This is a genomic window from Dactylosporangium cerinum (genome assembly GCF_042653625.1).
GTDB lineage: Bacteria > Actinomycetota > Actinomycetes > Mycobacteriales > Micromonosporaceae > Dactylosporangium > Dactylosporangium cerinum.
This window is the reverse complement of sequence record NZ_JBHSIU010000010.1, coordinates 135,019-248,405: the sequence shown is the minus strand read 5'-3', so window position 1 is coordinate 248,405 and position 113,387 is coordinate 135,019. Positions and strand designations below refer to the sequence as shown.

At 71.9% G+C, this 113,387-nt stretch carries 108 protein-coding genes (1 of these 108 running past the window's edge); 52 read left to right on the top strand and 56 right to left on the bottom strand.

Annotated features, from left to right (window positions below):
- The 3 genes from ACFPIJ_RS07485 to ACFPIJ_RS07475 form a co-directional block, all read left to right on the top strand.
- Positions 1-178, top strand: the end of a protein-coding gene (locus ACFPIJ_RS07485) for a hypothetical protein (protein WP_380113893.1). It extends 251 nt beyond the left edge of the window; the window shows 178 of its 429 coding nt (coding positions 252-429); the start codon falls outside the window, past its left edge; the stop codon is at positions 176-178.
- Positions 179-970: 792 nt separating this feature from the next.
- Positions 971-1,840, top strand: coding sequence for a hypothetical protein (locus tag ACFPIJ_RS07480; RefSeq protein ID WP_380113892.1), 870 nt, complete (start codon positions 971-973; stop codon positions 1,838-1,840).
- Between the two features lie 112 nt (positions 1,841-1,952).
- Positions 1,953-3,545: a cellulase family glycosylhydrolase gene (locus ACFPIJ_RS07475; RefSeq protein ID WP_380113891.1), complete on the top strand. Its 1,593-nt coding sequence runs from the start codon at positions 1,953-1,955 to the stop codon at positions 3,543-3,545.
- A 9-nt stretch (positions 3,546-3,554) separates the two neighbouring features.
- Here ACFPIJ_RS07475 and ACFPIJ_RS07470 read toward each other — a convergent pair whose 3' ends face one another.
- From ACFPIJ_RS07470 to ACFPIJ_RS07450, 5 genes are all read right to left on the bottom strand, one after another.
- Positions 3,555-4,148, bottom strand: coding sequence for a TetR/AcrR family transcriptional regulator (locus tag ACFPIJ_RS07470; RefSeq protein WP_380113890.1), 594 nt, complete (start codon positions 4,146-4,148; stop codon positions 3,555-3,557).
- Positions 4,149-4,158: 10 nt separating this feature from the next.
- On the bottom strand, positions 4,159-6,306 hold the full coding sequence (locus tag ACFPIJ_RS07465; RefSeq protein WP_380113889.1) for a YhgE/Pip family protein: 2,148 nt from the start codon (positions 6,304-6,306) through the stop codon (positions 4,159-4,161).
- The gene (locus ACFPIJ_RS07460; RefSeq protein WP_380113888.1) at positions 6,303-6,866 is read right to left on the bottom strand and encodes an ATP-binding cassette domain-containing protein; all 564 of its coding nucleotides are present in this window, start codon (positions 6,864-6,866) and stop codon (positions 6,303-6,305) included. The genes ACFPIJ_RS07465 and ACFPIJ_RS07460 overlap by 4 nt, the downstream gene beginning before the upstream one ends.
- Before the next feature lie 78 nt (positions 6,867-6,944).
- Complete coding sequence (locus ACFPIJ_RS07455; RefSeq protein ID WP_380113887.1) at positions 6,945-8,582, bottom strand: methyl-accepting chemotaxis protein; 1,638 nt, start codon at positions 8,580-8,582, stop codon at positions 6,945-6,947.
- Between the two features lie 63 nt (positions 8,583-8,645).
- Positions 8,646-9,545: a LysR family transcriptional regulator gene (locus ACFPIJ_RS07450; RefSeq protein ID WP_380113886.1), complete on the bottom strand. Its 900-nt coding sequence runs from the start codon at positions 9,543-9,545 to the stop codon at positions 8,646-8,648.
- A gap of 70 nt (positions 9,546-9,615) precedes the next feature.
- Here ACFPIJ_RS07450 and ACFPIJ_RS07445 point away from each other — a divergent pair, with 70 nt between their 5' ends.
- On the top strand, positions 9,616-10,833 hold the full coding sequence (locus ACFPIJ_RS07445; protein ID WP_380113885.1) for an MFS transporter: 1,218 nt from the start codon (positions 9,616-9,618) through the stop codon (positions 10,831-10,833).
- On the opposite strand, the gene ACFPIJ_RS07440 is transcribed toward ACFPIJ_RS07445, so the two are convergent.
- The 4 genes from ACFPIJ_RS07440 to ACFPIJ_RS07425 all read right to left on the bottom strand — a co-directional run bounded on the left by ACFPIJ_RS07440 (position 10,808) and on the right by ACFPIJ_RS07425 (position 17,847).
- Entirely contained in the window at positions 10,808-11,395 is a 588-nt protein-coding gene (locus ACFPIJ_RS07440; protein ID WP_380113884.1) for a DUF305 domain-containing protein, read from the bottom strand. The two genes, ACFPIJ_RS07445 and ACFPIJ_RS07440, sit on opposite strands and share 26 nt — an antisense overlap.
- An 823-nt stretch (positions 11,396-12,218) precedes the next feature.
- Positions 12,219-13,079 (bottom strand): aminoglycoside phosphotransferase family protein, encoded by an 861-nt coding sequence (locus ACFPIJ_RS07435; RefSeq protein ID WP_380113883.1) that lies wholly within the window; start codon positions 13,077-13,079, stop codon positions 12,219-12,221.
- Between the two features lie 138 nt (positions 13,080-13,217).
- Positions 13,218-14,261 carry a LacI family DNA-binding transcriptional regulator gene (locus ACFPIJ_RS07430; protein WP_380113882.1) on the bottom strand — a complete coding sequence of 348 codons (1,044 nt, stop codon included), beginning with the start codon at positions 14,259-14,261 and terminating at the stop codon, positions 13,218-13,220.
- A 115-nt stretch (positions 14,262-14,376) separates the two neighbouring features.
- A complete protein-coding gene (locus ACFPIJ_RS07425; protein ID WP_380113881.1) occupies positions 14,377-17,847 on the bottom strand; it encodes a galactose-binding domain-containing protein in 3,471 nt (1,156 codons plus the stop codon).
- A 258-nt stretch (positions 17,848-18,105) separates the two neighbouring features.
- On the opposite strand from ACFPIJ_RS07425, the gene ACFPIJ_RS07420 reads away from it, so the two are divergent.
- A complete protein-coding gene (locus ACFPIJ_RS07420) occupies positions 18,106-19,509 on the top strand; it encodes a GH1 family beta-glucosidase (RefSeq protein WP_380113880.1) in 1,404 nt (467 codons plus the stop codon).
- A gap of 51 nt (positions 19,510-19,560) precedes the next feature.
- Here ACFPIJ_RS07420 and ACFPIJ_RS07415 read toward each other — a convergent pair whose 3' ends face one another.
- Positions 19,561-20,019, bottom strand: a complete 459-nt coding sequence (locus tag ACFPIJ_RS07415; RefSeq protein WP_380113879.1) for a response regulator — start codon at positions 20,017-20,019, stop codon at positions 19,561-19,563.
- A gap of 97 nt (positions 20,020-20,116) precedes the next feature.
- On the opposite strand from ACFPIJ_RS07415, the gene ACFPIJ_RS07410 reads away from it, so the two are divergent.
- Complete coding sequence (locus ACFPIJ_RS07410; protein ID WP_380113878.1) at positions 20,117-20,452, top strand: STAS domain-containing protein; 336 nt, start codon at positions 20,117-20,119, stop codon at positions 20,450-20,452.
- Between the two features lie 46 nt (positions 20,453-20,498).
- Entirely contained in the window at positions 20,499-21,290 is a 792-nt protein-coding gene (locus ACFPIJ_RS07405) for a zf-HC2 domain-containing protein (protein WP_380113877.1), read from the top strand.
- A 61-nt stretch (positions 21,291-21,351) separates the two neighbouring features.
- Here the strand turns inward: ACFPIJ_RS07405 and paaK are convergent, their stop codons facing one another.
- Entirely contained in the window at positions 21,352-22,707 is a 1,356-nt protein-coding gene (gene paaK, locus ACFPIJ_RS07400) for a phenylacetate--CoA ligase PaaK (protein ID WP_380113876.1), read from the bottom strand.
- A 46-nt stretch (positions 22,708-22,753) separates the two neighbouring features.
- Here paaK and ACFPIJ_RS07395 point away from each other — a divergent pair, with 46 nt between their 5' ends.
- The 3 genes from ACFPIJ_RS07395 (at position 22,754) to ACFPIJ_RS07385 (ending at position 24,224) form a co-directional block, all read left to right on the top strand.
- A complete protein-coding gene (locus tag ACFPIJ_RS07395) occupies positions 22,754-23,014 on the top strand; it encodes a hypothetical protein (RefSeq protein WP_380113875.1) in 261 nt (86 codons plus the stop codon).
- Positions 23,015-23,088: 74 nt separating this feature from the next.
- Positions 23,089-23,640, top strand: coding sequence for a TetR/AcrR family transcriptional regulator (locus ACFPIJ_RS07390; protein ID WP_380113873.1), 552 nt, complete (start codon positions 23,089-23,091; stop codon positions 23,638-23,640).
- Between the two features lie 8 nt (positions 23,641-23,648).
- Positions 23,649-24,224 carry a DUF4865 family protein gene (locus ACFPIJ_RS07385; RefSeq protein ID WP_380113872.1) on the top strand — a complete coding sequence of 192 codons (576 nt, stop codon included), beginning with the start codon at positions 23,649-23,651 and terminating at the stop codon, positions 24,222-24,224.
- On the opposite strand, the gene ACFPIJ_RS07380 is transcribed toward ACFPIJ_RS07385, so the two are convergent.
- From ACFPIJ_RS07380 to ACFPIJ_RS07360, 5 genes are all read right to left on the bottom strand, one after another.
- A complete protein-coding gene (locus ACFPIJ_RS07380; RefSeq protein WP_380113871.1) occupies positions 24,218-24,409 on the bottom strand; it encodes a DUF397 domain-containing protein in 192 nt (63 codons plus the stop codon). The genes ACFPIJ_RS07385 and ACFPIJ_RS07380 overlap by 7 nt on opposite strands.
- 132 nt (positions 24,410-24,541) lie before the next feature.
- Positions 24,542-24,736, bottom strand: coding sequence for a DUF397 domain-containing protein (locus ACFPIJ_RS07375; RefSeq protein ID WP_380114178.1), 195 nt, complete (start codon positions 24,734-24,736; stop codon positions 24,542-24,544).
- A 180-nt stretch (positions 24,737-24,916) separates the two neighbouring features.
- Positions 24,917-25,801: a helix-turn-helix domain-containing protein gene (locus ACFPIJ_RS07370; RefSeq protein WP_380113870.1), complete on the bottom strand. Its 885-nt coding sequence runs from the start codon at positions 25,799-25,801 to the stop codon at positions 24,917-24,919.
- A 112-nt stretch (positions 25,802-25,913) separates the two neighbouring features.
- Positions 25,914-26,306, bottom strand: a complete 393-nt coding sequence (locus ACFPIJ_RS07365; protein WP_380113869.1) for a DUF6232 family protein — start codon at positions 26,304-26,306, stop codon at positions 25,914-25,916.
- Between the two features lie 400 nt (positions 26,307-26,706).
- Positions 26,707-27,159 (bottom strand): DUF309 domain-containing protein, encoded by a 453-nt coding sequence (locus ACFPIJ_RS07360; RefSeq protein WP_380113868.1) that lies wholly within the window; start codon positions 27,157-27,159, stop codon positions 26,707-26,709.
- Between the two features lie 45 nt (positions 27,160-27,204).
- On the opposite strand from ACFPIJ_RS07360, the gene ACFPIJ_RS07355 reads away from it, so the two are divergent.
- From ACFPIJ_RS07355 to ACFPIJ_RS07325, 7 genes are all read left to right on the top strand, one after another.
- Positions 27,205-27,480 carry a hypothetical protein gene (locus ACFPIJ_RS07355; RefSeq protein WP_239135588.1) on the top strand — a complete coding sequence of 92 codons (276 nt, stop codon included), beginning with the start codon at positions 27,205-27,207 and terminating at the stop codon, positions 27,478-27,480.
- Entirely contained in the window at positions 27,480-28,325 is an 846-nt protein-coding gene (locus ACFPIJ_RS07350) for a phosphotransferase enzyme family protein (RefSeq protein WP_380113867.1), read from the top strand. Before ACFPIJ_RS07355 ends, ACFPIJ_RS07350 begins: the two co-directional genes overlap by 1 nt.
- Before the next feature lie 84 nt (positions 28,326-28,409).
- Positions 28,410-28,664: a hypothetical protein gene (locus ACFPIJ_RS07345; RefSeq protein ID WP_380113866.1), complete on the top strand. Its 255-nt coding sequence runs from the start codon at positions 28,410-28,412 to the stop codon at positions 28,662-28,664.
- 1 nt (position 28,665) lies between these two features.
- Complete coding sequence (locus tag ACFPIJ_RS07340; RefSeq protein ID WP_380113865.1) at positions 28,666-29,718, top strand: FAD:protein FMN transferase; 1,053 nt, start codon at positions 28,666-28,668, stop codon at positions 29,716-29,718.
- Positions 29,715-30,260, top strand: a complete 546-nt coding sequence (locus ACFPIJ_RS07335) for a ferric reductase-like transmembrane domain-containing protein (RefSeq protein ID WP_380113864.1) — start codon at positions 29,715-29,717, stop codon at positions 30,258-30,260. Before ACFPIJ_RS07340 ends, ACFPIJ_RS07335 begins: the two co-directional genes overlap by 4 nt.
- The gene (locus ACFPIJ_RS07330; RefSeq protein WP_380113863.1) at positions 30,257-31,471 is read left to right on the top strand and encodes an NADH-ubiquinone oxidoreductase-F iron-sulfur binding region domain-containing protein; all 1,215 of its coding nucleotides are present in this window, start codon (positions 30,257-30,259) and stop codon (positions 31,469-31,471) included. The genes ACFPIJ_RS07335 and ACFPIJ_RS07330 overlap by 4 nt, the downstream gene beginning before the upstream one ends.
- A gap of 37 nt (positions 31,472-31,508) precedes the next feature.
- Positions 31,509-31,718, top strand: coding sequence for a ferredoxin (locus ACFPIJ_RS07325; protein WP_380113862.1), 210 nt, complete (start codon positions 31,509-31,511; stop codon positions 31,716-31,718).
- Here the strand turns inward: ACFPIJ_RS07325 and ACFPIJ_RS07320 are convergent, their stop codons facing one another.
- A complete protein-coding gene (locus tag ACFPIJ_RS07320; protein ID WP_380113861.1) occupies positions 31,719-35,507 on the bottom strand; it encodes a SpoIIE family protein phosphatase in 3,789 nt (1,262 codons plus the stop codon).
- Between the two features lie 253 nt (positions 35,508-35,760).
- Between ACFPIJ_RS07320 and ACFPIJ_RS07315 the strand changes: the two genes are divergently transcribed.
- Positions 35,761-36,450, top strand: coding sequence for a GntR family transcriptional regulator (locus tag ACFPIJ_RS07315; protein ID WP_380113860.1), 690 nt, complete (start codon positions 35,761-35,763; stop codon positions 36,448-36,450).
- A 43-nt stretch (positions 36,451-36,493) separates the two neighbouring features.
- Here ACFPIJ_RS07315 and ACFPIJ_RS07310 read toward each other — a convergent pair whose 3' ends face one another.
- Positions 36,494-37,348: a DUF2127 domain-containing protein gene (locus ACFPIJ_RS07310; RefSeq protein WP_380113859.1), complete on the bottom strand. Its 855-nt coding sequence runs from the start codon at positions 37,346-37,348 to the stop codon at positions 36,494-36,496.
- Positions 37,349-37,386: 38 nt separating this feature from the next.
- Complete coding sequence (locus ACFPIJ_RS07305; protein WP_380113858.1) at positions 37,387-38,280, bottom strand: phosphatase PAP2 family protein; 894 nt, start codon at positions 38,278-38,280, stop codon at positions 37,387-37,389.
- A 128-nt stretch (positions 38,281-38,408) separates the two neighbouring features.
- Between ACFPIJ_RS07305 and ACFPIJ_RS07300 the strand changes: the two genes are divergently transcribed.
- Complete coding sequence (locus ACFPIJ_RS07300; protein WP_380113857.1) at positions 38,409-39,200, top strand: maleylpyruvate isomerase family mycothiol-dependent enzyme; 792 nt, start codon at positions 38,409-38,411, stop codon at positions 39,198-39,200.
- A gap of 143 nt (positions 39,201-39,343) precedes the next feature.
- Here ACFPIJ_RS07300 and ACFPIJ_RS07295 read toward each other — a convergent pair whose 3' ends face one another.
- The 3 genes from ACFPIJ_RS07295 to ACFPIJ_RS07285 all read right to left on the bottom strand — a co-directional run bounded on the left by ACFPIJ_RS07295 (position 39,344) and on the right by ACFPIJ_RS07285 (position 42,882).
- Complete coding sequence (locus ACFPIJ_RS07295; protein WP_380113856.1) at positions 39,344-39,664, bottom strand: LppU/SCO3897 family protein; 321 nt, start codon at positions 39,662-39,664, stop codon at positions 39,344-39,346.
- Positions 39,665-39,830: 166 nt separating this feature from the next.
- Positions 39,831-42,044 carry a M4 family metallopeptidase gene (locus tag ACFPIJ_RS07290; RefSeq protein ID WP_380113855.1) on the bottom strand — a complete coding sequence of 738 codons (2,214 nt, stop codon included), beginning with the start codon at positions 42,042-42,044 and terminating at the stop codon, positions 39,831-39,833.
- Between the two features lie 133 nt (positions 42,045-42,177).
- Positions 42,178-42,882, bottom strand: a complete 705-nt coding sequence (locus ACFPIJ_RS07285; RefSeq protein ID WP_380113854.1) for an HAD family hydrolase — start codon at positions 42,880-42,882, stop codon at positions 42,178-42,180.
- Positions 42,883-42,950: 68 nt separating this feature from the next.
- On the opposite strand from ACFPIJ_RS07285, the gene ACFPIJ_RS07280 reads away from it, so the two are divergent.
- The 3 genes from ACFPIJ_RS07280 to ACFPIJ_RS07270 all read left to right on the top strand — a co-directional run bounded on the left by ACFPIJ_RS07280 (position 42,951) and on the right by ACFPIJ_RS07270 (position 46,507).
- On the top strand, positions 42,951-43,352 hold the full coding sequence (locus ACFPIJ_RS07280) for a hypothetical protein (RefSeq protein ID WP_380113853.1): 402 nt from the start codon (positions 42,951-42,953) through the stop codon (positions 43,350-43,352).
- 119 nt (positions 43,353-43,471) lie between these two features.
- Positions 43,472-44,527, top strand: a complete 1,056-nt coding sequence (locus ACFPIJ_RS07275) for a magnesium and cobalt transport protein CorA (RefSeq protein WP_380113852.1) — start codon at positions 43,472-43,474, stop codon at positions 44,525-44,527.
- Entirely contained in the window at positions 44,528-46,507 is a 1,980-nt protein-coding gene (locus tag ACFPIJ_RS07270) for an APC family permease (protein WP_380113851.1), read from the top strand.
- 4 nt (positions 46,508-46,511) lie between these two features.
- Here the strand turns inward: ACFPIJ_RS07270 and ACFPIJ_RS07265 are convergent, their stop codons facing one another.
- Genes ACFPIJ_RS07265 through ACFPIJ_RS07255 form a run of 3 tightly spaced genes read right to left on the bottom strand, consistent with a single transcriptional unit; the run spans position 46,512 to position 49,887 of the window.
- On the bottom strand, positions 46,512-48,674 hold the full coding sequence (locus tag ACFPIJ_RS07265) for an ABC transporter permease (protein WP_380113850.1): 2,163 nt from the start codon (positions 48,672-48,674) through the stop codon (positions 46,512-46,514).
- Entirely contained in the window at positions 48,671-49,354 is a 684-nt protein-coding gene (locus ACFPIJ_RS07260) for an ABC transporter ATP-binding protein (protein ID WP_380113849.1), read from the bottom strand. The genes ACFPIJ_RS07265 and ACFPIJ_RS07260 overlap by 4 nt, the downstream gene beginning before the upstream one ends.
- A complete protein-coding gene (locus tag ACFPIJ_RS07255; protein WP_380113848.1) occupies positions 49,351-49,887 on the bottom strand; it encodes a PadR family transcriptional regulator in 537 nt (178 codons plus the stop codon). The genes ACFPIJ_RS07260 and ACFPIJ_RS07255 overlap by 4 nt, the downstream gene beginning before the upstream one ends.
- 62 nt (positions 49,888-49,949) lie before the next feature.
- Here ACFPIJ_RS07255 and ACFPIJ_RS07250 point away from each other — a divergent pair, with 62 nt between their 5' ends.
- A complete protein-coding gene (locus ACFPIJ_RS07250) occupies positions 49,950-50,558 on the top strand; it encodes a hypothetical protein (RefSeq protein ID WP_380113847.1) in 609 nt (202 codons plus the stop codon).
- A gap of 907 nt (positions 50,559-51,465) precedes the next feature.
- On the opposite strand, the gene ACFPIJ_RS07245 is transcribed toward ACFPIJ_RS07250, so the two are convergent.
- Positions 51,466-53,952, bottom strand: coding sequence for a DNA gyrase/topoisomerase IV subunit A (locus tag ACFPIJ_RS07245; protein ID WP_380113846.1), 2,487 nt, complete (start codon positions 53,950-53,952; stop codon positions 51,466-51,468).
- A 23-nt stretch (positions 53,953-53,975) separates the two neighbouring features.
- A complete protein-coding gene (locus ACFPIJ_RS07240) occupies positions 53,976-56,033 on the bottom strand; it encodes a DNA gyrase/topoisomerase IV subunit B (protein WP_380113845.1) in 2,058 nt (685 codons plus the stop codon).
- Positions 56,034-56,270: 237 nt separating this feature from the next.
- Between ACFPIJ_RS07240 and ACFPIJ_RS07235 the strand changes: the two genes are divergently transcribed.
- Positions 56,271-57,911: a methyl-accepting chemotaxis protein gene (locus tag ACFPIJ_RS07235; RefSeq protein WP_380113844.1), complete on the top strand. Its 1,641-nt coding sequence runs from the start codon at positions 56,271-56,273 to the stop codon at positions 57,909-57,911.
- On the opposite strand, the gene ACFPIJ_RS07230 is transcribed toward ACFPIJ_RS07235, so the two are convergent.
- Entirely contained in the window at positions 57,879-58,442 is a 564-nt protein-coding gene (locus tag ACFPIJ_RS07230) for a hypothetical protein (protein ID WP_380113843.1), read from the bottom strand. The two genes, ACFPIJ_RS07235 and ACFPIJ_RS07230, sit on opposite strands and share 33 nt — an antisense overlap.
- Before the next feature lie 15 nt (positions 58,443-58,457).
- Complete coding sequence (locus ACFPIJ_RS07225) at positions 58,458-59,012, bottom strand: hypothetical protein (RefSeq protein ID WP_380113842.1); 555 nt, start codon at positions 59,010-59,012, stop codon at positions 58,458-58,460.
- Positions 59,013-59,096: 84 nt separating this feature from the next.
- Here ACFPIJ_RS07225 and ACFPIJ_RS07220 point away from each other — a divergent pair, with 84 nt between their 5' ends.
- The 3 genes from ACFPIJ_RS07220 to ACFPIJ_RS07210 are packed head-to-tail and all read left to right on the top strand — an operon-like array spanning position 59,097 to position 62,304.
- Complete coding sequence (locus ACFPIJ_RS07220) at positions 59,097-60,065, top strand: sulfite exporter TauE/SafE family protein (RefSeq protein ID WP_380113841.1); 969 nt, start codon at positions 59,097-59,099, stop codon at positions 60,063-60,065.
- A 28-nt stretch (positions 60,066-60,093) separates the two neighbouring features.
- A complete protein-coding gene (gene pgi, locus ACFPIJ_RS07215; protein ID WP_380113840.1) occupies positions 60,094-61,734 on the top strand; it encodes a glucose-6-phosphate isomerase in 1,641 nt (546 codons plus the stop codon).
- A 30-nt stretch (positions 61,735-61,764) separates the two neighbouring features.
- Entirely contained in the window at positions 61,765-62,304 is a 540-nt protein-coding gene (locus ACFPIJ_RS07210; RefSeq protein ID WP_380113839.1) for a hypothetical protein, read from the top strand.
- 7 nt (positions 62,305-62,311) lie between these two features.
- Here ACFPIJ_RS07210 and ACFPIJ_RS07205 read toward each other — a convergent pair whose 3' ends face one another.
- From ACFPIJ_RS07205 to ACFPIJ_RS07170, 8 genes are all read right to left on the bottom strand, one after another.
- Positions 62,312-63,304 carry a hypothetical protein gene (locus tag ACFPIJ_RS07205; RefSeq protein ID WP_380113838.1) on the bottom strand — a complete coding sequence of 331 codons (993 nt, stop codon included), beginning with the start codon at positions 63,302-63,304 and terminating at the stop codon, positions 62,312-62,314.
- Positions 63,305-63,333: 29 nt separating this feature from the next.
- Positions 63,334-64,179, bottom strand: a complete 846-nt coding sequence (locus tag ACFPIJ_RS07200) for an NAD-dependent epimerase/dehydratase family protein (RefSeq protein WP_380113837.1) — start codon at positions 64,177-64,179, stop codon at positions 63,334-63,336.
- A gap of 118 nt (positions 64,180-64,297) precedes the next feature.
- On the bottom strand, positions 64,298-65,695 hold the full coding sequence (locus ACFPIJ_RS07195) for an RNA polymerase sigma factor (protein ID WP_380113836.1): 1,398 nt from the start codon (positions 65,693-65,695) through the stop codon (positions 64,298-64,300).
- Positions 65,668-66,087, bottom strand: a complete 420-nt coding sequence (locus ACFPIJ_RS07190; RefSeq protein ID WP_380113835.1) for a YciI family protein — start codon at positions 66,085-66,087, stop codon at positions 65,668-65,670. Before ACFPIJ_RS07190 ends, ACFPIJ_RS07195 begins: the two co-directional genes overlap by 28 nt.
- Before the next feature lie 100 nt (positions 66,088-66,187).
- On the bottom strand, positions 66,188-66,853 hold the full coding sequence (locus tag ACFPIJ_RS07185) for an SMI1/KNR4 family protein (RefSeq protein WP_380113834.1): 666 nt from the start codon (positions 66,851-66,853) through the stop codon (positions 66,188-66,190).
- Between the two features lie 820 nt (positions 66,854-67,673).
- Entirely contained in the window at positions 67,674-69,650 is a 1,977-nt protein-coding gene (locus ACFPIJ_RS07180) for an ABC transporter ATP-binding protein (protein ID WP_380113833.1), read from the bottom strand.
- Positions 69,651-69,819: 169 nt separating this feature from the next.
- The gene (locus ACFPIJ_RS07175; RefSeq protein WP_380113832.1) at positions 69,820-71,556 is read right to left on the bottom strand and encodes an ABC transporter ATP-binding protein; all 1,737 of its coding nucleotides are present in this window, start codon (positions 71,554-71,556) and stop codon (positions 69,820-69,822) included.
- A 2-nt stretch (positions 71,557-71,558) separates the two neighbouring features.
- Positions 71,559-72,188, bottom strand: coding sequence for a TetR/AcrR family transcriptional regulator (locus ACFPIJ_RS07170; protein ID WP_380113831.1), 630 nt, complete (start codon positions 72,186-72,188; stop codon positions 71,559-71,561).
- A gap of 196 nt (positions 72,189-72,384) precedes the next feature.
- Between ACFPIJ_RS07170 and ACFPIJ_RS07165 the strand changes: the two genes are divergently transcribed.
- Both ACFPIJ_RS07165 and ACFPIJ_RS07160 read left to right on the top strand, forming a co-directional pair.
- The gene (locus ACFPIJ_RS07165; RefSeq protein ID WP_380113830.1) at positions 72,385-72,930 is read left to right on the top strand and encodes a GAF domain-containing protein; all 546 of its coding nucleotides are present in this window, start codon (positions 72,385-72,387) and stop codon (positions 72,928-72,930) included.
- Positions 72,840-73,577 carry a sensor histidine kinase gene (locus ACFPIJ_RS07160; RefSeq protein WP_380113829.1) on the top strand — a complete coding sequence of 246 codons (738 nt, stop codon included), beginning with the start codon at positions 72,840-72,842 and terminating at the stop codon, positions 73,575-73,577. The genes ACFPIJ_RS07165 and ACFPIJ_RS07160 overlap by 91 nt, the downstream gene beginning before the upstream one ends.
- Here ACFPIJ_RS07160 and ACFPIJ_RS07155 read toward each other — a convergent pair.
- Positions 73,560-74,189: a TetR/AcrR family transcriptional regulator gene (locus tag ACFPIJ_RS07155; RefSeq protein ID WP_380113828.1), complete on the bottom strand. Its 630-nt coding sequence runs from the start codon at positions 74,187-74,189 to the stop codon at positions 73,560-73,562. The genes ACFPIJ_RS07160 and ACFPIJ_RS07155 overlap by 18 nt on opposite strands.
- Positions 74,190-74,246: 57 nt before the next feature.
- Here ACFPIJ_RS07155 and ACFPIJ_RS07150 point away from each other — a divergent pair, with 57 nt between their 5' ends.
- The 4 genes from ACFPIJ_RS07150 to ACFPIJ_RS07135 all read left to right on the top strand — a co-directional run bounded on the left by ACFPIJ_RS07150 (position 74,247) and on the right by ACFPIJ_RS07135 (position 77,798).
- On the top strand, positions 74,247-74,987 hold the full coding sequence (locus ACFPIJ_RS07150; RefSeq protein ID WP_380113827.1) for an MBL fold metallo-hydrolase: 741 nt from the start codon (positions 74,247-74,249) through the stop codon (positions 74,985-74,987).
- A gap of 132 nt (positions 74,988-75,119) precedes the next feature.
- The gene (locus ACFPIJ_RS07145) at positions 75,120-76,232 is read left to right on the top strand and encodes a lytic polysaccharide monooxygenase (RefSeq protein ID WP_380113826.1); all 1,113 of its coding nucleotides are present in this window, start codon (positions 75,120-75,122) and stop codon (positions 76,230-76,232) included.
- Positions 76,229-76,963, top strand: a complete 735-nt coding sequence (locus tag ACFPIJ_RS07140; RefSeq protein ID WP_380113825.1) for a hypothetical protein — start codon at positions 76,229-76,231, stop codon at positions 76,961-76,963. Before ACFPIJ_RS07145 ends, ACFPIJ_RS07140 begins: the two co-directional genes overlap by 4 nt.
- A gap of 61 nt (positions 76,964-77,024) precedes the next feature.
- Positions 77,025-77,798, top strand: a complete 774-nt coding sequence (locus tag ACFPIJ_RS07135) for a tyrosine-protein phosphatase (protein ID WP_380113824.1) — start codon at positions 77,025-77,027, stop codon at positions 77,796-77,798.
- Here ACFPIJ_RS07135 and ACFPIJ_RS07130 read toward each other — a convergent pair.
- Positions 77,785-79,647: an Hsp70 family protein gene (locus ACFPIJ_RS07130; protein WP_380113823.1), complete on the bottom strand. Its 1,863-nt coding sequence runs from the start codon at positions 79,645-79,647 to the stop codon at positions 77,785-77,787. The genes ACFPIJ_RS07135 and ACFPIJ_RS07130 overlap by 14 nt on opposite strands.
- Positions 79,648-79,876: 229 nt before the next feature.
- Between ACFPIJ_RS07130 and ACFPIJ_RS07125 the strand changes: the two genes are divergently transcribed.
- From ACFPIJ_RS07125 to crcB (ACFPIJ_RS07105), 5 genes are all read left to right on the top strand, one after another.
- Positions 79,877-80,623, top strand: coding sequence for a class I SAM-dependent DNA methyltransferase (locus ACFPIJ_RS07125; RefSeq protein WP_380113822.1), 747 nt, complete (start codon positions 79,877-79,879; stop codon positions 80,621-80,623).
- A gap of 83 nt (positions 80,624-80,706) precedes the next feature.
- Entirely contained in the window at positions 80,707-81,333 is a 627-nt protein-coding gene (locus tag ACFPIJ_RS07120) for a hypothetical protein (RefSeq protein WP_380113821.1), read from the top strand.
- Positions 81,334-81,371: 38 nt separating this feature from the next.
- On the top strand, positions 81,372-83,027 hold the full coding sequence (locus tag ACFPIJ_RS07115; protein ID WP_380113820.1) for a hypothetical protein: 1,656 nt from the start codon (positions 81,372-81,374) through the stop codon (positions 83,025-83,027).
- A gap of 16 nt (positions 83,028-83,043) precedes the next feature.
- Entirely contained in the window at positions 83,044-83,445 is a 402-nt protein-coding gene (gene crcB / locus ACFPIJ_RS07110) for a fluoride efflux transporter CrcB (RefSeq protein WP_380113819.1), read from the top strand.
- Complete coding sequence (crcB, locus tag ACFPIJ_RS07105; protein WP_380113818.1) at positions 83,445-83,789, top strand: fluoride efflux transporter CrcB; 345 nt, start codon at positions 83,445-83,447, stop codon at positions 83,787-83,789. The genes crcB (ACFPIJ_RS07110) and crcB (ACFPIJ_RS07105) overlap by 1 nt, the downstream gene beginning before the upstream one ends.
- Before the next feature lie 11 nt (positions 83,790-83,800).
- On the opposite strand, the gene erm is transcribed toward crcB (ACFPIJ_RS07105), so the two are convergent.
- From erm to ACFPIJ_RS07075, 6 genes are all read right to left on the bottom strand, one after another.
- Positions 83,801-84,595 carry an ErmE/ErmH/ErmO/ErmR family 23S rRNA (adenine(2058)-N(6))-methyltransferase gene (gene erm / locus ACFPIJ_RS07100; protein WP_380113817.1) on the bottom strand — a complete coding sequence of 265 codons (795 nt, stop codon included), beginning with the start codon at positions 84,593-84,595 and terminating at the stop codon, positions 83,801-83,803.
- A 256-nt stretch (positions 84,596-84,851) separates the two neighbouring features.
- Positions 84,852-85,595 carry an amino acid ABC transporter ATP-binding protein gene (locus tag ACFPIJ_RS07095; RefSeq protein ID WP_380113816.1) on the bottom strand — a complete coding sequence of 248 codons (744 nt, stop codon included), beginning with the start codon at positions 85,593-85,595 and terminating at the stop codon, positions 84,852-84,854.
- Positions 85,592-86,437 carry an amino acid ABC transporter permease gene (locus tag ACFPIJ_RS07090; RefSeq protein ID WP_380113815.1) on the bottom strand — a complete coding sequence of 282 codons (846 nt, stop codon included), beginning with the start codon at positions 86,435-86,437 and terminating at the stop codon, positions 85,592-85,594. Before ACFPIJ_RS07090 ends, ACFPIJ_RS07095 begins: the two co-directional genes overlap by 4 nt.
- A gap of 6 nt (positions 86,438-86,443) precedes the next feature.
- Positions 86,444-87,331, bottom strand: coding sequence for an ABC transporter substrate-binding protein (locus ACFPIJ_RS07085; protein WP_380113814.1), 888 nt, complete (start codon positions 87,329-87,331; stop codon positions 86,444-86,446).
- Positions 87,332-87,459: 128 nt separating this feature from the next.
- Positions 87,460-88,974: an MDR family MFS transporter gene (locus tag ACFPIJ_RS07080; protein ID WP_380113813.1), complete on the bottom strand. Its 1,515-nt coding sequence runs from the start codon at positions 88,972-88,974 to the stop codon at positions 87,460-87,462.
- A 54-nt stretch (positions 88,975-89,028) separates the two neighbouring features.
- On the bottom strand, positions 89,029-89,766 hold the full coding sequence (locus tag ACFPIJ_RS07075) for a hypothetical protein (protein WP_380113812.1): 738 nt from the start codon (positions 89,764-89,766) through the stop codon (positions 89,029-89,031).
- A gap of 144 nt (positions 89,767-89,910) precedes the next feature.
- Between ACFPIJ_RS07075 and ACFPIJ_RS07070 the strand changes: the two genes are divergently transcribed.
- Together ACFPIJ_RS07070 and ACFPIJ_RS07065 are read left to right on the top strand one after the other, a co-directional pair.
- Positions 89,911-91,080 carry a sensor histidine kinase gene (locus ACFPIJ_RS07070; RefSeq protein ID WP_380113811.1) on the top strand — a complete coding sequence of 390 codons (1,170 nt, stop codon included), beginning with the start codon at positions 89,911-89,913 and terminating at the stop codon, positions 91,078-91,080.
- A complete protein-coding gene (locus ACFPIJ_RS07065) occupies positions 91,077-91,739 on the top strand; it encodes a response regulator (RefSeq protein ID WP_380113810.1) in 663 nt (220 codons plus the stop codon). Before ACFPIJ_RS07070 ends, ACFPIJ_RS07065 begins: the two co-directional genes overlap by 4 nt.
- A gap of 243 nt (positions 91,740-91,982) precedes the next feature.
- On the opposite strand, the gene ACFPIJ_RS07060 is transcribed toward ACFPIJ_RS07065, so the two are convergent.
- From ACFPIJ_RS07060 to ACFPIJ_RS07040, 5 genes are all read right to left on the bottom strand, one after another.
- Positions 91,983-92,657 carry a response regulator gene (locus ACFPIJ_RS07060; RefSeq protein ID WP_380113809.1) on the bottom strand — a complete coding sequence of 225 codons (675 nt, stop codon included), beginning with the start codon at positions 92,655-92,657 and terminating at the stop codon, positions 91,983-91,985.
- Positions 92,654-94,657: a histidine kinase gene (locus ACFPIJ_RS07055; protein WP_380113808.1), complete on the bottom strand. Its 2,004-nt coding sequence runs from the start codon at positions 94,655-94,657 to the stop codon at positions 92,654-92,656. Before ACFPIJ_RS07055 ends, ACFPIJ_RS07060 begins: the two co-directional genes overlap by 4 nt.
- Positions 94,658-94,731: 74 nt before the next feature.
- Positions 94,732-95,514: an ABC transporter permease subunit gene (locus tag ACFPIJ_RS07050; RefSeq protein WP_380113807.1), complete on the bottom strand. Its 783-nt coding sequence runs from the start codon at positions 95,512-95,514 to the stop codon at positions 94,732-94,734.
- Positions 95,511-96,407, bottom strand: coding sequence for an ABC transporter ATP-binding protein (locus ACFPIJ_RS07045; protein ID WP_380113806.1), 897 nt, complete (start codon positions 96,405-96,407; stop codon positions 95,511-95,513). Before ACFPIJ_RS07045 ends, ACFPIJ_RS07050 begins: the two co-directional genes overlap by 4 nt.
- 92 nt (positions 96,408-96,499) lie before the next feature.
- Positions 96,500-97,651, bottom strand: coding sequence for a cytochrome P450 (locus tag ACFPIJ_RS07040; RefSeq protein ID WP_380113805.1), 1,152 nt, complete (start codon positions 97,649-97,651; stop codon positions 96,500-96,502).
- 52 nt (positions 97,652-97,703) lie between these two features.
- Here ACFPIJ_RS07040 and ACFPIJ_RS07035 point away from each other — a divergent pair, with 52 nt between their 5' ends.
- The 5 genes from ACFPIJ_RS07035 to ACFPIJ_RS07015 all read left to right on the top strand — a co-directional run bounded on the left by ACFPIJ_RS07035 (position 97,704) and on the right by ACFPIJ_RS07015 (position 102,013).
- On the top strand, positions 97,704-98,699 hold the full coding sequence (locus tag ACFPIJ_RS07035; protein ID WP_380113804.1) for a TetR/AcrR family transcriptional regulator: 996 nt from the start codon (positions 97,704-97,706) through the stop codon (positions 98,697-98,699).
- A 67-nt stretch (positions 98,700-98,766) separates the two neighbouring features.
- A complete protein-coding gene (locus ACFPIJ_RS07030) occupies positions 98,767-99,693 on the top strand; it encodes an NAD(P)/FAD-dependent oxidoreductase (protein ID WP_380113803.1) in 927 nt (308 codons plus the stop codon).
- A gap of 105 nt (positions 99,694-99,798) precedes the next feature.
- On the top strand, positions 99,799-100,509 hold the full coding sequence (locus tag ACFPIJ_RS07025) for an aminoglycoside adenylyltransferase domain-containing protein (protein ID WP_380113802.1): 711 nt from the start codon (positions 99,799-99,801) through the stop codon (positions 100,507-100,509).
- Entirely contained in the window at positions 100,506-101,471 is a 966-nt protein-coding gene (gene ligD / locus ACFPIJ_RS07020; RefSeq protein ID WP_380113801.1) for a non-homologous end-joining DNA ligase, read from the top strand. Before ACFPIJ_RS07025 ends, ligD begins: the two co-directional genes overlap by 4 nt.
- A complete protein-coding gene (locus ACFPIJ_RS07015) occupies positions 101,471-102,013 on the top strand; it encodes a GrpB family protein (protein ID WP_380113800.1) in 543 nt (180 codons plus the stop codon). The genes ligD and ACFPIJ_RS07015 overlap by 1 nt, the downstream gene beginning before the upstream one ends.
- 449 nt (positions 102,014-102,462) lie before the next feature.
- On the opposite strand, the gene ACFPIJ_RS07010 is transcribed toward ACFPIJ_RS07015, so the two are convergent.
- Both ACFPIJ_RS07010 and ACFPIJ_RS07005 read right to left on the bottom strand, forming a co-directional pair.
- Positions 102,463-102,870, bottom strand: a complete 408-nt coding sequence (locus ACFPIJ_RS07010; RefSeq protein WP_380113799.1) for a VOC family protein — start codon at positions 102,868-102,870, stop codon at positions 102,463-102,465.
- Positions 102,871-102,880: 10 nt separating this feature from the next.
- Positions 102,881-103,369 carry a helix-turn-helix transcriptional regulator gene (locus ACFPIJ_RS07005; protein ID WP_380113798.1) on the bottom strand — a complete coding sequence of 163 codons (489 nt, stop codon included), beginning with the start codon at positions 103,367-103,369 and terminating at the stop codon, positions 102,881-102,883.
- A 101-nt stretch (positions 103,370-103,470) separates the two neighbouring features.
- On the opposite strand from ACFPIJ_RS07005, the gene ACFPIJ_RS07000 reads away from it, so the two are divergent.
- Positions 103,471-104,349 (top strand): polysaccharide deacetylase family protein, encoded by an 879-nt coding sequence (locus tag ACFPIJ_RS07000; protein ID WP_380113797.1) that lies wholly within the window; start codon positions 103,471-103,473, stop codon positions 104,347-104,349.
- Here the strand turns inward: ACFPIJ_RS07000 and ACFPIJ_RS06995 are convergent.
- From ACFPIJ_RS06995 to ACFPIJ_RS06985, 3 genes are read right to left on the bottom strand one after another with little or no spacing between them, the layout of a single operon-like run.
- Entirely contained in the window at positions 104,346-104,723 is a 378-nt protein-coding gene (locus ACFPIJ_RS06995) for a DUF4180 domain-containing protein (protein ID WP_380113796.1), read from the bottom strand. The two genes, ACFPIJ_RS07000 and ACFPIJ_RS06995, sit on opposite strands and share 4 nt — an antisense overlap.
- A gap of 16 nt (positions 104,724-104,739) precedes the next feature.
- Positions 104,740-105,237 carry a metallophosphoesterase family protein gene (locus tag ACFPIJ_RS06990; RefSeq protein WP_380113795.1) on the bottom strand — a complete coding sequence of 166 codons (498 nt, stop codon included), beginning with the start codon at positions 105,235-105,237 and terminating at the stop codon, positions 104,740-104,742.
- Complete coding sequence (locus ACFPIJ_RS06985; protein ID WP_380113794.1) at positions 105,234-105,638, bottom strand: RDD family protein; 405 nt, start codon at positions 105,636-105,638, stop codon at positions 105,234-105,236. The genes ACFPIJ_RS06990 and ACFPIJ_RS06985 overlap by 4 nt, the downstream gene beginning before the upstream one ends.
- Before the next feature lie 91 nt (positions 105,639-105,729).
- On the opposite strand from ACFPIJ_RS06985, the gene ACFPIJ_RS06980 reads away from it, so the two are divergent.
- The 5 genes from ACFPIJ_RS06980 to ACFPIJ_RS06960 all read left to right on the top strand — a co-directional run bounded on the left by ACFPIJ_RS06980 (position 105,730) and on the right by ACFPIJ_RS06960 (position 111,063).
- Positions 105,730-106,623, top strand: a complete 894-nt coding sequence (locus tag ACFPIJ_RS06980) for an ABC transporter ATP-binding protein (RefSeq protein WP_380113793.1) — start codon at positions 105,730-105,732, stop codon at positions 106,621-106,623.
- Positions 106,620-107,342 (top strand): ABC transporter permease, encoded by a 723-nt coding sequence (locus ACFPIJ_RS06975; protein WP_380113792.1) that lies wholly within the window; start codon positions 106,620-106,622, stop codon positions 107,340-107,342. Before ACFPIJ_RS06980 ends, ACFPIJ_RS06975 begins: the two co-directional genes overlap by 4 nt.
- 21 nt (positions 107,343-107,363) lie before the next feature.
- Positions 107,364-108,455, top strand: a complete 1,092-nt coding sequence (locus tag ACFPIJ_RS06970) for a sensor histidine kinase (RefSeq protein ID WP_380113791.1) — start codon at positions 107,364-107,366, stop codon at positions 108,453-108,455.
- A gap of 15 nt (positions 108,456-108,470) precedes the next feature.
- On the top strand, positions 108,471-109,604 hold the full coding sequence (locus ACFPIJ_RS06965; protein ID WP_380113790.1) for a methyltransferase domain-containing protein: 1,134 nt from the start codon (positions 108,471-108,473) through the stop codon (positions 109,602-109,604).
- Between the two features lie 457 nt (positions 109,605-110,061).
- On the top strand, positions 110,062-111,063 hold the full coding sequence (locus ACFPIJ_RS06960; protein ID WP_380113789.1) for an aminoglycoside phosphotransferase family protein: 1,002 nt from the start codon (positions 110,062-110,064) through the stop codon (positions 111,061-111,063).
- 46 nt (positions 111,064-111,109) lie between these two features.
- Here the strand turns inward: ACFPIJ_RS06960 and ACFPIJ_RS06955 are convergent, their stop codons facing one another.
- Positions 111,110-112,231, bottom strand: a complete 1,122-nt coding sequence (locus ACFPIJ_RS06955; protein WP_380113788.1) for an FAD-dependent monooxygenase — start codon at positions 112,229-112,231, stop codon at positions 111,110-111,112.
- Between the two features lie 74 nt (positions 112,232-112,305).
- Between ACFPIJ_RS06955 and ACFPIJ_RS06950 the strand changes: the two genes are divergently transcribed.
- Positions 112,306-112,914 carry a TetR/AcrR family transcriptional regulator gene (locus tag ACFPIJ_RS06950; RefSeq protein WP_380113787.1) on the top strand — a complete coding sequence of 203 codons (609 nt, stop codon included), beginning with the start codon at positions 112,306-112,308 and terminating at the stop codon, positions 112,912-112,914.
- Positions 112,915-113,387 lie beyond the last annotated feature (473 nt).

The window sequence follows — 113,387 nt, the reverse complement described above, 5'->3', positions numbered from 1 at the left end:
GACGGCGGTGATCCCTGCGCGGACGCTGGCGACAAAGTCCGCGACAGCGACGGCCGCACGGAAGACAACAACGACGACCGCAGCAATGGTGCCGACGCAGCCACAACTGACGGCGGAGACAGAGGCGGTGGCAGAGGCTGCAGCGAAAGCGAAGGCGAAGGCGTCGGCGCAGCCGTGACAGCACGAGCAGCGCTCAGCGCGACCGTGGAAGCACAGGCAGCGCTCAGCGCGACCGTGGAAGCACAGGCAGGGCTGGGCGCGGGCGTGGAAGCAAGACCAGGGCTCGGCGCCGCCGTGACAGCACAAGCAGCGCTCGGCGCAGCCGTGGCAGCAAGGGCAGGGCTGGCTTTCGACAGTGTTCGGGCCGCCTGGAGCCGGGCCAGCTTGGTCGCGTGGCGGGCGGCCAGGCCATGCCTGCGAGCCTCTGCGAACTCGGCCCTGACTCGCAGCTTCTCTTCACGCCGGCGGTTGGCCTCGGCGTGTTGTGCGGCGAAGTGGGCGGTCCAGTCGAAGTCCTCGGCTGGGCCGGAATCTGGTGCGTCCAAAGAAAAGCACGGTCGTGGCACGGGCCGCCTCCCCCCGGTAGGCGCTGCCCCTCCAGTCTCGAGGTCGCACCGCGCGGTGTCCAGTCGGGCGGAGGCGCAAAGACGGATCGGGAAAAGTGTTATCGGCGCAGGTGGAAAACGTCGGGGGGCGCCTGCGGGAATCTTAAAGTTTGGCTAATGCTATCCGCAGGTTCGGGCGCTTACCGTCGATGCGTGACCACCGCCCGGACGGTTGCGGGACCGCCACCCGTCACCATGTTGCCGCTTGCCCATGGGGGCTGCGGCGCGGGCGTCGTGTCCACGGGTTCCCCTGGGGGTCAACCGCCCCACGGGGACCGCACCGCGGCTGTGTCCAGCGCCGCGGCGTCGTCGGCCGGGGCCGCCACCCCGACCGCGGCGGAGCCGGCCCGGAAGGGCGGGGCACAGTGACCGACGACAAGCCGATCACGGCCGACCCGATCACGGCCTACCCGATCACGGCCGACCCGGCCACGACAGACTCGGTCACAGCCGACGCGGAAGCCGCACAGGAGACGACCGAGACCGCGGAAACCACGGAAATCACGGAAACCACCGAAGCCGCCGAAACCAAAGACACAGACACGGCAGACGAGCCGACCCCCGTCGCAAAGCCGAGGCGCAACGTCAAACAGCGCACCGAACCCAGGAAAGCACCGGTCCAGCCGGAGACCACCACAGACGAGGCCGGCGGCCGGGACGTCTGGCGGCGGCTGGGGGCGGTCGCGATCGTGCTCCTCGCCTCGTTCGCCGTCGTCGTGCTCTGGGCACGGCCCGCGCACGAACCAGCGCCGCCCGCCGGCCAGCAACGCAGCGCGGCGCCGCCCGCGGTCACGGTGCTCAACCCGACCGACATCGCCTACCTGCAGCTGATGATCTCGCTGGACACCAGCGCGGCGCAGCTGTTCGAGCTCATCCTCGCCGGTGGGGATCCGGCGCTGACGCCGATCGCCAAGGCCGCCGCCGACGGGCACAAGGGCGAGCTGGTGGCGCTGCGCAAGGCGCTTGCCGACGGTGGGGCGGTCGAGGACTCCAGTATCCACGCCGGGCACGACCTGCCGGGGATGGTCGTCGACGCCGACATGGCCGCGATCCGGGCACTGCCCGCGGCGCAGCAACCGGCGAAGGCGCTCGAGGTGCTCCGCGAGCACCTGACCGGGACGACGGCGCTGTGCGGGTCGGAGGCGAAGAACGGCGCGGACCCCGCGACCAAGGCCGCCGCCGCGCAGGTCCTCGACGCGCACGGCAAGCTGCTGGCGCAGCTGCCGAAGATGTAACTTTCGCCGGAAACACCCGCTCTCACCTGCGCAAACCCGCCACGCAACGGGCAGCCGTGGCTCGGCGTACCAGCGCGCTCCTAGCGTCGAGCAAAACGACAGGAGGGTGCAGGTGAGAAGACTCTGGGCCGCCGTCGCGGCCAGCAGCATGGCCGTCGTCGGCGCGGTTGCCGTGATCGGGCTCAACAGCACGGCGGAGGCGGCCGTCGGCGGCACCGGGACCGGCTACCTGAGCACCCGCGGCAACCAGATCATCGACGCCGGTGGCAACCCGGTGCGGCTGACCGGGCTCAACTGGTTCGGCATGGAGACCGACAACAAGACGTTCCACGGATTGTGGGCCCGGCCCTGGCGCGACCACATCGACCAGATCGCCAGCCTGGGCTACAACACGCTGCGGGTGCCGTTCTCCGAGGACGCGCTGAAGCCGGGCGCGACCGCCAACAGCGTCGACGGCTACACCAACCCGGACCTGCAGGGCCTGACGCCGTTGCAGATCCTTGACAAGGTCGTCGCGTACGCCGGCACGAAAGGCATGCGCATCCTGCTGGACCGGCACCGGCCGACCAGTGCCGGGCAGAGCGCGCTCTGGTACGTGTCCGCCACGCCCGAGGCGACCTGGATCAGCAACTGGCGGTCGCTGGCCCAGCACTACGCGAACAACCCGACCGTCGTCGGCGCGGATCTGCACAACGAGCCGCACGCCGACGGCACCGATCCCAACGGCACCGGCTCGTGCTGGGGCTGCGGGGACGTGAACCGGGACTGGCGCCTGGCGGCCGAGCGGGCCGGCAACGCCATCCTCGAGGTGAATCCCAACTGGCTCATCGTGGTCGAGGGGGTCAGCTGCACCAGTGGCGGCAACGCCAACGCCTGGGACAACATCCCGGACGAGCCCTGCGGCTGGTGGGGCGGCAACCTGAGCAAGGCCGGACAGTTCCCGGTGCGTCTCAACAAGCCGAACAAGCTTGTCTACTCCGCGCACGAGTACGGCAACTCCGTGTATCACCAGGCGTGGTTCGACGACCCGGCGTTCCCGAACAACCTCCCGGCGATCTGGGACGGTTTCTGGGGGTACCTGGAGAAGCAGAACATCGCGCCGGTGCTCGTCGGCGAGTTCGGTTCCACGTTGCAGAGCCCGCAGGACGTGCTGTGGCTGAAGAAGCTCATGGAGTACATGGGCACCGGCGTCACCGGCATGGACTTCACCTACTGGTCGTGGAACCCGAACTCCGGTGACACGGGCGGCATCGTCGCCGATGACTGGAAGACGGTCAACCAGCAGAAGCAGTCGATCCTGCAGCCGTACCTGATCCCGCCCGTGGGTCAGACAGGGCCGACCGGATCGACGAGCGCGAGCACCAGCACCAGCCCGTCGGGCAACACCGGCACGGTGAGTTGCACCGCGACGGTCCGCATCGACAACGCGTGGCAGGGTGGGTACCAGGCGACCATCACGGTGAAGAACACCGGCTCGACGACCGTCAGCCCGTTCGTCATCACGTGGGGCGTGCCGTCGGGGGTGGTCCTGCAGAGCGGCTGGAACGCAACCGTGGCCCAGTCCGGCACCACGATCACGGCGACCGGCCCGAGCTGGGCGCCGTCGCTCGCGCCGGGTGCGTCGGTGTCGATCGGCTTCACCGCCAACGGCCCGTCGACCCCGCCGCCGAGCAACATCAAGCTCAACGGCGTGGCCTGTACATAAGCGAAAACGCTAGATGCCGACCCGGGCCCTGATCACCGTGATCAGGGCCCCCTGCACGTCGGCGAGGGTCCGGTCCGGCTCGAACACCAGCCAGTCGACCGCCACCACGAGGCACACCCCGAACAGCGCCGCCGCCGCCATCCGCACGTCCAGCGCCGCGTCGAAGTGCCCCTCGTCCACGCCGCGCCGCAGCACCTGGGCGATCACGTCGACCGCCTCGCCCCGCAGCAGCTGCAGGGTCTGGTGCCACTCGCGGTTGGTGCGCCACATCTCCGACAGCAGCAGCTGCGCGAATGAGCGGTGGCGCTCGATGTATGCCAGCTCCGCCCGGATGAGCGCCAGGACCGCCTCCGGCGGCGCGACGCCGGAGGCGGCGGCCCGGAAGTCGGCGGTGAGCAGCCCGACCCCGTGCCGCAGCAGCTCCTCGAACAGCGCGTTCTTCGACGGGAAGTTGTAGTAGACGGTGCCCTTGGCGACGCCGGCGCGCAGGGCGATGTCCTCGACGGTCGTGGCGGAGAACCCGTGCTCGGCGATGAGCTCCATCGCCGCGTCATACAGCCGCTGCCTGGTGTCGGTGCGGCGCCGGGTCCGGCCGTCTACCACGTGCAACTCCCTACATCACCAGATCCGGGTGCAGCTTCGCCGGCGTCAGGCGGCGCCCCCGCCACGCGGCCAGGGTCGTCAGCCCGAACGCGAGCGCGGCGAAGCCGGCCAGGACCACGGCCCCGGTGACGACCGTACCGCCCGGGCCGCCGTTGACGAGGTGCCGCACCCCTGCCACGACGTACGTCATCGGCAGGAACGGGTGGACCGCCTGCAGGACGCCCGGCGTGGTCTCGATCGGATACGTGCCGCCGGACGACGTGAGCTGCAGCATCAGCACCGCCAGGGCGGCCAGGCGGCCGGCCGCACCGAGCCGGGCGCCGAACCACTGCACGATCGCGGTGAACGCGACTGCGGTGAGGCACAGGAACCCGTACATCGCCAGGGGATGCGCCGGGTGCAGCCCGAGCGCGAACCGGACCACCAGGAACAGCGCCGTCGCCTGGACCACGCCGACGATGAGGCCGGGCAGCCAACCGGCCAGGGCCACCCGGTGGGCGGGCGCGCCGGACATCAGGTGCCGGCGGGTCAGCGGGCGCAGCACCATGTAGCTGATCATCGCGCCGACCCACAGGGCGAGGCCGAGGAAGTACGGCGCGAACCCGGCCCCGTACGTGGCGGCGGGGTGTTCGGTGGAGCGGTCCAGGGCGACGGGGTCGCCGAGGACACCGGCGCGTTCGGCCCGGGTGTCGGGGTCGTAGCCGGGGATCTTCGCCGCGCCGTCGGACAGGCCGCGGGCCAGCCGGCTGGCGCCGTCGGACAGCTCGCCGAGGCCGCCGGCGAGCCGGTGCCCGCCGTCGGAGAGCGCGCCGAGCCCGTCGTCGAGCTGCCGGGCGCCGGTGGCCAGCCGGAACAGCCCGCCGTTGAGCTCACGGGCGCCGTTGGACGCGGCGCCGGTGCCGGCGTGCAGCTGATCGGCGCCGGCGGCGAGCCGGTCCAGACCGGCGGCGAGCTGGTCGACCTGCGTGCGGGCGGCGGCGACGTCGTCGGCCAGGTGCGGCGCGGCGGCCGCGACCTGCCGGGCGATCTTCGACGCGCGGTCCAGGTCGGCGCGGACGGCGGCGAGGTCCCCGGTCTCGAGGCGGCTCTGCACCGAGACCGCGGCGGCGACAGCGGCGTCCGCCGCGGCGACGGCAGTCCGGTACTCCGTGCTGTCGACGATCTGCGGGTACCGCGAACCCAGCCGCGCCAACGCGGAACGCGTCGCGGTCGCCTGCTGGGTCGCCGTCGTGGCCAGGGCGGGCAGCGCGTCGAGGTGCTCGCGCAGCAGGTCGGCACCGTCGGCGATGCTGGTCGCGGCGGCCTCGATCAGCGCGGCGTTGTCGCGCAGGACCGGCTCGACGGTGTCGGCGGCGGCGCCGACCCTGGTCGCCAGGAGCCGCCCGCCGGCCGCGGCCTGCGCGGTGCCGTCGGCGAGCTGCGCGGCGCCCTGGTCGAGCGCGACGAGCCCGTCGTACAGCTGCTGCGAACCCTTCGTGGCCTGGTCGAGTCCGCTCACCAACGAGCCGGCACCGCCCGCGGCCTGGTCGAGCCCGCTCACCAGCGAGCCGGCACCGGCACCGGCCTGCGTGGCGCCGTCAGAGAGTTTGCCCGCGGCGTCGGCGGCCTGCGTCGTCTGCGTCTTGAGGTCGGTGAAGCCGATCAGCATCCGGTCGAAGTAGCCGCCGGCGGCGGACGCGGCGGCGCTGGCCCGCACCTCCGTGAAGACGCTGCGGGACAGCTGGCCGGTGAGGTAGTTGGTGGCGTCGTCGTTGACCACGATGAGCCGCCCGCCGATCGGATCCCGGTCCGGGTCCGGCGGGGTGACGAGCGAGGCGGAGAAGTCCGCCGGAATCTCGAAGACGACCTCGAAACGCCCCTCCGCGAGGCCCTTGCGGGCGGCCGCGTCGGTGGTCTCCTGCCAGCCGAACACGTCGCGGCGCAGCAGCTTGGCGGTGAGGTCGTCGCCGGCGCGCACGGTGCTGCCGTCGGTGGCGGTCGCGGGGCGGTCCGCGTTGACCACGGCCACCGGGATGTGGCGCATGTTGCCGTACGGATCCCAGAACGCCCACAGGTACAGCGCCCCGTACAGCAGCGGGATCAGCGCCAGGACGGCGAGCGCGGCGACGGTGATCGGCGCGCGGGTGAAGCGGCGCAGCTCGAACAGCGCGAGCCTCATCGGTGTCCCTCCAGCGCGAAGGTCGGGCCCGTCAGGCACTCGCGGGCGGCGGTGACGACGGCGACCCCGTCGTCCGTGAGCGCGCGGAGCGCCTCGTCGAGGCGGGCACGCTCCACCGTGGACAGTCCACTGTCGACGTCGTCGACGACGACCGCGGCAGGGCCCGCGATGCGGGCGAGGGTGAGGCCGAGCAGGTGCCGGCCGAGGACGTCGAGGTCGCGGCCGAGTGTGCCGGGCTCCAAGGGCAGGTCTTCGAGGCGGCGCCCGCGCCGGCCCAGCAGGAGGCGCCGCTCCTCGACGTGCTCGGCGACGGTCAGCGCGGGCTCCGGCTCGTGCACGCCGGGCACGTGGCCGAGCGCCACGACGCCCGTGCGCCGGACCGTGCCGGCGCTGGTCTTGAAGCAACCGGCGAGCGCGAGCAGCAGCGACGTGCGCCCGCTGCCGGCCGGGCCGGTGACGGTGAGCCGCTCCCCCGTCGCGACGTCGAGGTCGACGTCGCGGAACACCCAGCCGCGCCGGGTGCGGGCACCGAGCCCGCGCGCTTCCACAACCGTGGTCACAACAGCCCCCTGACTTGTACTGACCAGTCAGTCTAAAAACATGGGACTGCGATGACGCAAATGGATGTGCCCGACGTCTCAGACGCGGAAGCCGGCCACCAGGGTCTGCACCTCGTGCGACATGCGGGCCAGCTCGGCCGACGTGCGCTGCGACTCCGCCACGCCCTCGGTCGTGACCTGGGCCGCGGTGGCGACGGCGCCGATGCTGCCGGCGATCTCGCCGATGCCCCCGGCCGCCTCGGCGACCCCGCGGTTCATCTCGGCGGTGGTGGCGGTCTGCTCCTCCACCGCGGAGGTGATGGTCAGCTGGTAGTCGTTGATCTTCGCGATGATCTCGCCGATGTTCCGGATCGCGGTGACGGCCGTGTCCGTGTCGGCCTGGATGCTGGCGACCCGGCGGGAGATGTCCTCGGTCGCCCGCGCGGTCTCCTGCGCCAGGTCCTTGACCTCGGTGGCCACGACCGCGAACCCCTTGCCGGCGTCCCCCGCGCGGGCCGCCTCGATCGTCGCGTTGAGCGCCAGGAGGTTGGTCTGCTCGGCGATCGACGTGATCGTCTTGACCACGTTGCCGATCTCCTGCGACGACTCGCCCAGTTTGGACACCGTGGCGTCGGTGGCCCGCGCCGCGGACACCGCCTCGCCGACGACGAGGGCGGCCTCGTTGGCGTTCTGCGAGATCTCCCGGATCGACAGGCTCAACTCCTGCGAGCCCGCCGAGACGGTGTGCACGTTGCGGGTCACCTCGTCGGCGGCGGTCACCACCACGGCGACCTGGCCGCTGGTCTGCGCCGCGCTCGCGGCGATCTGGGTGCTGGCCCCCGACAGCTGCTCGGCCGCCGCGGCGAGGGAGGACGAGGTCAGCCCGAGCGTCTGCACGGCCGTGCGCATGCTCTGCGTCGCGCGGTTCAGCGCGCCGGCCATGGTGCCGACCTCGTCCCGGGTGTCGACGTCGAGCCGCCCGGTGAGGTCGCCGTCGGCCATCCTCGTCAGCACCCCGCCGACCAGGCGGATCGGCCCCACGATGCGGCGGACCGTGGCCCAGCCGAGCAACGCGGCGACCAGGCAGCCGGAGACCAGGCAGGCGATGATGGCCACCCGGCTGTTCGAGTACTGGTCGGCGTTGTGTTTCGCGGCGGCCCCGGCCTGCGCCGACTCGAATGTGGCGAGCGCGTCGAGGGCCTGGTTGGCCGCGGCGATCGGCGCGGCGGCGCCGGCGTCGTACGCCGTGCTGAACGCGAGGTTGTCACTGTTGACCGCGGCCGGGATCAGCTGCGCGTCGCGGACCTCGTGCAGGTCGGTGACCGCCTGCCGCAGCGCGGCGACCAGGGGCTGCTGCGAGGCGTCCAGCCCGAGGGCCGCGTAGGCGTCGATGCCCGACTGCAACCGCTGCGCCCCGTCGAGCGCCAGCTTGCGCTGCTCCTCGGTCGCCGCCGGGGTGCTGGCGATGGTCATCAGGATGAGCCCGTTGATCTCGTCGTCGAGCGCGCCCTGGGTGGCGTTGAGCATGGTGGTCGGCACCAGGTGATCGGCGTAGATCGAAGTGGCGTTGGCGTTGGCGGTGTCGAGCGCGCTGAGCCCGGCCCAGGCCACGACGCCGCCCGCAAGCAGCGCGACCGCCAGCGCTCCGGTGATCTTCACCCCGATCCGCATGTCGCCGAACCATCGGGTGGGTCCGCCGGTGCGGCGGGGCGTCGTGACTTCGCTGTCAGGCCGCATGGGAACCTCATCTGTCGCAGGACTGCCTGTCCGTTCGGCGCCCGCCACACCCACCTGAGCAAATCAATGTTCGAAACGCCGCACCCGGTGCGCGTCGACCAGGTCGAGCAGCGCCCGGACCGCCGCGCTCGGCCGGCGGGCGGACCCGGTCGCGACCCCGAACGTCCAGCGCAGCCGCGCCCCGCTGACCGCCGGCGTCCGCAGGCCGTCCGCCGCCCCGACGGAGAAGCGCGGGAGCAGCGCGACGCCGAGGCCGTTGCGCACATACTGGGCGACGGTGGCGATGTCGGCGACCTCCAGGGCCACCCTGCGCCGCAGCCCGGCGGCGGCGAACCCCCGGTCGACCTCGGTGCGGTTGCCGTAGCCGGGCGGCGAGTCGACGAAGGGCTCCTCGGCGAGGTCGGCCAGGCTCACCGTGGCCCGGTCGGCCAGGGGATGCCCGGCCGGCAGCACCGCGACGATCGGCTCGGCGACGAGGACGCGCACCGACAGCCCCGCCGGCGGCCGGCCGGCGAGCGACACGAACGCCACGTCGAGCTCCCCGTCCAGCAGCGACCTGGCCAGGCCCGCCGATCCTGTCGGTGCCGCCCGCAGCCGCAGGTCGACGCCGGGGTGCTCGGCGCGGAACTGGCCGAGCAGGCCCGGCAGGTCGATGAACCCGACCGAGATCAGCGTGCCGATGCGCAGCGTGCCCCGCAGCCCGCCGCGGACCTCGTCGACGGCGTCCCGCGCGGCCTGCGCCGCGTCGATGGTGGCCCGGGCCTCGGGCAGCAGCGCCGCGCCCGCGTCGGTCAGCGCGACCCGCTGCGAGCTGCGGTCGAACAGCTGCACGCCGAGCTCGCGCTCCAGGGACCGGATCGCGGCCGACACCCCGGACTGCACGACCCGCAGCCGCTCGGCGGCGCGCGAGAAGTTGCGCTCCTCGGCGACCGCCACGAAATACACGAGATGCCGCAGCTCCATCACGTTTCATGATAGTGCCCAGCACGAACATTCGTCGCTGGTGCTGACTGCCCGCGGGCACAGTGTCTGCATGACCACCCTGCTCGCCCGGCCCGCCGTGACAGAAACCCACGCCACCCACCACGAGCGGGGGTTCTGGACGATCGCGGTCGCGTTCGCGGTGTCCCTGGCGTTCACCGTCGTGCCGACCCCGCTGTGGGCGATCTACCAGCGCCACGACGGCTACTCGACGATCGCGGTAACGATTGCGTTCGCCGCGTACGCCGTCGGGGTCATCGTCAGCCTCTTCCTCGCCGGGCACCTGTCGGACCGCCTGGGCCGGCGCCGGGTGCTGCTTCCCGCGATCCTGCTCGAGGCGGCCGCCGCGGCGCTGTTCCTGACCTCGACGTCGCTCGGCGTGGTGATCGTCGCCCGGGTGCTGTCCGGCCTCGGCGTCGGCATGCTCACCGCGACGGCGACCGCGCACCTGTCGGAGCTGCACGCCGCCGCCCGACCGGCCGCCGGCCGGGCCCGGGCCGATCTGGTGGCGACGGTGGCCAACCTCGGCGGGTTCGCGTTCGGCCCGCTCGCCGCCGGCCTCCTCGCGCAATACGTCACGGCGCCGCTGCGCACGTCGTATGCCGTGTTCCTGGTGCTGCTGCTCGCGGCGGCCGTCGCCGTCGCACGGGTCCCCGAAACCGTTTCCGTTCCGACGCTGCGGCAGCGGTACCGCCCGCAGCGCGTCACCGTGCCGGCGGCCGCCCGGCCCCGCTACTTCGCGGCCGGCGGTGGCGCGTTCGCCGCCCTGTCGGTGCTGGGGCTGTTCACGTCGCTCGCGCCGGCCTTCGTCGCCGGCACGCTGCACCACCCGTCCCGCGCCCTCGCCGGGCTGGTCGCGTCGATGGTCTTCGCCAGCGGCGCCGCCGCGCAGGTCCTGCTGCGCCGCCAGCCGGTCCGCCGCCAGGTCGCCGGCGGCCTGGCGCTCATGACCGCCGGGCTGCTCACCGTGACCGCGGGGGTGTGGGCGGTGAGCCTGCCGGTGTTCCTGCTCGGCGGCGCAGTCGCCGGTGCGGGCGCGGGCGCGCTGCTCAAGGGCGCCGTGTCCACGGTCGTCGACCTCGCGCCGGCGTCGACCCGCGGCGAGGCCCTGGCCGGGGTGTTCCTGGGCGGCTACCTGGGGCTCGCGGTCCCCGTCCTCGGTCTGGGCGTGGCGACGCAGTTCCTGCCGGCGCGGATGGCGCTGCTCGGCTTCGCCACCGTCATCGTCGTCGTGATCGCCGCCGTCAGCCGCCGCCTGCTGCGCCACTGACGCCCGGCGCGGCACCGCTCGCGGGGAGCTGGGCCAGCCCGGCGGTCCTCGACTCGGCGACCTGCTTCGCGAGGTCCTTCACCGACGCGCTGGTGCCGTTGGAGAGCTCCGACCGGGCCAGGTTCGCCAGCTGCTCCAGGTGCCCCCGCAGGCACTCGGCGACCTTCCGGTCGAACTCGGCGGTGCCGCCGCTGCCGCTGATCGCGGCGAGGGTGTCCGCGTCGACCAGGCCGGGCATCCGGTGCCCGGCGTGCGGGTTGGTGGCATCGAGGCCCGCCTTGACCCGCAGCGCCTTCAACTGCTGGATCTCGGTGGTGTACCGGGAGCGCAGCTCCGCCGCCAGCCGGGTCATCGCGGGGTCCGACGAGCGCTGCGGCACGAGATCGAGCACGGGCAGCAGCTGCTCGTCCATCGGGATCATCAGCTGCACCCAGGCGATGTCGGTGCCGCCGAAATCGGTGCCGGCGGCGCTGGTCGCGGCGGCCGGCGGGCTCGTGGCTTCCGGGTCGGCCGCGCAGGCGGTGACCGTGGCGCAGGCCATGACGGTCAAGGTCACGGCCACCGCCCGCATGGCGAGCCGGGTGGTAGCTGTCGTGGCGGGCCGCCTGGCGGGGCGGCGGGGTCTGGGTAGCACGGCTGCGGGCTCCTTCCGAGGGCCGGCCGCGGTCCCGCAGTTGCGGCGGTCAGGGCGCCCAGAGCCCGGAGCGACCGCCACAACTGCGGAATCGATACTCGGAACGGTCGCTCTCGCGGTCGTCCCGCCGGCGGCGACCCCAACCCGGTCACCGTCGGTGATGTACAGGTGGAGCGGCCCGGAAATGCCCGGACTGCCGCACCCGGCCGGCGCCGTGAGCGCGGTTCGCGGGCCGTGCAGACGGCCTCAGCGTCCCGGCACCCGACGGACGAGCGTTTCGAGCAGCCCCCGCCTGGACGACCGGCCCGAACCGCCGGTCCTACGGCGTCGGTCAGGTGACCCGACCAACCCCCGTCGATCCGTTCGAATCGTGCGGCCGGCCACCTTCGGCGCTGCTCCCCGCCGGCACCCGACCCGGCTGGAGAGCGCTCTCCGTAAGGGAAGTTTCCCGCTTGCTCCCCGCAGGTGTCAACACCTGCGGGAACAGTCCTGACGGAATCCTGATCTTTCCCGGACCGCCGCATCGGATCGGTAACGCGCCACCACCCGTGGTTGACGAACCACCCGGCGCCCGGCAGACTTTCCTCATCTCGGAGAGCGCTCTCCGAGCGGCAGCGCACTCAGCCAGCGCGGCCCACAAAACTGCCGGCGCGCGTCACTGACTCCAGGTCGCGGCGCGCGCCGGTTCGTGCCTCTCGCCGGTTCGCACCACGCGCTGGTTCGCACCACGCGCCGGTGAACGCCCGGAAGGTCAGGCCGGGAGCAGGACCTGGGCCAGGGCGTGCGCGGCGATCGCGGCCATCTCCGGGTTGTCGGCCGAGCCCACCGCGACGGCCGAGCCGATGCTCAACGCCCACCCCCGCGCCCGCTGCCACGTCGCCTCGTCGAGCGGCACCAGCTCCGACAGCGCCGCGCGGAACGCCGCCCGGCCGGGGGCGTCGAACACCATCCAGGCCGCGGCGAGGTCGGTGGCCGGGTCACCGGACGTCAGGTCGCCGAAGTCGATGAGCCCGGCCAGCCGGCCGTCGGCGCCGACGAGGAGGTTGGCCGGATGCGGATCGGCGTGCAGCCACACCGGCGCGCCCGTCCACGGCGGCGCCTCGAGGGCGCTCTCCCAGACCTCGCGCAGCGGCGCCGGGAACCCGTCACCGGCCAGGCGCTCCCGCACGGCCACGGCCCGGTCGGCCAGCGGCACCCCGCGGAACACGTTCGCGGGTGCCGACGGCGGCGCGGAAACGTGCAGCCCGGCGAAACAGCGGGCCAGGTCGGCGGCGAAGGCGATCCGCGCCGCGACCGGCACCGCAGTGGCGGGACGGCCGGGCAGCCAGCGGTTGATGCTCCACGGCCACGGGTACTCCCCCGCCGGCACGCCCACCGCGACCGGGACCGGCACCGGGACCGGCAGCAGGGGCGCGAGGTGCGGCAGCCAGCGCTGCTCGTTGACCAGGAGCGGCACCGCGACCTCGCGGTGGGGCAGGCGCACGGACCACGAGGAACCGAGCCGGTAGACGGTGTTGTCCCAGCCGCTGGCGACCAGTCGCAGCGGAGCGGCGAACGAGGGGTGCTGCGTGCGTATCAGCGACGCCACCACCGACGCGGCAACGGGGGTCATGCCGCCCCAACCCTGCCACATGATGACCGGCCCGAGACGCTGCGCTGGCCGGTCATGCCGCCCCCTCCGCTGCGCTCCGGCGACGACCTGCCCCAACCCTGCCACATGATGACCGGCCCAAGACGCTGCGCTGGCCGGTCATGCGGACTGGCGCACGACGAGCTTGGGGTCGAAGATCACCGACTCGACCCGCAGCGATGGATCGTCGATGCGGGCCAGGACCAGCCGGGCGCTCTCCGCCGCCATGTCCTCGAGCGGATGCCGGACGGTGGTGAGCTGCGGGCGGGCGTCCAGGGCGGCGCTGCTGTCGTCGAAGCCGACGACCGCCACGTCGTCCGGGACCCGCAGCTCGCGGCCGCGCAGCGCCATCACGGCCGCCTGCGCCATGACGTCGTTGGCGACGAAGAGCCCGTCCAGCTCCGGCTGCCGCTCCAGCAGTTCGAGCAGCGCGGTCTCCCCCGACTCGTAGGTGAAGCCGCCCTCCACGGTCGGGAACCAGGCGTGGCCGTGCCGGGCGAGGGCCTGCCGGAAGCCGGTAAGCCGGTCCTGGCTGGCGGGGACGTGCGCCGGCCCGGTGATCATGCCGAGGCGGGTGCAGCCGCGGCCGATGAGGTGCTCGGCGGCCAGGACGCCGCCGGCGTCGTTGGCGAGGTCCACGTAGCTGATCGGCACCGGCTGGGCCGGGCGGCCGACGAGGGCCGCGGCGATGCCGGCCTCGTACAGCTGGCGGGGCAGCGTGTCGTCGGGGTGCAGGGACAGCACCACCGCGCCGTCGGCCTGGCCCTGGCCGAGGTCACCGACGAGCCGGCCGCGGGCCTCGTCGGTGCCGACGATCTGCAGGGCGAGCTGGATGCCCTTGGGGCGCAGGACCGACATGACGCCGCCGACGATCCGGCCGAAGAACGGGTCGGCGAAGAAGCGCCGCATGAACGGGTCGTCGTCGTGGCTGACGGCGTCGGAGACGACGAGGGCGACCGTGCCGCTGCGGCGGGTCACGAGCGAGCGGGCGGCGCGGTTGGGCACATAGCCGGTGGCGTCCACGGCCTGCCACACGATGGCGTGCAGCTTGGGGTCGACGTTGCGAACACCGTTGATGACGCGCGACACCGTGGCCCGGGAGACGCCGGCGGCTTCCGCGACGTCTTCAAGGGTGGGTTTGCGGGCCGAACGTGGATCGCTCATGGCCGGTTTTATAGCACGGAGCATGGAGAGCGCTCTCCACTACATAGCACGAAATTCGCTGAAAAATACAGACGAAAGGGCGGGTGGCCGAAGCCACCCGCCCGAGTCGCCCTACCTACCGGTACACCCCGAACTCCCAGAGTGAGTAACCGTAGGCCGTTGCCTTCGCCGTGCCGTTCACTCGCACGTATCGGGCGTTGCCGTTGACGTTGATGTCGTCGAAGCCGCCGTTGCCGGTGGTCGTCGACCAGATCGTCGCCCAGTTCGAACCGTCGTCGGACGTCTGGATCTGGTAGCCGGTCGCGTACGCCGCCTCCCAGGCCAGGAAGACCTTGTTGAAGGTCTGCTTGCTGCCCAGGTCCACCGTGATCCAGGCGGTGGCGACCCACTCCGACGCCCAGCGGGTGCCGTAGTTGTTGTCCACCGCGTAGGACGGCAGCTGCGGGCCGTTGGTGCCGGTCGGCTGGTAGGTCGACGCGGTCACGGTCTTGCCCTGGGCGATGTTGGTGCCGGCGATGACCGGCGGCACCACCTTGAACGACTTCGTCTCGATGCCGACGTTGCCCTGGCCGTCGAAGGCGTAGACGTAGACCTTCCACACGCCGAGCGTCTCCGGGGCGGTCACCGTGAAGGTGGAGCCGTTCTGGGTGAACTTGACGTTGCGGAAGCCGGTGTTCCCGGTGATGTGCTTGTCGCTGATCATCACGTTGTACCGGATGGTGTCGTTGTTCGGGTCGGTCGCGGCGACGTTCACCGTGAACGTGCCACCGGCCGGCACGGCGGTCTGGTTGCCGACCGTCATGCTGGTGATCTCCGGCGCCGTGTTGGCGAGGGGCGTGCCGGTGTAGGCCTGCTTCAGCGCGCCGTACCCGAGGCGACGCCATCCGCCGCCGTAGGTGTTGAGCCAGACGCCGCCGAAGTCGTTCTCCAGGCCGTAGTGGAACTCGGTCGCGCCGAGCGCCACGCCGGGGTGTCCCTTGATGGCGTTCCAGCTGGCCGTGTAGCCCGCCCGCTTCTGCAGGTCGGTCGGCTCGGTCGGCACACCGTTGACGTCGTTCGGGACCTCCCACTCACCGGACGGGCCGGCCTCGGTGACCACGTACGGCTTGGTGTAGCCGCCGGCGATCCAGTCCGGCTTGATGTTGTTGATCGCGCCGTAGGAGTTGACCGCCAGCAGGTCCAGCGCCGGGGCGTTGTTCTTGTAGTAGGGCCACGCACCGGTGTACGCGTCGGTCGAGGTGACCGGGTGGTTCGGGTCGGCGGCGTGGATCGCGACCGCCAGCTCGTTGACGAACTTGGCGTACGCCACCCGGCGCGCCTCGACCGTCGCGGCGTCCAGGCCGTGGTCCTGCATCGTGAGGATGACCTCGTTGCCGACGTCCCACATCAGCACGCCCGGGTTGTTCTTGAGCGCGTTGACCCGGTTCACGACCTCGGTCTTGGTCGCGGTCTTGTACGCCGTGTCGTTCACGTAGTCGGCGCCCTGGTTGAGCCAGTGCCCGACGATCACCTTGATGCCCTGCTGCGCGGCCCGGTTGAGCAGCGTCGGGGTGTTCGCGTCGTCCACGCCCCAGGTGCGGATCGTGTTGACGCCCATGTTCTTCAGGTCACGCATGTACCCGTCGGCGGCCGCCTGCGGCGGACCGTACGTCAGGCCCTTGATCTCGTACGGCTGGCCGCCGACCTGCAGCTGCCAGTTGCCCTGCGAGCCGGTGACCCTCACGACGCTCGGGCCGGCCGGCGTGGCCGGGTCGGTCATCGCGGCCGGCGTGGTGCCGGTCTGCTTGGACACCGTGACGGAGTCGACGGACAGGATGCCGCCGGACGTCGTCGTCGGGGTCGGGACGGTGTAACCGGCGATCGCGTTCGGCCATGCGCCGCCGATCGCCAGGTCGAGGCGCAGGTAGAAGCCGTGCTGGACGGCCGCGTTCCACGCGGTGACGCCGACCTGGCTCTTGCGCACGACCCAGGACTGCTTGCCGTCGAGGTAGAAGCGGATCTCCTCGTCGGTCTTGGTGCGGTCGATGACCTGGGTGTACTCGTGGTAGCCGGTCTGGCAGCCGGTGCAGCTGGCCAGGCCCGAGGTGCGGCCGTTGTACTCGCCGCACGGCCCGTCGGGGGCGGTGCCGCAGTGCAGGGTCTGCGACAGCTGGCTGCGGCCGTTGGCGTCGGTCATGATGTCGGTCTCGCCGACCCCCGGCCAGTTGGTGTAGTTGCCGCGGTAGGCGGCGCCGGTGGCCCGGAAGCCCGGCCAGTAGCCGTCGCCGTCGGCGACGTCCGGCTGCTTGAGCACGGCGGTGAACTTGACCTGCTCGCCCGCGGCGGCCTGGAAGTCGGTCCGCTGGGTCTCGATGCGACCCGACGTCCACGCGCCGGCGCCGTCCCGGATGGCCTTGATGTTGAGCTTGCCGGCGCCGTCGAGGTAGACGTTGGCGGTCGACGCGCTGGCCGTCTCGACCGAGCCGGTGCCCCAGTTCGCGGCGCCGCCCGGGTACTGGGTGCCGGTCCGCAGCAGCCAGTTGGCCGCGTTCGGCGACGTGTTGGCCGCGCCGTCGAACGTGTCGGTCCAGACCTGCGTCCAGTTCGGGTCCTGCGACGGCGGGGTGCTCGGCGACGGGCTGCTGCTGGTCGGCGGGGTGGACGTGGTGCCCCCACCGCCGAGCGCGATCTTGAACTCCCACAGCGAGTACCCGTAGCCGCCGGGACGCGCGGTGCCGTAGACGCGCACGTAGCGGCCGGCACCCGTCACGGGGATGGTCTGGGTGCCGCCGGTGCCGGTGCTGGTCGAGTAGACGTCGGTCCAGCCGGTGGCGTTGTCGGAGACCTGGATCTGGAAGGCCTTGCCGTAGGCGCCCTCCCACTGCAGCACGACCTGGCAGATGCTCTGCTTGCTGCCGAGGTCGACCTGCAGCCACTGCGGGTCGCTCCACTGGCTGGCCCAGCGGGTGCCGGCGTCACCGTCGACCGCCGCGGAGGCCGGGGTGCCGGCGCCCTCGATGCTGGAGGCGGTGGCGGTCTTGCCCTGCGCGGCGTTGGTCCCGGTGTTGCAGGTGCCCGGGTTGGTGGTGCCGTCCAGGGAGCCGTACACCTTGAACTCGTACAGCGAGTAGCCGTAGCCGGTGCCGCGCTCGGTGCCGCTCAGGCGCACGTAGCGGCCGGAGCCGGAGACGTTGAGCGTCTGCGTGCCGCCGGCACCCGTCGTGGTGGTGTAGATGTCGGTCCAGGTGGTGTCGTTGCTCGACGTCTGGATCTTGAAGGACTTGCCGTAGGCGCCTTCCCACTGCAGCACGACCTGGCTGATGGTGGCGGAACCACCCAGGTCGATGCGGATCCACTGCGGGTCGCTCCACTGGCTGCTCCAGCGGGTGCCCGCGTCGCCGTCGTTGACGAAGCTGGCGGCCACGTCGGGCGCCTGGTCCGACGACGACGTGACGGGTTTGCCCTGCGAGATCAGGCTGTCGGCGGCGCGCGCGAACGGCGCGACCACGACAGCGACGGCGGCGACGACGGCGACGACCAGGGCGATGCGCCATCGCGAACTGAGCAGTCTCCGCCAGGCGGGGGCGGAAGCGTGTGCCGGTTGCACGTGAGCTCCTTGCTGAGGGGTGAGGAGGCGCGGCGGGCGGTTTTGGAGAGCGCTCTCCGATAGGTCGCAGTGTTGCTCCGCGGTTTCCCACGTGTCAAGAGTCCTGGATTTCTTTGGTGGCAATTTGTCCGGTACGCGGTGAAGCGCGCGCTCCCATGCCTTGACACTCGGACGCGCGACGTCGCAGTCTGGTCACATGGCTTGGAGAGCGCTCTCCAAGCCTCCTATCTGTTGACGTACGGGGAAGTGGTGGTGGGTGTGAGCACGACAGCGGTGCAGACCGCGAAGGGCGTCCTGACGTTCCCCTCGGGGTTCTGGTGGGGCGCGGCGACCGCCGCCTACCAGATCGAGGGCTCCGTGGACGTCGACGGCCGCACCCCGTCGATCTGGGACACCTTCGCCGCCCAGCCGGGCCGCATCGACAACGGCGACACCGGCGCCCACACCACCGGGCACTACCAGCGCTACCGCGACGACGTCGGGCTCATGAAGGACCTGGGGCTGTCCGCGTACCGGTTCTCGATCGCGTGGCCCCGGATCCGCCCGGCCGGCGGATCCGGGGTCAACGAGACCGGGCTCGGCTTCTACGACCGCCTGGTCGACGAGCTCCTCGCCGCCGGGGTACGGCCCACCGCGACGCTGTATCACTGGGACCTGCCGCAGGAACTGGAGGACGCCGGCGGCTGGACCAACCGGGACACCGCGCTGCGCTTCGGGGACTACGCGGCGACCGTCGCCGCCCGGCTCGGCGACCGGGTCGCGCTGTGGAACACGCTCAACGAGCCGTGGTGCTCGGCGTTCCTCGGCTACGGCACCGGCGGGCACGCCCCGGGCCGGCGCGGCCACCTCAACGCCCTCGTCGCGACCCACCACCTGCTGCTCGCCCACGGCCTGGGCGTCGCGGCGCTACGGTCGGCGGGGGTCACCGGGCAGGTGTCGGTGGCGTTGAACGCCGGCGCCGTGCGACCGTTCACCGACGCCCCCGCCGATCTGGACGCGGCGCGGCGCATCGACGGCCTGCTGAACCGCATCTTCTTCGAGCCGATCCTGCGCGGCACGTACCCCGCCGACACTGTTTCCGACATTTCCGATATCACGGATATGTCGTATGTGCGGGCGGGAGATCTGGAGGTGGTGTCGCAGCCGGTCGACGCGGTGTGCGTGAACTACTACCAGCCCGACCTGGTCAGCGCGGCGACGGACGGCACCCTGGACGAGGGCACCCCGTATCCGACGGCGCAGCACGTCCGCTTCCACCCGACCCCGGGCCCGGTCACGCACATGGGCTGGTCCGTCGACCCGACCGGCCTGCGCGACCTGCTGCTGCGCATCCGCGCCGACTACGGCGACCGCCCGATCTACGTCACGGAGAACGGCGCCGCCTACGACGACCGCCCCACCGCCGACGGCGCCATCCACGATCCCGAGCGCATCGCCTACCTGCGGGGCCACCTCGCCGCGGTCCATGAGGCCATCACCGCCGGCGTCGACCTGCGCGGCTACTTCGCCTGGTCGCTGCTCGACAACTTCGAGTGGGCCTTCGGCTTCAGCCGCCGCTTCGGCCTCATCCACGTCGACTACGACACCCTGCGCCGCACCGTGAAGTCCTCCGGCCACTGGCTCGCCGAGGCCATCATCCGCAACGCCATCGACGCTCCCTGAGCTTCCGGCGCAGCGCTGCTCGAACCGACGCCCTGACCGTTGTCTCGACGGTCAGGGCGTCGCCACGTGGCGGCGCACGCTGACGTAGAACGTCTCGATCCGGCGCACGACGTGCATCAGGCTGGCGAAGTCGACGGGCTTGCTGATGTACGTGTCCACCTGCAGCTCATGACTGCGCAGGAAGTCCTCCTCGGCGACGGAGCTGGTGAGCACCACCACCGGGATGTCATTGAGCGCGGGGTCGGCGTGGATCGCCTCGAGGACCGCGCGGCCGTCGACGCCGGGCAGGTTGAGGTCGAGCAGCACGATGTCGGGCCGGGCCGCGCCCGCGTGCCGCCCCTCGCGGCGCAGGAACCGCAGCGCCTCGGCACCGTCGGTGCAGACGGTCAGCCGGTTGGACACCTTGTGCTCGGCGAATGCCTCCCGCGTGATCAACACGTCACCCGGGTCGTCCTCGACCAGCAGGATCTCGATCGGCACGCCCGGCAGCGCATCGTCCACGGTGCTCATCGAGCGGCCTCCCCCACTGCATGTCCCGGCCCCACGATAACGCCAGGCACAAGACCCGCTACCGTCATACCGCTACCCATGAAGTGGAGATTGTCTGATGACGTTCTCGATCTCGACGTTCCAAGGGCACAGCGTGGTCCGGGCGGACGGCGAACTCGACGTCAGCACCGCGCCGCAGCTGCGCCAGACGATCACCAGCGCGCTCGACGACGGCGGCGAGAAGGTGATCGTCGACCTGAGCGCGGTCACGTTCATGGACTCCACCACCCTCGGCGTGCTCATCGGCGCCCACAACCGGGTCCGCGAGCGCGGCGGTGCCCTCGGCCTCGTCTGCCCCGACGACAAGATCCGCAGGGTGTTCCGGATCACCGGCCTGGACAACGTCTTCGCCCTGTTCGACACCGTCCCCGACGCCGCGACCGCGCTGGCCTGAGCGGCGGCGGTGCCCGGCCGCCCCACGCGTCTGGCACCATCGGGGGGTGGAGCGTTCACCTGCCGCCGGTTGCGAGGCCTTCCGCGAGGCGCTGTCGGCACGTCTCGACGGCGAGGCCGAGCCGATCGACGCCGCCCTGACGGATGCGCACCTGCTGCGCTGCGCCGGCTGCCGCGGGTGGCACGCCGACGCTGCCGCCGCCACCCGCCTGGTCCGGGTCCAGCAGGTGCCCGGTCAGCCGGCCGGCACCGACGCCCTCCTGGCCGCACTGGACGCCCACGGCGTGCTGCCCCCCGCCCGCCGCCGCTTCACGGCCGTCCGGTCCCGCCGGACGCTGGTCCTGGCGCTGCGGGTGCTGCTGGGCGCGTTCGGCGCGGCCCAGTTCGTCCTCGGCATCGCCCAGGTCACCAGCGGCGCCACCGCCACCGAACTGCACGGCTCCGGCTCCGGCCACCTGTGGCACGAGTCCGCCGCCTGGAACGTCGCCATCGGCGCCGGCTTCGGCTGGATCGCCAGCCGCCGCGGCCGCCCGGCCGGCGCCCTGCCCATGCTGACCGCGTTCGTCGCGCTGCTCGCCCTGCTCAGCGTCAACGACGTCCTCGCCGGCCGGGTCGAGACCGAGCGCTTGCTGAGCCACGGTTTCGTGCTGGCGGGGTATGCGATCGTCGTCGCCCTCACCCGCCCCGCGCTCGACCCGGACCGCCCGGGCTCCTCGTCCTCCGGTTCCGGCGCCGGCTCCGGTGCCGGCTCTGGTTCCGCCGGCACCACTCCCCCGCCCCGCCGGCTGCGCCTCGTCCCGGGCCAGGCGACCGCCCACACCGACCGCGAAGCCGCCTGACGCCCCCTTTCTCATGATTCGGAAGACCTTGTGCACCCCTGGGTGCACAAGGTCTTCGGGATCATGAGGGGCGGTTGTCGACGACGCGGCGCATCTTGCCGGCGGAACGCTCGACGCCGCCGGGGTCCAGGACCCGGACCGTCACCGTCACCCCGATGACGTCCTTCACCAGCGACTCCAGGCGTGCACCCGCGGCCGGGGCGTCGTCGGGGTGGGTGCCGGGCCGGCGTTCGACCTGGACCGTGAGCGTGTCGAGGCGGTCGGGCCGGGTCAGGACACACTGGAAGTGCGGGGCCAGGGCCGGCACGCGCAGCAGCAGCTCCTCGATCTGGGTCGGGAAGACGTTCACCCCACGGACGATCATCATGTCGTCGGAGCGGCCGGTGATGCGTTCCATCCGGCGCATCGTGCGGGCGGTGCCGGGCAGCAGCCGGGTGAGGTCGCGGGTGCGGTACCGGATGACGGGCATCGCCTCCTTTGTCAGCGACGTCAGCACCAGCTCGCCGGCCTCCCCGTCGGGCAGGACCGCACCGGTGACCGGATCGATGATCTCGGGGTAGAAGTGGTCCTCCCACAGGTGCAGGCCGTCCTTGGTCTCGGCGCACTCGACGGCGACCCCCGGGCCCATCACCTCGGACAGGCCGTAGATGTCGACGGCGTGCATGTCGAGGCGCGACTCGATCTCGGTGCGCATGTCGCCGGTCCACGGCTCGGCGCCGAGGATGCCGACCGACAGTGAGGTCGCGGCCGGGTCGATGCCCTGCCGGTGCATCTCGTCGACGATGGCGAGCAGGTACGACGGGGTCACCATGATGACGTCCGGCCGGAAGTCCTGGATGAGCATGACCTGCCGCTCGGTCATGCCGCCGGAGACGGGCACCACGGTGCAGCCGAGCCGCTCCGCGCCGTAGTGGGCGCCGAGGCCGCCGGTGAAGAGGCCGTAGCCGTAGGCGACATGGACCACGTCGCCCGGGCGCCCGCCGGCGGCGCGGATCGAGCGGGCCATCAGGTCCGACCAGGTGTCGATGTCGGCGGCCGTGTAGCCCGCGACGGTGGGCCGCCCGGTGGTGCCCGACGAGGCGTGCACCCGCACGACCCGCTCCCGCGGCACGGCGAACATGCCGAACGGGTACTGCCGCCGCAGGTCCTCCTTGGTCGTGCACGGGAACGCGGCGAGGTCCGTCAGCGAGCGCAGGTCGTCGGGGTGCACCCCGGCCGCGTCGAACGTATCGCGGTAGTGCGGCACGTGCTGGTACACCCGCTGCAGCGTCTGTCGCAGGCGGCCGAGCTGCAGCTCGGTGAGCTCGTCCCGGGAGGCGGTCTCGACCGGGTCGAGCGAGGCGGGGTCGACGTCGATGTCGCGCACCCCTGCATCCTGCCCCACCGACACGTGTCGCGTCTCACCGTCGATTCGCATGTGATGATCTTTCTGAATCGATACAGTAGGCGTCAGGAACACACCGATGAAGGAGTTGACGATGGCCACCCAGACCACCGCGAGCCGGGTTCGCAACGCGGTCACCAGCCGTTTCGAGGCCCGCCGGGCGCGGCGCACCCTGGCCCGGGAGATCGCCGCATACCGGACGCCGGCCGAGCGACTGGAGCTCGACCTGATCCTCGGCCGCCACACCGCCGAGGAGACCCGCGAGATCGACGAGATCCTGCGCGCCCAGGCCGCCGCCGAGCGTTCGGCTTTCCAGGCGCTGCGGGTCGACCAGACCTAACGGTCCTCCGCGAGAAGGGGGAGTCCGCTCCCCCTTCTTTTTGCGCCGCTGCTGTACCTACTAGTATGTACAGCATGGACACCGCCGAACGACTCGTCGAGAGCACCCGTTCACTGCTGTGGGAGCGCGGGTACGCCGGCACGAGCCCGCGCGCCATCCAGTCCCTGGCCGGCGCGGGCCAGGGCAGCATGTATCACCATTTCCGCGGCAAGCCGGACCTGGCCGCGGTCGCGATCCGGCGCACCGCGGACGAGCTGCGGTCCCGCGCGGCTGCCCGGCTCGACGGCGCTGGCGGCGCGGTCGAGCGGATCACCGCGTACCTGACCCTGGACCGCGACGTGCTGCGCGGCTGCCCCATCGGCCGGCTCACCCAGGACCCCGACGTCCTCGCCGACCCCACGCTGCACGACCCCGTCGCCGAGACGTTCGCGTGGCTCTGCGATCGGCTGTCCTCGGTGCTGTCGTCCGGCGGGCTGCGCAGCCCGCTCGATCCGGACGACACGGCCGCGGCGATCGTCGCCACCCTGCAGGGCGGCTACGTGCTGGCCCGCGCGGCGGGGTCGAGGGAGCCGTTCGACCGGGCCGTCCGCGGCGCACTCGGCCTGCTCCGATCGGCGGCCGCCTGATGTTCGCGATGCAGTACTCGCTGACCCTGCCCGCTGACTACGACATGGGCATCATCCGCGACCGCGTCCGCCGCAACGGCCACGCCCTGGACGACCGTGCCGGCCTGGCCCTGAAGGCGTACCTGATCCGTTCCCGCGGCGTCGACGACTCCCAGGTGAACCAGTACGCCCCGTTCTACCTCTGGAACTCCACGGCCGCGATGACGCACTTCCTGATCGGCGGGGGCGGCTTCCAGAACATCGTCCGCGACTTCGGCCGCCCGCCGGTGTCCCAGTGGACGGGTATCGCAGCGGTCCGAGGCCGCCTCGCCGGCGAACCGCTGGCCGCGTCCCGCCGGATCACCGCGCTACCGCAACCATCACATGGGGACGCAGCCGCGTCGATCGACGACGCGATGGCGGAGCTGCATACCCTCGCCGACTCGCCTGAGGTGCACACGGCGGCGCTCGCCTTCGACCCCCGCGACTGGCAGCTGCTGCTCTTCGCCCTCTGGGCCGACGCCGTTCCAGCGGACCAGCCGGCAGACGAGCGTTATGAGGTTCTGCACCTGTCCGCGCCGGAACTGGATCTGGCGGTTCAGTAACCGGTGGTCTTGAGGTGCCTGATGAAGTCCATCCAGGCAACGGGATCAAACTGCAGGCTCGGACCGCTCCGCAGCGCAGAACTCCGAACGGCGACACGGTCCGGCTCGATCAGGACCTCAATGCAGTTCACCGCATCGCATCTACTGCTGGTCTTCCAGGCCGCAACACGCGGTGCATCAGTCATCGAGTCCTCCGTCATGCTCGAGACCCATACCGAGGGTACGAGAGGTCCGGACCCGATCCATAGATGCAGGTCGCAATGTGGCACATAGTCGGTGGCGGAGTCACCTGGCCCCGCCATCGCCTGTCGCCCCACTTACGCGAACCGAAAGTCCCCGGCCGCTATCCCGGCAACGAACACGTCCCAGTCAGTGCGCGAAACACGCAGCACAGCCTCCGGCCTCAGCGAGTCCCGAATCAATATCTCCGATCCGGCCTCCGCGACCTCCAAGCAGTTCGCCACATCACATTTCCGGCTCTTCTGCCAGATAGGCTCCTGGGACTCACGCACGAGTCGTTCCCTCTCCCCATTGTTGGTCACCGCCAACCGGATGATAGTGCCCCAAATGATCACGTTACCGGCGGGGGCACCACCCGAAAGGGCGAGAAGAGAGGTGGAAAGAAAGAAGCTATCACATAGCCGGTCGCATCGGAGGGCCGTCCGCGGCGGCGGCGAGCGCCGGACCCGCCGTCATGGATAGCGCTGCAAATCAGCATGCAACGCCGCATATCGGGCATCAATCACACTCAGCGAAGCCGCTTCCGTCAGGCAGCGCCCCCACATCTGCTCAAATCTGGTGCGGAAGTTCTCCACCGTTTCGAAATCCTGGACAAATTGACCGGTGGACAGACTCTCGAGGAGGAGGATCGCATTTTCCTCGTCTCTGATGTCGTAAATCACAAACGATCCGGCAAGGACGAAGATCGACTCCTCCTTCGGCAGGAGACGGATAATGATGTCCGGATCGCGAGCCGCGTCTGCGAGAGACTTCAATTGCCGCGCGGTGACCTGAGCACTGCGGATGATGCGCTGCAGGACGAACTCGTCGAGAATCACCAGATGCTTCGGGCGAGGAACACTCTTCTTGAAGTTCTCCTGGCGAAGCATGCGCACCTCGAGCCGGGTCGCCCGCGTCTCGGCCGACACACCTTCGGTCAGGGCGCCGATCATGGCCTCGGCGTATTCCCGGGTCTGTAGCAGACCCGGGAATATGGCGGTCTGGAAGGACCTGATCGCGCTGGCCTCGCTCTCGAACTGGATCAGCTGACGCGTTGACTGGGTGAGGTGCCCGCGGTATTCCGGACGATCCCACCAACCCTTCACCCGGGAGAGACGCGCATCCTCGAGCAGCCTGGCGACTTCCTGCTCATCGTGGACGCCGAGCGAATTCAGCAGCGCCTGGAGGTCGGTGCGCGAGATGGTCACCTCGCCGTTTTCGATGCGGTTCACCTTCGAGATCGACCACGACAGGTTCTCCGCAACCTGACCTTGGGTGCGGCCGGTCGCCTCCCGGAGTTTTCGGATGGCGAGCCGGAGGCGGCGGCGCGCGCCGGCCGGTGAATCGCTTGTGGTCATGGGTCGGATCTGCCCCCATCCCGCAATCTGCGGTACCGCAGATTGCGGTACCGCAGTCAGAATTGCACTCGATGGAGAAGCTTGCAAGACCCACGGCTAGCTCTCGATTACGCTATGCATCCTCGGTCCAGTCGAGCGCTCGTTGCAGCGCCCGCCGGACCTGCCCGAACCGGACGGGATCGGTGGTCGTATAGAGGCAGATGGACGTGCCCTGCCACGCTGCCACGAGCTGATAATCGGGCGGCGACCCGGCCGGCGCCGGGCGGGCCCACAAGGTCGCCAGGACGAGCAGGCTGAGCACCGCGAAGACCCAGCCCGCCGCGTGGTTCGACCCGGTCGCAAACAGCGCCGCAACGGCAACGGAACCGCCGGAGCAGGACATCCGCACCAGGACGCGCAGGTGATCAGTGCCGGGGATCACCACCCAGACCGATCTGAGCTCGCCGATGGCATAGCTGGCCCGAACCGGCTCGAGCACCTGGAACGATCGATGGGTGATCCGCACGTCGTGGCCGTCGTAAAAGACCGGCATTTCACTCCCCCCTCCGGCTCGTCGTTGCCGGAAGGAGGGTGGCTGCGGCACCATGAAACACAGAACGGGTCCTCCCCTCCTCGCGACGGGACGACCAGAGCAGCGCTCGGCTGGCACCGGGCGCTGCTCATTTCGTAACGGCAGTCATCTGCCGTCACGTTGAGTATCCGGTGGGCCCGGCTAGATCGCCATACTTCATCTGCGCTAAGGCACTTTCAGTGGCGACAGTCGATCGCTTTGTTGTGCACAGATTGCACAACCACCACGAACCCACTGCGGATTCATGTCTTCTCATTCATCTGAACACGCGATTCCGTCGGAGGTGGATGCATAGCAATCTGCCATACCGCAGATAGCTGTACCTCGGACGGTCTTACGTCAGTTGCAACTGCGGAACAGGCGGAACGGGCTCGGCCCCAGCGGTGATCGCCCGGGCCCAGGCGACGAGGCCCGGGCCGTCGATCTGATGCGGCGCGGGGCTGAACGCCTCGATCCGGTCGGCCGCGCGGGACAGCAGTGCGGCCGCCCCCGTCGCGTTGCCCCGGTGCAGGTGGGTCAGGCCGACCGCGAGCTGTGCCAGCCCCCGCCACAGCTCGCGCTCCGATGGCGGGGCGCTCTTCCAGGCGGCTTCGAGGACCTCATGGGCGTGGAACGGCCGGCCCTCGTCGAGCAACGACTGTGCCAGGGCGAGCGCGGAGGACGGTGTGACCTCCAGGTCGTCCGGCATCGTCGGGACGCCGGTCGCGCCGCGGGGCAGCGGGCGGCCCAGGCCGTCGCGGGGGCGGGCGTTGCGGGCCCGGCCGGCGTTGTCGCGATCGCGTTCCACGGCTCCAACGTAGTACCAGGCCACTGCTCGCGTTCGATGTCCGGCATGATGGACGGTGTGACGCAATGGGAGTACGCACGACTGGAGTACCGGGCAGCCGGGACGCTGGGCACCGACAAGTTCGAGGACTGGGACGCGGTGTTCCACTACCCGGGTGGCGTCCAGCGGTGGGGCACCGACGAACGGTTCAATGACCTGCGGCATCTCAACCGGGCCGGCGCGGAGGGCTGGCAGGCGTATGACCGGGCCGCGCTGGTCATCGGGCAGCCGCACCGGTTGCACGCCATCACGTACTCCCTGCGCCGGCCGATCCAGCGCTAGTGCCGTTTCCCGAGGACGCCCTGGCCGAGCACTGGGCGTTGGGGGCGGCGGACGTGCACCCGCACCACGGCGGGATGAACTCCGCGACCTGGTTCGTCACAACGGATCACGGGCGCTACGTCGCCAAGGCCGTCACCGGGTCCGTGATCACTCCGGCCGATCCCGCGCTGTGGTTCCGGGGTGGGATCGCGGTCGCCGACGCGCTCGCGGCACAGGGGTTCCGGTCCGGGGCGCCGGTGCGCACCACCGGCGGCGCGCTGACGGTGCCGTGGGAGGGCGGTGCGCTGGCCGTGCTGACGATGGTGCCCGAGACGCCGGCGGAGGACCAGCGCGCGATCGGCACCACCCTCGCCGAGGCCCACCGCCTGTTGCGGGACGTGAGCGTCGAGGGCGAGGTCGGGATGGACTGGGTCGACCCGGACGCCGCGCACCTCGGGCTGCGGCCCTGGCTCCGGGATGCGGTCGCCGGCGCGGTGCGGGACCTCGCGGCGGCGGGTCCGCTCACGACCGGCCTGCTGCACGCGGACCCGGCCCCGGAGGCGTTCATCGGCGGCGGCCTCATCGACTGGGGCGTGGCCATGCGGGGTCCGCTGCTGTACGACCTCGCCTCCGCCCTCATGTACCTGGCCGGAGACGGCGCCGGCTTCCTCACCGCCTACCGGGCCGGCGGGGCGGTCCCCGACGCCGAGCTGCGCGACGCGCTGCCGGTCCTGCTGCGGTTCCGCTACGCGGTGCAGGCCGACTACTTCGCGCGCCGGATCGTCATGAACGACCTGACGGGCATCGCCGGCGGCGCGGACAACGAGCGCGGCCTGGAGGACGCCCGGCGCGGGCTGCACAGGTAGCTCACAGGCCGCTGCCAAGGGGAACGCAGGCGGCGCTTCAAGACTCGGGGCAGCAGCAGAAGCTTCGGGTGGAGGGAGCGCACCGTGGATCGGGCACAGGGGCTACGCCGTGCGACAGGGTTCACCGGCCTGCTCGCCGCGTTCGGGGTGGCGGGGTCGCTCGCGGTGGCGACGGTCGCGTACGCCGCCCGCAGCGACAACCAGAGCACCGGCGACACGACGACCACCGTCGACGGCAGCACGAAAACCGACAGCAGCACCGGAAACGGCTCGGCCTGGCCCGAGCTGGGCAGCGACGACGGCGGCGGGCAGAGCGACGCCACGTCGGGCGGGTCCTGACATGGAGCACGGCAGCGCCCAGTGGGAGACCTGGGGCACCACGGTCCGGCTCGTCGTCACCGACCCTGCCGCCCTGCCGGCGGCCGGGGACCTGGTCCGGGCCGAGCTGGCCGCCGTCGACCTGGCGTGCAGCCGGTTCCGCGACGACAGCGAGCTGCACCACGTCCACCGGCTGGCGGGCCGGCCCGTCGAGGTCAGTGAGCTCCTGGCGGAGCTGGTCGCGGTCGCGCTGCGGGCGGCCCGGGACACCGGCGGCGACGTCGACCCGACCGTGGGCGCGGCGATCGCCGACCTCGGCTACGACCGCGACTTCGCCGCCATCACCGCACCGACCGACGGCACACAGCACGCCATCACCGCACCGACCGGCGGCACACAGCACGCCATCACCGCACCGACCGACGGCACAGAGCACACCGGCACGGGACCGACCGGCGGCACAGAGCACACCGGCACGGGACCGATCGACGGCACACAGCACACCGGCACGGGACCGGCGCGGCTCATCGTGTATCCGACCGCGGACTGGCGGCACGTGAAGCTGCGGGGCCGGCGCCTCACCGTGCCGCCCGGCGTGACCCTCGACCTGGGCGCGACCGCGAAGGCCTGGACCGCGGACCGCTGTGCCAGGCTCGTCACCGCCGCGACCGGCACCGGCGTCCTGGTCTCCCTCGGCGGCGACATCGCGACCGCCGGCCCCGGCCCCACCGGCGGATGGCGGGTGCTGGTGCAGGACCGGCCGGGCGAGCCGGGCTGCACGGTCCGGCTGCCCGGCGGCGCCGCGCTCGCCTCCTCCAGCACGATCAGCCGCCAGTGGCTCGGCCCGCAGGGCGTGCTGCACCACATCCTGGACCCGCGGACCGGGATGCCGGCGCCACGGGTGTGGCGGACCGTGTCGGTCGCCGCCCGCACCTGCGTGCACGCCAACACGCTCAGCACCGCGGCGGTCGTGCGTGGCCGCGCGGCGCATGGATGGCTGGCCCGGCAGGGAGCGCCGGCGCGACTGGTTTCGCAGCGGCGCCAGGTGTACGCGACCACGGGCTGGCCGTTGTGAACGACGCGCTGTGGTACCTCGCGAGGGGCACCGGCGTCACGTCGCTGGTGCTGCTGACGGTGGTGGTCGCGCTCGGGATCGCGAACCGGGCCGGGCGGCCGGCGTTCGGGCTGCCGCGGTTCGGGGTGGCGCAGGTGCATCGGGACGCGTCGTTGCTGGCGGTCGGATTCGTGCTGGTGCACGTGATCAGCCTGTTCTTCGACGTGTACGCGCAGCTGGAGCTCTTCGACCTGATCGTGCCGTTCGGGGCGACGTACCGTCCGATGTGGACGGGTCTCGGGACCCTCGCGGTGGACCTGCTGATCGCGCTGGTCGGGACGAGTCTGCTGCGGCACCGGCTGGGGTTGCGGGCATGGCGGGTGACGCACTGGCTGGCGTACGCGTGCTGGCCGGTCGCGTTCGTGCACGCGCTCGGCACCGGCTCCGACGCGGGGACGTGGTGGCTGCGGACCGTCGCGGGCGCCTGCCTCGTCGCGGTCGTCGCCGCCGTCGCCCGGCGGTTGTCCACCCGTCACACCGTCCTCAGTGGAGGTTCACGATGACCGCGGTCCTGACCGCCGGGCCGCTGCTCGGCACCGGCCACCCCGACCTGCGCAGCCACGCCGACCTCCGCGGGCACGAGACCACGCACGGCCCGCTGCCGCGGTTGCCGCACGACGTGCTGATCGGGGTCGTGCGCGACGCCGGGCTCACCGGGCACGGCGGCGCCGGGTTCCCGACGCATCTGAAGCTGGCCGCGGTGCGCGAAAACGGCGGCGGGCGCAGGCCGCCGGTGGTCGTCGGCAACGGCGCCGAGGGCGAGCCGGGCAGCGCGAAGGACCGCACCCTGCTGGCCCGCGCGCCGCACCTGGTGCTCGACGGGCTGCAGCTGGCCGCGGCCGCGGTCGGGGCGGCGAAGGCGTACCTCTACGTTCGGCCCGCGACGGCCGGGCCACTGGCGCGGGCCGTGCAGGAGCGGCGGGCGGCGGGACGGGACGCGGTGCCGGTGGTCGTACACCGGGCGCAGGAGGCATTCCTGTCCGGCGAGGAGTCCGCGGTGGTGTCCGTCCTGAGCGGTGGACGCGCCGTGCCGCGGGACAAACTGCGCCGGGTCACGGAGTCCGGGGTGGGCGGGGCACCGACGCTGGTGCAGAACGTGGAGACCCTGGCGCAGCTGGCGCTCGTGGCGCGGCACGGCGCGGACTGGTTCCGGCGGTCCAGGACGTTCCTGGCGACCGTCACCGGCCCGGTCGGGCGGCCCGGGGTGTACGAGGTGCCGCACGGCGTCGCCCTGGCCGCGCTGCTGTCGGCCGCCGGCGGTCCGGTCCCGGCGCCGCGGGCGGTGCTCGTCGGCGGCTTCCACGGCGCGTGGGTGCCGGGCGACGCGGTGGAGGTGCCGGTGACCCGGGAGGGGCTGGCACCGCACGGGGCGTCGCCCGGCGCCGGGGTCGTCATCCCCCTCGCCGCCGGGGAGTGCGGCCTCGCCCGGACGGCGCAGATCGTCGGGTATCTCGCCGGGGCGGGCGCGAAGCAGTGCGGGCCGTGCCTGAACGGCCTGCCGCGGCTGGCGGCGACCATGGCGGCGCTGGCCCGGATGGAGGGCGACCCGTCGCTGCCGGCGGGGGTGGCCCGGCTGGCGGCGCTGGTGCACGGCCGCGGCGCCTGCGGCCACCCCGACGGCACCGTCCGCCTCATCCGCAGCGCCATGACGGTGTTCGCCGCCGACGTGACCGCCCACCTGCACGGCGGCTGCCTGGAAGGAGCCCGGCCATGAACCGCCCGCACGGCACCCGCGTGGAAGGACGACTGCCATGACCCGGTTGCACGTCGACTGGACCGCCTGCCAGGGGCGGGGGCACTGCACGGAACTGCTGCCCGAACTGCTCGCGCCGGACGAATGGGGGTACCCCCGCAGCATCGACGACAGCAGGGAGCCCGAGGTGCCGGTGCCGCTGCTCCCCCATGCCCGGCGCGCGGTCCAGCACTGCCCGCGGCTCGCGCTGCACCTGACCCAGTGGTAGCTAGATCGAGCGCATGCACCACACGGCCTTGCCGTCGGCCGTGGGGCGGGTGCCCCAGCGGTCGCACAGCGAGGACACCAGCTGCAGCCCGCGGCCGTGCTCGTCGTCGGGGGTCGGGCGCTGCTTGCGGGGCAGGTAGGTCGCGGTGTCGTGCAACTCCAGCACGACGTGGCTGCCGCCGTTGCGCAGCCGCAGCTGGATCGGCGGGCGGCCGTGCAGGACGGCGTTGGCGGCCAACTCGCTCACCACGAGGACGAGATCGTCGATGACCCGGGCCGGGACGTCCCACCGGCGCAGGGTGGTGTCGACCAGCTGGCGGGCGGTCCGCACGGACTGTTCCTCGGCGGGGATGTCGTGGATGACGGACCGCTCCCCGCCGGGCTCGGCGACGACCCGGGCGAGCAGGACGGTGATGTCGTCGTCGGGCCCGTCGGGCAGCAGCGCGGCGACGAGCCGGTCCGGCACGTCGGCGAGCGGTCCCGCCTGATCGCCCTTGATGGCGCCGACGTGCGCCGCGAGCGCGTCGATGCCGGTGTCGATGTCCCGGTCCCGGTGTTCGACGAGGCCGTCGGTGTACAGCGTCAGCAACGCACCGACGGGCAGCTCGACGCGCTCCTCGATGAGGGTCAGCGGGCCCGTGCCCAGCGGCGGGCCGGAGACCGAGAGGTGCCGCACCGTGCCGCCGGGGAGCAGCAGCAGCGGCGGGAGGTGCCCGGCGTTGGCATAGGTGAGGCTGCGCTCGCCCGGGTCGTAGACGGCGTAGACGACGGTGACGATCTGGTCCTCGCTCAGGTCCCGCACGACGCCGTCGAGGAACTCCAGGACGTCGGCGGGCGGCAGATCCAGCCGCGCGTAGGCCCGGACCGCGGCCCGCAGCTGCCCCATGACGGCCGCTGCGGGGACGCCCCGGCCCATGACGTCGCCGATGACGAGGGCGGTGCGGTCGGCGCCGAGCTCGATCACGTCATACCAGTCGCCGCCGACCTGGGTGCCGGCCACACCGGGCCGGTAGTAGGTGGCGACCTCCAGGTGCTCGGGGTCGAACGTCAGCGGCGGCATCAGGCTGCGCTGCAGCTCGTCGGCGATGCGGTGCTCCCGGGCGGCGGCCTCCTGCAGGCCACTGGCGGCGGCGAGGGCCTGCTCGGCCCGGCGCTGCTCGGTGATGTCCTGGTTGGAGCCGCGCAGCCGGACCGGGCCGCCGGCGGCGTCGCGTTCCAGCTCGCCGATGGTCCGGAAGACCCGCAGCGTGCCGTCGGGCTGGAAGACCCGGGCCTCGTAGTCCAGGGGCTCGCCGGTGACCGCCGCGGCCATCGCCGCGTCGACGAGCCCGCGGTCGTCGGGGTGGAGCCGGGCGTTGGTGACGTCGCGGGCCACCGGGTCGAGAAGCTCCGCCGCGGTCATGCCCATCTGGCGCAGGAACTCCTCGGAGCCGTGCACGTCGCCGGTGGCGAGGTCCAGCTCCCAGCTGCCGACGGACGCGAGGCGCTGCGCCTGGTCCAGCAGCTCGCGGCTGCGCTGCAGCTCGTCGCGGGTGCGCCGGACCCGGTCGAACTCCAGGTTGGCCCGGACCCTGGCCCGCAGCTCCCGCGGCGAGAACGGCTTGATGAGGTAGTCGTCGGCACCGGCGTCGAGCCCTTCGACGGTTGCCTCGTCGCCGGCCCTGGCCGACAGCATGATGACCGGCAGGTGCGCGGCGGTGCTGTCCGCGCGCAGGGCGGCGACCAGGCCGAAGCCGTCGAGCTCCGGCATCATCACGTCGGTGAGGACGAGGTCGGGCTGGGTGCCGCGCACCGTCCGCAGCGCGGTCGCGCCGTCGGTGGCCTCCACGACCTGGTAGTCGGCCTCGAGGATGGCGCGGATGTAGTCGCGCATGTCGGAGTTGTCGTCGACCACCAGGACCGTCGGCGCGCTGGACGGTGCCGCGGCGACCGGTGCCGGCGCCGGGGTAATCCACCGCTCGACCTCGGCCAGGAACCCGGGCACGACCCGGTCGGCGGCGGCCGGCCGGTCACCGAACTCGTCGGCGGGGTGCGCCGGGATCTGCTCCGGCTCACCGAACGGCAGCCGGACCGTGAACGTGCTGCCGGCGCCCGGCGCGCTGCGGACGCCGACCGTGCCGCCGTGCAGCACGGCCAACTCGGCGACGAGGGCCAGCCCGATGCCGGAGCCCTCATGGGTGCGGGAACGGGCGCCCATGATGCGGTGGAACCGGTCGAACAGGTTGGCCTGGTCGCCCGCGTCGATGCCGACACCGGTGTCGGTGACGCTGAGCTCCGCGGCGCCGTCGACGGCCGCGACCCGGACCGTGATCGACCCCTCGAACGTGAACTTCAACGCGTTGGACAGCAGGTTCAGCGTGATCTTCGCCCACATCTCGCGGTCGGCGAGGACCGGCCGGGGCAGCGGCGGGCAGTCCACGACCAGGGCCAGCCCCGCCCGCTGGGCCGCCGAGTCGAACATGCCGGCCAGCTCGGCGGTGGCCGTGGCCAGGTCGAGCGGCTCGAAGCGGGGCTCGACCTTCCCCGACTCCAGCTGCGAGAAGTCCAGCAGCGTGTTGACGAGCTTCAGCAGCCGCTCGGCGTTGCGGTGCACGACCTCGACGCGCTCGCGCTGCCCGGGCGGCAGCGGCGCGCTCCGGTCGGTCAGGGCGTCCTCGGCCGGGCCGAGCAGCAGCGTCAGCGGCGTGCGGAACTCGTGGCTGACGTTGGTGAAGAACGCCGTCTTGGCCCGGTCGAGCTCGGCGAGCGACTCGGCCCGGCGGCGCTCGGCGGCGTAGGCGCGGGCGGTGCCGATCCTCGCCGCGAGCTGCCCGGCGATGAGGTCGATGAAGCCGGCGTACGCGGCGTCGAAGGGCCGGTAACGGTTGAGCCCGACGACCAGGAACCCGTAGGGCCGGCCGCCCCCGGGCGCGGGCAGCGGCACGAGCCGGACCTCGGTCGGCGGCTCGTCCCAGGCGCCGGCGGGCAGGTCGGTGTAGCCGCCGAGGGTGAGCGGCACACCCCGGGCGAGCTCGGCAACCGGCCAGAACGGCTCGCCGGCGGGGTCGAGGACGTCGGGCGCCACCTGAGTCCCGGCCGGCACGCCGGTCCGGCACGCGAGGTGCGCGGTGTCGCCGTCCTCGTCGAAGAGATAGGTGAGGGTGAACGGCAGGTCGTCGGCGCGGGCACTCAGGTGCCGGGCGGCGGCGGCGAAGACACTCGCCTCGGTGACGCCGTCCTGCCCGCCGCGCTCCATGCCGCCGCCTGCGGTGTCGCCGCTCGCCGCGCCGCCGCTCTCAGCGCCGGCGTTCTCGGGGACGGCGCTCTCAGTGTCGGCGCCCAGGTCGCGCAGGGTCGCCATGCGGCGCTCGCCGATGACCCGGTCGGTGTCCTCGCTGACCACGCAGAGCATGCCGGCGATGTCGCCCGCGTCGTCGGTGAGCGGGCTGTAGGAGAACGTGTGGTAGGTCTCCTCGGTGAAGCCGCTGCGGCCGAGGAACAACCGCAGCGCCACGTCCCAGGTGGCGGTGCCGGTCGCCATGACCGCGTCGATCCGGGGACCGATCTCGGGCCAGATCTCGGCCCACACGTCGCGGGCCGGCTTGCCCAGTGCCCACGGGTACTTCTTGCCGAGGGTGTCGCGCCGGTAGGCGTCGTTGCAGAAGAACGTCAGCTCGGGGCCCCACGCCATCCACATCGAGAACCGTGAGCCGAGCAGGATCCGCACGACCGACCGCAGGCTCTGTGGCCAGTCCGCCGGGGCACCGAGCGGGGTGGCCGTCCAGTCGACCGCGCCGAGGTCACGACTCACCTCGGAATCGTCGGTCATCGACCAGGCCGCCTCACCCACCCGACCAGCGTACGCAGTTCCGCGCACTCCGGGCGACGCTGTGCTGGCGGGTGCGGCGGGGGCCAGTGCGCCATCGGCGGTGCGGCCGCCCCCGTCTGCATCAGCCGCACCGCCGATGGCGAACCAGCTGCGGGAATGTGAGGATGACCCTGCCCTCCATCCGATCGTATATGATTGTGTGGGTGCCGGTCCCTGTCAAGAGTGGAACTCGCACGTGCAGCCTGAGCACAGCAGCACCGGGCCGTCCGGGCCCTCGAAGCACGAGCTCGCCTATCGCCGGATCCGCCAGCGCATCCTCGACGGCCGCTACCAGCCGGGGCACCGCCTGGTGCTCAGCACCCTGGCCCGGGAGCTGGACGTCTCCCCCGTCCCCGTGCGGGAGGCGATCCGCCGCCTCGAGGCCGAGGGGCTGGTGAGCTTCGAGCGCAACGTCGGCGCGCGGGTGGCGACGCTCGGCGACGACGACTGGGTGCAGCTGGTGGAGATGCTGGCGCTGCTGGACGGCTACGCGTTCGCAGCCGCGGCACCGCAGATGACCGCGGAGCTGATCGGGACCGCCCGCGCCCTCAACGCCCAGTTGCGCCTCGAGCAGACCCACGAGCGGGTCATGGCGCTGCACCGGGAGTTCCACCGCACGATCTACCGGTGTTGCGGCAACCGGCACGTGATCGAGGCCCTGGAATGGATCTGGGACCGCATCGACGCGTCGCGGGTCCTGGCGTCGCTGTATCCGCGGCTTCGGGTGCGCGCCGCCGTCGACGAGCACGACGCGCTGCTGAACCAGCTGGAGCGGGGCGAGGACGACGCCAGGGTGCTGGAGTCGTGCGCCCGGGAGCACAACCTGAACACGATCCGTGCGATCCGGGCGGCCGGCACCACGGACGTCGCCGGGTCCGGACATTAAGAAGACCGGCATCCACGGGGGAAGATGCCGGTCTCGCGTTCAACTATACGACGCCCACACGATTCCCGCCAGTGGTCAGTTCTGCGGAAGGATCGTCCGGCGGCCCGGCCGGGGACTTCGGGTTGCGCAGCCCCCGCGGCAGGGTCGGTTCGCTGGCCGCGATCTCGACCTCGATGAGGCTCGTCTCGTGCCGCTCCGCGGCGTAGGCGGCGTGACCGCCCCGCAGCCCGAAGAGCCGCTTCGACAGCAGGATGTAGAGCACGGCGATGATGTTGATCACCAGGGCGCCGATCCGCAGCCAGGTGACCTTCTCCGACAGCTCGTAGATCTCCACCGGCAGGCCGAGGGAGGTGGCGACGACGGCGAAGTACTCGCCCCAGCGCTTCAGCATCCACAGGCCGACGCCCTCGACGACCTGCAGGACGCCGTAGAACATCAGGCCGATCGCGACCCACAGCAGGGTCTTGGACTCCGCCTCGATGACCGTCCGGATCGTGTGGATCATCGCGGAGTCCTCGAACTTCCAGCCGATCCGGTCCGTGAACGGCCGCAGCAACGGCAGGTCCTCGTTGAAGGCGCGCTCGACGCCGTCGCGGTGGGTGCGGAAGCGGAACACGCCGTAGCCGGCGAGCAGCACGATGATGCCCTTGAGGAACCGCTCGATCGACAGCAGCCGCAGGACGAGGGCGTCGCGCAGCGCCCGGCCGCGCAGCACGATGGGGGCGCCGTCGGCGGGGCCGGCCGACTGCGGCTCGCCGATGACGAAGTCACCGCACCGCAGGCAGCGCCAGGCCTCGCCGACGGGGGTGGCGGTGTGCAGCCGCTCCCGGAAGGGCGACTCGTCGGGCGCGTACGTGACATGGCCGCGCCGCGCGCAGGTGCGTAGGTTCCAGTCCACGCGCTATTCGTACCCCACCTCCGCCAGTGCGGAGAAGATCAGGTCGGCTTTCCAACCTTCTGCGGGTGGCCGCCGCTGTCGGAGATCGTGTCGCCGAACGTGGCCAGGTAGGCGGCCTCACCGACGGCCAGGTACTCCAGGTTGCGGCGCAGCTGCACCGGGATCCGCACGGGTGGGGGCTCGGCGCGCCGGGTCCGGCCGACCAGGAACAGCAGCGCGCCGACCAGGATCGCCGCGATGATGCCGTCCAGCCAGTAGTGATTGGCGGTGCCGACCACGACGATCATCGTGAGCACCGGGTGGGCCAGCCACAGCCAGCGCCACCGGCTGCTGGTCGCGACGATCAGCCCGCAGGCGACCACGAGCGCCCAGCCGACGTGCAACGACGGCATCGCCGCGTACTGGTTGCTCAGCGTGTCGGTCTGCGGCGGCCCGTACACCGAAGGCCCGAACTTCGCGGCGGTGTCGACCATGCCGATCCCGGCCAGCATCCGCGGCGGCGCGAGCGGGAACGCGAAGTGCATCGCGAGCCCCGCCGCGGTCAGCCACGCGAGGATGCGCCGGAAGCGCAGGTAATGTGCGGGGCGGAAGATATACATGAACAGCAGGAAGGCGACCGTCGCCGGGAAGTGCACCACCGCGTAGTAGACATTGGCGGAGCGGATGACGACCTCGGAGGCGAGGAGCAGGTGCTGCAGGTCCACCTCGTCGGGCAACCACAGGGCCCGCTCGGCGTGCCAGACGAGCTTCGCGTTCTCGTAGGCCTCCCCGACGCGACCGTCGACGAGCAACCGCCCCATCTTGTAGGCGAGGAACAACCCGACGACCAGCAGCAGCTCGGCCCAGGCACGGGGGCGCACCCGCGCCCCTTTCTGGGCTGCGGTTGGCGTGGCGGCGTCGTCCCGTTCACGCAACCCCGGCCCCGTGTTCACGATCGACAACGTACCTGATGTTGCCAACCCGGCAATATTGCTGATCGGGCAGAACCCGCCATGGCCTGCATCACAAACTTGTTTATCCTTCAAGGAAATAGTCAATATTCAAGGGTTGAGGGAGCACGATGACCAGCCGAGCCGATCAGGCGATCGCCGCCCTGCGCAAGGGGCACGAAGACCTCACCGCTCTCGTCCGCGGGCTCACATCTGAGCAGCTCACCGGGCCTTCAGCGGCCAGCGAGTGGGATCTCTCCCAGGTGATCAGCCACCTGGGCAGCGGCGCCGAGATCAACCTGGAGGCGGTGCGCGCCTCCCTCGAGGGGCGGCCCGCCCCGGAGTTCGAGTTCAACAAGGGCGTGTGGGCCCGCTGGGACGGCATGACCCCGGACGAGCGCGCTGTCGAGTTTCCGATCGCGAACCAGCGCCTGGTCGAGGCCTACGAGGCGTTCGACGCCACGCAGCGCGCCGAGCACCGCATCGACGTGGGCTGGATGCCCGAGCCCGTCGACGTGGCGACGTCGGCCGTGCTGCGGCTCACCGAGTTCGGCTACCACGACTGGGACGTGCGGGCCGGCCTCGACCCGTCGGCGACGCTCGCCCCGGAGGCGGCCGTCCTGATCGACGACCGGATCGAGGGGCTCTTCGGCTGGATCGCGAAGCCGGCGTTCCTCGACGGCCGCACCGCCGACCTGCTCGTCACGCTCACCGACCTCGGCGAGCGGCGTGGCCTGCACCTGAAGGACCCGGTCACGCTGGGCGACGCGCCGGCGGCACCGGACGGCGAGCTGAGCCTGACCCTGGAGGCGTTCCTGCGCCTCGCCGCGGGACGCCTGTCCGCGAAGTACACCCCGGCCGATGTGAAGATCACGGGGCCGATCAGCCTCGACGACCTGCGCGCCGTCTTCCCGGGCTACTGAGCGCACTCGCAGAGCGACCCCGGCACCGGAAGTTCCGGGCCGGGGTCGACGGGGGTGGTGGGGGCGGTGGAGCGAAAGTCAATGTGGGGTGCGGCGGCGCCTGCCGGAGCGCCTGGGTCAATGCCGCTGCCCCTGAGGCCGGATCAGGCCTTGAGCGCCTTGAGGCAGAGCACGTCGCCCGCCTGGCCGGCCTTGCCCCACCAGTAGGTGGCAGCCGTCTCGGGGAACGCGTCGCACGCCGACTGCTCCGCCTCGGTCTGCTTCTTGTTCTCGACCTTGCCGATGACGCTGAAGTCGGCGTCGGCGGCGTCACACTTGACGATCTTCACCTCGCTCGACGACACCTGGTGGAGGCAGTCGCCGACCTTGGCGTTCTCACCGGAGTCACGGTTGAGGTACCAGCCGACACCGGCCAGGATGGCGAGCACTACGAGGGAACCAACGAACTTCACAACCTTGGACATGCGGAAGTTTCTACCGGTCACACTGCGTTCCCGCTGCCCCCCGATCGTATCGGTTGCATCACACCTCACCTGATAGCTGACCTGCACGGAAACGGGCGAGGGACAACGGCCCCTCGCCCGCACCTACAGTGACCGTCATGCCACGGTCAGCGTGTCCGCCCTGGTTTTACAGGGTGAGCGTCCAGGTATCGATGCGTCCCGTGTCGAGGCTGGCGGCGTCGCGGACCCGCAGGGTCCAGGTGCCGTTGGCGGCCTCGGAGGACAGGTTCACCGAGTAGGTCTGGATGATGTTGTCGGTGCTGCCGCCGGTCCGGTTGTGCAGGTTGTAGACCGAGCCGTCCGGCGCGACCACGTCGACCACCAGGTCACCCTTGTAGGTGTGGATGATCGTCACGTTCACCGAACTGGTGGCCGAGGCGTTGCGGGCACAGCCACTGATCGTGATCGTGCTGGTGACCGTGGTGTTGTCCGGGATCGCCACGTCGTTGCCGTTGGTGCCGGTGCAGCCGGGCGCGCCATTGACGGTCAGGCTGAACGTGGTGGTCCGGGTCGAGCTGGCGCCCGTGCCCGTGATGGTCACCGCGTACGTGCCGGACGGCGTCGACGCGGAGGTCGCGATCGTCAGCGTGGACGTGCCGCCGGCCGAGTTGATCGAGGCCGGGCTGAAGCTGGCGGTCGCGCCCGACGGCAGGCCGGACGCGGTCAGCGCCACGGTCTGCGCCGCACCGTTGGTGAGCGTCGCGGTGACCGTGCTGGTCACCGAGCTGCCCGGGTTGACCGAGCCGCTCGCCGGCGAGGCGGCGAGGGAGAAGTCGTTGCCGGTCGGGCAGGCGGCGTCGTTGCCGGCCACGTTGACCGCGGTCCACGCGGCCTGGACGGCCTTGTACTCCGCGGAGCAGGTGCCGTGCAGGTCGGTCGCGGCACGCAGCGTGTACGCCCGGGCGGTGTTGGCCGGGTTGCTGGTGTTCACGTAGGACGTGTTGGACGTGAAGTACACGTCGAGCGCGCGGTACCAGATCTTCTCGGCCTTGGCCCGGCCGATGCCGACGACCGCGGGGGCGGAGCCGCAGACCGGCGAGGTGCCGAAGCTGGTGGCGCCGGTGCCCTCGGCGAGGTCGAAGAAGAAGTGGTTCGCCACGCCGGAGCTGTAGTGCACGTCGACGTTCTTCGTGGTGGTCGACCAGCAGCCGTGCGACGAGCCGTCCAGGGTCGGGTTGTACATGTAGCGCAGCGGCGTGTTGTTGCCGTTGATGTTGATCTTCTCGCCGATCTGGTAGTCACCCGGGTCGCTGGGCGCCGCGGCGTAGAACTCGACCATCGAGCCGAAGATGTCGCTGGTGGCCTCGTTGAGACCGCCGGACTCGCCGGAGTAGACCAGGCCCGCGAGGGCCTCGGTGACGCCGTGGCTCATCTCGTGGCCGGCGACGTCGAGCGCGACGAGCGGCCGGTTGTTGCCGGAGCCGTCGCCGTAGGTCATCTGCGAGCCGTCCCAGAACGCGTTGACGTACGCGTTGCCGTAGTGCACGCGGGAAGGCACGCCGGCACCGTTGCCGAAGATGCCGTTACGGCCGTGCACGTTCTTGTAGTAGTCGAACGTCTTCGCCGCGCCGAAGTGCGCGTCGACCCCGGCCGACTGCCGGTTGGAGTTGGCGCCGGTGCCCCACGTGTTGTCCGCGTCGGTGAACGTCGTGCACGTGCTGGTGCCGTTGTTCATGTCGCAGGTGCGGCCGTTGCCGTGCGACGGGTCGATCATCTGGTACGTCGAGCCGGACAGCGTCGTGTCGATCGTGACGGTGCCCGAGTAGATGCTGTTGCCGGTGCCGTTGACGGTCTCGATCTCGTCGAACGCGCCGCGGACCGCGTTGCTGTTCGCGTCCGTGATGACGTGCAGCTTCGACGGGGTCTGTCCGTCGGCGAGCCAGCCACTGATCACGGTCTCGTAGGCCAGGACGCCGGTGCCGTCGCTGGCGTCGACGAACAGCTCAGGGCTGCCGACGGCGGTGATCGAGCCCTGGAACGCGGACTTCGCCTTGGCCGCCCCGGCCGTCTTGGACACCGCGGCGGTGGTGCCGAGGGTGAGCGGCGCGTGCAGGCCGACGGACGTGCCGGCGAACGTGCCGTCCGCCGCCGCGTGCACGACGAAGTCACCGCCGTAGACCCGCAGGCCGTGGTAGGTGCGCGCGTACCGGGTATGGGACGCCCCGTTGGCGTCCTTCTTGCTGCTGGTGACGGTGTACGCCTCGCTGTCGGCGGCGCGGATCTCGGCGCGGTGCGCCTGCAATGACGACGGGGATGGCGACGCGCTAGCTGGTGACGCGACGGCGGCCAGCATGCCGCCGGTGAGCAGCAATGCACTGGCGGCGGCGATCGATCGTTTCACTCGGCCTCCCTGGCAGCGGATCTGTCGTGACGGTAGCCACGCATGTACATATAGCAATGCCTGCGGATGGCCGATCCATATCACTTCGTCCATATCACCGGCACCGTCACCCGTTGGGGCGGACCGGCGCCGCCTACTGGGAGCGCGCCCGCACCTTCGCCGCGAGGTCGAGCACCGAGCGCAGCCGGCGGTCCTCGGGCACGTCGGCCCGGCCCTCCGGGTCGATGAGGTAGGCGGTCATGCCGAACTTCTCCGGGCCCACGAAGTCGGCGGTGTACGTGTCCCCGACGAAGATCGCGGCGCCGGGCGCGATCCCGAGCCGTTCGACGGTCGCGGCGTAGATCGCCGGGTGCGGCTTGCGCCAGCCGACCTCCACCGACGTCACCACCGCGTCCATCGCGTCGAGGATCCCCATCGCGGCGAGGTGACCGGGCACCAGGTCCGGCTGGTGCGTGTTGGTGACCACCGCCAGCCGGTACACCTGCGACAACGACCGCACCAGCGCCGCTGTTGCCGGCGGGTAGGAGACGCCGGCGCTCCACTCCTCCAGATAGATCCGGATGAAGGCGGCCACGTCGCCGGCCGCCGGGACCCGGCCGAGCACCTCGCCGAGGTAGGCGGCGCCGACCTGCGTCATCGAGAACTCGCGGTCCTCGACGTCGGCGGCCCGGTCGAAGCCGGCGAACACGCGGTCCCAGCCCTCGACGAACTGCGGGTAGGACACCCCGGCGCCCAGGCGCCCGAGCTCGGCGAAGGAACGCGGATACCCCTGGCTGGTGCGCCGCGGGTCGTAGCCGACGAGCGTGCCGAAGAAGTCGAACAGGATGTGCGTGTGCATCCCCGAAACCCTAACCACGCGCATCGACAGGTCTTGAAGCCCGGGCTACCCGGGAGTAACTTGACCGGATGCGAATGGTGGCACTGGTCATCGCGGCGGTCGGAATCCTCGTCGAGGGCGTGGTCGTCGGCGCCGCCCTGTTCGTGGTCGGCGGGGTGATCGGCGCGTATTCGATGTCGCTCAACGGCGCCGACCCCGGTCACGCGCAGGTCGCCATCCGGATCGCCGCCGTCGTCCTCGGCGCGCTGCTGGTCGCCCTGGGCGCCCGGCTGCTCCTCGCGGCACTTCGCCAGCGGGCCGCCCGCCGCTGGACGATCGTCGCACTGGTCGTGCAGTGCGTGGTCGTCACGATCGCCGGCGTCGCCCTCGGCTGGGAGGTCTTCGCCGGCACGCTGCTCGTGCTCGGCACGCTCTTCTACGTCCTGCTCGACGAGAGCGACGAGCCGGCCCGCGCGCTGTCCGGCAGCTGACCGTCCCACGGCGCGGCCCTCCGACGATCAACACGGTAGTTTGGCGCTACCGCGTTGAAGGGGGCTCAGCAGTGCAGCAGGTCAAGGTTGGCCGCCGGGTCGGCCGAATGATCGGCCGGATGATGCGCCACCTCCAGCCCGACGAGCCGCTGCCCCACCTGCTCGCCGACGGCTCGGAGAACTCGATCGTCGACTGCGCGCTCTATCTCCGGGGCGTGCGGCAGCCCGGCGAGCTGACGTTTCACGAGGCGTACTCGGCGGCCCGCCGGCGGCGCAACGGGTTCGTCTGGCTGGGCCTGTTCGAGCCGACGTGGGCGCAGTTCGCGGCCGTCGCCGAGGAGATCGGCCTGGACGACCTGACCGCCCAGAAGGCGCTCGCGGCCGAGCGCCGGCCCGCGGTCGAGCGCCGCGGCGACGTGACGATGCTGGTGGTGCGCACCGCCCGGTACGTCGAGCACGCCGAGCTCACCGCCACCTCCGAGGTCGTCGACACGGGCGCGGTGACGCTGCTCATCGGCGCGAACTTCGTGGTGTCGATCCGCCACGGCGGGGCCGGCGCGCTCGCCGATGTCCGCCAGCAGCTCGAGAAGCGCCCGGCCATGCTCGCCAACGGCCCGTGGTCGGTCGCGTATGCGGTGTGCGACCGGATGATCGAGGTCTACCACGAGGTCTCGACCGATGTGGAGCAGGACGTGGAGCAGCTGGAGCAGACCGCGTTCCTGCGCGTCGGCGGCTGCGACGTGCAGCAGATCTACCAGCTCAAGCGGGAACTGGTCGAGTTCAAGCGGGCGGTCGTGCCGCTGCAGGCACCGCTGCGCAGGATGAACGACCCGGCGGTGGTGGAGATGCCGCCGCAGTTGCGGCAGTACTTCGCCGACCTGCTCGGCCGGCTCACTCAGGTGGTCGATCGGGTCGCCTCGGACAACGAGCTGCTCGACTCGATCCTGCAGGCCCGCCTCGCCCAGGTCGGCCTCGACCAGAACAACGACATGCGCAAGATCGCCTCGTGGGCCGCGATCGCCGCGCTGCAGACCGCCATCGCCGGGATCTACGGCATGAACTTCGACCGCATCCCGGGACTGCACTGGCAGTACGGCTTCTATCTGATACTCCTGATCATGGCCGCCGGCTCGGTGGTGCTGTACCGCTCCTTCCGACGATCCGGCTGGTTGTAGATGACCTCAGTTGATTACCGCCTGCCCGCGAAGGTCGACAGCCCGGCGCCGCCGAGCCCGCCCGGCAACCCGGTCAGCCGATGGCTGCTGGCGCACCGCGTGGCGCCGATCGGCCCGGAGGCGCAGGAGGACCACACCGAGCCGCAGGCCTGGTGGAAGGTCATGTCGCTGACCGGCGTCGACTACTTCTCCACGCTGTCCTACCTGCCGGCGATCGCCGCGCTCGCGGCCGGCGCCCTGTCGCCGCTGGCCACCCTGCTGATCGTCGCGCTCACCCTGCTGGGGATGCTGCCGATGTATCGGCGGGTCGCCCGTGAGAGCCCGCACGGGCAGGGCTCGGTGGCGATGCTGGAAAACCTGCTGCCGTTCTGGCGCGGGAAACTGTTCGTCCTCGTGCTGCTCGGCTTCGTCGCCACGTCCTGGATCATCACGATCACCCTGTCGGCGGCCGACGCCTCCGTGCACATGATCGAGAACCCGGTCTTCCCGGACTTCATCCACGGCCACGAGGTCCTGATCACGGTCGTGCTGCTGCTGATCCTCGGCGGCGTGTTCCTGCTCGGCTTCAGCGAGGCCGTCGCCGTCGCGATCCCCCTCGTCGCGGTATTCCTGCTGCTCAACGCCGTCATCGTGATCGTCGGCGCGGTCGACGTCTTCACCACCGCCGGGGCGCTCGCCGACTGGCGGCACGCGCTGACCACCGAGCACGGCAGCGGGTTCGGCGGCCTGATCCTGCCCGCGCTCATCGCGTTCCCCTCGCTGGTGCTCGGCCTGTCCGGGTTCGAGACCGGGGTCAGCATGATGCCGCTCATCGCCGCGGACGGCACCACCGACGAGGAGCGCCGCGAGTCCCGGCTGCGCAACACCAAGCTGCTGCTCACCACGGCCGCCGTCATCATGTCGGTGTACCTGGTGGCGACCAGCTTCATCACCACGGTGCTGATCCCGGCGAAGGAGTTCCAGCCCGGCGGCGCGGCGAACGGCCGGGCCCTGGCGTTCCTGGCGCACGAGAAGCTCGGCAACATGTTCGGCACGGCCTACGACGTCTCCAGCGTCCTCATCCTGTGGTTCGCGGGTGCCTCGGCGATGGCCGGCCTGATCAACATCATCCCGCGGTACCTGCCCTCCTACGGCATGGCACCCGACTGGGGCCGCGCCGTGCGTCCGATCGTGCTGGTGTACACCGCGATCAGCATCGGCATCACCATCGCCTTCGGCGCCGACGTCAACGCCCAGGCCGGCGCCTACGCGACCGGCATCCTGGCGATGATGGTCTCCGGTGCGGTCGCCGTGACCATCTCCGCCGCCCGCGCCGGCGAGCGCTCGAAGACCGTCATGTTCACCGTGCTGACCCTGATCCTGCTGTACGCCCTGGTCGCCAACGTCATCGAGAAGCCCGACGGCATCACCATCTCCGGCATCTTCATCGCCGGCATCATCGTCGTGTCGCTCGTCTCCCGGGTCACCCGCACCACCGAGCTGCGCGCCGACGCGATCGAGTTCGACGAGCCGGCCCGGCGCTTCGTCACCGACTCCATCGACTACGACGGCGAGCTCAATCTCATCGCCCACCGCGAGTCCGGCGACGAGGAGGAGTACGCCGACAAGGAACGCGAGCAGCGTGGCGTCAACCCCGTCCCCGGCCGCGCCGACATCCTCTTCCTCGAGGTCACCGTCGTCGACCCGTCCACCTTCAGCGGCACCCTGCAGGTCCGCGGCGTCCAGGTCGGCAACCACCGCATCCTGCGCACCGAGAGCCCGGCCGCGCCGAACGCGATGGCCGCGATCCTCCTCGCCCTGCGCAACGCCACCGGGGTGCGACCGCACGCCTACTTCGCCTGGGCGGAGGGCAATCCGCTCGGCCACCTCTTCCGGTACCTCATCCTCGGCCGCGGCGACACCGCTCCGGTGGTCCGCGAGATCATCCGGTCCGCGGAGCCGGATCCCTCCCGGCGTCCCGGTATCCACGTCGGCGGCTGAGGGCTCATTCGAAGCGCACGGTGTCGTGCCTGGTCGCGATGTCCATGAACGGCAACGCGATCAGCGACACCGCGAAGGCCGCGAGCGCCGCGACGCCGAGGCCGGCGAAGAAGCCGGGGTCCGGCCAGTTCCACTGCCCCGGCGGCAACGCCACGGCCGTGGCCAGCAGCGCCAGCCCGACACCGCCGAGCACGCTGAGCGCCAGCGGCAGCCCGATCTCGAGCACCACCACGGCGCGCAGCTGGCCCAGGCGCATGCCCGACGCGCGCAGCACCGCGAACGGGCGCCGACGCTCCAGCACGCCGTTGATCACCGACACGGTCAGGCTGCAGGCGGCGACCAGCAGCACGAACACCATCGCGTAGGGCAGCACGGCCGCCAGGCCGCCGACCGATCCGGCGGCGCCGCTGCGGGGCAGGTCCTGGCTGGTCTTGCTGCGCGACAGCGGCACCGCGACCGCGGCGACGGTGCGGACGCGTTCCTGCGCCGCGACGGTCCCGTCGGTCCGGATGAACAGCGTCTGGATCGCCAGTTCACCGGCGTCCGGGCCGGGCTCGAGGAAACCGCTGGCGTCGAAGATGTGATCGGCGCCGCTCGCCCCGGGGTACGGCAGCTCGAACAGGTCTTCCAGGGCGAGATAGTCCTCGTTGCCCGTCGGACCCTCGACGTACTGCGGCAGCGGGCAGCCCAGGTCCGTCACCCGGGCCAGGTCGGCGCAGGCGATCACGACCTGACGGGACGGGTCGCGCCGGGCGACCGTCACGTCCCCGGTCATGAGCGGGGCGAGGGCCTCCTCGGGCACGCCCTGCACGTGGACCGCGACGACCCCGCTGTCCAGCACCGACGGGGTTTCCGCGGCCGCGGGCCGGCCCTGCACCGCGACGAGGGCGATGGAGGTCGCCACGTACATGGCGAGGGCGGCGCCGCTGACGGACCGGAACGCGCTGTACGGGTCCGCGGCGATCCGGCGCGCCACCATCAGCGTGGTCGGGCCGCCGCTGAGCCGGGCCAGGCCACGGGCGACCCAGTGACACGCCCAGGCCCCGACCAGGAAGAACCCGACCAGCATGGACAGCGAAGCGATTGCGGCCAGCACCCCCACGTACACGGGCGGCTCCTGGTCGGGGTCGTTGCTCAACTGGGCGGAGTACCAGGAACCGGCGATCCCTGCGGCGAGGGGCAGCAACCGCCACGCCCGCGGTTCCCTTCTGCGTTTCTTGCCGTGCTGCCACGGCCGCACCGCGGCGAGCGTCACCACCGCCGTGCCGACGGCCAGGACGAACACCGCGACCAGCGCCACCACCATCGGCACCACCGGCACCCGGATGTCCTGCGGGAAGATCGGCATACCGTGGCCCAGCGTGATGCCCTTCGCGAAGACCGGCCGCAGCGCCACGAACGCCCCGCCGCCGACCGCGATCCCGGCGAGCGCCGCGCCGGCGGTCTCGGTCGCGGCGAGCGTCGCGGTCTGCAGCCGGGTCGCACCGGCCAGCCGCAGCGCGCCGAAGCGCTGCTCGCGCCGCACCCCGCCGACCCGCGCGGCCATCGAGACGAAGACCGCGACCGGGCCGATGATGAGTGCGGCGAGCATCCCGAAGAGGACCCCGAGGATGGCGTACAGGTCCTGGCGCTCACCCGGTTGCTCGATGCCGTGGATCACGGTCGTGCCGTACGTCGCGCGCATCTGCTCCGGGGTGCGTCCCACGATGCCGACCAGCTCGTCGGGCATGATGAGCCCGGCGGGCTTGATCTCGCCGACGACCCGCCCCGGGAACCGGTCGCCCAGCTGGTCGGCCGGCACGGTCCGCAGCAGCTCGGCGAGCGCCGGCGACACGATCAGCTCACCGGGCCCGGGCAGCCGGTCCATGCCCGGCGGCACCGGCGGGTGCTCCCCCAGCGCGGCGACGTGGACCCGGGTGACGTCCTTGCCCGCATACCGGTCCGTGACGGCCAGCCACAGCGCCGGGTCGGGCGCGGTCGCCGGACTGGCCGCGTCGGTGCGGTGCCAGGCGAGCCGGTCGATGTGCTGCTGCAGGATCGGCAACGCGGTCAGGCTCAGCAGGAGCAGCACCACCCCGGTCGCGACGCCGATCGTCATCAACGCCATCCGGGCCACGGCCTCCCGGCCGCCGGCGAGGGCCATCCGGATGCCCAGCACGATGTTCATGCCGCCCTCGCCGGCTGCACGATCCGCCCGTCGCGGACGGTGATCTGGCGGTCGGCGTACGCCGCGACCCGCGACTCGTGGGTGACCACCACAACGCCCGCGCCCTCGGTCTTCGCCGCCGTCACGAGCAGCTCCATCACCTCGTCCCCGGCGACGGTGTCCAGCGAGCCGGTCGGCTCGTCGGCGAACACCACCCGGGGCTTGGCGATCAACGCGCGGGCGATCGCGGCCCGCTGCCCCTGCCCGCCGGAGACCTCACCGGCCAGCCGGTCCCCGACGTCCACCAGCCCCAGCCGCGGCAGCCACTGCCCGGCGGCCTCGAACGCGGTCCGCCGTCCCTTCCCGGCCAGCAGCAGCGGCAGCGCGATGTTCTCCAGCACCCGCAGCTCCGGCACCAGCTGGCCGAACTGGAACACGTAGCCGAACACGCTGCGGCGCAACCGGCTCCGCTCCCGGTCCGGCATCCGGTTGACGAGCCGCCCCTCGAACACCACGTCGCCGGCGTCCGGCCTGATCAGACCGGCCAGGCAGTGCAGCAGCGTGGACTTCCCCGCGCCGCTCGGCCCCATCACGGCGAGCACCTCACCCGCCGCGACCGCGACGTCCGCCCCGCGCAGGGCCGGCGTCGACCCGAAACTCTTGTGCAGTCCTCGCCCGATCAGCAGCGGGGTCTCGTTCACGACTCGACCTCCATCTCCATCTCTTCGATCAGGTGGTCCAGGCGCCCCGCCGCGTGGTCGATCCACCGCAGGTCCGCCTCGATGTGGAACAGCTGGAAGTCGATGTGCAGCCCATCGCGCAGTTTTGCCGTCCGGCGCGCCGCGGTGAGCTCCCGCATCACCTTCAGGTGCGCCTCGCGCTGCATGTCGAGATACTCGATCGCGGGCCGCCCGGCCATCAACGCCAGCAGGACCTTCTGGAACAGCACCGTCTGGAGCTGCGGTTGCGGCTCCTCCGGCTCGGACAACCAGCGCTCCAAGTCCGTCACCCCTTCCGCGGTGATCGAGTAGCGCTTGCGGTCAGGACCGGCGCCGGACTCGACGCCGACGATCGCGACCAGGCCGTCGCGTTGCAGCTGCGCGAGCGTCCGGTACACCGCGCCGAACCGCAGCGGACGCACCGCGCCGAACCGCCGGTCGTAGGACTGCTTGAGGTCGTAGCCGTGGCGGTCCGCCTCTTGCAGGAGCCCGAGCAACGCGTACGAGACCGTCATGCCTGCCGACTATACCCGGTGGGTATACCCGCTGGGAATAGCCGCCTGCTAAGCTCCGCCCCGTGTCCTTCACCTTCATCACGGCGGCCCGGATCACCATGCCCCGCAAGGGTTTCGACGCCTGGCTCGGCACCCCACTGCCGCCCGCCTCGACCATCTCGAACCCGGCTTCGATGTTCGAGGGCTGGTACTGGTCCTCCCGCGAGGCTTCGTCGACCTGGACCTCCGCCGCGACGACGCCACGCGACCTGCTCGCCGGGCGCCTGACCGACCCCACGACCCTCACGGTGCTGCGCCACCGCGACGGCGCCCTGGAGGCGTACCTGTGGACGGTCGGCCACTCCGGCGCCTGGGAGGGCCCGGCCCAGCAACTGCTGCTGATGTTGGCCGGCGCCGGTGCGTTCAAGGACGACGACAGCTCGGACCACGTCCTGTTCTGGGAGGACGCCGCGGGCGCCCTCCCCACCCGCAATGAGGACGCCCTGCTGGCACTGCTGGCCGTGGACCGGCACGGCGCCCGGTTCATCGGCCGGCGCCCCCTCGCCGATCTGCTCGCCGGGCTTTCGCCGGTCGAGGAGGCGTTCGCCGAGCTTGCCGAGGTCCTGGAGGAGTCCCTGGACGAAGGCGCCCCCCAACCGCTCGACCCCACCTACGTCGACCTCAACGCGTAGCCAGCTCGCCAACCCTCGGCCTGCCGCTTTCGGCGTGTTCTCCCCCAAGAGCCTCTTGGTAGCTGCCGGTTGAGGTTCCGGTGGGGGTAATCCGCTTGGAGCCTCGCTGGTGTCGGTCCTCGGGGCTCGGTGGTTCCGCCCGGCCGCTGGCGCGTCCGTGCGACAGGGTTGCGTGGTCCCGGTTCGTGCCGTCTTACGGTGATCCCAAGCCAGACTCGCACGCACCTGATCCAGCGCCGTCGAGGGGCGTCATTCGGTGGTCTCACACCGCCGCCAGTTGCAAAACCTCCGAACACATCCCCATATCCGGGCGAGGAATGGCAACGACCCCCGCGCGCCCGGCGCGGCATTCCAGCGCTACCCGAGAACCGGATCAGCCGCTCCCGCCCGCGCGCCCCGCGACGGACGTCGCGAACGGTCACCATGCCGGCGTCGGCGGAACGGCCCTGGACCGGGACGTCGCGCAGATGTTCGCCAGCAAGCGCGATGGGGTGGGGACGTGTACGGACGCCTCCCGCGCCTCACGCTTTCACCGCGACACGACGGCGGATGCGGCGGCTCGGTTCATGATCCAAGGCGCCACCCGGCCGCTCATACACCACAACAGCGGACACCGGACCAGAGGCCGGCAAAACAGGACGTAACACCCCGGCAGCGTCAGGAAACAGGTAGGGCATCCTCGCGACGGCAACCACGGCCAGGCTGCAGTTGGTGCGGCCCCGGCCGGTCCGACGACGGCCAGCCACGCCCGACGAAGTCGGCGACGAACCCCTGGAACCGCTGCCCCCACAGCACCGCGGCGGCAAATCGGCGCTGCGGCGGAGTCAACCGCGCCCGGCGCAGCCGGTGGCGAGCCCGGTAGCCGCCGCCCCAAACACCGCGGCGGCTACCGGTGTGGCGGCGCGGGTCAGCCGCGCTCGACGAGGTGGCCGACGATCTCCGGGGCGCGCAGCTGGGCGCCCGAGCCGTCGCGGCGCTGGTCGGGGGCGGGCAGGTCGCGGGGTTCGCCCTTGGTGGAGGAGGCTGCGGGGCGGGGGCCGACCCAGGCGAGGACCAGGCGGGTCTCGCCCTTGAGGAAGCGCTGGGCTCGGACGCCGCCCGTGGCCCGGCCCTTCGCCGGGTAGAGGCGCAGCGGGGTCATCTTGGCGTTGCCGATGGTGGCGGTGACGACCATGGGCTCGCCGTGCTGCGGGTCCTGGGTGTTGACGGCGCCGAAGAAGAGGACCTGGGCGCCGTCCGGGAGGGCCACGCCGGCCATGCCGCCGCCCTTGAGGCCCTGGGGGCGCACGAGCTTGGCCGGGAAGCGCAGCAGCGACGCGTCGGAGGTGACGAACGCGAGGGTCTCGGTGCCGTCGCCGAGCCAGGTCGCACCGACGACCTCGTCGCCTTCGCGGAGGCCGATGACCTCGAACTCGTCGGCGCGGACCGGCCACTCGGGGGCGCAGATCTTCACCATGCCGTTGCGGGTGCCGAGGGCGAGGCCGGGTGAGCCTTCGGCGCCCGGGCCGCCGAGCGGGGCGAGGGTGACGACGGTCTCGCCGGCCTGGAGCGGGACGAGCTCGGCGGTGGACATGCCGCCGCGCAGGGAGACGGTGCCGGTCTGCTCGGGCAGGACCGGCAGGGGCAGGACGTCGACCTTGAACGCCCGGCCGAGGCTGGTGACGAGCAGGACCTGGCCGCGGGCCGTGGTGTGCACGACGGCGCGGACGGTGTCGTGCTTGTCGCGGCCGGCCTTGCGGCTGCCCTCGGGGGCCTCCTCCGACTCGGCGGCGGTGCGGGCGACGAGGCCGGTGCTGGACAGCAGGACCTGGCACGGGTCGTCGGACACCTCGAGGGGACCGGCGGGGACGGACGCGGCGAGGACCTCCTTGAGGTCGCCGTCGATGAGGGTGGTGCGGCGCGGCTGGGCGAACTCCTTGACGACGGCGGCGAGCTCGTCGGAGACGACCTTCTTGAGGACCTTCTCGTCGTCGAGGATCTGGCTGAGCGCGGCGATCTCGTCGTTGAGGCGGGCCTGCTCGGCCTCCAGCTCGATGCGGTCGTAGCGGGTGAGGCGCCGCAGCGGGGTGTCCAGAATGTAGGTGGCCTGGATGTCGCTGAGACCGAACTCGCTCATCAGGGACGCCTTGGCGGCGGCCGCGTTCTCGCTGGCACGGATGAGAGCGACGACCCGGTCGATGTCCAGCAGCGCGACCAGCAGGCCGTCGACGAGGTGCAGCCGGTCCTGGCGCTTCTTGCGGCGGAACTCGGTGCGGCGGGTCACGACCTCGTAGCGGTGCGCGAGGAACACCTCGAGCAGGGGCTTGAGGCCGAGGGTCTGCGGCTGGCCGTCGACGAGGACGAGGTTGTTGACGCCGAAGGACTGCTCGAGCGGGGTCAGCCGGTAGAGGTCGGCGAGGAGGGCCTGCGGGTTGACGCCGACCTTGCACTCGATGACCAGCCGGGTGCCGTTCTCCCGGTCGGTGAGGTCCTTGACGTCGGCGATGCCCTGCAGGCGCTTGGTCTTGTTGACCTCGTCGGTGATCTTCTCGATGACCTTCTCGGCGCCGATGCCGTAGGGCAGCTCGGTGACGGTGATCGCCTGCCGGCCGCGGCTGCCCTCGAGCAGGCCGATCTCGATCCGGCCGCGCATGCGCACGACGCCGCGGCCGGTCTCGTAGGCGCGGCGGACCTCGTCGAGGCCCAGCAGCAGCCCGCCGGTCGGCAGGTCCGGGCCGGGGACGAACTCCATGAGTTTGTCCAGGGTGGCGGCCGGGTGGTTGATGAGCCAGCGGGCCGCGGCGACGACCTCGCCGAGGTTGTGCGGGATCATGTTGGTGGCCATGCCGACGGCGATGCCCGAGGAGCCGTTGACCAGCAGGTTGGGGAACGCGGCCGGCAGCACCGACGGCTCCTCGAGGGATCCGTCGTAGTTGGGCCGGAAGTCCACGGTGCCCTCGTCGAGCTCGCCGACGAGCAGCATCGCCTCCCGCGACATCCTGGCCTCGGTGTATCGCGAGGCGGCCGGCCCGTCGTCCGGGGAGCCGAAGTTGCCGTGGCCGTCGATGAGGGGCACGTTGAGCGAGAAGTCCTGCGCCATGCGGACCATCGCGTCGTAGATCGCGCTGTCGCCGTGGGGGTGGTACTTACCCATGACGTCACCGACGACGCGGGACGACTTGACGTGGCCGCGGTCGGGGCGGTGCCCCTGCTCGCTCATCGAGAACAGGATCCGGCGGTGCACCGGCTTGAGGCCGTCCCGCGCGTCGGGCAGCGCACGGGAGTGGATGACCGAATACGCATACTCCAGGTAGGAGTCCTCGACCTCGGTGATGAGCGGGTTGTTGAGGACCCGCGCACCCGCCTGGTCGAAAGCGGACAGGTCGGCCTTCACTGGTGTGGCCTTGCGTGCCATGTCGGCGAACTACCCTTCCTGACTCAGGCGTCGATGTTCTCTTGGTCGACCCGCGGCGCGGCGTCGATGAGCCAGTTGCGGCGGGGCTCGACCCGCTCACCCATGAGCAGCTCGAGGACCTCCTCGGCCTTCTCGACGTCGTCGAGGGTGATGCGCCGCACGGCCCGGGTCGCCGGATTCATCGTGGTGTCCCACAGCTCGTCGGCGTCCATCTCACCGAGACCCTTGAATCGCGGGATCGGCGTGACGACCTGCTTGTTGGCCTTCTCCAGCCGGGTGACGGTGCTGACCATCTCCTGCTGCGTGTACGTGTAGATCGTCTCCGGGTTGCGCCCCTTGGTGACGATCTTGTGCAGGGGCGGGACGGCGGCGTAGAGCCGGCCGTCGGCGATCGCCGGGCGCATGTACTTGGCGAACAGCGTGATGAGCAGCGTGCGGATGTGCGATCCGTCGACGTCGGCGTCGGCCATGATCAGGATTCGCCCGTAGCGCATCGACTCGAGGTCGAACGTGCGGCCGGAGCCGGCGCCGAGCACCTGCACGATCGCGGAGCACTCGGCGTTGTCCAGGACCTGCTGGATGTTGGCCTTCTGCACGTTGAGGATCTTGCCGCGGATCGGCAGCAGCGCCTGATACTCCGAGGAGCGGGCCATCCGGGCGGTGCCGAGGGCGCTGTCACCCTCGACGATGAACAGCTCGCTGCGCTGCACGCCGGTGGAGCGGCAGTCGACCAGCTTCGCCGGCATCGACGCGCCTTCAAGCGCCGTCTTGCGCCGGGCGGCGTCCTTCTGCTGCTTCTGGGTGAGGCGCACCCGCGCCGCGTCGACGATCTTCTGCAGGACGGTGCGGGCCTCGACCTTGGTCTTGCGGGCCTCGACCCACGCCTTCACCTGCTGCTCGACGATCCCCTGCACGACCCGGGTGACCGGCGCCGTGGACAGCTCGTCCTTGGTCTGCGAGGTGAACTGCGGCTCGGGGATCCGCACGTGGATGACCGCCGTCATGCCCTCGAGCACGTCGTCGAGGGTCGGCAGGTCCTCCTTCGGCCGCAGCAGGCCGCGGGTGTTGCGGATCGCGTCGGCGAGCGCCCGCAGCGCGCCGCGCTCGAAGCCGCGGCGGTGCGTGCCGCCGTGCACGTTGCGGATCGTGTTGGTGAACGACTCCACGATCCGCTCATAGCCGGTGCCCCAGCGCAGCGCGATCTCGACCTCGGCGCGGCGTTCGACGTTGGCCTTCATGACGCCGTTCTCGTCGGCGGCGTTCTCCTTGTAGGTGCCCTCGCCGGTGATGTGCAGCATGCCGCAGACGGCCCGGTCGCCGGACGGCGCCAGGAACTCGACCATGTCGGCGAGTCCGTTGGGATACTGGAACGTCTCGGTCGCGATCTGCCCGCCGGTCGCGTCCTTGAGCACATAGGCCACGCCGGGGACGAGGAACGCGGTGTTGCGCAGCTTGGTGCGGACCGTCTCGATGTCGAGCGTGGCGCCGGTCTCGAAGTAGCGGGCGTCGTGCCAGTAGCGGATCGACGTGCCGCTGGACTGGCCGCGCTTCATCCGGCCGGTGACGCTGAGCCCCGAGCGGCGGGTGAACGGCGCGGCCGGGCCGGTGCCGTCGAAGTCGCCGGGGACGCCGTGCTGGAAGGCCATGTGGTGGACCTTGCCGTCGCGGCGCACGGTGACGTCGAAGCGGTGCGACAGCGCATTGACCGCGGACGCGCCGACGCCGTGCAGGCCGCCGGAGGTCTTGTATCCCGACCCGCCGAACTTGCCGCCGGCGTGCAGTCGGGTCAGCACCAGCTCGACCCCGGACATGCCCGACTTCGCGTGCACGCCGACGGGAATGCCGCGACCGTCGTCGTCGACCTGGACGGAACCGTCGGCGTGCAAGGTCACCTCGACGCGGGTCGCGTGGCCCGCGATGCCCTCGTCGGTGGAGTTGTCGACGATCTCGTTGAACAGGTGAGCGACGCCGCGGCTGTCGGTCGAGCCGATGTACATGCCGGGCCGCTTACGGACAGCGTCCAGCCCTTCGAGGAGCGTGAGGTCGTCAGCCCCGTACAAGGTCTCGGGTTGTGCGGTCAACTCGATGCTCTCCAATGATCTGGTGCGCTGCTGCCCGCGAGCGTAGCCGCAGGGTCTGACAATTCCGTGGCACCCTCGCCGGTTGTGGTGCCCGCCGCCTCCGGAAAATCAAACGAAGCCATCCCGGAACGTCAGACAAAGCCGACCCGCAAGTTGCTCCTCAGGTGCGGCCCGGTCACGCCGATGTGCCGGTCACAGGCTATTTGCTGGCCGCCCGCCGAATGAGGTGCTCCTGCCGTGACCGCTCCCACAGCTCCATCGCGCTCCGGTCCCCTACGCGCCTTCCACGACATGCGGGTCGGCGGCAAGATCTACCTCGCCGTCGTCATCGTCATCCTCGTGGCGATCGGCGTCGGCGGCCTGTCGATCACGCGGATGAGCACGCTCAACGACCGGCTCACCACGATCAAGGAGCAGAACGTCGACGGTCTGCGCCACGTGGACGCGGCCCGCGGCGGCATCGAGAAGATGTATTCGGACATGGCCTTCTACTTCGCCACCACGGGCAGCGGCGGGCAGGGCCCCAGCGTCGCGGAGTTCGTGCGGATGGTCCACGCCGACGACAAAATCGTCGATGACTCGATCGCCGCCTACCGTTCAGTGAAGCACGGCCACAACGCGGACGTTGTCCGGGCCTTCGACAAGTCCGCCACGCAGTACCGCGGCCTGCGCGACACGGTCGCGTTCCGCCAGCCGCCGCCGGCCGGCATGACCATCCCGACCGAACTCCCGGCGCTGATCAAGGCGTTCGACGACGGCCAGAAGCTGATGGACGCGTCGTTGCAGCGCCTCGTCGACGCCGAGGTTGCCGACGCGAACGCGCAGGTCAAAGCCACCGCGGATACGTACCACGCGGCGGTGCGCCTGATCGTCATCGTGATCGTCGTGGGGTTGCTGCTGGCGGTGCTGCTCGCCGCGGCCATCACCCGGCGGATCGTGCGGCCGCTGCGCGACGTGTCGCAGTCCCTGGCGAAGGTGGCCGCGGGCGACCTCACCCACACCGTGCCGGTCACGTCCCGCGACGAGGTCGGGCAGATGGCGGCGTCGCTCAACCAGGCCACCGAGTCGGTGCGGGAAACCGTCCGGGCGCTGCGGACCAGCGCGGACACGCTGTCGTCCAACTCCTCGCAGCTCACCTCGCTCAGCGACCGCATCGCGGTGAACGCCGACTCGGCCAGCACCCAGGCGAGCTCCGCCGCGCACAGCGCGGACCAGGTGTCGCGCAACATGCAGACGGTCTCCACCGGCGCCGACGAGATGGGCTCGTCGATCCGCGAGATCTCCGCCAGCGCCAACGAGGGCGCCCGGGTGGCCGCGCAGGCCGTGGCGGTGGCGCAGTCGACGAACGCGACGATCGCCAGCCTCGGCGAGTCCTCGGCGCAGATCAGCTCGGTCATCAAGGCGATCACGTCCATCGCGGAGCAGACCAACCTGCTCGCCCTCAACGCCACCATCGAGGCCGCCCGGGCCGGCGAGTCCGGCAAGGGCTTCGCGGTCGTCGCCGGCGAGGTGAAGGACCTGGCGCAGGAGACGGCGAAGGCGACCGAGGACATCTCCCGGCGGGTGGAGGCGATCCAGGCCGACACCGGCCGGGCGGTCGAGGCGATCAGCGAGATCGGCGACATCATCGCCCGGATCAACGACTACCAGATGACGATCGCCAGCGCCGTGGAGGAGCAGACCGCCACGACGAACGAGATGAACCGCAACGTCGGCGAGGCCGCCAACCTCGGCGCGGAGATCGCCGCGCACATCAGCGGGGTCGCCACGGCCGCGCAGGCCACGGCGCAGAGCACCGGCGAGAGCCGGCAGGCCGCCGCGGACCTGGCGTCACTGTCCGACGAGCTACGCGGACTGGTCTCGCGGTTCAAGTACTGAGCGACCGCCGAACTGCGCAAGGGCGCCGATGATCTCCGATTCGGTGCGGTCGTTGAGCCGCAGCGGCACCAGGTAGCGTGCCCCGCCCACCGAGACGGCGATCACCCGGGTCAGCAGGAAACGGCGCCGGGCGACCCGCTCGACGGCCTCCCAGGGAACCCAGACCGCCTTGCCCCAGACGGCCTGCGAGTTCTTGACCCAGAGACCGAAGTGGTCGAGCGCGAGCACCGGACCGTTTGCGAGGATGATCCGGACCATGATCAGCACGGCCACCCCGAAGATGATGGCGGCACAGAACCCGCCGGCCACCACGGCGACCACATCGCCGCCGGTGCGGTCCGGGGACTCGCCCGCGAGGAGGCCGAACGCCAGCTGGCCGGTCGCCAGCACCCAGATCAACGCGAACACCGAACCGAAGAGCACCGACAGCCGCCCGGCGCTGCGCCGCACCACGAACGGCAGGTCACCCGGGATCTGCTTGCGCGGCGCCGGCGGCGCCCCGCGCCAGGACGGCGGCTGGGGATCGGTCACACGAGCAGGATACGGTCAGGCACTGGTGCGGTCGATCCACGAACGGTAGGTGCCTCCGCCGTCGCCGCTGGGCTCCTCGAGGTAGTACTCGCGCAGGTCGCCGCGGGTGACGAAGCCGGCGATGAAGAACAGCAGGCCGGCCGCGAAGAGCCCGGCGGTGCCGTGCACCCACAGGTACCACTCCGGCACGGCCTTCGCGTACTCCTGCCGCAGCAGCTCGGGCTCCTCACCGGTCGGCGCGACCGCCCACTCGGGTCCGCCGACGAGCCCGCACAGCAGGGCCAGGCCGAGCAACGGCCCGATGATCCAGATCGCGGCCCTGATTTTCGGGTTGTGCCGATACACGACCAGCGCCAGCGCCAGCATGAGCACCGCCCCGACGGATGCCACCAGCAGGTTGTTGGTGTAGTCGGCCTCGACCTGCTTGAGGGAGCGCGGGGACATGAGCCGGGTGTCCAGGTGCAGCAGGTTGCGCCGCACCACCGCGGTCACCGCGGCATCGAGCACGAGCAGTGCCGCGATCGCCACGACGGACCAGAACACCAGCCGGACCTGCGTGCGCACCTGCATTGCCACACGCTAACGAAGTGCCCCTCGCCACCGCAGCCCCGTTTCGAACCGGCAAAAGCGACCGGCATAGTGCACAATTCCCCGGTGGATCCTGTGATGGCCCTGGCCGGGCTGGGTGTCGGCGTCGTCGTCGGCCTCACCGGCATGGGTGGCGGCGCGCTGATGACCCCCATCCTGGTGCTGTTCTTCGGTATCCCGCCGCTGGCCGCGGTCTCCAGCGATCTGGCGGCGAGCGCGGTGATGAAGCCGTTCGGCGGCTGGGTGCACGCCCGCCGCGGCACCGTCAACTGGGCGCTGGTGCGGTGGCTCTGCCTGGGCAGCGTGCCCGCCGCGTTCACCGGGGTCCTGCTCATGCGGGCGCTCGGCGACGGCGAGTCGGTGCAGGACGTCGTCCGCGTGGCGCTCGGGGTGGCACTGCTGCTCGCGGTCGTGGGTCTGCTGATCAAGGCGTACACCGGCCGAAAGAGCGATAAATCGGATGTAGCCCCAGAAATCACCATCAAGCCCATCCCGACGGTGCTGCTCGGCGCCCTCGGCGGGGTGGTCGTGGGAATGACCTCCGTCGGCTCCGGCTCGCTCATCATTGTGATCCTGCTCGCGCTGTACCCCATGCTCCGCCCGAACGACCTCGTCGGCACCGACCTCGTGCAGGCCATCCCCCTGGTCGCCGCGGCCGCACTGGGCCATGCGATCTTCGGCGACCTGAAGCTCGACCTCGCCGCGGCGGTCCTGATCGGGTCCGTGCCCGGCGTGCTCATCGGCGCGCGGCTGTCGTCCAGGGCACCGGCCGGCGTGGTGCGGGCCGCCCTGGTCATCGTGCTGATCGCCAGCGCACTGAAGCTGTTCGAGGTGCCCACCGCCATCGTCGGCGCCGTGGTCGCGGCGACAACCGTCGGGGCCGTCCTGATCGCGATCCGCCGACGTCCGGCATTTTCGCGAGGTGTACGGGCAACGCCGGCCGAACCGGTCCCCGCGCTCCTCACGGGGTGGGACCAATCGCAAGATCGGCGCACGGAGGACGAGACGGATGTGAAAGGGGCACAATCCCAGTGAGAGTGTGACCTCGCTGAAGGAGTGCTTGATGTCTCACGGCCGACCCAATCAGCTGCCCGAATGGGCTGCGCTGGCGAAACACCGCGCCGAGCTGGGTGAGGTGCACCTGCGGGACCTGTTCGCCGACGACCCGGGGCGCGGTGAGAAGTACTCCCTGCGGGTCGGCGACCTGTACCTCGACTACGGCAAGCACCTCGTCACCGACGAGACCCTCGGCCTCCTGCGCGACCTCGCCGCGGCGCGCGGGGTGGACGAGCTGCGCGACGCCATGTTCCGCGGCGACCGGATCAACTTCACCGAGCACCGGGCGGTGCTGCACACCGCGCTGCGCGCGCCCCGCGGCGCGGTCGTCGAGGTCGACGGCGAGAACGTGGTGCCGAAGGTGCACGCCGTGCTGGACCGGATGGCGGCGTTCGCCGAGCGGATCCGCTCCGGCGAGTGGACCGGTTTCACGGGCCAGCGGATCACCACGATCGTCAACATCGGCATCGGCGGCTCCGACCTCGGCCCCGCGATGGCCTACGAGGTGCTGCGCGGATACACCGACCGCAACCTGGAGATGCACTTCGTCTCCAACGTCGACGGCGCCGACCTCTACGAGGCCGTGCGGGCCGCGGACCCGGCCACGACGCTGTTCATCGTGTCGTCCAAGACGTTCACCACGATCGAGACGATCACCAACGCTACCGCCGCCCGCCGCTGGATCCTCGACGCGTTCGGCGACGACGCCGCGGTCGCCAAGCACTTCGTCGCGGTGTCGACCAATGCCGGCGAGGTCGCGAAGTTCGGCATCGACACGACCAACATGTTCGAGTTCTGGGACTGGGTCGGTGGGCGGTACTCCTACGACAGCGCGATCGGCCTGTCGCTGATGATCGCGCTCGGACCGGACGGCTTCCGGGAGATGCTCGACGGCTTCCACGCCATGGACGAGCACTTCCGCACCGCGCCGCCGGAGGAGAACGCGCCGTTGCTGCTCGGGCTGCTCGGCATCTGGTACCGCAACTTCCACGACGCGCAGACCCACGCCGTGCTGCCCTACAGCCACTATCTGTCCCGGTTCACCGCGTATCTGCAGCAGCTGGACATGGAGTCCAACGGCAAGTCCGTCGACCACGACGGCCACCCGGTCGAGTGGCAGACCGGCCCGGTCGTGTGGGGCACCCCCGGCACCAACGGCCAGCACGCGTACTACCAGCTGATCCACCAGGGCACGATGCTCATCCCGGCGGACCTCATCGGCTTCGCGCAGCCGGCACCGGGCCTCGGCGTCTTCGCCGACCAACACGACCTGCTCATGGCCAACCTGTTCGCCCAGGGCCAGGCGCTCGCGTTCGGCAAGACGTCCGAGGAGGTCGCGAAGGAGGGTGTCGCCGCCGAGGAGGTCCCGCACCGCACGTTCCGCGGCGACCGGCCGACCACCACCATCCTCGCCGACAAGCTCACCCCCGGCGTGCTCGGTCAGCTGATCGCCCTGTACGAGCACAAGGTCTTCGTCCAGGGCGCGATCTGGGACATCGACTCCTTCGACCAGTGGGGCGTCGAACTCGGCAAGGTCCTCGCCAAGCGGATCGAACCCGCCCTCACCAGCGCCGCCGGCGACACGTCCGCGCTGGACTCCTCGACCGCCGCGCTGGTCAACCGCTACCGGGCGCAACGCGGCCGCTGAGTGCCGTTCACCGACGACGAGCTCGCTCGGATGTCCCCGTCCGAGCGGGCCGACCTGGCCCGGCGCCTCACCCGCCTGGCACCCGCACCGCACGCCGACGAGCGGGCCCGGCGCCGGTTCGTCGTCGTGGTCGTCACCGCCACCCTGCTCATGATCCCGTGGGTGGCGGCGCTGGCGTGGACGCTGCCGCCGCGCTACCTGGCCGGCCACTGGCGCGCCACCTGGGTCGGCTTCGACCTGGTCCTCGCCGCCGCCCTCGCCCTCACCGCGTGGGCGGCGGTGCGCCGCCGCCAGATCGTCGTGCTGACCGCGATCGTCAGCGCCACCCTCCTGGTCTGCGACGCCTGGTTCGACATCATGACGGCGGCCGGCCCGGACCGCTGGGTCAGTCTCGCCACCGCCGTGCTGATCGAGCTGCCCTTCGCCGGCTGGCTGTTCTACGTCGTGCACGCCCTGATCCGCCTCAGCATGCGCCGGATGCTGACCCTGTCCGGCCAGACCGTCACCGACCTGCCCCTCTGGCGCATGCCCCTGTTCGGCGTCCCACCCCGCCGACGCCGCCGGTCGTAACGGTCGTTCAGCGCTGCCCGAGGTGCTCCCGCAGGCCCGGCGGCCACAGTTCGAAGTCCCGGTCGACGAGGTCCGCGGGGTCTGCCGGCGGGTCTTCGATCCGGTGCAGCTCCGGTTTGTCGAGCGGCCGGCCCGGCAGGGTCCGGTGCTCATGTTCGCGCCGGAACGGAAAGGACCAGTGCACCAGCCGGCCCCAGGTGCGGCCGTCGGCGACCAGCTCGGACCGGGCCGCCCAGCGCCACGGGCCGCGGGTGACCACCATCTCCAGCAGGATGCTGCCGGGGTGCGCCCAGTGGGCGTCGGTCACCACGATCGCCGAACCGGACCGCATCAGCATCGGCTCGGTGGTGGCCTGGACCAGATGCCCCCGGACCCGTTCGTCCTCGACGGTAATCCGGCGCAACAGTTCGGCCGCTTCGGGCGCGTCGATGTCGCCGTAGACGCCGTAGAAGGACGCGGCCATCCCCTTCGCGAGCGCCGCGTGCAGTGCCGGTCGCGCCGCGGCGGCCAGGAAGAGCTGCCGCTTCGCCGACCACTGCACCGGGCCCGCCGCGCGCAGGATCCCGGCCCAGTGATCTTCCGGGACCTGGGTCAGCAGCGCGGCGAGCACGCCCGAGGCGACCCGGTGGTCCTCGAAGTAGTCGATGGCCAGCCCGTACTCGCCCGATTCGGCGACCGGGCCGGGGCCGTGGACGAGCATGGCGGCGTACTGGCGCACGATCCAGTCGCGGAGCCGGCCGTCGGCGCCGTTCCAGACGAAGCGCAGATACATCAGTGCGGAGTACGACGGCCGCTCCTGATGGAACAGCACCAGCACGGCCGCCGTCTCGGGTGACGCGTCGTTCAGATACACGTCGTGGCCATCGGGCTCGGCGATGCCGGCGACCGCCTCCCGCAGCTCGCGGTCGACGGTCGCGCGGTCGATGCCGAGCGTCAGGAGCTCACGGTCCCAGGCGGTGCTGCCGATCGGCGGTGGAATGTCGACGGCGGGCAGCTGCACGGATACATCTCATCAGACCGGTCACATCGTCAGGCTCCGGCCAGTTCCTCGATGAGGGTCGGCCGGGTCGGGGTCCAGCCGAGCGAGCGCGCCTTCGCGCCGGTGGCCTGCTGGTCCAGCAGCAGCGCGTCGGCGAACAGGGGCCCGAACCGGGCCCTGGACTCCTCGACGCTCTCCGGCGCCACCCCGGCGCCCACGGCCTCGGCGACCTCGCGGACCGTCGGGTTCACCCCGGACGCGGCGACCACGTGCCCCAGCCGCTCGCCCCGCTCGACCACGGCGACGTACAGCGCGGCCACGTCCTCGACGTGCACGGTCGTCCAGTGCTGGGTGCCGTCACCGACCAGCCGGACCCGGCCCTGCTCGTCCCGGCCCGGCGCGAGCACGCCGGCCGGGATGCCGCCGCCGTGGCCGTAGACGATCCCGGGCGCCACGATCGTGGCCACCAGGTCCGCGTCGAGCACCGACCGCTCGACCGCCAGCCGCCACGCGGTCAGCGCCGGGGGCGCGAACGGCGAGTCCTCCGCGATGTCGGCGTTGTCGCCGTACACCCAGATCCCGCTGGTGTGCACATACGGCTTGCCGGTCCCGGACAGCGCCTCGACCGCCGCCTCCACGACCGCGCGGTCGAACTGCTCGCTGGTCCCGTCGCCGGGGGCTGCGGTGTGCACCACGCCGTCGGCCGCCGCGAACAGCCTGGCCGTCCAGGCGGTGTCGTAGAGGTCCCCGACGGCCGGCTCGGCGCCCGCCTTGCTGACCTTCGCGGCGGCCTCGTCACTGCGCACCAGCGCCGTGACGGCGTGCCCCGCGGCGACGAGCTGCTCCAGCACCACGGAGCCGATGTACCCGGTCCCACCGGTCAATACGATCTTCATGCGGCCGAGCCTAGGACCGGCCGCCGGTTCGACGTAGCGTGACCAACACCTCGCGCGGCGCGGGAATGCGGGCCTGACGAGGCTATTCCCGGGTTCGCCGGCCGGGATGGTGATGTTTTCAGCTCAGGGCTTCCGCCTTGCGCAGGAGCACCGCGCGCTCGCGGGCGTTGCGGCACAGCCGGGCGGCCAGCTCCAGCTCGTTGCGGGCCTCGGCGGTGCGGCCGAGCCGGATGAGCAGCTCGCCGCGCACCCCCGGCAGCAGGTGCGAGCCAGGCAGCCGGTCGGTGGCCACCAGCTCGTCCACGATCTCGAGGGCCCGCTGCGGTCCGCTGGCCATGGCCACGGCGACGGCCCGGTTGAGCTCGACGACGGGCGAGGGCGCGATCCGGCCGAGCGCCTCGTACAGCAGCACGATGTGATCCCAGTCCGTCTCCCCGACCGACGCCGCCCGCGCGTGGCAGGCCGCGATCCCCGCCTGCAACCCGTACGGGCCGAGCCCGGTCTTCGCCGCGGTGCCGAACGCGGCGAGTCCACGGCGGATCGCGGAACGGTCCCACAGCCGCCGGTCCTGGTCCTCCAGCAGCACCGCCTCACCGTCCGGCCCGGTGCGCGCCGGGAACCGGGCGGCGGTCAGCTCGAACAGGGCGAGCAGCCCGTACACCTCCGGCTCCCCCGGCAGCACCGCGGCCAGCATCCGGGCCAGCCGGATCGCCTCGTGCGCGAGGTCGGGCCGCAGCAGGTCGTCCCCGGCCGTCGCCGTCGCACCCTCCGTGAAGATCACGTAGAGCACGCTGAGCACCCCGCCGAGCCGCTCCCGCCGCTCGTGCGCCGGCGGCACCTCGAACGGCACCTTCGCCGCGGCGATCGTCTTCTTCGCCCGGGTGATCCGCGCCTGCACGGTCGGCACCGGCACCAGGAACGCCCGGGCGATCTCCTCGCTCGACAACCCGCCGACGGTACGCAGCGTCAGCGCGACCCTGGCTTCGGGCGCGAGCACCGGGTGGCACGCCACGAACATGAGCGCCAGGATGTCGTCGTCGATGCGATCCGGGTCCCACGGCAGCTCGTCCGCGTGCCCCGCCGGCGTCACCGCCCCCGTAGCGGCCTCACCCTCGGTGAGCTGGCCGGCGAGCGCCGCGTACCGGTCGTCGCGAGCCGACCTGCGCCGGAAGCTGTCGATGGCCCGCCGCCGGGCGGTGGCCAGCAGCCAGCCCACCGGGTTGTCCGGCGCGCCCTCCCGAGCCCAGCTGACCAGGGCCTCCGCGACCGCCTCCTGCGCGACGTCCTCGGCGAGCGTGAAGTCCCCGGTGTACCGGGCGAGCGCCCCCACGATCCGCGCCGACTCGATCCGCCAGACCGCCTCGAGCGCCCGCCGCGCCGCCTCTGGCTTTTGTTCCCCGGCCGGCGGCTCCTGTTCGGCGGGCGGCTGGGCCTCGACGGCCCGCGGCGCCGGCTCGGCGCTCGGCGGGCCGTCCGTGGCCCCGACCATCAGAGCTGGCCGGTCTGCTCGCGCCACGCCCGCTCCTTGACGATCCACTCGTTGTCCTGCGGGAACTCGTCGATGGTCGGCACCCGCCGGATCTCACACTTCGTGCCGGGCCCACCGGGGAGCCGCTTGGCCCACTCGACGGCCTCTTCCTTGCTCGCCACGTCCAGCAGGTAGAAGCCGCCGAACAGCTCCTTCGTCTCCCCGTACGGCCCGTCGGTGACCAGCGGCGTCTCACCGTCGAAACTCACGACCACACCCTGCGACGGGTCGTCGAGGCCCTCGGCGGCGAGGAGCACCCCGGCCCGGATCAACTCCTCGTTGAACCGGCCCACCGTCTCGAGCATCTCCTCGAACGGCGTCTCCATCATCTTCGCCATCGACTCGTCCGTGCCGCGCATGATCAGCATGTACTTCGTCATCGTCGTTCTCCTCGTCCAGCGGGGTCGCTCCTCGACCCTCTCACCCCAAGGTCGAACGACGCAGGCGCCGATCGACACGGCACCCAAAAGTTTTTTCCGGTCACTCCTTCAGCAGGTCAGCGAGGCTTCGCTCAGGGTCGACCGGCACCGCGTAGCCGTGTTCCGGGTCGAAGCGGACCTCGCCGCTGTCGAGGGCGGCGAGCCAGCGGCGCAGCAGGTCGGTGACCGAGCCCGCCACGACCACGCGCTCGACCCGGTCGACCGGAAACAGCACCTGCCCGGCCGTCCCGCGCGGCCCGGGCGCGGAGTCCAGCACCATGATCCCGTCGTCGTTCTCCGCAACCGGCAGCCACGACCACGGCACCGACCACCGGTAGTGGGTGCCGTCCCCGGCGAGCTCCGGCGTCCAGCCGGGATGCTGCGAGGTCAGCGTCGCCCAGTACTGCCACGTGGTCAGCATCGCCTCGTACGGCAGCAGCGACATCCCGTTCGGCAGCAGCGGCGCGTAGGAGCCACCGTGCACCGCGTACAGCGCCCGCAGGTCCGCCGGCACCCTGAGGCCGGTGCGCTCCTCCAGCACCCGCGCGGCCTCGTCGTCGCCCGGCGGCTCGAACAGCGGCCGCACGATCCAGCCGTCGACGGCCGCGGCCCGGTATCCGGGTGGCAGGCACAACCAGCCGGCGCTGAGCACCGGCGGCGACAGCTCCCACCGCGATGCCCAGACCCGCAGGCGGGACCAGAGCTCCACCGGGTCGGCATCATCCACCGCGACACCGTACCGGTCGCCGTGCCCTGCAACTATTCAGCTCTGCTGCGAGGGCTTGCGCTCCGCCCGGCCGATGTACGGTCCGCGTGGGTTCGTCGACCAGACCTTCAAATATTCGCCCAACGTTGCGGGGACTTGATGGCACCGCCCGGCCGCTGGCGCGTCCGTGCGACAGAGTGGCGTGGTCACCCTGACAGCCGTCTCGCGGTGATCCCAAGCCAGGTCCGCACTCACATGATCCACCGCCGTCGAAGTCATCATTCGGTGCTACAACACCACCTGCAGCCAAAAAACGAAAACCATCGATCACTGGACTGGGTGGTACCAGCGCTCCGGAACGGAAATCTTGAACTACCCGGTGGATTACCCCCCGTGGGACAACAGCGATCCACCGGGTAGCGAGGATGCACCGGGTTGTTCCGCGGGTCCGGAGCGGCAGTCTTGCACTACCTGGTGGATTGGTGGTCGCGGGCGACCACTGATCCACCAGGTAGTTCGAAGCGTCGGGTCCGGCGTGGGCGGGGCGGGGAGATTGCGGCTTTTGTGACCGGCGGCGGTGTGGCACCACCGAATGACGACCTCGACGGCGCTGGACCATGTGAGTGCGGACCTGGCTTGGCATCACCGCAAGACGGCACGGACCGGAACCACGCCACCCTGTCGCACGGACGCGCCAGCGGCCGGGCGGTGCCATCAAGTCCCCGCAACGTTTGGGCGAATATTTGAAGGTCATGCTGACCAGAACCCGCGGACCGCAACCAGCCCCGATCCACCCCCACGACCAAACACCACGGCGTGGGGGTGGATCGAAGGGACCGGATCAGTCGACCTCGACGGCCGCCGCAGCGAACTGGGCGGAGTACAGCCGCGCATACGCGCCGCCGGACGCGAGCAGCGACTCGTGTGTCCCCTGCTCCACGATCGTGCCGTGCTCCATGACGAGGATCAGGTCGGCGTCGCGGATGGTGGAGAGGCGGTGGGCGATGACGAAGCTCGTCCGGCCGGCCCGCAGCGTGCTCATGGCGCGCTGGATGAGGACCTCGGTGCGGGTGTCGACGGAGCTGGTGGCCTCGTCGAGGATGAGGATCGTCGGCTCGGCGAGGAACGCCCGGGCGATCGTGATGAGCTGCTTCTCGCCCGCCGAGACGCCGGCGCCCTCCTCGTCGATGACGGTGTCGTAGCCGTCGGGGAGGGTGCGGACGAACCGGTCGGCGTGCGCCGTCTCGGCCGCGGCGACGACCTTGTCGTGGGTCGGGTGGTCGGCACCGTAGGCGAGGTTCTCCGCGATGGTGCCCTGGAAGAGCCAGGTGTCCTGCAGGACCATGCCGATCTGCTCGCGCAGGTCGTCGCGGGTCATCGTGGCGATGTCGACGTCGTCGAGCAGGATGCGGCCGGCGGTCAGGTCGTAGAAGCGCATGACCAGGTTGACGAGCGTGGTCTTGCCGGCGCCGGTGGGGCCGACGATCGCGACCGTCTGGCCGGGCTCGACGGTGAGGGTGAGGTCCTCGATGAGGGGCTCGTCGGGCTTGTACCGGAACGACACCCCCTCGAACGTGACCTTGCCCCGCACCTGGGCGGGCCGGGACGGCTTGGCCGGGTCCGGGGACTGCTCCTCGGCGTCCAGGAGCTGGAAGACCCGTTCGGCGGAGGCGACGCCGGACTGCACCAGGTTGGACATGCTCGCGACCTGGGTCAGGGGCTGGCTGAACTGGCGGGAGTACTGGATGAACGCCTGCACGTCACCGAGGGACAGCGACCCGGACGCGACCCGCAGCCCGCCGACGACGGCGACGAGGACGTAGTTGAGGTTGCCGATGAACATCATCGCGGGCTGGATCAGCCCGGAGATGAACTGGGCCCGGAACGACGCGGTGTAGAGCGCCTCGTTGTGCTCCTCGAAGGTCTTCGCGGCCTCGGCCTGGCGGCCGAAGATCTTCACCACGGAGTGCCCGGTGAACATCTCCTCGATGTGGCCGTTGAGCTTGCCGGTGGATGCCCACTGCTTGACGAACTGCGGCTGGGACCGCTTGCCGATGCGGATCGTGACCAGCACCGACACCGGCACCGTGACCAGGGCGATGATCGCGAGCAGCGGCGAGATCCAGAACATCATGCCGAGGACGCCGACGATCGTCAGCAGGGACGTGAGCAGCATGCTCATCGACTGCTGCAGGGTCATGGCGATGTTGTCGGTGTCGTTGGTGGCGCGGCTGAGGACCTCGCCGCGGGGCTGCTGGTCGAAGTAGCTCAGCGGCAGCCGGGACAGCTTCGCCGAGACGTGCTCGCGGAGCCGGTAGACGGTGCGCTGCACGATGACCGTGGTGAGCCGGGCCTGGAGCAGGCCGAGGATCCAGGCGCCGAGGTAGATGACGGCGACCCACAGCAGGACCCGCTCGAGCCGGTCGAAGTCGATCCCGCGGCCGGGCACGACGTGGTCCATCGCGGCGAGCATGTCGGCGTAGCGGTCCTGGCCGCGCGCCCGCGCCCCGGCGACCGCCTCGGCCTGGGTGATGCCGGCCGGCAGGTCCCGGCCGACGATGCCTTCGAAGATGACGTCGGTGGCGTTGCCGAGCAGCTTCGGCCCGATGACGGACAGCACGACGCTGCCGATGCCGAACACGAGGACCGCGGCGACCAGCAGCCGGTCGGGTGCGAGCATCCGCAGCAGCCGCTTGGAGGAGCCCTTGAAGTCCTCGAGCTTCGCCGGCGGCCCGGCGGCCCCCATCATCATCCGCCCGGGTCCGAACGCGGGCGGCGTGGGCCGCGATCCACCTCCGGGACGTCCAGGACCCGTCATGCCGCCACCTCCGCTGCGCTCCGGCGCCGTCCTGACCTGAGACTGAGCCGCTGATGCCCGGCCCCTCCGCTTCGCTCCGGTCCGGTCATGCGCCCTCCGCTTCGCTCCGGCCGCCCGACCTCCGGACTGAGCCCATGATGCCCGGCCCCTCCGCTTCGCTCCGGTCCGGTCATGCCGCCGCCTCCTGCTCGGTGAGCTGCGAAAGGACGATCTCGCGGTAGGTCGCGTTGTCGTCCATGAGTTCGGTGTGGGTGCCGGTGCCGACCACGCGGCCCTCGTCGATCACGACGATGGTCTGTGCGTCGCGGATCGTGCTGACCCGCTGCGCCACGATGACGACCGTCGCGTCGGCGATCTCGGCCCGCAGCGCGTCGCGCAGCGCGGCGTCGGTGGCGTAGTCCAGGGCGGAGAACGAGTCGTCGAACAGGTAGACCTCGGGCCGGGCGACGAGCGTGCGGGCGATCGCGAGACGCTGCCGCTGCCCGCCGGAGACGTTGGTCCCGCCCTGCGCGATCGGCGCGTCGAGCGCGTCGGGCATGGCCCGCACGAAGTCGGCGGCCTGGGCGACCTCCAGGGCCCGCCACAGCTCGGCGTCCGTCGCGTCGGGCCGGCCGTAGCGCAGGTTGGACGCGACGGTGCCGGAGAACAGGTACGGCTTCTGCGGCACCATGCTCACGGTCGCCGACAGCAGCGCGGGGTCGATGTCGCGCACGTCGACGCCGTCGACCAGGACGGTGCCGGCGGTCGCGTCCATCAGCCGTGGGACGAGATTGAGCAGGGTGGTCTTGCCTGCGCCGGTGCTGCCGATGACGGCGGTCGTCTCGCCGGGCCGGGCGGTGAGGTCGATGCCGCTGATGACGGGCGACTCCGCGCCAGGGTAGCGGAACTCGACCCCGCGCAGCTCCAGCTCGCCGTGGCGGGGCAGGCTCGTGACCGCCTTCGCCGGTGGCACGACGCTGGACCCGGTCGTCAGGACCTCCTGGATGCGCTCGGCGCAGACCTCGGCCCGCGGGATCATGACGAACATGAACGTGGCCATCATGACCGACATCAGGATCTGCATGAGGTAGCTCAGGAACGCGGTCAGCGCTCCGACCTGCATGCCGCCGCTGTCGATGCGGTGCGCGCCGAACCAGAGCACGAGGATGCTGGAGGCGTTGACGACCAGCATCACCGTCGGGAACATCAGCGACATCAGCCGGCCGACGGCGAGTGACACGTCGCGCAGGTCGCCGTTGGTCTTGGCGAAGCGGACCCGCTCGTGCTCGTCGCGGACGAAGGCGCGGATCACCCGGATGCCGGTGATCTGCTCGCGGATGACCCGGTTGACCAGGTCGATGCGCTCCTGCATGGTGCGGAACAGCGGTCGCATCCGCACCACGATGACGGAGATGACCCCGATCAGGATCGGCACGACGACCAGCAGCAGCGCCGAGAGCGGCACGTCCTGCACGAGCGCAAGGATGATGCCGCCGACGCACATGATCGGTGCGGACACCATCAGCGTGAAGGTCATCAGCACCAGCATCTGGACCTGCTGGATGTCGTTGGTGGTGCGGGTGATCAGCGACGGCGCGCCGAACTGCCCGACCTCCCGCGCGGAGAGCTCCTGCACCTGGGCGAAGATGCCGGCGCGCACGTCGCGGCCGAGCGCCATCGCGGTGCGGGCGCCGAAGTAGACCGCGGCGGCGGAGCACACGATCTGCACGGCGGTGACGGCGAGCATCCAGCCGCCGATGCGCATGATGTAACCGGTGTCGCCGGTGACGACGCCGCCGTCGATGATGTCGGCGTTGAGGGTCGGCAGATACAGCGTCGCCAGGGTCTGCACCAGTTGCAGCAGCACCACCAGCGTGATCGGCCGTTTGTAGGGCCGCAGATAGGTTTTGAGCAGTTGGATGAGCATCGTCAGGCGTCTCCCCCGGGGGTGTCGGTCGGGCGGACCAGCAGGCCGTCCAGCAGGACGGCGACCACGCCGTCGGCATCCAGCGCGTCGGGCCCGGCCAGCTCCTGCCGGACCGATGCGATGGAGAGCAGCACGAGCATGCCGGCGGTAGCGCCCGGGCCGCGCCGCAGCAGCGCCCGGTCCGGCTCGATGAGGGCCGCGACCGTCTCGGTCAGCCGCCGGCGGCCCTCCATCAGCTGCTCGACCTGCCGCCGGCCGAGCTCCATCGGCAGCGTGCGGGCGACCATCATCAGCTGCGCGTTGGTCTCGAAGCGGCGCATCAGGATCGCCGCGGCGTCGCGCATGCGCTCCCGCAGAGGTGCCTGCGGGTCGATCGCGCCGAGCTGTCGCAGCACCGACTCCTGGTCGAAGGCGGTGTCGAGCGCGGCGAGGATCAGCGACGCCTTGTCGGGGAAGACGCCGAAGATGGTGCCTTCGGCGACGCCCGCGGCCTCGGCGATCTGCTTCGTGGTGACCGCCGCGCCGTGCGTGCGCAGCAGCGGGATGGTCGCGGCGATGATCGTCGCCCGTCGCTCGTCCGGCGACAGCGCGGGAACGCGCCGGCGGCGGGTCTGCACGGGCTGCTGGTTCACGATGGCCACCTTACTGAGCGAGCACTCACTCGGACAACCGACTTTTGCCGTGAGCGGAAATGAAGACGTGAACCACACCCTAAGCACACCCCCCGACACTTCCCGATGTCCGCTACCGCACCGCAACCGTCCGTGATCGCGGCAGGCACCTGGGTAACCCGAATCTGATGGGGCACAGCCGAGCCGGGGAGACGAGATGACGACACATGCTCACGACGAGGACGCCCGCCTCGCCGCGCTGCACAGTTACGGCATCCTCGACGGCCCCCGCCCGCCGGCCCTCGACGAGCTCACCCGGCTCGCGAGCTCCATCTTCGACACCCCGATGTCGGCGGTCTCCCTCATCGACCGGGACCGGCAGTGGTTCGCGGGCAACACCGGCCTCGGCGACGCCGAGACCCCGCTCGACGTCTCCTTCTGCGTCCACGCCGTCCGCGACCGGCGGCAGCTCGTCGTGCCCGACGCCCGCCTCGACCCGCATTTCGGCACGTATCCCAACGTCACCGGCGACCCGCACATCCGCTTCTACGCCGGCTCCCCCTCGTCGACGAGGACGGCCACGCCCTCGGCGCGCTGTGCGTCATCGACGACCGCCCCGGCGACATCGGCCCCCGCCAGCGCGAGGCCCTGGACACCCTCGCCGCGCAGGCCGTGGGCCACCTCTCCCTGTTGCGCAGCCGGATCCTGCTCACCGAGCTCGGCGACGAGCTGGCCCGCGCCACCCAGCGCGAGGAGGACCTGATCGCGACCGTCTCGCACGAGCTGCGCACCCCGGTCGCCGCCATCCAGGGCTACCTGGAGCTGCTCGCCGAGGAGGAGCAGCTGGCCGCGTACGCCCGGCTGGTCGAGCCCATCCAGCGCAACGGCGAGCGGCTCATCCGGATGGTCGACCACCTGCTCACCGGCACCCGCCCGGCGCACGCCCCGACCGAGTTGCACCGCACCCCGGTCGACCTGGCCATGGTCGTCGAGGCCGCCTGGCGCGCCTGCCGCACCCTCGCCGAGCAGCGCGCGGTCGCCTTGACCTCGGTGCCCACCCCGGCGCAGGTCGTGGTGCGGGCCGACGTGACCCAGCTGACCCACGCGGTCCAGCAGCTCATCCGCAACGCCGTGCTGTTCACCCCGGCCGGCGGCGGGGTCACGGTCTCCATCGCGGGCGGGCCGGTGCCGACCGTCGAGATCGCCGACACCGGGGAGGGCATCCCGGCCGACGAGCTGCCATACGTCTTCCAACGCTTCTACCGCGGCCGGTACGCCCGGCAACAGGCCGTTCCCGGCGTCGGGCTGGGGCTGCACATCGCCCGCCAGGCCGCGACCGCCCACGGCGGGACGGTGACGCTCAGCTCGGGCCCCACGGGCACCACCGCCCGCCTAGCAATCGGCGGTTAGGCTCGCCTCGAGCACCCCGGCCAGCCAGCCGACGTAGACGTCCTGCGGCCAGCCCCGCGCGCCGGTCAGCTGCGCGAACAGCTGCGGCGAGGTCAACGCCCAGCACGCGTCGGTGGCCCGCCCGACCGGCAGGTCCGCGCGCAGGACGCCCTGCTCGGCCAGGTGCGCGACAAACGCGCCGACGCCTGTGAGCCGCTCGGCGTCGGTGGTCGCCCGCAGCTCGGCGATCTCCGGGTCGGCCTCGGTCAGCACCGCGAGCAGCCCGCCGAGCCGGTGCATGACCCCGGCGACGAACGCGGCGTACGCGAGGAGCTTCTCCCCCGGATCCCGCAACGCCCAGATCGCGGCGATCTCGGGCCGGGCGCCGACCGCCACCTGGAGGTCGTCGCCGGCGACTGCGCGGTCGTACACCCCCTTCATGAGCCCCTGCTTGTTCTTGAACGTCTTGTAGATCAGCTCCGGCGACACCCCCGCCCGCTCGGCGACGGCACGGATCGTGGTCGCCTGGTAGCCGTCCCGCAGCAGCAGCTCGAGGCCCGCGTCCAGCACGGCCCGGCGGTTGTACGCGGCGGCGGCCCGCCGGCCCGCTGCGTCGTAGGTCCTGCTGGTCACAGGTGCCATTCTCCCCCGCTTTTCGTTACAGTGCACTGTAACGAAAATGGAGGGCCTATGAACGAGATCGCGACCGGTGTGCGCCGCCTGGGCGACGACGCTGTCAACTTCTTCCTCATCGAAGGCGAGGCCGGGCTGACCCTTGTCGACGCCGGCCTGCCCGCGCACTACAGGCAGCTCGCTGCGCTGCTCGGGCCGAGGATCCGCGACATCCGCGCGGTGCTGCTCACCCACGCCCACATCGACCACATCGGCCTCGCCGGGCGACTGCACCGCGAAATCGGCGCCGACGTGCACGTCCACGCCGGCGACGCGGCGATGCTCGCTCGGCCGGTCACCGCCAACGGCCGCTGGAAGGCGGAGCGGTCCCTGCTGCCCTATGCGCTGCGCCGCCCGGCCGCGCTGCGCACGCCGCTGCACCTGGCCACGCACGGCGCGTTCTGGAGCACCACGCCGGTGCCGGCGTCCGTAGCCGTCGTCGACGGTGTTCTGGCGGTCCCGGGCCGCCCACATGTCGTCGTCGTCCCGGGACACACCGCTGGCAGCGCCGCGTTCCACTTCCCCGAGCACGGGGTGCTGTGCACCGGCGACGCCCTGGTCACCGACGACTCGATCATCGGCCGGCGCGGACCGAGGATCGTGTGCAGGGCGTTCACCGCCGACTCCGCCGCGGCGCTGCGGTCCCTGGACGCCCTCGCCGGCCTCGACGCGAGGCTCGTCCTGCCCGGTCACGGCGCGCCGTTCGCCGGCAGCCCGGCCGCCGCCGTCGCCGCCGCCCACGCCGCCGGGACGGCGTGACCGTCACGGATACGTGGAACTTTCACCGTCCCGGCCTTGTCCCGCCGCACCGGCGACGTCGATGCTTGCCAATGCGCGAAGCCCGTGGGAACACTGCGCTCACCTCATGTGAGGAGGAGCACATTGCGCCCAATGTGGAGCGTCGTCGCGGCCATCGCCGTCGGCGCCGTCGCAGTCCTCGTGGTGCCCGCCCCGGCGGGGGCCCACGGTGTCGCGATGGTGCCCGGCAGCCGCACCTATCTGTGCTATGTGGACGGGCTGCGAGCCAACGGCCAGATCATCCCGTCCAACCCCGCCTGCGCCGACGCCGTCGCGCAGGGCGGGCAGCAGCCGCTGTACGACTGGTTCGGCGTGCTGCGCTCCGACGCCGGTGGCCGCACCACCGGCTACATCCCCGACGGTCAGATCTGCGGGGCGGGCACGACGAAGTACGCCGCGTACAACGCCGCCCGCACCGACTGGCCGCTCACCCACCTGACCGCCGGCTCGACGATCCAGCTGCGCTACAGCAACTGGGCCGCGCACCCCGGCACGTTCCACCTGTACATCACCCGCAACGACTGGAGCCCCACCACCCCGCTCGCCTGGGGTGACCTGGAGCCGTTCTGGAGCGCGACCGACCCGCCGCAGTCCGGGCCGCCCGGTGCGCTCAACTACTACTCGTTCAACACCACCCTGCCGGCGGGCAAGACCGGCCGGCACATGCTGTTCATCCAGTGGGTGCGCTCCGACAGCCAGGAGAACTTCTTCAGCTGCTCGGACATCGTCTTCGACGGCGGCAACGGCGAGGTGACCGGCATCGGCGGGACCCCCTCGTCGCCGTCACCGTCGGTGTCCACGTCACCGTCGAGGTCCACGTCGCCGTCGGCATCGGCGTCCGTGTCGAGGTCACCGTCGCGGTCCGCGTCGTCCTCACCGGCACCGTCCGGCGGGTCCGGCGGGTGCACCGCGACCTGGCGGATCGTGCCCAGCTCGTGGGCCGGACACTTCCAGGCCGAGGTCACGGTCCGCAACAGCGGATCCGCGAGCCTGAACGGGTGGACCGTGCGCTGGACGTACCAGGGCGGCCAGGGCTTCGAAGGTTCGCCCTGGAACGGCACCCTGGTCGGGCAACCGCCGAACGTCGCGGTCAGCAACGTCGACTGGAACAGGGTCCTGGCCGCCGGCGCCACGACGTCGTTCGGGTTCAACGCCACCGGCACCGCCCCGGCGACCGCCCCGACGCTGAGCTGCTCCAGCCCATGATCAAGTCACCGTGGTTGCGTCTGCTGACCGGTGTGGTGGCGGTGGCGTTGGTACTGGTAGGCCTCGTCATCGCCACCACCCGCACAGGTACGCCGGACACCCCCGCCGCGCAGGAGCCGGTGCACACCGTCACCGGCACCCTCGACGGCCGGCAGGCAGCCACGCTCGAGGTGGTCACCGGCGCCGAGTCGGTGATCATCCACAGCGAGCCGATGGACGGTTATCTGTACCGCGCCTCGACGCTGCCCGGCAGCCGGGTCGAACCGGCCGCGGCCGTGGACGGTGACGTGGTCAAGCTCAGTCTGAACGGCACCGAGATCGCCGGCCAGGCCACCGTCCACGTGTACCTGAACTCGACCGTCCGCTGGCAGCTCAAGCTCGCCGGCGGCGGCCTGCGGCAGGTCGTCGACTTCGCCTCCGGCCGCCTCGCCGGCGTCGACGTGCTCGCCGGCGTCCAGGAGCTCGACGTCACCGTCCCCAAACCGGAGGGCGACCTGCCGATCCGGGTCGGCGGCGTCGGCAAGCTCCTGGTCCACGCGCCGGCCGGCCCACCGGCGCAGCTGACCCTCGGCGCAGGCAGCACCGTCGGCAAGGCCACCCTGGACACCGCCGCCAAGCAGAACCTGGCCGGCGGCACCGTCCTGGCCCTGCCCGGCTGGCAACAGGCCGCCGACCGCTACACCCTGCACGTCGACGGCGGCGCGGCCGAGGTCCTCCTCGACCGCCGCTGAGCACACCCCGGACGGAGGCGCGGGCCGCGAACCCGCGCCTCCGTCCGGTATGAATGGGTACGTGACGGTGACGGGTGCAGTGTCATGGCCGGGCGGGCGCAACGTCCGCGACCTCGGCGGCAGGGCGTTGCGCGACGGCGGGGTGACCCGGTCCGGGCTGGTGTTCCGCTCGGCCGCACCCGAGCACCTCACCGATGACGGCTGGACGGCGGCCCGGGCCGCCGGCATCCGCACCGTGGTGGACCTGCGCAACGCGCCGACGGAGACCGGCCGCACCGCGGACCACCCGGTCATCCGGGCCGACTCGCTCGACGGGCTGGTCTTCGTCGCCGCCCCGACCGAAGACCCCGACGACGCCGAGTTCCTGCGGGTCTGCGGCCCGTGGCTCGATCATCCCCGCTCGTGGGCGGACAACGCGCGGCTCGCCCCGGCGCGGGTCGCGGGCGCTGTGCGGGCCGTCGCGGCGGCGCGGCCGGCGGTGCTGGTGCACTGCGCCGGCGGACGGGACCGCACCGGCATGATCTGCGCGATGCTGCTGGTCCTGGCCGGTGCCACCGCCGACGCCGTCATCGACGACTACGCCGACGGCTGGCGGGGCGCCGGGGCGCACGAGGGCCACGGATGGGTCTACGACCTTGAGCGGCAGGTCTGGGACAAACGGCGGCTGCCCTCGACGGAGCCGGCGGAGCTCGACCGTCAGGTGGCCGAGCGCGTCCCCGCCCTGCGGGAGTGGATCCGCACGTTCGACACCGAGGCGTTCCTGCGCTCGGCCGGGCTCTCCGAGCCGGAGCTGGACACCCTGCGGGCGCTGCTGCGACCGCTCAACGGATCCTGATCGTGAGCAGGAGGGCGCCGTCGGGGCGGGCGCCCCGGCCGGGGATGCGCATCGTCCGGCCGTCCGGGATGTCCTTCGGCAGGCGGATCTCGACGGTGCCGGTGGTGGTCGGGACCGTGACGACGGCGCCGGAGCGGGCCTGTTCCCTGGTGACGTCGAGGGTGTACAGGTAGTCGTCGCCCTGCCGCTGGAAACCTTCGTGGGGGTCGATGAGGACCCGGACGAACAGGTCGCCGGCCGGGCCGCCGGGGTCGGGGCTGGGATGCGCGCGGCCGGACAGCCGGACCCGCTGCCGGTCGCCGATCCCGGCCGGCAGGCGCACCTTCAGGGTCCGCCGGCCCAGCGCGCCGGTCAGCCCCGAGCCGCGGCAGGTGGCGCAGGTCGCACCGCGGACCAAGCCGCCGGCGACGCCGGTGCCCTTGCAGGGCACGCACAGGGTGGGCCAGTTCATGTTCAGCACGACGACGCCCTCGCGGACCTGGGCCTTGGTCAGCACGACGTCGGTCTCGTGGTTGCGGCCGGGCCGCAGCGGCGCGTCGGTCTTCGCGGTGCCGAAGAACTCGTCCATGATCTCCTTGAACCCCGCTCCGCTGAACGCCTCCGGCGGGGCCGGCCGGTCCGGCTGCGGGTCCACCGCCGGGGGCGGGGTCGGCGGCGGCACCGTCGAGGACGGCGGCGGGGTTGACGGAGTGGCCGGCGGCTGGGTCATCGGCCGGGTAACCGGCTCGGTCACCGGCGGAGTCAGTGGCACGGTCAACGGCGAGGTCGGCGGCGACCCGGTCAGCGTGACCAGGCCGCCGTGCGCGACCACCAGCTCCGGCTGCTCGATCACGACCGGCGCGAGCCGCAGCGCCCGGTGCAGCATCGTCGCGACGAGCGGGGTCCGGCTCGCGCCGCCGACCAGGAACACCCCGGTGAGGCGGTCGGCGGAGATCCTGCTGGCGGCGATCGTGTCGCGGGTGAGGCGCACCGTGCGCTCCAGCCACGGCTGGGCGAAGGCCTCGTACTCGCTCCTGGTGAGGTGCGCGTCGACGTCGAGGACCGGCACGGCCAGGTCGGCGGTGGTGCCCCGGGACAGCTGCTCCTTCGCGGCCCGGGCGTCGTCCCACAGGTGCCGGCGGTGGCGGCGGTCGGCCGGGCTCTGCGGGGCGAGCAGCCGCTGCCAGGTGGGGTCGTCGGGGCGCACGGTGCGCCGCGCCCAGTCCACGACCGCGGCGTCGAGGTCGACCCCACCGACGTCGAGGCCGTCGGCGGCGGCCACATCCCAGGCGTCGTCGCCGGTGCGGCGGACCACGCTCACGTCGAACGTGCCGCCGCCGAAGTCGTACACGACGATGGCGTCGCCGTGGCGCACCTGGTGACCGAGGACGGTGGTGAAGTACGCCGCCGCGGCGACGGGTTCGCTGACCAGCTCGACGCCGGTGAGGCCGGCCGCCGACGCGGCGGCGGACAGCACGCCGCGCCGCTGCGGTCCCCACCCGGCCGGGCAGGTGAGCACGGTCCGGGCGGGCGCCGACCCGCCGAGGGTGCGGGCCGCCTCCTCGCGGACCCGGCGCAGCACCGCCGCGCAGGCGTCGACCACGCCGATCTCGGCCTCGCCGAGCAGCAGCGTGCCCTCGTCGAGGCGCCGTTTCGGGTTGGGTTCGTATCTGGCCGGGTCGGCTCTGGCGGAGCGGTCCGCGTCGCGGCCGACCAGCAGCCGGCCGTCGGCACCGGCGAAGACCGCGGAGGACAGCAGCGGTGAGGCGTCGAACAGCAACGGCTCGACCCGGCCGTCGGCGCGGGCGAGCACCGCCACGGTGTGCGACGTGCCGAAGTCGAGGGAGAGACCGGGCGCGATCGACGTCACGGTCGCAGCCTATCGACGTCACGCCCGTGGGGCGCGGCCGGAAACGCCGTCCGGCACCCACGGAAACACCGCCCGGCACTCAAGGCAACGCCGCCCGGCACCCACGGAAACGCCGTCCGGCACCCGAAGCAACGCCGTCCGGCACCCAGGAAACGCCACCGGAAAGCGCTGGGAACCGGAAACGCGCCCCGCAAGTACTGAAAACGGGCGACCACGATAGGGTCCGGCGATGATCGATGAGGACGGCTATTTCGGGGAACGGGTGGCGGCCCGCTACGACGAGTCTTCGAGGGAGATGGCGGACCCCGCAGTCGTGCAGCCGGCCATCGACACGCTCGCCAAGCTCGCCGACGGCGGCCGGGCCCTGGAGCTGGGCATCGGCACGGGTCGCATCGCGCTGCCGCTCGCCGCCCGGGGCGTGCCCGTGCACGGCATCGACCTGTCCCGGGCGATGGTGGCCCGGCTGCGGGAGAAGCCCGGCGGTGAGGCGATCGGCGTCACGATCGGTGACTTCGCCACGGCCCGGGTCGACGCGGCGTTCTCCGTGGCGTACCTGGTCTTCAACACGATCATGAACCTGACGACCCAGGCGGCGCAGGTCGCCTGCTTCCGCAACGTGGCGGCGCACCTGCAGCCCGGCGGCCGGTTCGTCGTCGAGGTGATGATGCCGGACCTGCGGCGGCTCCCACCGGGCCAGGACGTCGTGCCGTTCCTCGTGAGCGAGACCCGCTGGGCCTACGACCTGTACGACGTCGCCACCCAGTCGATGAGCTCCAACTACGTCGAGGTCTCCGGCGGTCGCGGCGGCTTCCGCTCCATCCCGTTCCGCTACGTGTGGCCCGCCGAACTGGACCTGATGGCGCAGATGGCCGGCCTGCACCTGCAGCACCGCTGGTCGGGCTGGGAACAGGAGCCGTTCACCAGCGACAGCACCCAGCACGTCTCGGTCTGGGAGAAGCCGCTGCTGCCGGAGTGACGCATGCCCGACACGCGCCGTTTTTGACCCGGGGACGGTTGCCGGGAAGGATCGGTCCGGCGTTCGGGGATGGGGGGCACCGCATGCGCAACCGGCGGGTGAGTCTGCTGGACATCGGGCTGGACCAGTCGTTCGACGCGTCGATGGCCTTCGTCCAGTCGACCCTGCAGAGCATCAACGCCGGCCTGCCGGAGTCGATCGTGGACATCGACTTCGTGCGGTCCCGGGACCTCGACACGGTGCTGGCCGCGTTCACCGCGCCGTGCGACGTCCTGCACGTGATGGCGCACGGCGATCACGGCGAGACCCCGATGTTCAGCAGCACGGATGGCAAGACCGCCATCACGCTGGAGGCGATCGGTGACTACTCCGCCGACCGCGGCAGCGGCCTCAACGCGAGCGCCGTGCTCGCCGACGGGTGCAAGACCGGCATCGGCGCGTGGCAGCGGGCGCTGCGCAACTGCCTGCACGGGGAGATCGTCTACATCGGCTCGTCCGCCCTGGTCGGCTGGCACGAGAGCACCGTGTTCTGCTCGGCGTTCTACGGCGCGTTGTTCCGCAACAAGGGCAAGGGCATGACCCCGGCCGAGCAGGCGTGGGACGCCGCCAGCCGGGCGATCGAGGCGTACGCGGCGATCACGGACCGGGTCTGCCCCTACAAGGTGATGGTGCTGGAGCCGAGCCGCCAGGCCCGCCTGGCGTTCAGATAAAGGGCATAAGGGCGATTTTGTCGGGTAGGTCCGCCGACGTGCTGACCAACCTTGCGCATCTGGACTCCCTGCGGGTCCGTCTCACCCCGCCGCCGCAGCCGGGCCATACGACGTTCCGGCTGGCGGAGGAGCCCTCGGTCGAGGTCGTGTGGACCTACGCGGAGCGGCTCCCGGACGGCAGTTACCTCCCGGTCGGCGGCGGGCCCGTCGACCCCGACACCGGTCACTACACCCAGGGCGCCTTCAACGCCGACGACATCGCCCGAGCCGCCGTGGTGTACCTGCGGCACTGGCGGGCGACGGGCGCGGACACGAGCCGGGACGCGGCGCGGCAGCTGCTGCGCGGGCTGTGCTTCCTGCAGACCGTGCACGACGACGACCCCGACGACCTCGCGCACGGCAACGTGGTGCTGTGGCAGCAGCCGGACGGCATCCTCAACCGCAGCGGCATCCCCGCGGAGAGCCCCGACCCGTCCGACACCGGCGAGTCGGCGTGGCTGGCCCGCACCGTCTGGGCCCTGGGTGAGGGGTATGCGGCGTTCAGCGCCGACGAGGAGAGTGACCCGGATTTCGGGGCATTCCTGCGGCGCAGGCTCCGGCTGGCGATGAGCGCGATCCGTCGCCAGGTGTTGCCACGGTACGGCCAGTGGCGCGTCGTGGAGGACTCGGCCACCCCCGCGTGGCTGATCGGGGACGGCGCGGACCTGACCGGCGAGGCGCTGCTGGGGCTCTGCGCGTACACCGCGTGCACCGGCGACGACGACGCGCGGAAGCTGCTCGAGCAGCTCGCCGAGGGGGTCACCGCGATGCGGACCGGCACGCCCTGGACCTGGCCGTTCGGGGCGGTGCTGCCCAGCGCCCTGTCGCGCAGCGCCTGGCACGCGTGGGCCGGGCTGGCACCGGCCGGACTGGCCCGCGTCTACGAGGTCGCCGGTGACCTGGCGGCCCGGGACGCGGCCCTGGCCGACGCGGCGTCGTTCACCCCGCACCTGCTGGTGGAGGGCGGACCGGACAACCTGCGGGTCGCGGTGCCGGGCGCCCGGGAGGCGCTGACGATCGACGGGGTGCAGCTGTCCTACGGCGCCCAGTCCCGGGTCGAGTCGCTGCTGACCACGGCCAGGGTGACCGGCCGGCCGGCGCTGTCGACCCTGGCCGGGATCGCCGGCTCGTGGTTCTTCGGCAACAACCCGGCCGGCGCGCCCATGTACGACCCGGCGACCGGCCGCACCTACGACGGCGTCGACATCCCCGACGCCCCGCCGCAGCAGCCGGGCCGGCGGGGTGTCGTGCACCGCGACGCGGGCGCCGAGTCCACGATCCACGGCCTGCTCGCCATGCTCGCCCTGGACGGGGACCCGCACGCGGCGGCCGTGGCCCGCATCGCGGAGACCGAGACCGATCCGGAGTTGGGTATCGGGGCCGGCGACTGCCGCAAGGACAGCGAGCTGCGCTGCCTGACGCTGCGGGACCCGCTGACCGGGTCCCGGCTGACGCTGCTGCGCAGCGTCGCGACCAGCACCCGGGTCTGCGACGTCGACGTGGCCGGCGGCACCGCCGAGAGCACCGCCACCGTGACGGTCAACGACCCCGGCGGCGAGGAGCTGGAGCACTACACGACGTCGGCGGGCCGCATCCGGGCCCTCGTCCCGGCCGGCGGCTTCACCGTGATCACGCGGATGCCGGAGACCGTTTGACCGCTACCCTTGGCCGGTGTCCGATCAACCGGCCGGCACGGGCGCCGTGCTCGCCGCCGTCGCGGTGGGCGGGTCGGCCGGCAGCGCCGCCCGGTTCGGCGTCGCGCAGCTGCTGCCGCACGACGCCGGGACCGGCGTGCCGTGGTCGACCCTGGCGGTCAACGCGGTCGGCTGCCTGCTCATCGGGGTGCTCGTGGTGCTGGCCGAGGGCCGGCATCCGCTGCTGCGGCCGCTGCTCGGGGTCGGGGTGCTGGGCGGCTTCACGACGTTCTCCACCTACACCGTCGACGTCGTGGTCCTCGCGCAGCGGGGCGCGCTGTGGACCGCGGCCGCGTACGCCGCCGGCACCCTCCTGAGCGCCCTCGTCGCCGTGTCCGCCGGCGTCTTCGCCACCCGCCGGATCGCCGGGCGGCCCTGATGACGCTGCTGCTCGTGCTGATCGGCGGGGCGGTCGGCGCGCCCGCGCGGTATCTCACCGACCGCGTCCTGAAGGACCGCTGGCCGCTGGGCACGCTGGTGGTCAACGTGTTCGGCAGCGCACTGCTGGGCGTGCTGATCGGCGCCGGCGACGCGCTGCCCGTCGCGGTGAAGACGCTGGTGGGCACCGGGTTCTGCGGTGCGCTGACCACGTACAGCACGTTCAGCCTGGAAACGGTCCGCCTCGTGGAGGAGGGCCGGGCGGCCCGGGCGGTGCTGTACGTGGCGGCGAGCCTGGTGCTGGGCCTCGCCGCCGCCGCGGGTGGGTTCCTCCTGTCTCGTTAGCGCGGGTCTCGTCAGCGCGGGCCGGCGTGCAGGAGGCGGAACAGGGTCAGCCACTGTTCGGGCCAGACCAGCCCGACGGGGGTGTCCGGGGCGAGCCGCACCGCCCGGAACGCGGCCGAGACGCGGCGCGGGTCGAACCGGCGGCTCAGCGACGCGTGCAGCGACCCGCCGACGCCGCTGAACCCGAGGTCCACGAAACGCTCGTAGCCGCGGCCGGGTCCGACCAGCGGGACCGGTCTGCGGACCAGCCGCAGGATGCCGCCGTCGACGCGGGGCACCGGGCGGAACGCCGCCCGCGGCACCCGCCCGGCGAGCCGCCAGTCCCACCACGGCCAGGTCAGGATCGTCAGCCGGGTCCAGCGGCCGTAGTCGCCGGTGCGTTTGCGGGCGTACTCGAGCTGGGTCAGCAGCGTCGCCCCGGTCAGGCCGGGGGCGTGCAGGCACCAGTCGACGACGGCGGACGTCAGCGCGTAAGGGATGTTGCCGACGACCGTGAACGGCTCCGCCGGCGGCGCCGACGCGAGGAAGTCCGCGACCCGGACCGTGACGTTGCCACCTCCGGGGAGGGCGGCGGGGAGGGCGGCGGCGAGGGCCGGGTCGACCTCGTAGGCGATGACCCGCCGGCACCGCCGGGCGAGCGCGGCGGTGAGGTGTCCGCGCCCCGCGCCGACCTCGACGACGACCCCGCGGGGTTCGAGCTGTGCCGCGTCGACCAGCCGGCGGACCGCGTCGGGGGCGGTGAGCAGATTCTGGCCGTACACGCGACGGCTTCTGGCTTGAAGGTTTTTCCGAGTGGCTGGCGCCATGACCGTGGGTCCCGTCTGCCGCCGCGATTCGGCGGCGAAACACGGACAGGCGGCATCGCGGCCCGTCCGTTTCCGAAGGTGGACTCGGCAGGGCCCTGGCGCGGCCGGCGCGGCCGGGAAGGAGGCGCTAGCAGACCAGGGCGCGACGCTCGGTGCGATTGCGCGCGGCCGGCATCGCCGCCTGGGCGATGAGGGCATGCGTCGTGGTCATGGTCACCGCCGCACGGTAACCGACGACGCGCCGGCCGGCACGCGATTAAAGCCGGCCGGCCTCGGTGATGCGGTGCAGGAACTGCTGGGTGCGTGGCTCGCGGGGCGCCCCGAACACCTGCGACGGCGGGCCCTGCTCCACGATGAGACCGCCGTCGAGGAAGCAGACCCGGTCGGCGACCTGGCGGGCGAAACTCATCTCGTGCGTCGCGAGGATCATCGTGACGCCGTCGCCCTTGAGGTCACGGATCAGGGCGAGGACCTCGCCGACCAGCTCCGGATCGAGCGCGGATGTGACCTCGTCGAGCAGCAGCAGCCGCGGGTCGTTGACCAGCGCCCGGACGATCGCGACCCGCTGCTGCTGGCCGCCGGAGAGCCGGTCCGGGTAGGCGGCGGCCTTGTCGGCGAGGCCGACCCGCTCCAGCAGCGCGAGCGCCTTGGCCCGCGCTTCCGCCTTCGGCATTCTGTGGACGCGCAGCGGGGCGAGGGTCACGTTGTCCAGCACGCTCAGGTGCGGGAACAGGTTGAACGCCTGGAAGACGATGCCGATGCGGCGGCGGACCTGGTCCGGGTCGGCGCGCGGGTCGGTGATGTCCTTGCCGTCGAGGTGGATGGTGCCGTCGTCGACCTGTTCGAGCAGGTTCACGCAGCGCAGCAGCGTCGACTTGCCGGAGCCGGACGCGCCGATGAGTGCGACCACCTCGTGCTCGTCGACGTCCAGGGACACCCCGCGCAGCACCGGATTGCCGTTGAACAGCTTGTACACACCGTCGATGCTCAACACAGTCACAGCCGGTTGTCTCCTGACTGGCGGCGGGCGGCGCGCAGCGTGACCCAGTCCGTGACGGCGACGACGGGGATCGCCAGCAGCACGAACAGGACCCCGGCGACGACATACGGGGTGTAGTTGTAGGAGCCGGCGGTCTCGATCTGCGCGGCCCGGATCGCGTCGATCGGCCCGGCGAGGGAGATGAGCCCGACGTCCTTCTGCATCGCGACGAGGTCGTTGAGCAGCGGCGGCGCGACCCGCCGGACGGCCTGCGGCAGCACCACGTGCCGCATCGTCTGCCGATACGTGAGGCCCAGCGATCGGGCGGCGGCGCGCTGCGACGGGTGCACGGACTCGATCCCGGCGCGGAACACCTCGGCGATGTAGCCGCCGTAGGTGAGCACGATCGCGATCCCGCCGAGCACGAGGACCGACGGGGTGCCGCTGAGCCGAAGCCCGGGCACGCCGAACGCGAACAGATACAGGGTCACGATCAACGGCAGACCGCGGAAGGTGTACGTGTATCCGGCGGCGAACGCCCGCAGCGGGAAGAACACGGCGGGCCGGATGGTGCGCAGCGTGGCGATGCCCAGGCCGAGCAGCACCGCAGCGATCGCGCAGACCACGAGGAGCTGCACGTTGAGCCACAGCCCGCGCAGCACCGCGGGCAGCGAGTCGCGGGCGGCCTCGGCGGACAGGAAACTGGCCCGGAACCGGTCCCAGCCGGGTGCGCCGGTGACGGCGGCGTACAGCAGGATCCCGACGACGAGCGTGGACCCGGCCGCGACCGCCACCGACAGGGTTGTCTGCCGGCGGCGGTACGCGTCGCGTTCCAGCTGTAACGGGCTGGGTTTGAAGGTCATCGCTTTTTAGTTGAGCGTCGGTGCGCCCTGCACGGACGACAACCATTTGTCCGTGAGCGTCTTGAGAGTGCCGTCGGTGCGCAGCGCGTCGACGGCCTGGCTGACACAGCCGGTCAGCGCGGAGCCCTTGTCCAGCACCAGACCGAACTGCTCCGGGGTGCCGGACGGCTGCGGGAGCTGCCCGACGATCTGCGCCTCGGTGATCTCGGCGCCGGTGATGTAGAACGCCGTCGGCAGGTCCACGACGAGCCCGTCGATCTGCCCGTTCTGCAGGGCCTTCTTGGCGTCGTCGTTGTTGTTGTACACCTGCGGCTGCGCCGTCGGCTTGACCACCTCGGTGATCGAGCGGTAACTGGTCGTGCCGACCTGCGCGCCGAGCTTGGCGCCCTTGAGGTCGGCGACGGTCTTCGCCCCGGCGATCTTCGACGTCTTCAAGGCGATGACGGTCTGGGTCACGTCGTAGTACGGGGCGGAGAAGTCGACGGCCTGCTTGCGCTCGTCGGTGATGGAGAACTCGTTGACGTCGAAGTCGAAGGTCTTCTTGCCCGGGGCGATCGCGTTGTTGAACGTGACCCGGGTCCAGACGACCTGGTCCTTGCTGTAACCGAGCTTCGTGGCGACCGCGTACGCGACGGCGGCCTCGAAGCCCTCGCCCGACTCCGGTTTGTTGTCCTTGAACCACGGCTCGTAGACGGGCTCGTCGGTGGCGACCGTGAGCTTGCCCGCCGCGACGGTCTTGAGGTTCGCCGGGTCGCACTTCGCGGTGCCCGGGGAGGCTGAGCCGCCCGAGGCGGCCGGGGTGGCAGTGGTGTCGTCGTCGGCCGGTGCGCAGCCGGAGGCAACGGCGAGTGCCGCGGTGAGCCCGGCGGCGATGAGGAGGGTCCTGGAGCGCATGGCGGCGATCCTATCCACCGCAGCGGTAGGAATTGGATCTCCAGTGTGTCGGATCACGCCAGCGGCGCTCACGGCGACAGCGCTCGCGGCAACGGCGCTCACCGCAACGGCGCTCACCGCAACGGCGCTCACGGCAGCGGCGTGATCCGCCGCGGCATGAGCAGCAGCGCGCCGACTCCGAGGACCGCGACGCAGGCCAGCGCGATGAACACGTGGTGGGTCGCGGCGTACAGGCTGCCCCGCGCGTACTCCAGCACCGCCGGCGGGGTGCCGTCCGCCTTGAGCACGACGTCGGTCGCGTCGGCGCCGGCTTTGAACGTGTCGCGCACGTCGGGCGGCGCGGACGCGAACCGCCGGTCCAGGGTGGTGTTGGCGATCGCGCCGAACACCGCACCACCGATCGCGCTGCCGATCGACCGGAAGAACATGTTGGTGCCGGTGACCACGCCACGGCGGTCCCAGCCGACCACCGACTGCAGGGCGACGATGTTGGGACTCGACACCAGCCCGAGGCCGATCCCCACGACGAAACAGGCCACCGCGAGGAAGGGGATGCCGGTGTACCGGCCGAGCACGGCGCACATGACGGTGCCGGCGACGACGGCCGCGCTGCCCACCAGGCCCGTGTCGCGGAACCCGATGCGCAGGTAGACCCGGCCGGACAGGGTCGCCGCGATCGGCCAGCCCAGCGACATCGCCGCGACGGCGAACCCGGCGACGACGGCGCTCGCGCCCAGGACCCCTTGCGCGAAACTCGGCACGAACGACGTGAGCCCGATCAGCAGCGCGCCGACGACGAGCGCGATGAGGTTGCCCGCGACGAGCACCCGGTGCCGGAACACCCACAGCGGCAGGATCGGCTCCTCGGCCCGGCGCTCCACGAACCAGAACGCGACCATCAGCACCGTGCCGGCCGCGAAGATCGCCACGCTCGGCACCGACGCCCACGCCCAGCTGGTGCCGCCCTCGAGGGTGCCGAGAATGAGCAGGCTGCAACCGGTGACGAGCAGCCCCGCGCCGAGGTAGTCGATGCGGTGCCCGCGCCGCTCGACCTTCTCCTTCAGGTTCCGGGCGAGCATCCATGCGGCGAGCGCACACAGCGGGAGGTTGATGAAGAAGATCCACCGCCACGACAGGTAGTCGGCGAACACCCCGCCGAGCGTCGGCCCGACCACCGACGACACGCCCCACACGCCCGCGACGTACCCCTGCACCCTGGCCCGCTCCTCGACCGTGTACAGGTCACCGATGATCGTGATGTTCATCGGCTGGATCGCGCCGGCGCCGATGCCCTGCACGGCCCGGAACACGATGAGCGTCACCATGCTCCACGCGAACCCGCACAGCACCGACCCGAGCAGGAACACCGCGATCCCCGTGAACATCACCGGCCGGCGCCCGACGACGTCGGCGAGCTTGCCGTACAGCGGGGTCGTCACCGCCTGGGTCAGCAGGTACACCGAGAACAGCCACGGGAACTGCGAGAACCCGCCCACGTCACGCACCACCGACGGCACCGCGGTCGCGATGATGGTGCTGTCGAGTGCGACGAGTGCGGTGGTCAGCATCACCGAGGCGAGGACCGGCCCCCGCTCGGACCGCAGCCCGACCGCTTTCCGGGGCGTGAAAGTGGCGTTACCCATGCGGACACCTTACGGCCGGCGGACCTTTGCGGTCCGCCGGCCGTCGTGTCCGGTCTATGCCACGCTGACTGCTGCAGCTGGGACCGTGACCCGGGTGCGGTTGACGACCCGCAGTCCGGCGACCGCCATCACGGCGAGCATCGGCAGGGTGCCGACGGCCGGGAGGATCGGCGTGTCGTACGGCATGAACAGCAGCCCCGCGTACCCGAGCACGATCGCGCCCAGCGACCACCAGCCGATGACGCCGGCGCGGGCCAGCCCGGCGAACGTCAGCAGCAACGCGAGCGACACCAGCGGCCCGGGGCTGAACGCCAGCTGCTGCGCGGGGTGCGCGAGCACCTTGTCCGACAGCGACACCGCCTGCTCGACCGGCAGGTTCCGGCCGATCTCCATGTGGAACCAGTCCGACAGCAGCGCCCCCGACATCTCGATCAGGCACAGCGCGCCGAGCAGCGCCCCCACCAGCGTGACGACGCTGCCGCGGCGGCCCCGCACGAGCAGCGGCAGCGCCAGCAGCCCGACGCCCATCAACAGGTTGCCGTAGTGCAGCAGCAGCGCCGACAGTTGTGTCTGGAACGGATCGGCGGCCAGGGACTGCAGGTAGGCGGCCTTGTCGTCGCCGGTGCTCGGTGGTGACGTGGCCAGCCCGGCGAAGAAGAGGGCGGCGCCGGCGATCAGCGAGACACCGGCGGCGTAAGGAAGGACCCGGCGGGCGGGGTTGGTCGCGTTCGTCATGTTCGTCGTGGCTGCGTTCGTCATGTTCGTCGTGGCTTTGTTCGTCATGTTCTGCATGGCCAGGACGCTATGGTCGGGCACCCTGCCGGGTCTGCTGCCCGGCGTCTCGACCCACGTCCGCCGCCCGGCGGACCCGGCCCCGTCACGCTGTCCGCCGCACGGCCGACCCGGCCCGCTGACCTGCGGCAATAGGATCACCCCATGCACCGCACGCTCGTGCCCCTGGCCACCGCCGGTCTCCTGGCGGTCATCGGCGTCGCCGAGATCCTCCTCGACAGCGCGTTCTCCGCCGCCCCGGCCGTCCCGGCGCTCGCGCTCGCCGCCGTCGTGGCCGGCGCCGCCCTCGCCGGGAGGTTCCCGATCACCGGCGCCGCCGTGGTCGCGCTCGCCTTCCCCATCGCCGTCGCCGGCGGCCTCAACGGCCCGACCGGCGCCGCCGTCTTCGGCTTCTTCCTGGCCCCGGGCTGGGCCGGCTACCGGCGGGCCGCGTCCTGGCCGGCGCCCCTCGCCGCGCAGCTCATGGCCAGCCTCGGCACCTGGCTCGCCGCCCGGGCCGCCGGCTCGACCGTGACCGGCGTCGCCGCCATGGCCTGGGAGAACCTGTTCTTCGGCCTGCTGTGCTGGGGCGCCTGGGGCGTCGGCCTGCTCGCCCGGCGACTGCGCGACCGCGCGGAGCTGCTCGCCCGGCTCACCACCGCCCTGGACGCCGAACGCGACGCCCGCGAGCACGCCGTCGTCGCCGAGGAACGCCAGCGCATCGCCCGCGACATGCACGACGCCGTCGCGCACTCGATCAGCGTCATGGTCCTGCAGCTCGGCGCGGTCCGCGCGACCCTGCCACCCGGCACACCACAGGCCGAGATGCTCGAAGGCGTCGAACGGCTCGGCCGCGAGTCCGTGCGGGAGCTGCACACCCTGGTCGGCATCCTGCGCGACACTCCAGCCGCGACCACCGCGCCGCAGCCGTCCCTCGCCCGCGCCGAGGACCTGGTCGCCGAGGTCCGCGCCGCCGGCCTGCCGGTCGAGCTCACCGTCGACGGCGACCTGACCGGCCTCCCCCGCGCCCAGGACATCTCCGCCTACCGGGTCCTGCAGGAGGCCCTGACCAACGTGCTGCGCCACGCCGGCACCGCCGCGACCAGCGTGCACCTGCAGCGGACCCCGGACAGCGTCACGCTCACGGTCGACAACGCCGCGGGTCCCGCCACCCCGGTCGACAGCGGCGGGCACGGGCTCATCGGGATGCGCGAACGGGTCGCCGTGTTCTCCGGCACCCTCGCGGCCGGCGCACGCCCCGGCGGCTACACCGTGCGCGCCGTCTTTCCCCTCGGCACCGCGACCGCACCGGCCATCCTGACGGGCCGCGCATGATCCGGGTCGTGGTCGTCGACGACGAGGCGATGATCCGGGCCGGCCTGCGCATGCTGCTGGACCACCAGCCCGACATCGAGGTCGTCGGCGAGGCCGCGGACGGCGTCCGGGCCCTGGACGAGGTCCGCCGCACCACCCCCGACGTGGTCCTGCTGGACGTCCGCATGCCGCACGGCGACGGCATCGAGGCGGCCCGGCACATCCTCGCGCTCGGCACGGCCCGGGTCATCATCCTCACGACGTTCGACGAGGACGAGGCGGTCCGGCGGGCGCTGCGGCTGGGCGTGAGCGGGTTCCTGCTCAAGGTCGCGCCGCCGGAGCAACTCGTCCACGCGGTGCGCACCGTCGCCGCCGGCCAGGCTCTGCTCGACCCGGCGGTGACCCTGCGCGTCATCGAGTCCTACGCCGCCGCCCCCACCGCCGACCCACGGGCCGCCGCCCAGCTCGCCACCCTCACCGACCGCGAGGTCGACGTGCTGCGGCTCGTCGCCCGCGGCCGCTCCAACGCCGAGATCGCCGCCGCCCTGTTCCTCGGCGAGGCGACGGTCAAGACGTACGTCTCCCGCATGCTGACGAAACTCGACCTGCGCGACCGCGTCCAGGCGGCCGCGTTCGCCTACGAGAGCGGCCTGATCCGCCCCGGCACCGCCTCCCCCTGACCCTGCCCCAGCACCGCTTCCCCTGACCCTGCCCCAGCACCGCTTCCCCTGACCCTGCCCCAGCACCGCTTCCCGTGGCCCTGGTCCGGCGCCACTTCCCCTGACCCCGGGTCCTCCGGGCCCTGCCCGGCGTCCTCAGAGTGGATCTTCGCCATGATCGAAGGCCAGCGGCAACCGGCCCACACGACCAGTGCTCGCCTTCGATCACGCGGAGTGGATCCACCTCAACGTCGGGCCGGGCGGTCAGGGTTCGCCGCGTCGGACCACGCCCGCCTCGTACGCGAACACCACCACCTGGACCCGGTCCCGCAGCCCGAGTTTCATCAGCAGCCGTCCCACGTGTGTCTTCACCGTCGTCTCCGACAACGACAGCGCCTCGGCGACCTCCAGGTTGGACCGGCCGCGGGCGACCTCGACGAGCACCTCCCGTTCCCGCCCGGTCAGCCGCTCCAGCAGCAGGTCCGCGGGCGACGGCCCGGCCGCCGGGTCCGGCAGGTGCCCCGCGAACGCGTCGATCAGCCGGCGGGTCACCCGCGGCGCAACGACGGCGTCGCCCTCCGCAACCGACCGGATCGCGCCGACCAGCTCGGCCGGCTGGACGTCTTTGAGCAGGAACCCGCTGGCGCCGGCCCGGAGCGCCGCCCACACGTACTCGTCCAGGTCGAACGTGGTCAGCACCAGAATCCGCGCCGCCGAACCCGACTCCACGATCCGCCGGGTCGCCTCGATGCCATCGGCAACGGGCATCCGCACGTCCATGAGCACCACGTCCGGCCCGAGCGCCGCCGCCATCGTGACCGCCTGCGCACCGTCGCCGGCCTCCCCGACCACCTCCAGGTCCGGCTGCGTCGAAAGGATCATCCGGAACCCGAGCCGCAACAGCGGCTGATCGTCCACCAGCAGCACCCTGATGCTCACGCCCCGCCCCCTCCCCCGTGCAACACGGCCCGCACCGACCAGCCGGGACCATCGCCGCGCGGACCGGCTGCGAACCGCCCGCCGTACGCCGCGGCCCGCGCCGCCATCCCCGCCATCCCGCGCCCGTCACCCGACCCCGCGCCCGTCCTGGGCACACCCGACCCCGCGCCTGTTCCTGGCCCACCCGGCCCTGCGCCTGATTTCGGCGCACCCGACCCCGTGCCCGTCCTAGGCACACCCAGCCCTACGCCCGTTCCAGGCCCACCCGGCCCTGCGCCTGATTTCGGCGCACCCGACTCCACGCCTGTCTTGGGCACACCCAGCCCTACGCCCGTTCCAGACCCACCCGGCCCTGCGCTGATTCTGCGCGCGCCCGACCCCGTGCCCGTCCTAGGCACACCCAGCCCTACGCCCGTTCCAGACCTACCCAGACCTGCGCCAGTTCTCAGCACACCCGACCCCTGGGCCTGTTTCGGCACATCCGACCCTGTGCCTGTCCTGGGCGCAGCCAGCCCTGCGCTGATTCTGGGCGCACCCGACCCGGCGCCTGTGCCGGGCGCACCCGGCCCGTCGTCGGTGACCTCGAGGTCGACCCGCCCGTCCAGGTACCGCAACCGCACCGCCGACCGGCTCGCCGCCCCGGCGTGCTTGAGCACGTTGGTGAGCGCTTCCTGGACGATCCGGTACACCGCCAGCTCCGCCCCGGCGCCCAGCTCACCGGGCACCCCCTCCACGGTGACCTCGACCCGCAGCCCGGCCGCCCGCACCCCGTCAATGAGCGCGTCGAGGTCGGCCAGCCCCGGCTGCGGTCCGGGCGGCGGACCCGCGCCGGTGCCGGCGTCCGCATCGTTGTGCAGGAGACCCAGGACCCGGCGCATCTCGCCGAGCGCCTGCCGCCCGGTGCCCGACACGTGCCGCATCGCGGCCACGGCCTCGTCCGGCGAAGACCCAGCGGTCAGCGTCGCCGCGTCGGCAAGGGTGACCATCACCGACAGGTGGTGCGCGACGATGTCGTGCATGTCGCGGGCGATCCTGGCCCGCTCGGCCGCCACCGCGATCTCGGCCCGCTGGTCACGGTCGCGTTCGAGGCGCCGGGCCCGGTCCTCCAACCCGGCCAGGTACGCCCTCCGCGTCCGCATCACCAGCCCGAGCAGCACCGCCGCCGCCAACCCGAACGTCACAAACCCCGCCGCGGTCCACACCGGGCCGGCCACCCGCGCCGCCCTGAGCGACGCAGCGAGCGCAAGCGTCTCCACCACGACGACAACCGGCACGAGATGCCACAGTGGCGCGTGCCGGGCGACCGTGTACACCGCGATGGCGATGACCGCCTCCGGATACAGCCCCTCAACCCGGATCCCTACCGACACGAGCGTCACCAGCGACAGCCCGAAGACGCTCCAGCACACCGCGACGGGCGCGGCCCGCCGCCACGCCAGCAGCAGGTGGACCGCCACATAGCACCCGACGCCGGCGGCGTGCGCCCCCTCCAGTGCCCGGTCCGCGTTGACCACCCCGACCACAGCGGCGAGCGCACCGTCGACCCACCGCGGATGCCGCATCGCGAACGCCCGCACCGCCCCGAACCACCGCGCCCCGACCGACCCACCGCTGTCGCCGACCCCGCCACCAACCGCCCCGCCGGACCGGCCCGCTCCGCCACCAACCTCCCAGCCGCCGCCCGCCCCGCCGGTGTGCCTGCCGCCCGCGACGTCGGTGTGCCTGCCGCCCGCGACGTCGGTGCCCAGTTCTCCGGCCCCGACGTCGGTGGTGGCCCTGCCGTCCGGACCTTCGGCAGGGTTGCCGGCCGGGACCACGGCCGCCGACCTGCCGACCGGAACCTCGGCGACCGGGGCGCGGGCGGCTTCCGCGGCGAGCCCGCCGAGCGGGACGGCGGCGGTGGAGCCGCCGGGCGCGGACCCAGCGGAACCACCAGGCGAAACACTGTCGGGCGCGGACCCAGCGGAACCACCGGGCAAAACACCGTCGGGCGCGGACACAGCGGAACCACCAGGCGAAGCGTCGTCGGGTGTGGGGGCGGGGTGGTCGGCGGCGGGGGTCACGGGGAGCAACGCTATGCGTCTCGGCGGCGCAGGACGAGGGTGCCGGCCAGTAGGAGCAGCGCTACCCAGCCGATGAGCACGAGCGCGGAAGCGGCCGGGGAGAACGTGTGGAACGGGTTGCCGGTGCCGTTGACGCTGTACATGGCCTGGGCGGCCACCGTCGGCACGAAGCGCATGATGTCGTCGGCGCGGTCGGGAGGCAGGGCGGCGCCGAGCAGCGCGGGGCCGACGAACATCGCGGCCACGAGGGTGGTGATCGCGCCCGCGGAGTGGCGCAGGAGGGTGCCGACGCCGAGGCCGAGCAGTCCGGTGAGGACGAGGCCGGTGGCGGCGCCGGCGATGGCGCGGGGAACCTGCGGGTCGCCGAGGGAGGCGCCGTCCGAGCCGAGGAACGCCTGGCAGAGCAGGAACGAGCCGAGGCAGACGGCGGTCATCAGCGGCACGGTGACTGCGAGCTGGGCGACGGCCTTGGCCGCGACGACCGGCCAGCGGCGGGGGACGGCGGTGAGGGTGGAGCGGATCGAGCCGGTGCCGTATTCGCCGGTCATCTGCAGGACACCGAAGACGCCGACGACCAGGACGACGAAGTCGACGGGGAGGAACCCGGCGCCGATGGCCTCGGGGACGCCGGGTGGGGTGGCGCCGCCGAGAACGGAACGGTGCACGCCGTAGCCGACGGCGCCGGCGAGGCCGACGGTGACGACGGCGAGAGTGCCGAGCGTGAACCAGGTCGAGCGCAGGGACAGCAACTTGGTCCACTCGGCGTGCAGGACCCGCGGAAACGTGAGTCTCATCGGTATTCGACCTCCGACTTGGTGAGCTCCATGTAGGCCTCCTCCAGGGACGCGCGGCGTGGGGTCAGCTCGTGCAGGGCGATGCCGGCGGCGCGGGCGACGTCACCGATGCGTTCGGCGGTGGCGTCTGCCACGTGCAGCAGGCCGGGCTCGACACCCGTGACGACGGCGCCGGTGGCGGTGAGGGCGTCTCGCAACGCGGCGGCGTCGGGCGAACGGACCACGGCGGTGCCGACCCCGACCCGCGCGATCAGGTCGGTGACGGTCGTGTCGGCGAGGAGCCGGCCGCGACCGACGATGACGAGGTGCTCGGCGGTGACGGCCATCTCGCTCATCAGGTGGCTGGACACCAGCACGGTGCGGCCGTCGGCGGCGAGGTCCTTGAGCAGGTTGCGGATCCACAGGACGCCGTCGGGGTCCAGACCGTTGACCGGCTCGTCGAGGATGACGACCGCCGGGTCACCGAGCAGCGCGGCGGCGATGCCGAGCCGCTGTCCCATGCCGAGGGAGAACCCGCCGGCGCGACGGTGCGCGACGGACTCCAGGCCGACGAGGCCGAGGACCTCCTCGACGCGGGTGGCCGGGATGCCATGGGTGCGCGCGAGGGCGAGCAGGTGCGCGCGGGCCGTGCGTCCCCTGTGGACGGAGCGGGCGTCGAGCAGCGCGCCGACCTGCCGCAGCGGGTCGGGATGGGCGCGATACGGCCGGCCGTTGACGGTGGCGGTGCCCGCCGTCGGGCGGTCCAGCCCGACGATCATCCGCATGGTGGTGGACTTGCCGGCGCCGTTGGGCCCGAGGAAACCGGTGACCTGCCCGGGCCTCACGGCGAACGACAGTGCGTCGACGGCGATGGTGCCGCCGTAGCGTTTGCTCAGTGCCTGCGCCTCGATCATGCGTACGACGCTATGACCGGCACGGAATTGCCACGACCTACCCAGGTCGCGACCCGCGGCGGCGAATGTCCTCCTCAGGTAGGACCCGGGTCCTACCCGACGGTGACCGGCAGCGCCGCGAGGCGCCACGTGCCCGGGTCCGGCACCCGCCGGGCGGCGATCCCAGCGAGGGCACCGGCGTCGCTGAGCGCCAGGTCCGGAAACCGCGACAGCAGCGCACCGAGCGCCACCGTCGTCTGCACCCGGGCGAGGGGCGCACCGAGGCAGAAGTGCGGGCCGTGCGCGTAGCCGAGATGCGCCCCGGCGGACGTCGAGCGCAGGTCGAGCCGCTCAGGATCGGGGAACACCCGCGGATCCCGGTTCGCCGCGACGATCGAGACCGTGACGGGTTCGCCGGGTGCGACAGTGATGCCGGCAAGGGTGGTGGGGCGCTGGACGTACCGTGGAATCGTCAGAAGTTGCGGACCGCACCATCTGGTCAGCTCTTCGACGGCGCCCGGTAGCAGGTGCGGCTCGGCGCGCAGAAGGGCCGCACGGGAAGGGTCCTCGAGCAGGGCCGCGACGGAGTTGGCGATGAGGTTCGTCGGGGTCTGCCCGGCGAGGACCAGGTGCCAGACCAGCGTGACCAGCTCCTGCTCCGTGAGCCCGCCGCCGAACATGGCCGCCACGTGCGGCGCGGCGGTCCTCGCCCCGTCGATGATCGCCGGAATCGCCGCGACGAAGGCGGGCCCGTTCCCGGCGGCGACGGCCCTGCCGTGCGCCAGCCAGGCCGGCCGGTCGCCCGCCGGGACGCCGACGAGCGCGCAGATGACCTCCATCGGCAGCGGCCCGGCGAAGTGCTCCAGCAGGTCGACCGGCCCGTCGAGGAGCCGGTCGGCGACGTCGTCGAGCAGCCGGTCGACGATCTGCGAGACCACGGGCCGGAAGTCGGCGGCGCGCCGGGCGGTGAACGCGGGTGCGCTCAGCCGGCGCAGCCGCTGATGTTCGGGGCCGTCCATCTCCTGCATCGTCCGCAGGTACGGCCGGCAGTGCTCCGGCACGTCGAGCCGCGGATAGCTGGCGGCGTTGTTGCCGAACCGCGGGTCGGCAAGCATCGCCCGCGCCTCGGCGTGCCGGGTGACGGCCCACATGGGACCGAGCCCGGGTGCGACGAGCCTGGCGATCGGCCCCTGCTCGCGGGCCTGCCCATGGACCGCGGCCGGGTCGTCCAGCGAGGTGAGGTCGATCTCGGGCACGGTGCTCACAACAGCCTCCAAATGATCGCATCATCTGAATGATGACAGTATCTTAAACATCATGGCCCGCCTGACCCGTGCCGAGACGCAGGAGCGCAACCGCGCGGCCGTCCTCACCGCCGCACGCGCGGAGTTCGCCGAACGCGGCTTCCGCGACGCGAAGATCGACGCGATCGCCGAACGGGCCGAGCTCACCCGGGGCGCGGTCTACTCGAACTTCCCCGGCAAGCGCGCCCTGTACTTCGCGGTCCTCGCCGGCGACGTCCCCGCCGTCCCGGCGGCCGCCACCACGGCCACCGCCCGGGCCGCGCTCGGCGCCCTCGCCAGGGCCTGGGTCGCCCGGCTGCCCCTGGCGACCGACGACACCGGACCGGCCGCCCGCCTCGCCGCCGACCTGATGGCCGAGGTCGTCGCCGACCCGGCCGCGCGGACCGCGTTCGCACAGCTCAAGCGGCTGGACGCGATCCTTCTCGGACTCGCCCTGGAGCGTCTCCGGGGCGCGGAAGGCCGGCAGGTCCGCCTGGCCGAGCTGGCCCTGACGGTCCTGCACGGCGCCGGCCAGCTCGCCGCGGCGGCGCCCGGTTTCGGCGAGCCGTTCGACGTCGTGCGGGCCGTCGAGGAACTCCCCGAGCTCGACGACGTCTGGATCCCGCCGCTGCCCGCGACCACCGCGGACCCCGTCGACGAGCCATGGGTCCAACCGTCCACAGTGGACCTGCTGCGGGGCGGGCCCGTGCAGGCCCGGCCGGACGGGATCGTCGCGATCGTCGGGCTGCACCGCCTGGCCGCCATCGAGCACGCGGCCCGCAGCGGGCGGCCCGTGACCGCGGTCCTCGTCACCGGCACGCCGGACGAGCTGCTGCCGCTGGTCCGGCTGTCCCTCGCCGAGCTGCGCCATCACCTCGCCCACGCGGTGCCGCCCGGAGCCTGGCCCGAGGTGCAGGTCACCTGCGACCCGCGACCCGCCACCGACACCACGGAGACCGCGCTGCGCATCGCCGGCGGCCGGGTCGTCGCCCGCGCCGACGGATGGGGCGCCGTGGCCGCCGTCTCCTAACGCCCACCTCTTGCCGTTTCAGCAACAACCCTTGTCGCTGACGCCAGACCGAGCGACGCTCGGGGGCATGGAGAACGAATACGACGTCGTAATCATCGGTGGCGGCGCCGCCGGCCTGAGCGCGGCGCTGACCCTGTCCCGCGCGCGCCGCCGGGTGCTGGTCGTCGACGCGGGCCACCCCCGCAACGCCCCCGCCGGCCACGTGCACAACTATCTCGGCCGGGAGAGCACCCCACCGGGCGACCTACTGGCAATCGGTCGCTCAGAGGTCATGGGGTACGGCGGCGAGATCCGCAACGGCATCGTCACCGCGGTCCACCCCCGGTCCGACGCCCCCGAGCGGCCCCGGTTCGCGGTGGAACTCGCTGACGGCACCGGTGTCGCGGCGCGCCGGGTCCTGGTCACCACGGGCCTCACCGACGAGCTGCCGGACATCCCCGGCGTGGCCGAGCACTGGGGCAGCCGCGTGCTGCACTGCCCCTACTGCCACGGGTGGGAGGTCCGCGACCGGCCCGTCGCGATCCTCGGGCTGTCGCCGATGTCCGCGCACCAGGCGCTGCTCTGGCGGCAGTGGACCCCCGACGTCACCCTGCTGCTGCACACCGGTCCGGCGCCGTCCCCGGACGAGCTGGCGCGGCTCGCCCGGCGCGGCATCCGGATCGTCGAGGGCGAGGTCACCGGCTTCGGCACCGACGGGGCCCGGCTCGCCGACGGCACGCTCGTGCCGGTCGACGCCCTGGTCCTGATGGGCCGCATCGAGGCCCGCGCCGACGCCCTCGCGCCGCTGGGCCTGAAACCGGTCGACTTCGAGGCCAACGGTCACCGGTTCGGCACGCACCTCCCTTCGGGCCCGGGCGGCGCCACCACCGTGCCGGGCGTCTACGTGGCCGGCAACGTCACCGACCCGATGGCCACGGTCATCGCCGCGGCCGCCGCCGGGGTCAGCACCGCCGGAATGCTGAACATGGATCTCGTCATGGAGGACGCCGCCTGACCGACCCGTGGCGCCGGTCCCCCGGCCGGTGCCGCGGGTCAAGCGGTCGCGGTCACGTCGTGTTACGCTTCCTAGGATACTAGGCTCCATGGAAGGGGCGGGCAGATGGACTTCGCCGGGCAGATCGCCGAGGTCGTCCCGGACGGCCTGGTGGCCGTGATCCTGCACGGTTCCCTGGCCACCGGCGACTTCCTGGCCGGGCGCAGCGACATCGACCTGCTCACCGTCGTCACGACCGCGATCACCGACGGGCAGGCCGACGCGCTGGAGCGGTTCGTCCTGGATGCGGATCTCGGCGACGCCGCCGGGATGGATCTGCACGTGGTCACCGCCGCCGTGGCCGCCGACCCCGGGCAGCTGCCGCCAGTGGAGCTGTATGTCGGCCGGCATCAGTCCGGCGTCGAGGTCGACCGCGGCGTCGCCGCCGACCCGGACCTGCCGGTCGAGCTGGCGATGGCCCGCGCCGGCGGCCGGTCGCTGCTCGGCGCGGCGCCCGTCGAGGTGATCGGCGAGATCCCGGGCCGGTGGGTGCTCGACCGGGGACGGCACTGGCTGACGGTGTGGCAGGGGTTGACGGACGACGACGAGCACGCCGCGCACATGGTGCTGACCGCCTGCCGGATCTGGAGATTCGCCGCGACGGGGGTGCACTGCGGCAAGGGAGACGCGGCGAGGTGGGCAGCCGGCCGGGATCCGGGCCTGGAGGTGATCGGGGCGGCGCTGGATCGGTACACGACCGGAAAACGCGACCCGATCGAGCCTGCGGCGATCGGCGGGCTGCTCGACCGGGTGCTCCGGGATACGGTGTGGCGGTGACCGCAGCCGAGGAGCGTGACGGGGTCGCTCTGACGAACCTCGACCAGCCGCTGTTCGACGACGCCGGAGCGACCAAGCGGGACCTGGTCGACTATCTCGACGCCGTCCGCGACCGGATCATCCCGGTGCTGCAGGACCGGCCGCTGTCGGTGGTGCGGGTGCTGCGCGGGCAGCAGCCGTTCATGCAGAAGAACCTGCCGAAATACACGCCGGACTGGGTCCCGAGGATGACCGTGTGGGCGGAGTCGTCGAAGCGGGACGTCACCTATGCGCTGTGCGAGGACCGGCGGACGCTGCTGTGGTTCGCCAACCAGCGGGCCATCGAGTTCCACCCGTTGCTGGCCAAGGCGCCGGACTTCGCGCACACCACCCACATGATCCTCGACCTGGACCCGCCGTCGCCGGACGCGTTCGGGCTCGCGGTCGGCGCGGCCAAGCTGATCCGGACCGTGCTCACCGACCTCGGCATGGACAGCGCGGTGAAGACCAGCGGCGCCAAGGGGCTGCACGTGTTCGTGCCGATCGACGCGCACGCGCCGATGGAGGACATCGCCGCCGCGACGCGGGCCGTGGCCACCAGGGCCGCTCGGCTCGACCCGGCCCTGGCCACGACCGCATTCATCCGGGAAGACCGGGAAGGCAAGGTGTTCCTCGACCCGACGAGGGTCGGCGGGGCGACCGTCGTCGCCGCGTACAGTCCGCGGCTGCGACCCGGCACGCCCGTGTCGTTTCCGCTGTCGTGGGACGACCTCGACGACGTGACGCCGTCCGACTTCACGATCCACACCGCGCCCGCGCTCCTGGGCGACGGCGACCCGTGGGCGGCGCGGATGCCGGCCCCGCAACGGCTCGACGCCGACCTGATCGCTGAGGGACACACCATCCCCGTGCCCCGCGTGCAGGCGATGCACGAGGGGAAACGTCGCGCCAGGGCGAAGCGGGAAGCGGCAGTGAACGACTGATGCCGATCTCCGTGGACGGGGCGCGGGACGAGTGGGCGGCGCGCGGCCTCGAGCTCGCCGCCCGCATCCAGCACGACCTCGGCGCGTCGGCGGTGCGGGTCGAGCACATCGGCAGCACGTCGATCCCCGGGATGCCCGCGAAGCCGATCATCGATCTGCAGGTCAGCGTCACGGATCTCGACGCGCCACTGGACGGTCCCCTCGAAGCCCTCGGGCTGGCGCCGCGGCCCTACCGGTATGACCACGTGCCCGCTGGGCTGACCGACGACCCGGAGCGGTGGACGAAGCGGGCCTGGAGCGGACCGGGCGTCAACCTGCACGTCCGGCTGGTCGGCTCGCCGAACGAGCGGCTGGCGCTGCTGTTCCGCGACTGGTTCCGGGCGCACCCGGCGGCGGTGCCGGCCTATGGTGCGTTCAAGTCGGCGCTGGCCGAGGTCCTCGACGACGTCGGCGTCTACAGCGACGTCAAGGACCCCGTCGTCGACCTGGTGATCGTCGTGGCCGAGGAGTGGGCCACAGCGACCGGCTGGCGCGTCGGCTAGTCCCAGCGCGGGCCCGCCGGCCTGGAGCGCATTCAAGTCAACGCCGGCCCAAGTCCTGGACGACGTGGGCGCTTGCCAGGCGACGTTCCGTCGTCGACCTGGTCAACAGGCGACGTTCCGTGGCCGACCTGGTGATCGTCGCTGAGGAGTGGTCCGCGGTGACCGGCTGGCGCGTCGGTTCGTCCCAGCACTCAACACAGACCATCCGGGTGGCCCACTCAAACACGATCGGCTGGCCAACTCGTCACGACGGGACTCGTCCATATCCGCCCGCCGGACGCCCGGACCTCCACGAGGACCGGCCGGCGGACAGCTCGTGGTGTGTCCACCAGCGTTGCCCGGCTCGCCGTCTCGTCGCCATCCGTGATCGACAGGAAGTCCTGGTCGTGGGAGCAACCAGACGATCCGGTCGATCACGGAAGACCCGGCGAACGCTGGTGGACACCGCGTCAGTCGCGGGGCTCGACGAGGACGAGCCAGTTGCCGGTGTCGTCGCGCATGACCGCCTCCACGCCATAGGGCCGGTCGGACGGCTCCTGCAGGAACGTGACGCCCTTCGCCGACAGCTCCGCGAACGCCTTGTGGCAGTCGTCGACCCGCAGCCCGAGCCCGCCCATCTGGCCCTTCTCCAGCTGGCGCCGCACGAACGCGGCCGCCTCCTCGTCCAGCGGAGGGCCGGGGATCATGAGCGTCACCTCCAGCTCCGGCTGGTTCGGGTGCCCGATCGTCAGCCACCGGTAGCCATCACCCATGGTGACGTCGACACGAGGCTCGAACCCGAGCAGGTTCACGTAGAAGTCGCGGGCTTTATCCTGGTCAAGGCAGTAGACGGTAACCAGCGAGACGTTCGTAATCATGCCGCGAACGTTACTGACCGTCAGACTTCGGGTGCTTCTCCAGAATTGCGGCCCTGCGCGTCTGCTGCAGCACACCGTTCATGAACAGGAAGCAGCCCGGGACGTGCGGGGCGCCACGGGCCGCCCAGCGGTCCCGGTAGACGGTCGGGCTCTCCCCCACGATCGCGGTGAACCTGGCCGAGAACGAGCCCAGGCTGCTGAAACCGACCGTCATGCAGATCTCGGTGACGGTCAGGTTGGCCGAGCGCAGCAGATCCTGGGCGCGCTCGATCCGGCGGCGGGTCAGGTAGCGCATCGGCGTCTCGCCATAGGCCGATTCGAAGCAGCGCACGAAGTGATACTTGGAGACGCGCGCGACCGCGGCAACCGCGTCCAGATCGAGGGGCTCGCGGTAGTGCCGGTCGAGGTGGTCGCGGGCCCGCCGCAGGTGGGCCAGCAGAGGCACGGGCACCTTGGTCTTCACGCCAGCACCATAACGCCCCCGCTGCAGGACAATCACCCGACGCATTCACACGCATGCGCAGTGCTACAGGGGATGTGAAAACTGCCCGGATTCGGTTACGTTGGCCGGACGTACCGTCCAGGTGAGGAGTGCTCAGGGTGTCCCGACGCAGGACCGCTGCCGTGTTGCTGGTGACGTCGCTGCTCGCCCTGACGGCGTGCGGGTCGGACAAGAAACCGGACCACTCGGCCGCCCTGCCCGCCTCCGTCGCACCCACCGCATCGGCATCCGCGGAGCCGTCGCCCGCGGCGCCGTCGGCGAGTCCGTCAGCGTCGACGTCGCCGACCAAGAAGCCGTCACCGAAACCGAGCGCGTCCACGGTGCAGGGCCCCGAGGGCACGTTCGTGATCCGCCCACCCGGCACCGGTCACGGCGCCGCCGGCTCGCAGAGCCGCACCGGCACCACCGCGGTCGCGCTGACGTTCGACGACGGACCCGACCCGGTCAACACCCCGAAAATCCTCGACCTGCTGCGCGAGACCGGCGTGAAGGCCACCTTCTGCCTGGTCGGCTTCCGCGCCCGGGACAACCCGGACCTGGTCCGTCGCATCGCCGCCGAGGGGCACACCCTGTGCAACCACTCGTGGCAGCACCTGACGGACCTGGCGAAGAAGGACCCGGGATACATCGACTGGGACCTGAAGAAGACCAACGAGGCGATCCGCGCCGCCGCCGGCCCCAACACCCCGATCAAGTATTTCCGGGCGCCCGGCGGCAACTTCACCTCCGGCCTGATCGCCAAGGCGAAGGACATGGGGATGGCGTCGATCTACTGGGACGCCGACCCGGCGGACTGGAACCACTCGAAGGACGCCAACGACGACGCCCACATCAAGCGCGTCATCGCCGACGTGAAGAAGCAGGTCCGGCAGGGCTCGATCGTGCTGTCCCACGACAACAAGCAGCCGGACACGATCATCGCGTACCGGACGCTGATCCCGTTCCTGAAGCAGTACTTCACCCTCGAGGCACTCTAGGCGCCGGCGCCGGCCGCCAGCCGCTCGTCCAGCGCGGCCAGGTCGGGCAGGAACCACGCGTCGCGGCGGCGGTTGGACTCGCGGACCAGGTCGCGCAGCGCGGTGCTGGCCTCGACCGGCGCGGTGATGTCACCGACGACGGCGAGCCGCAGCCGGTAGTTGACCAGCTTCTGCAGGATCTCCCCCGCCACGCCCGTGCGCAGCGTCCAGAACTCGGGCGCGACCCGGACGGCCGGCACGACCAGCAGGTCGACCCCGTGCTCCAGGGCGGCGCCGACCAGGTCACCGGCGTCGAGCTCGGTGCCGACGGCCGGGCCTTCCGCGGGCAGGATCAGCGTCGGGATGCCGTGCAGGGTCGTGACGGTCGGGTCCATGCCGACGATTGTTGTCTCACCGCGCGACCCGGTGCAGCTCAATTCCGGTGAGCGCCCCGCGCTCCACGTCGGCGGTCATGAAGGTGGCGAACGGCTGGCTCCGCCGGTCCGTCGGCGAACCCGGGTTCAGCAGTCGCAGGCCGCCCGGGGTCACGGTGGCCCACGGAATGTGGGAGTGGCCGAAGACGAGCAGGTCCCGCCCCGGGAAGCGGGCCTCGCAGCGCTGCTCACGGCCGGTCGCCGGGCCCGTCTCATGGACGACCGCCACCCGTAGCCCGTCCAGCTCGACGTCGGCCACCTCCGGCAGCCGCGCTCGCAGTGCCGGGCCGTCGTTGTTGCCGTACACCCCGACCAGCCGAACGCAACGTGACTCCAGGCGATCCAGGAACGCCTCGTCGACCCAGTCCCCGGCATGCAGGACGACGTCGGCGGCCTCGATGGCGGTCCAGACCGCTGCCGGCAGGTCGCGGGCCCGCTTCGGGACATGGGTGTCGGCGATGAGGACGAGTTTCATCGCTTGGTGACCACGGTGCCGGCAAGCTTGTCCCCCAGGGTCTGCCGTTTGGCGTCCCAGAGCGGAAACAGCACCCCGATACAACTGACGACGTCGGCGGCGTGCGCGAGGTCACGGACGAGTGCCGCGCCGGCGCCGATGGGTTTCTCGGTCCTCTCCGAGACGAGGTCCAGGCCGAGGAGCCGCTTGCCCCAGCTCTGCCCCCGGCCGCCGAGGAACCACCGGTTGTAGCCGATCCAGGCGAGGGCGGCCAGGAGGAACAGGTACAGGTACACGCCGTACGTCCCGTCACCGTTGTTGCCGACGACGGCGCCGGCGCCCAGCAGCGCCAGGTACGGGATCGCGTCGATGACGGCGGCGCCGACGCGCTCACGCCAGGTGGCGAGGTTCAAAAGGCTCACCGCCGTCACGGTAGGCGCATGACATCCGTCATGGGGCCCCGGGTGACGGCGCACAGATCCGCTGCGGTGGATGCCGGGCGATGCTCTTGGCATGACGAACGCAGCTGTCCAGTTGACCGGCCTCACGAAGCGGTTCGGTGCGCTCACCGCCGTGGACGGGCTGGACCTCACGATCCGCCGGGGTGAGGTCGTCGCGCTCCTCGGCCCGAACGGCGCCGGCAAGTCCACGACCATCGACATGCTCCTCGGGCTCCAGCGCCCCGACGCCGGCACTGTCCTGCTGGACGGGCAGTCCCCCGCCAAGGCGATCGCCAAGGGCACCGTCGGCGCACTGCTGCAGAGCGGCGGACTGCTGCCGGACCTCACCGCGGGCGAGACGGTGCGCCTCACCGCCGCGTTGCAGCAACGCTCGCGGCCGGTACGGGACGTGCTTGACCGAGCCGGTGTCACCGAGTTCGCCAACCAGCGGGTCGGTGGCCTCTCCGGCGGGCAGCAGCAGCGGATCCGGTTCGCGATGGCCCTCGTCGCCGACCCCGAGCTGCTGGTCCTGGACGAGCCGACGACCGGCATGGACGTCGAGACCCGCCGCGGCTTCTGGACCACGATGCGCCAGGAGACCGCGCAGGGCCGCACGGTGCTGTTCGCCACGCACTACCTCGACGAGGCCGACGCGTACGCGGACCGCATCGTCCTGCTGCGCGCCGGGCAGGTCATCGCCGACGGCACCGCCGCCCAGATCAAGGCGGCCGTCACCGGCCGGACCATCCGCGCCACCCTGCCCGGCGCCGACCTCGTCGGCCTCGCCGCGCTGCCCGGCGTCGACCGGGTCGAGACCCGCGGCGACGTGGTCATGCTGCACTGCGACGACTCCGACACCGCCCTGCGGGCCCTGCTCGGCAGCACCGACGCGCACGACGTCGAAGTCACCGCCCGCAACCTCGAAGACGCCTTCATCGCCCTCACCGCAGCCGGGAGCAGCAAGTGAACACCACCTACCTCCGCATGGAGATCGTCCGCCTGGTCCGCAACAAGCGGGTCGTCATCTTCTCGATGCTCATGCCGGCCCTGCTCCTGCTCATCATCGGCGGCGTCTCCGTCGGCGACGACCCCGACGCCAAGAAGTACGTCATGGTCAGCATGGCCCTGTTCGGCGCGATGACCGCCGCCCTCACCAGCGGCAGCACCATCGCCGTCGAGCGCGGCATCGGCTGGAACCGCACCCTGCGCCTCACGCCGCTCTCGCCCGGCGGGTACGTCGTCAACAAGGTCATCGTCGCGCTCCTCGTCGCCGTCCCGCCGGCCCTCGTCACGTTCCTCGTCGGCGCCCTGGGGCTGCACGTCCGGCTCACCGCGACCGAGTGGGTGCTGTGCTTCGTCGGCGCCTGGCTGTCGGCGCTGCCCTTCGCGGCACTCGGCGTCGTCATCGGCTACCTCGCCAAGCCCGACGGCGTCCAGCAGGTCACGGCGCTGCTCAACCTGACCCTCGCCGCCTTCGGTGGGCTCTGGGTGCCGGTCTCGCTCATGCCGGGCTTCATGCAGCAGATCGCGAAGCTGACCCCCTCGTACTGGACCGGGCAGGTCGCCCGCAGCCCCCTGGACCACGGCCACGTCGACGTCCAGGCCATCCTCGTCCTCGGCGGCTGGACCGTCGCGCTCGCCCTGGTCGCGCTGCGCCGGTTCCGCGTCGACACCGCCCGCGCCTGAGTCGTCGGTACCGTGTCCGACATGAGCACCAACACCAGCCGCCGCCCCTTCTGGTTGTGGGCGGCGGTCTGGCTGTTCTACATGGCCGGCCCGATCGGCGACGCGTGGCGCCGCCCCGAGGTCTGGGAGCGGGCCGTCGGCCTCACCGCGGCCATCGGCTTCTGCGTGGTCTACCTGCTGTCCTTCATCTCGGCCCGCACCGCCCTGAAACGCTCCGGCGCCGTCATGCGACTGCCCGAGGCGCTGGTGCGGCTCGCCGTGATGGTGGCCCTGATGACCGTGCTGACCGTCATCGTCGGCGAGTCCGGCCTGACCGCCCTGGTCTACGTCGGCGTGATGGCCGTGTTCACCTTCGAGCCGCGCATCGCCTGGACCGTGACCGCCGCCGCGGCAGTCACGGCCGCGCTCCTGCCACGGTTCGTGCCCGGCTGGCACAGTGACATCGACGTCACTTTCGCCGTCCTGGTCGCCGCCCTCGCGGTCTGGGGCGTCACTCGCGTCATGCAGCGCAACGCCCAGCTCGCCGAGGCCCGCGAGGAGATCACCGAACTGGCCGTCGCCGCCGAACGCAACCGCTTCGCCCGCGACCTGCACGACCTCCTCGGCCACTCCCTCACCGTCGTCTCCGTCAAGAGCGAGCTCGCCGCGCGCCTGGTCCACATCGCCCCGGACCGCGCCGAGGCCGAGCTCGCCGACATCCAGCGCCTGGTCCGCGAGGCGCTCGTCGACGTCCGCGCCGCCGTCTCCGGATACCGGGAGATGTCCCTGGCGACGGAACTCGCCTCGGCCCGCAGCGCCCTGGACGCCGCCGGCATCGAGGCGGAGGTCCCCCTCACGGCCGAGGCCGCCGACCCTGACCGGCAGCGGCTCTTCGCCTGGGTCGTCCGCGAAGGCGTCACCAACGTGATCCGCCACAGCGAGGCGAAACACTGCTGGATCCGCCTCGAGCACGCCGCCGTCGAGATCACCGACGACGGCCGCGGCCCGGCCACCTCGGAGCACCCCACCGGCCACGGCCTTGACGGCCTCCGCGAGCGGGTCGACTCCGCGGGCGGCAGCCTGACCGTCGGCAACCGCGAGGGCGGCGGCTTCGTCCTGCGCGCATCCACCTGAGCGGAGCCGCGACCCATGACCTACCACCTGATCGACGAACCACCGCCCACCGGCACGATCGCCCACGTCACGTTCGTCGCCTTCCTGCCCGGCGGCGCGTGTGCCGCCCTGCCCGGCCCGGCCCTGATGGGCGGCGCCGTCCTGCCCGGCGAGTCGATCGACCTCGACGCGAGCGTCCGCATCCCGCTGCGACAGGCCGGCTTCCGGCGGCAACGGGTGCGCGCCTTCGCCCTTGACGGCACCCACCTGTTCGCCTGGCTCTACGGCGACCACCGTCCTCGCCGGCACCCGGCCGGGCCCGATCCGGTCACCGCGACGCCGGCCGGCCCGGACCCGGCGACTGCAACACCTGCCGGGATCCACGAAGCCTCCGATCCGCCGGACCACGTGACCGCGACGCCGGCCGGGGTCAACGAAGACTCGGATCCGCTGGCCCTGGTGACCGCGACGCCGGACCTGCTCGCTGACGCGCTCGACCGGCGCGGCCTGCCGCTGCAGGCACGGGCGGTCCGGGATGCCGCCGCGGCGTTCGGCACCGCCGTCGAGCGTGACTACTCCGCGGATGCCCTGCGGCTGCTGGAGCCGGCGTACCTGCGGGCGGACACCCTCGAGGCCGGCTCCGGCTTCGGCGGCACCTCCGAGCAGTGGCGCGCCTGCCGGGAGATGATCGTCGACGGCATCGACCGGGACGGCACCTTCCTCGACGTCGGCTGCGCCAACGGCCTGCTCATGGAGTCGGTGCAGCGGTGGGCCGCCGAACGTGGCCATCACATCGAGCCCTACGGCATCGACCTCGGCCCCCGCCTTGCCGCGGCGGCACGGGCCCGGCTGCCGCATTGGGCCGACCGGATCGGCACCGGCAACGCGATGGACCACGTCCCGGCCGGCGGTCGCCGCTTCACGTTCACGCACGTCATCGTCGACCTGGCCCCGGCAGGCCGGCTCGCTGACCTGCTGCGCCACGCCCTCCGCACGTACGTCGAACCGGGCGGCCGGCTCCTCGTCAGCCGCTACGCACCGGTCGGCGGCACCGACCGCACCGACGCCGCCGAGATCGTCCGCGGGCTTGGGTTTCCGGTGGTGGGTGTGGCGCACGCGCGAGGCGGCAACGAGGCCGGGTCGACCGCGTGGGTGGACCGCCCTCGGTAGCGCTCGAATGCGGTTGCCGCACGCCATCGCGAGGGGCAGGCTGCGGCCGGTGGACCACTCTCCGCCCTCAGACGTGCCACAGCACCCGGCCGCCCCGGACCTGCCACGGCCCGGGGCCGCTCCGTCCGAGCCCGGCCACCCTCCCATCCCGATCCCGGCAGGGCATGAGCCCACCCGGTCCGAGCCCACCAGCACCGCCACCCCAGATCCGCCACTCCACGGAGCTGCCCCCTCCGAGCCCGGCCGCACCGCCCCCTCCGAGCCTGGCCACGCTGCGCCCTCCGAGCCCGGCCGCACTGCCCCCTCCGATCCGTCACCGCACGGGGGCCCCACCTCCGAGCCCGGCGACGCGTCCGGCCCGATCGAGCCCAGGCACGCGGTCCTGTCGTCCGACCCCTCGCGCACAGCCGCCCCATCCGGCTCCTGGCCCGTGACAACCCCGGACAGCCCCCGCCACATGGCCACACCGGATGCGGCGGGGGCTGCCGCCGACCGGTCACGGCAGTCGGTCGGCGTGGTCGGAGCGACGGCGGACAGCCGACGTCGGGCTGCCGTCGTCGCTGCGGCGGTGCCGGCACCGGTCCGGGCGAAGGCCGAAGCCGTCGGAGCGCACCAATGGCTACGGGGTCTGGCTGAGCTGGTTGCCGAGATCGAGGAGGACTGGGCGGTCAGCGTCAGCCAGGTATACGCCGATGCCACCGAAGCCCTGGTCGCCGAGGTGACCACGGCCGACGGCTCGCCCGCGGTGCTGAAGCTGATCGTGCCGCGCACCGGCAACGCCGCCGCCAACGAGATCACGGTGCTGCGGCTGGCCGACGGCGACGGCTGCGCCCGGTTGCTGCGCCACGACGTCGCCCGGGACGCGCTGCTGCTGGAGAAGCTCGGCCCGAGCCTGTTCGAACTGGGGCTGCCCGTCGACCGGCGGCTCGAGATCCTCTGCGACGTGGCGAGCCGGGTGTGGCGGCCGGCGCCGGATGCTGGACTGCCGACCGCCGCGACCAGGGGCGCCCGGCTCGGCACGCTCCTGCCGGCCCTCTGGGAGCGGCTCGGGCGCCCCTGCGCCGAACGCACCGTCGCCCACGCACTGGCCTGCGCCGAACGCCGCGCCGCCGCCCACGACGACGAACGGGCCGTCCTCGTCCACGGCGACGTCCACCAGTGGAACACGCTGCGGGGCGCGGACGGATTCCGGCTCGTCGACCCCGACGGGCTGCTCGCCGAGGCAGAGTTCGACCTCGGTGTCCTGATGCGCGAGGACCCTGTCGAGCTGATGGCGGGCGATCCCCGCGACCGGTCCCGTTGGCTCGCCGCCCGCACCGGCCTCGACGAGACCGCGATCTGGCAGTGGGGCGTCGTCGACCGTGTCATGACCGGCCTGGTGCTCACCCAGGTCGGCCTCCAGCCCGTGGCCGCCCAGATGCTCGCCGCCGCCGACACCATCGCCGCCATGCCCATCTGACGTCGCCCGGGCTGGTCCCCGTCGGCCCGGCCACGGCCCGCGGTGGTCATGCGTGGGCGAGCAGGACACGGGCGGCGGCGTTGCGGGTGGCGATGCCGAGTCTCGTCTTCGGGATCAGCATCGCCGTGGCCAGACCGACGGCGCGCTGCTTGGCGTCGGTGTGGGTGCGGTGGGCAGTCTCGTATGCCATGAATGCCGACGTGTGGTCGGACCTGCTCGCGGCCAGCGCGGCGGCGAGCGTGTGCGCGCCGGCCATCGCGAGGCTGGAGCCGTCGCCGAACAGGGACACGCAGGAGGCCGCATCGCCGAGCAGCGCCACCCGTCCGTGCGACCAGGACGGCAGGCGGACCTGGCTGACCGAGTCGAAATAGAGGTCCGGGGTCGACTGCAACTGCTCGAGCAGCTCCGGCACGCGCCAGCCGGCACCGGCATAGGCCTGCGCGACGATGCGCTTGTGCTGGGCGGTGTCTCGGTGGTCGAAGCCGTCGACCATCGGGCCGCGGAAGATGAAGGCGGCCATCGGCCGGCCCGTCGACGGGTGGATCGACACGAGGCGGCCCGGCGTGTTGTGCATCAGGACGTCGTGCGGGTATTCGGCCGGACCGTCCAGTGGCATGGTCGCCACCCAGACGCCCATGTGCCGCACGAAATCCCTCTCCGGGCCGAAGACGATCCTGCGCACAGCGGAGTGCAGCCCGTCGGCGCCGACGACGAGGTCGAAGCGGCGCGGCGCGGCCCGCTCGAACGTCACGTCGACGCCCCCGCTGTCCTGGCTCACCGACGTGACGGTGTCGTCCCACAGCAGCTCCGCGTCGTCGCGGGCGACCGCCTGCAGGATCGCGGCCAGGTCACCGCGCGGCAGCTCGACCTCCTGGTTGCCCGCCGCGCTCTTCGAGGTCGGCATCGGCATGCGACCGGCCGGGCGGCCCTTGGCGTCGATGACGAGCATCGAGGTGGCGTGGGTGGCCGCCGCGCGCAACTGCGGCAGGATGCCCAGCTCCTCGGCGACGGGCAGGGCCGGGCCGCGCACGTCGACCGGGTTGCCGCTGGAGCGCAGCCCACCGGCGCGCTCCACGATCGTGGGGCGGAACCCGTGGCGGGCCAGGAAGTAGGCGAGGGTCGGGCCGGCCACGCCGGCGCCGGAGATGAGGACGGTGGGAGGAGTCATGGGACGACCATAGCTGCATTGAGTGCAGAAATGCAATGAGTGCAAGATGACACTTGATGCGGTACCATGGCCGCATGACCCTGCGTGACCGCAAGCGCGCCCGCATCCGGCAGTCTCTCGTCGACGCCGCGACCGAGCTGTTCGAGCGGGACGGCTATGAGGGCACGACGGTCGCCGACATCGCCGCGGCGGCGGACATCGGCACGCGCACGTTCTTCAGCTATTTCGCCAGCAAGGAGGAGCTGCTCTTCCCCGAAAGCGACCGCCGGGTCCAGGCGTGCGTCGACGCGATCGCGGCCCGCGGACCTGCCGACACCCCGGTCGAGGTGCTGGTCCGCGCCTTACATCTGACCGGCGCCGACAACGACGACCTGACCGACCGGCTGGCGGCGCTGCGGATGCGGCTGATCCGGGAGGTGCCGGCAGTGCGGGGGCGCGGGCTGCAGCTCCAGATGGACGCCCAGCAGCAGATCGCGGCACATCTGGCCGAGGCGTTTCCCGAGGAGCTGGACAAGGTCAGGGCGGGAGCGCTGGTCGGAGCGTTCGTCGGCGCTGTGACCGGGGCGGTGCAAGTGGTGATGGAGGACTTACCGGCGCATCACGACCCGAAAGCACTCCGGTCGGCGGTCGAGGAGGCCACGAGCATGGCGTTACAGCCCTGGATGGCGCACCGGACCCACTAAAGGCAGGACCTGGTGCGACACAGCCCCCAGACAGCGGCCGGGTCAGCAAGCGGGCACGGCAGCGAGGTCCAGGAAGCACATCCGGCGGCGCCTCCCCGAAAACGTCCACGGCAGCAAGGTCCAGCGAGCACCCACGGCAGCACCTCGCCGAAACATCCACGGCAGCGAGGTCCAGGAAGCACGTCCGGCAGTACCTCACCGAAACGTCCACGGCAGCAAGGTCCAGCGAGCACCCACGGCAGCACCTCGCCGAAACATCCACGGCAGCGAGGTCCAGGAAGCACGTCCGGCAGCACCTCACCGAAAGCCTCCACGGCAGCAAGGTCCAGCGAGCACCCACGGCAGCACCTCGCCGAAACATCCACGGCAGCGAGGTCCAGGAAGCACGTCCGGCAGCACCTCACCGAAAGCCTCCATGGCAGCAAGGTCCAGCGACCACCTACGACAGCACTTCGCCGAAAACGTCCACGGCA

Excerpts from the sequence above, each read along its gene's own strand:
- ACFPIJ_RS07465 (WP_380113889.1), bottom strand. The coding sequence starts at position 6,306 with ATGAGGCTCGCGCTGTTCGAGCTGCGCCGCTTCACCCGCGCGCCGATC.
- ACFPIJ_RS07455 (WP_380113887.1), bottom strand. The coding sequence starts at position 8,582 with ATGCGGCCTGACAGCGAAGTCACGACGCCCCGCCGCACCGGCGGACCC.
- ACFPIJ_RS07450 (WP_380113886.1), bottom strand. The coding sequence starts at position 9,545 with ATGGAGCTGCGGCATCTCGTGTATTTCGTGGCGGTCGCCGAGGAGCGC.
- ACFPIJ_RS07445 (WP_380113885.1), top strand. The coding sequence starts at position 9,616 with ATGACCACCCTGCTCGCCCGGCCCGCCGTGACAGAAACCCACGCCACC.
- ACFPIJ_RS07435 (WP_380113883.1), bottom strand. The coding sequence starts at position 13,079 with ATGACCCCCGTTGCCGCGTCGGTGGTGGCGTCGCTGATACGCACGCAG.
- ACFPIJ_RS07430 (WP_380113882.1), bottom strand. The coding sequence starts at position 14,261 with ATGAGCGATCCACGTTCGGCCCGCAAACCCACCCTTGAAGACGTCGCG.
- ACFPIJ_RS07415 (WP_380113879.1), bottom strand. The coding sequence starts at position 20,019 with ATGAGCACCGTGGACGATGCGCTGCCGGGCGTGCCGATCGAGATCCTG.
- ACFPIJ_RS07410 (WP_380113878.1), top strand. The coding sequence starts at position 20,117 with ATGACGTTCTCGATCTCGACGTTCCAAGGGCACAGCGTGGTCCGGGCG.
- paaK (WP_380113876.1), bottom strand. The coding sequence starts at position 22,707 with ATGCGAATCGACGGTGAGACGCGACACGTGTCGGTGGGGCAGGATGCA.
- ACFPIJ_RS07395 (WP_380113875.1), top strand. The coding sequence starts at position 22,754 with ATGAAGGAGTTGACGATGGCCACCCAGACCACCGCGAGCCGGGTTCGC.
- ACFPIJ_RS07390 (WP_380113873.1), top strand. The coding sequence starts at position 23,089 with ATGGACACCGCCGAACGACTCGTCGAGAGCACCCGTTCACTGCTGTGG.
- ACFPIJ_RS07385 (WP_380113872.1), top strand. The coding sequence starts at position 23,649 with ATGCAGTACTCGCTGACCCTGCCCGCTGACTACGACATGGGCATCATC.
- ACFPIJ_RS07380 (WP_380113871.1), bottom strand. The coding sequence starts at position 24,409 with ATGACTGATGCACCGCGTGTTGCGGCCTGGAAGACCAGCAGTAGATGC.
- ACFPIJ_RS07370 (WP_380113870.1), bottom strand. The coding sequence starts at position 25,801 with ATGACCACAAGCGATTCACCGGCCGGCGCGCGCCGCCGCCTCCGGCTC.
- ACFPIJ_RS07355 (WP_239135588.1), top strand. The coding sequence starts at position 27,205 with ATGATGGACGGTGTGACGCAATGGGAGTACGCACGACTGGAGTACCGG.
- ACFPIJ_RS07340 (WP_380113865.1), top strand. The coding sequence starts at position 28,666 with ATGGAGCACGGCAGCGCCCAGTGGGAGACCTGGGGCACCACGGTCCGG.
- ACFPIJ_RS07330 (WP_380113863.1), top strand. The coding sequence starts at position 30,257 with ATGACCGCGGTCCTGACCGCCGGGCCGCTGCTCGGCACCGGCCACCCC.
- ACFPIJ_RS07325 (WP_380113862.1), top strand. The coding sequence starts at position 31,509 with ATGACCCGGTTGCACGTCGACTGGACCGCCTGCCAGGGGCGGGGGCAC.
- ACFPIJ_RS07300 (WP_380113857.1), top strand. The coding sequence starts at position 38,409 with ATGACCAGCCGAGCCGATCAGGCGATCGCCGCCCTGCGCAAGGGGCAC.
- ACFPIJ_RS07295 (WP_380113856.1), bottom strand. The coding sequence starts at position 39,664 with ATGTCCAAGGTTGTGAAGTTCGTTGGTTCCCTCGTAGTGCTCGCCATC.
- ACFPIJ_RS07285 (WP_380113854.1), bottom strand. The coding sequence starts at position 42,882 with ATGCACACGCACATCCTGTTCGACTTCTTCGGCACGCTCGTCGGCTAC.
- ACFPIJ_RS07280 (WP_380113853.1), top strand. The coding sequence starts at position 42,951 with ATGCGAATGGTGGCACTGGTCATCGCGGCGGTCGGAATCCTCGTCGAG.
- ACFPIJ_RS07275 (WP_380113852.1), top strand. The coding sequence starts at position 43,472 with ATGATGCGCCACCTCCAGCCCGACGAGCCGCTGCCCCACCTGCTCGCC.
- ACFPIJ_RS07270 (WP_380113851.1), top strand. The coding sequence starts at position 44,528 with ATGACCTCAGTTGATTACCGCCTGCCCGCGAAGGTCGACAGCCCGGCG.
- ACFPIJ_RS07265 (WP_380113850.1), bottom strand. The coding sequence starts at position 48,674 with ATGAACATCGTGCTGGGCATCCGGATGGCCCTCGCCGGCGGCCGGGAG.
- ACFPIJ_RS07255 (WP_380113848.1), bottom strand. The coding sequence starts at position 49,887 with ATGACGGTCTCGTACGCGTTGCTCGGGCTCCTGCAAGAGGCGGACCGC.
- ACFPIJ_RS07245 (WP_380113846.1), bottom strand. The coding sequence starts at position 53,952 with ATGGCACGCAAGGCCACACCAGTGAAGGCCGACCTGTCCGCTTTCGAC.
- ACFPIJ_RS07225 (WP_380113842.1), bottom strand. The coding sequence starts at position 59,012 with ATGCAGGTGCGCACGCAGGTCCGGCTGGTGTTCTGGTCCGTCGTGGCG.
- pgi (WP_380113840.1), top strand. The coding sequence starts at position 60,094 with ATGTCTCACGGCCGACCCAATCAGCTGCCCGAATGGGCTGCGCTGGCG.
- ACFPIJ_RS07210 (WP_380113839.1), top strand. The coding sequence starts at position 61,765 with ATGTCCCCGTCCGAGCGGGCCGACCTGGCCCGGCGCCTCACCCGCCTG.
- ACFPIJ_RS07200 (WP_380113837.1), bottom strand. The coding sequence starts at position 64,179 with ATGAAGATCGTATTGACCGGTGGGACCGGGTACATCGGCTCCGTGGTG.
- ACFPIJ_RS07190 (WP_380113835.1), bottom strand. The coding sequence starts at position 66,087 with ATGACGAAGTACATGCTGATCATGCGCGGCACGGACGAGTCGATGGCG.
- ACFPIJ_RS07180 (WP_380113833.1), bottom strand. The coding sequence starts at position 69,650 with ATGACGGGTCCTGGACGTCCCGGAGGTGGATCGCGGCCCACGCCGCCC.
- ACFPIJ_RS07175 (WP_380113832.1), bottom strand. The coding sequence starts at position 71,556 with ATGCTCATCCAACTGCTCAAAACCTATCTGCGGCCCTACAAACGGCCG.
- ACFPIJ_RS07165 (WP_380113830.1), top strand. The coding sequence starts at position 72,385 with ATGACGACACATGCTCACGACGAGGACGCCCGCCTCGCCGCGCTGCAC.
- ACFPIJ_RS07150 (WP_380113827.1), top strand. The coding sequence starts at position 74,247 with ATGAACGAGATCGCGACCGGTGTGCGCCGCCTGGGCGACGACGCTGTC.
- ACFPIJ_RS07145 (WP_380113826.1), top strand. The coding sequence starts at position 75,120 with ATGTGGAGCGTCGTCGCGGCCATCGCCGTCGGCGCCGTCGCAGTCCTC.
- ACFPIJ_RS07140 (WP_380113825.1), top strand. The coding sequence starts at position 76,229 with ATGATCAAGTCACCGTGGTTGCGTCTGCTGACCGGTGTGGTGGCGGTG.
- ACFPIJ_RS07125 (WP_380113822.1), top strand. The coding sequence starts at position 79,877 with ATGATCGATGAGGACGGCTATTTCGGGGAACGGGTGGCGGCCCGCTAC.
- ACFPIJ_RS07120 (WP_380113821.1), top strand. The coding sequence starts at position 80,707 with ATGCGCAACCGGCGGGTGAGTCTGCTGGACATCGGGCTGGACCAGTCG.
- crcB (WP_380113818.1), top strand. The coding sequence starts at position 83,445 with ATGACGCTGCTGCTCGTGCTGATCGGCGGGGCGGTCGGCGCGCCCGCG.
- erm (WP_380113817.1), bottom strand. The coding sequence starts at position 84,595 with ATGGCGCCAGCCACTCGGAAAAACCTTCAAGCCAGAAGCCGTCGCGTG.
- ACFPIJ_RS07090 (WP_380113815.1), bottom strand. The coding sequence starts at position 86,437 with ATGACCTTCAAACCCAGCCCGTTACAGCTGGAACGCGACGCGTACCGC.
- ACFPIJ_RS07085 (WP_380113814.1), bottom strand. The coding sequence starts at position 87,331 with ATGCGCTCCAGGACCCTCCTCATCGCCGCCGGGCTCACCGCGGCACTC.
- ACFPIJ_RS07080 (WP_380113813.1), bottom strand. The coding sequence starts at position 88,974 with ATGGGTAACGCCACTTTCACGCCCCGGAAAGCGGTCGGGCTGCGGTCC.
- ACFPIJ_RS07075 (WP_380113812.1), bottom strand. The coding sequence starts at position 89,766 with ATGCAGAACATGACGAACAAAGCCACGACGAACATGACGAACGCAGCC.
- ACFPIJ_RS07070 (WP_380113811.1), top strand. The coding sequence starts at position 89,911 with ATGCACCGCACGCTCGTGCCCCTGGCCACCGCCGGTCTCCTGGCGGTC.
- ACFPIJ_RS07065 (WP_380113810.1), top strand. The coding sequence starts at position 91,077 with ATGATCCGGGTCGTGGTCGTCGACGACGAGGCGATGATCCGGGCCGGC.
- ACFPIJ_RS07050 (WP_380113807.1), bottom strand. The coding sequence starts at position 95,514 with ATGAGACTCACGTTTCCGCGGGTCCTGCACGCCGAGTGGACCAAGTTG.
- ACFPIJ_RS07045 (WP_380113806.1), bottom strand. The coding sequence starts at position 96,407 with ATGATCGAGGCGCAGGCACTGAGCAAACGCTACGGCGGCACCATCGCC.
- ACFPIJ_RS07035 (WP_380113804.1), top strand. The coding sequence starts at position 97,704 with ATGGCCCGCCTGACCCGTGCCGAGACGCAGGAGCGCAACCGCGCGGCC.
- ACFPIJ_RS07030 (WP_380113803.1), top strand. The coding sequence starts at position 98,767 with ATGGAGAACGAATACGACGTCGTAATCATCGGTGGCGGCGCCGCCGGC.
- ACFPIJ_RS07025 (WP_380113802.1), top strand. The coding sequence starts at position 99,799 with ATGGACTTCGCCGGGCAGATCGCCGAGGTCGTCCCGGACGGCCTGGTG.
- ACFPIJ_RS07015 (WP_380113800.1), top strand. The coding sequence starts at position 101,471 with ATGCCGATCTCCGTGGACGGGGCGCGGGACGAGTGGGCGGCGCGCGGC.
- ACFPIJ_RS07010 (WP_380113799.1), bottom strand. The coding sequence starts at position 102,870 with ATGATTACGAACGTCTCGCTGGTTACCGTCTACTGCCTTGACCAGGAT.
- ACFPIJ_RS06995 (WP_380113796.1), bottom strand. The coding sequence starts at position 104,723 with ATGGACCCGACCGTCACGACCCTGCACGGCATCCCGACGCTGATCCTG.
- ACFPIJ_RS06990 (WP_380113795.1), bottom strand. The coding sequence starts at position 105,237 with ATGAAACTCGTCCTCATCGCCGACACCCATGTCCCGAAGCGGGCCCGC.
- ACFPIJ_RS06980 (WP_380113793.1), top strand. The coding sequence starts at position 105,730 with ATGACGAACGCAGCTGTCCAGTTGACCGGCCTCACGAAGCGGTTCGGT.
- ACFPIJ_RS06970 (WP_380113791.1), top strand. The coding sequence starts at position 107,364 with ATGAGCACCAACACCAGCCGCCGCCCCTTCTGGTTGTGGGCGGCGGTC.
- ACFPIJ_RS06965 (WP_380113790.1), top strand. The coding sequence starts at position 108,471 with ATGACCTACCACCTGATCGACGAACCACCGCCCACCGGCACGATCGCC.
- ACFPIJ_RS06960 (WP_380113789.1), top strand. The coding sequence starts at position 110,062 with ATGGCCACACCGGATGCGGCGGGGGCTGCCGCCGACCGGTCACGGCAG.
- ACFPIJ_RS06955 (WP_380113788.1), bottom strand. The coding sequence starts at position 112,231 with ATGACTCCTCCCACCGTCCTCATCTCCGGCGCCGGCGTGGCCGGCCCG.
- ACFPIJ_RS06950 (WP_380113787.1), top strand. The coding sequence starts at position 112,306 with ATGACCCTGCGTGACCGCAAGCGCGCCCGCATCCGGCAGTCTCTCGTC.